Genomic DNA, 115,343 nt, shown 5'->3' on the forward strand with positions numbered 1-115,343 from the left:
TAGCCGCAGCTTGTGATTGCGTCTTCATGTCGGCATTAGCTTTTTCAAAGACAGTTGCTGCAGAATTAGCATCTGAATTAACGCTACTTAATTTAGCGTTATTGGAATATTGACTAGCCATACTATTTGTCGCACTTTGGTCAGCGTTAACTCCACTATTTAGCGAAGCTGCCTGTAATGAATCAGTATTAATTGCACTAACGTTAGAATTTACGTTAATGAAACTGTTGACCGCCTGGCTTACTAACGAACTATTTGTATTACTTGCAGATGTAGCAGTTGCAGAAGCAGAACTAGCAAGGTGATTAGCACTGGCTAAGCCACTATTAATTACACTTGTTGCCACTGAAGCTGCACTACTAGCATCATTCGCTGCACTGTTTACCAATGCTTGAACAGAGTTTATTGATTGGACTGCATTCAAAGCAGCGGTTGACTGAGCAGCAGCAATTGAAACTTGAACGCTGGCGCTGTTGGCAGCGTTAGATGCCGTTTGATTAGCAGTAGAAGCAATCGCAGCTGCGCTTTGAACTGCAGAAAGGTCACCACTATTAGCTGCAATTTGTGCAGCTAAGGCAGCTGAAGAAGCAATCGAATATTCAGAAGCTGCAATTGATGAATCGATTACAGCACTACTATTAGCACTAATTGCGGTCGTGCTAGCACTAATTGCAATTGATGATTGTTGTATTGCAACCGAATTAGCAGAACTAGCAACTACACTAGCGGAATTAATTACAGTATTAGCACTAGCGACCGTAGCGTTACTTGAATTATTAATATTCAAACCAGCAATCACGTTACTAGCAGCAGCAATCGAGTCAGCGCCACTACTAATGCCGTTATTGACAGCAGATACAACCGCTGCATTGCTACTTACAGCACTTTGGTTGTTAGCAACAATTGCAGCAGAACTAGCTGTCGCGGTATTAAATGAACTGACTGTAGCAACGGATGAATTTACATCATTAGCAATCGATTGAGCACTAGCAACCACTCGGGCCTGTGATGCCGCTGATTGAACGATTGAATTTGCAAGGCTGGCGTTATTAGCATCAGCATTAGCTGACGAAACAGCCAAACTAACGGAAACCGAAGCGGCCTGGATTGCAGCACTTGCTGAAGTAGCTGTACTAGAAGCAGCCAGAATAATCGCAGCGTATGAACTAGCAGCATTTGCTGCAGAACTAGCGGCTGCACTATCTAAATTGTTTGTAGCAGTGCTCAAGGCCGCCATTTGATCAGCAACCTGATTGCTAGCGCTAGCGGCTATTACAGCAACACTAGCTAAACTGACGCTTGCTGCAGAAGCAAGTGCACTTTGTTGAACCGCTAATTGGCTTTGAACAACCGCATCTGAACTAGCGGATGCTACCGCACTGGCATTAACATTAGCTACAGCTAATAAGCTGCTAGCAACACTGTTATTACTATAAGCAGACTGTACAGAAACCACCACTGACTGTGCAGATTTGGTATCAGCAAAACTAGCATTGATAACGTTCGCTAAACTAAATACTGAACTAGCACTCGAACTGGTTCCATTTAAGCTAATGTTTGCTGATGATTCAACATTAGTGATTCCGTTTTCAGCTGAAGTGGCAGTCGAGTTAGCATTAGAAGCAATACTAGTAGAGCTATTAATTCCACTACTGATTGCCACAAATGCAGCATTAGCAGCACTTTGAGCTGTAGAAGCATTGATACTGAACGCTGCATTATTAGAGACAGCATTAGAAGCGGCAATTGAACCTGCAACATCGGCAGATGAAGCTGCCGTCATTTGAGCACTTGCATCAGAAGCAGCTACCTGTGCAGATGCCAAGTAAACATTGGCTGCACTAATGGCGTTAGCTATCGAATCTGAATTTAAGCTGTTATTATTAGCCATACTAGCTGCAAGACTAGCGCTACTGTTAGCTAATGAGTTTTGATAACTAACCACAGAAGCATCAGCACTGGCATTCGAATTGGCTATTGATGCAGCCGTTGATGCTGAATTAGCAATCGATGATTGTAGCGTTGCATTTTGAACTGCACTAGCAGCAGCACTGAGGGCGGATTGAACTACTGTATTCGCACTCAAAACCACTGAATTATTAGAATTATGATTAATTAAATTATTGATGGTACTGCTTGCGCTATCAACAGCTGTACTATTAGCTTGAACAGACGCACTAGCGCTACTTGCTTGAGCTGAGTAGCTATTAGCACTGTTATTAGCACTAGAAACAGCTACTGAAGCCTGATTAACAGCAATATTGTAATTACTAGTCATGCTAGCAACTGAAACTGCATTACTTGCAGTTGATGACGCCAATGCTGTTTGTGATTCTTGATCAGCATAGTATTTAGCAATATTTACTGCATTACTAGCAGTATCAAAGTTAAAACTAGCTATGTCTGAAGCAGTACTTGCCTGACTAACGGCCGATTGAGCAGTAGAACTATTCGCTTCCGCATCATTAGCAGCACTTTGAGCTGCTTGTGCATAAGATAAAGCAGCACTAGCTGCGGAACTAGCTGCCGTGCTATTTCCAGCAACCGATGCGGAACTAGCCGCTTGACTGGCTACAATCGCATTTGAAAATGCATTCGCAGCAACACTAGCATTAACAACAGCAGCAGCACTAGCTGAATTAGCAATCGAGGCGGCTGAACTAGCAACGGAAGCCTGTAAACTAGCACTAGCATTCGCAGCATTAGCCATTGAAACAGCTGAACTAACGTGACTATAAGCAATGCTAACTGAGACGTTATCATTGCTTTGACTAGCTACCATGCTAGCTACAGAATTAATGGAATTAGCGGAACTGTTTTGTTGGCTAATTTGAACACTATTACTATTAACTAAACTACTAATCGATGTAGCTAAAGAAGCGTTGCTACTTGTCCCAACAGCATTTGATGATGCAGACTGGTTAACACTAGAAGCGCTATTAGCAGCGCTACTTGCGACACTGCTTGCAGATGCCAATCCACTATTAATTATACTTTCGGCTTGACTAGCAGCACTAGATGCATCAATGGCAGCCTGTGAAACAGCACTACTGTTTATCGATACCTGAACAGCAGCTGCAGAAGCCGTACTTAAAGCGCTCTGCAGTGCATTCGATTCAATAACTGCCTCACTTGAAGCCTGGGCAGCGGCACTAGCTGCGCTACTTGCAATTTGATTTGCAGAACTAGCTGCAGCAGAATCACCGCTAGTCGCAGCATTGGATGCAACCACCGCAGCGCTAAGCGCCGTTGAACTAGCTGTTGCAGCTGAAGTAGAAGCGATGAATACAACACTACTTGCTGATTGAGCGGCAGCAATTGCCTGACTTAATGCTGCACTTTGACTATTCATTGCAGCAGAAGCAGAGCTAGCTGCTGTAATTGCCGAATCAACAACAACTTCAGCACTTGAAACAGCTGAATTAGCAGAATTAAACTGATTTAAACTAGTTATTACCCCAGAAGCTGAATTAATCACTCCATTACTACTAATAGTCGCACTAGCCTGGCTGCTAATCGTAGTGGAAGTTTGGCTCAATGAGTTCATTACAGTACTATTAGCACTCACAATTTGATTAGCTAAGCTATCAGATTGATTAGCTTGGGATGCAAATGAAGAAGCAGAACTAGCATTGCTAATTGCTGAAGCGACCGTATTAGCAATCGATTGATTTGAATTAGCACTGTTGAGTGCTGCTGCTGCGATCTTACGATCATTTGAAGTGGCAATGGATGCAGCACTAACTACATTGGCAGCAGATGATGCCGTTTGGCTAGCCAATAGTGCATTACTATAATTGCTGCTAGCAACTTGAGCTGCAGACACGGCTAAAGAAGCACTGCTTGAAGCTGCTGATACATTACTATTTTGAAACGCAGTAACAGCATCAGCTGATGCAGATTGAGCGATTGAATTAGCCACACTAGCGGCAGTCGAATAATTAGATGCCATCGCATTAGCACCATTTGCAACAACATTAGCACTATTAATATTGCTCCCTTGTGAGTTGGCATCCAAACTAGCCGATTGAGCAACAGAATTAGCAGAATTAACAACCGCAATTGCACTGCTTAACATTGAATTAACACTTGTATTAGAAGCAATCGAATTTGCAAGCACCGCAACAGAACTAGTTTGTGAACTAATGCTAGTTATCGCATTAGAATCAATTTGTGCAGATGCACCACTATTGGCCACATTAGAGACAACTGCACTAACCGCATTAGAATTAATTAAAGCGTTCTTATTATTATTAGCTGCCGATTGGGCTGCAGCATTTGCCATGCTAGAAGCACTTAAAAGCTCACTTGTTACAACACTATTAGCATAGCTCGCCGCAGAACTAGCAAACGAAAGCGCCGTACTAGCAGCTGAAGAAACAGAAACGACATTTGAGATTAAGGAAAGCGCTTTAGCATACCCACTAGTTAATGATGAATAATTAACTGCAGCGCTATCTTGATATTCTGAAGCCATTTGAACAATTCCTGATACATATGAATAAACAGATGAAGCGGTTGAGTAATCTCCATTACCCGCAGCAGAACTAGCCGCACTTAATGCTGAAGACAAGGCATTGCTACTAGCCGTAATTGATTGTAAATAGCTTACATTAGCTGAGTTAGTCTGAGTTGCAGTTTGTGAGATCGCAATGAAATCGTTGTTTTGACTTGAAGCATTATTACTAGCAGATCCGTAGATAACAGCTTCGGATGCAATAACGCTATTTGCGTAAATCACAGCTGAATCAGAAGCGTTACTTACCCCTAGTGATGCAACTACTGACTGTGCACTAGCAATACTTGCGTTATTAGAACTGATAACACTATTATTAGAACTTAAAGCGTTTTGGTAGCTAATGAACTGTGATTCAATTTGGGTATAAGCTTGGTAGTGGGATACCATACTGTAATAACTATTAAAGTTATTGGCCACTGAACTGGTTTCAGAAGCATATGAAGCAGCAATCGATCCATTAATTACGTTGTTTAAATATGAATTAGCACTTTGCGCAGCTGTACTAGCATTCGTAAAATCAAGTTGAGCTGATTGCACAGCATTGGATGCCTCAATTGAAGCAGCCGTTACAGCTGAGCTAGCAGATTGCGCAGACTGAATAGCACTATTTAAAGCATTGGATGCATTCACAACAACAGCAGCTGCACTACTTGCGGCGTAACTATTGGTTGTTGATTGAGCTGATGATAACGATGCCATGGCAACGCTTATGCTCGTAGTTGCATTTGATGCAGCCAGTGATGCTGCATTTGCACTCAAAATAGCCATTGAGTATTCATTCATAGCGTTGGATGCATTCGCACTTTGAGAATTAGCATCTGATAACATCGAGTTAGCAGCTGAAGCAGCAGATGAAGCTAATGAACCATTGTTTAAAATATAACTATTATTAGAATTAGCACTAACAATGGCGCTAGCACTATTTGCAAATGAGCTAGCGATCGATGCTTGTGAACTAACTTGTACAGCATAACTGCTCGTTAAACTAACCGCCGATTGAATATTCGTCGCGATGCTAGGTGCAAAACTAACCATTGAATTGATCGAGGATAAACTACCATTAGCTGTACTAGAAGCTAAAGCTGCTAAGCTAACAGAACTATTAACGGAACTTTGCACATTAGAAATAGCAGTGCTAATCGCAGAATTAGCAACAATTGCAGCAGAACTAACATTACTTAATGCTCCAGACGCTACGAAAGCAGCAGAACTAGCCGCTGTTGCTGCAGAGATAGCAGCGGAATACTCAGAACTAGCGAGTGAATTAATTGAAGCTGCGCTACTTGCCGCCTCACTCGCTGCAATTTGAGCACTAGAGGCTTCTGATAGATATTGAAGCCCCCCACTTGCATCTGTCATTGCAATTGAATTTAAGTTAGCAGCATAACTGCTGATTTGATTTGCGTATGAAGATGCATAACTTGCATTGCTAAATGCTGAGCTAGCTGTATTTGCCATCTGACTAGCAATGCTATTTTCATTACTAATAACATTTGAAGCAGAAGACAAGATCGCATTAAAGCTATTAACTACTACGTTGGCACTTGAAATGTCTGAATTGTTAGCATTGTTACTTGCTATTGAATTCAAACTACCGATAGCGGAGTTAAGAGCAGCAGACGAAGCGTTTAAACTACTTGAATCAGAGCCAACTGCATTCGTATTATTGATAACATTGCTGTTCGCATTTGAAGTTTGAACATAGTAGGAATTGATGCTTTGAGCAGCATTATTTACAATTGAAACACTACTTGACGTTAACACAGCTAAACTAGCAGTCTCAGAAAAGGCAGATGCATTGATATAATTAGACGATTGATTGTTCTTTAAGTTAAACATTGTGATGCGATCAACCGTCAGGGCATTATATGCAGAAGTAAAGGAAGCCATTGCTGCCGAGGCACTTGCACTAGCTGCGACTGCCGCATTAGATGCACTGGCAATTAACTGCGCATTGGAAAGTACCACACTTGCAGCAGAACTGGCTGCTACACTATTATTAGCAACTTGAGCGGCGCTAACGGCACTTTCAGCTGAAATAATTTGATTAGAATATGAACTAGCAGCTGCTGAAGCACTAGCAACTATTGAGTTAGCATTAGCAGCTGCTGTACTTGCGGTGACAATCACACTATTTTGGGCTTTCAAGTCAGTATAAGCAGATTCATTAGCACTGACTAATGAACTAGCTTGTGATGCAACTGAAGCAATTGCACTATTATTTGAATTGGCGGCTGCAATAGAATTGATTGCACTATAGTATGAATTAAATGCACCATAGTCATAAGTAGCATCTGAATTAGCTGAAGAGGCAAAAGAAAGTGCTAATGAACTGATGGATGTCATGCTAGTAACGCTGGAATAGTTAGAATATAAGGATAAATAATCACTTGCGGTCGAAGATTGAACACTATTGACCTGGTTTACGTTAGATTGAATTCCACTACTAATAGCGACGGATGCTCGATTAAAAGCAACACTGGCCGTAATGGAAGCATTTGAAATATAATTATTATCATCAAATAAGCCTGCTAATGCACTGTTTCCAATTGCTTTATAAGAATTAGCAGCACTGACGATTGAATTATATTGATTCAAGTATGATGAAACATCGCTCATCGCACTACTTGCTGTTGATGCGGCAGTAGAAGCACCAGAAACGTCATAAGTAGTAACCGCACTGTTAGCAATGCTAGTTTCAAAGTTAGCCACTGAATTAGCACTTGAAATGGAAGCAGCGATCATTAACGCATATGAATTCAGACTAGCAACTGAACTAGTATTGCTATTTCCAGCAGCAACGTCACTATTAATATTGATCATTGCAGAACTGATTTGGACAGAAGCAGAATTAATTACAGATGTAGCACTAATTGCGTCAGAATTAACACTATTAAATCCGTTTAGCGAATTCATCGCTGAAGAAGTTGCACTATATCCACTAACCAATGCAGCAATTGAGGTTCCAGCTGAAGAGACTGTAGATGAATTAACATTTGCTACCGAGTATTGGCTACTAGTAACCGCAGTTACCGATGTAGCAAGGACTGATTGTGAATTTAATAACGTTGAAATACTATTAGTAATTTGGGCATAAGAAGCAGTGGCTGCAGCCTTGGATGCGGTATCAGCATAAACGATCGCAGCACTAGCATTAGTAGAAGCAACGGTATAGTCACTATTCATTGCAACCAATGCATTACTTGCAACAGAATTAGCCGATTGAGCCACTGAATTAGCAGCATTAGCATTAATTAACTGGCCACGTTCATCATTAATTGCAGAAGTTGCCACTTCTGCCGCACTGATGACAATTGAAGTTTGTCCGTTATCATCAGAGTTAAATCGATTATTATAGGCCGATTGAGCCACTGAATTGGCAGACGATGCCACAGATGCATATGAGGATGCCAGACTATTGGCATTAGAAAGGTTGACAAAAGCACTCGAAGCTGCACTGCTTGCAGCAGATAACGTAGCACTTTGTTGCCCTGCATCCACCAAAGCATTGCTGGCTAATGTTGCAACGGAATTAGCTGCAGAATTAGCCGCATTCACTTGTGAATTATTAGAGTTCGCACTAAAAATAACATTCGCGCTAGCTTGAGCTGAGCTAGCAACACTATTAGCACTAACTACTGAAGCATAGACGTTACTTCCAGCAACAAATGAACCGTTCACTGAGTTAGTAGCTAAACTCCCATTACTATAAAGATTAGAAATTGAACTAGCAATATTAGCAACAGAAGAACTGGCAGATGATGCGTTTGAAGACGCACTTGTAATATCGTTTAACAATGCCCCCATGAGTTTATCAACGGCTGATTGAGCACTGTTAGCAGCACTAACGGCTGAATTAGCGTTAACATTAGCGCTGCTAGCATTCACTGATGCTACACTTGTCAAACTGGCGGCGATAATCGCTTCACTAGCCGCGTTAGCAGCGTAGGATGAAGCAGCAGAACGGGCAGCAATTGCGTTTGATGCAGCAATTGAAGTTGCTGAAGAATTACCGACCGCTGCATTTTGACTAGCAATTACAGCATATGATGATGCAAGTGAATTGGCGCTACTTGCATTTGTAGCAGCACTGCTGGCAATCACATTAATTGAACTAGCAACTGAGGAAACTGAGTTGGCAGTCGATATTTGTTGACTAGCAGCACTAGCTGCTGAACTCATGATTATTGCAGCGGCACTTACCACTGAACTAGCTTGTTGAACGTCAGAACGATTCGAATAAAGAGATGCCGTTTTACTCATTAAGCTATCTGCACTAGAGAAAACGGTTGCAGCTGATGAATATTCACCATTAGCATTACTGGTGGCAGTACTATTAGCAGCAATGTAATTATTATTACTATTTACTTGACTAATTGCAGTTCCAGCATTATTTGCGAATGAACTTGCATCATTCGCGGCACTACTTGCTTGAGAAGCATTATTATCAATTTGGCTAATAATTGCGTTAATGTTGGAAAGTGCGGTTGACGCATTGGTGCTTTGCACATTTAAGCTAGCAGAATTACTAGTGATGCTAGCTAATGATGCACTCATTGATTGATAATTATTCGAAGCTGCTGTTTCAAGACTGTTCGCTTGACTGGCATAACTAATAACGCTAGCTAATGATTGTTGAACATCATTTAGTGAACCAAATAGTGATGATAAGTCGTTATAATTAGCATTATTGATGTCCTTTTGAATCAAGTTAATAACAGCACTCGCCATTAATCCGTTATTTTGATTGCTAATTGCGGCATTGCTAAGTAATTGTTCCAAACTATTAGCATTGCTGATCCTTTGTGCGTTATCACTTGAGTACGATTGAGCCAAACTAGCAGCAGTAGAAGCTGCTGAAGCATAAGACTGAATGTCAGAATTACTTGGTCGTGAACTAGCAAGTGAAATGGCAGCTTGAGCAGTTGAAGTTACAGTACTTGCAATTGATTGATAGCCAAATTGAGCAGTGTTATTAGAGTTTATTAAAGAGGCCCCGGCGTTAGAATAATTAATAATTGCGCTAGAAGCCGAAACAATTGCCTGACTTTCAGAATTAGCAGTACTGTTAGCAGAGCTAAATGATGTCGAAGCATAACTTATTGCATAAGAAACATCTGAATTAGCAGCGTTAGAGGCCACACTCTGTTGGGCATTAAAGGTAACCGATTGATTAAACGCCTTTACATATGCAGAGCTGGCACTAGCAATTGCTGAGTTTGCAGATGCGTTTGCATTAATTGCAGCTTGTGATTGATTACCAATATCACTAGCCAAACTAAGCAACTGGGAGACAGAATTACTATTAATTTGATTGTAGTTCAAAGAAGCTAAGATATTAGTAATATTAGCGGAATCCTGGGATGCTGCTAAATATGCTGAACTAGCTAAGGCATAAGCATTTGAAGCCGATGAATTTGCGCTACTTAAACTAGCCCTTTGTGATGAAACCACCAAAAGGCCACTGTTAAAAGTACTGGATGCACTCTGTGCGAGAGTATTAAATCCATTCGCAGCGTCATTATTAGGGATCAAACTATTGACTAAGCTAGTAATGGAGGTATAACTAGCAACAGAACTCTTAGTAATAACTGCAGAACTATAGAAAGAATCGAGATTAGCAGAACTACTTGAAGTCACTAAATAAGCACTAGATGCATAACTAGAGCTATTTGAAATATTACTATATGCTGTTGAAGCATAGCCACTCAATGCACTGATGAATGATGAGAAATTAGTGGCGGCACTATATGCACTGCTAGCCGTACTCTGTGCGATAGAAGCACTTTGCTGATCATTAATAGCGTTGATTGCAGCACTATATGCAATGCTATTATAGCTATTAACCATACTTACTACAGCACTAGCACTAGTAACAATGGTATTAGCTACTGACGCTGCAGAAACCGCAACGTTAGAAATCGAAGTTTGACTAGCAATCGTCATCCCACGAGCACTATTTAATGCAGCACTAGCGCTTTGAGCGGCAACTAATGCTGAACTAACAGCAACATCCAAACTCGCAATGCTATCGCTCAAAGTATTCGCAGCACTAGAAGCGGAACTAGCGATCGAGGCATTTGATGAAGCATCATTATTATAGCTATTAATTGCAGACATCGCTGAGCTGACAACGCTGACCGAACTAGAATAACCAGGTAAATTGGCATAAACGGAATTACTCAACGAAGCAGAATAACTAGCAACATTTGAATAATAACTGCCTACGACACTATTAGCAGAAGACGCAATTGAGTAATAGGAATTAGGGACTAATGACGAAATCTGGGTATCACTATTTGAAACTGCACTACTTGCACTACTTGCAGTTGCAACATCTTGTGCAGTATTATTAACGATCAAAGCGTTATCAGTGATCGTTCCAGAGGTCTTTTGAGTAGAGTTATCCGTTGGCCCTAAAATCGGGTTATGACTAGTATTAGTAACGGAGTTAGTGCCATCAGGATTGTTAATTAGGGTCGTACTTTGGTTGGTAACAACATATTGAGCATCAATAATAACACTTTGGATAGTACTACTACCCACAGCATTTAATGGACGAGTGTATTTATATGAGTAACTACCATCAGAATCCTTAGTAAAATCAGAAAATGGGATTGAAATGGTGTATCCATTCCGATAATAAGGATCATTAATTTGAGCAGTTACTTGATCTGGATCTTGGATCATTGTAGTTGAACCAATTGGTAGTTCATCGTTAGCAGTCGTATTTCCGTTCGTACTTACCCGAACGTAAACATTCTTACTAGTATCCAAAACGTTGGCAATAATAATCTTAGCAGAAATATCGTAGCCAGAAGCTGATTGGCCACTAGTATCCTTAATTAAGCTAGGCTGCCCACTAATATATACGGTTGGCGATGCTAAGAAACTTAAGTAATGTGACTTACTATTGTCAAAATTATTCAAGACAGTATTGGTCTGTAACTGACCATTAACCGTGTAAACAGTAATGGGGTTAAAACCACCGGATTGTTGACCAATTTTAACCATGTATTGGGGAGTAGGATCTTGAGTTTCATTAACTTGTCCGATCACTGAATATGCAGTAATTGGTGGACTATTAAAGAACTTCCCATAACTAGTTCCATCAGTGACACCCTGATCGTCATTAAGACCATTCTTACTAAAGATAATCTTACTACCTGGATTATTCAAAACAACGTTACCAACGTTGTTTAAAAGGGTTAAATTATTGACCCCACCATCTGAATAAATGTAGAGGTTACTTAAATTCATAACGTTTAAGTTCCCACCAACAGTCAATAGGTTCCCGCTGAAACCATTCAAGTTCTTAGTAGCGTGGACCGACAAAGCACCACCGTTTTGCACAACAACGTTCCCATTTAAATTAACCGGATTATTGTCATTTAAACTATTGTTAAATACCGCTTCAAGGGTCCCACCATTGACGTAAACATTACTTTTTGAAGCTGTAAAAATCGCTGACGCTCCATTATTAGGGGTTACAGTTAATCTGGCCCCTTCATTAATAGTCAAACTACTTTGTGAGTTCGTTAAAATGATCCCGTTATTAGCAGCTGCGTTGGTCCCAAATGAACCGGAATCTTCACCATTTCCACCATTTGGAGTTAGGACCATTATAGAGCCCTTATCTAGGGTCAAATTCCCGGAAAGTTCGATGTTATTCCCCATTTGAGTTTTTCCATAGTATTGACTATTGGGTAATAACTCCATACTTTGGGTCTGGATATTTTGTTGATTCCCAGCAAACGTACTAATGGTTCTAAATGGACTAGTATAAGAACCTTCAGAAGTGGTATTAACGATTCCATCAATGTACAGTTTAAAAGACCCTGTAGAATTAGAGTTATACATCTGAGAACCCTCATAATTAACGTTCTTAAAGGTCAAAGTCCCTGTCGTGGAGGCATATTCATTAATTGGTCCGTAATAATTGACTCCATATAGTTTTTTGAAATTTTTAACCACCAAAGAATTAATGTTATACGGATTTTGATGTTCATTATATAAATCAGCAATATGATTTTGACCATTAATAGTCATATTGGTAGTACTTCCAGTAGGCGCAGAGTTTCCAGCATTTGAACCTGCATCAATATCAGTTAAGAGTCTGATTTCACTAGTGCTTCCAGATGGTACGTTTGCAAAGTAGTCATCAAACTGTGAAATATTTGTAATGTAGTAAATATTTTGATTATTAACTTTATTGTAAACATCATTATAACCAATGTTATAAAGAACGTTATTCTGACTAGCGTTATTTAATGCACTAACGTATTTATAATGACTTTGAGCATTATTTAAGGCTGCTTGCGCCCCGTTATATGAAATGGTATATGGATTATTAGAGGTGGCAGAATTATTAGTAAAGACGTTATAAGAACCATTTGCATCGGTCCCGTTCCAACGCCCAGTTTCGGCATCATAGATCCCTTGATTAGCCAAAAAGTAATCAAGTGAATAATTATAAGCCAATGCCCGTGCTGAAGTCGTGACATCAACGTTGGAGCTTAAAGCAACGGAATTACCTGAAATTGCCTGTTGTGAATCGCTAGGTGAATTAACAACGTTAGCGCTACTAGAACGGTTAGCAGCGCCAGAAGTAGTCGTTCCATTAGTATTAGAACCATAGACGTTTGGATCGGCTCCAACTCCAGAGTTCAAGGAACTATAAGTACTAAAAGCATTCAAAACGCCATTGTAAGCGTTCTTATAATAAATGTTACTTACATCAACATTACTAGTAGTAGCAGACTTTAATTCATCTGGATGAACTGAGTTCCAAGCAGCAACAGCTCCAGCATTGGCTAAAGCAAAAGCATTCACCCCACTATTAAAGTTACTATTGCTACTTGCAACTGTCGTCCCAGCCAAAGCTGCAGATGAGGCCGCAGAAAATCCATTATTAAAATCAGAAGATGAGTTGGAAGTGGCCGTAGTCGTTGATAAATTACCAGCAGTTAGTGTAGTATCGGCATTGGAGTCCGTTCCGACTTTATAGCTAACTAAATCATCTTCAGAAGATCCATCACTACTATTACTATCAGTCGTTGCAGAGCTAGCGCCCTCTGAAGAAGCAGTTGAGCTTCCCTCACTAGAATTAACATCACTATTAGCTGAACTAATAACTTCTGATGTAACGTCACTAGCAGCACTCACTGAACCATTAGAAATTGAGGTTTCAGAACTGGTGTTGGAATTAGAGCTAGCGCTACTGCTTCCACTAGTTACCTCAGAAGAACTATTTGTCGATTTGGAATCGCTTCCACTAGCTGAACTAGTGTCGATTGAATAGTTAACAATGTCGCTACTCCCATCACTACTAGTTGAGCTAGATTGACCAGCATTTGTACTATTTGAAGTACTACTTGAAGAAGCAGAAGTCGAGCTATTACTACTAGTTGAGCTAGATTGACTAGTACTTACACTATTAGATGACACAGAAGCACTCGCACTAGAATGACTGTAGTTATCACCACTACTAGTGGTCGAATCATCGCTATCACTAGACTGCGTTTTAGAAGAAACGTTAGATGTATTTTCATCAGCACGAGCTGAAACGCCCTGCCCAAACAGACCGACTCCACCAATTGTAGATAGCAATGAAATAGAGACGACTACCCATTGCTTTTTAACCTTCCGTAAGACTTTTTTATCTTTTGTTTTTTTAAACTGAAATTTATTATATACCAATTGTTCACCCTCCAATTTAAAATTGGATCTAAGAAAATAAAACTTTTTTTATCCGTTCATTTTTTATTAAATAATACACTTATACATTTTTAATTTTATCACATAATGAACAATTGTGTATACAACACGAAAAGACCTTAATAAAAAATTGACTGCTCAATTGAACTAAATTAGCATTAGTTAAAAAAGGACCATATAAAACATAAAAAGTTACATAAATAACGTAGAATCCGTCATTATGTAACCTTTAAATTTAAAATTATTCAAATGAAATTTATCTGTAAACCATTCCACCATCAACTAAGATTGATTGGCCAGTGATGTAGTTGGAATCTTCGCTAGCTAAAAATGAAACTAAGTTTGAAACATCGCTAGGTTCTGATAAGCGTTTCATTGAAATGTTCTTAGCGAATTGCTCCATTCCCCATGATTCTGGCTTCCCAGCTTCCTTAGCAACACTCTTAGCAATATCTTCCATCATTGGTGTTTTCACAATTCCTGGACAGTAAGCATTTACCGTAATTCCTCGTTCTGCTAATTCCTTAGATGCAGTTTGGGTAATCCCCCGAATTGCAAACTTAGTAGAACCATATACAGTTAAATTAGGGTTCCCCTCTTGTCCAGCTTGAGAAGATCCATTAATGACCTTTCCGCCGTGACCAAGCTCCTTAAATGCTTGAATGGCCGCCTGGGTTCCCCAGATTACACCACCAACATTAATCTTGAATGTAAATTCAAGGTCTTCAGGAGTAACATCTTCAATTGGACTTGATGGGGCAACCCCTGCATTATTAACAATCACATTAAAATCACCAAAATGCTCCTTGGTTTGTTTAACAGCGTCGAAAACTTCATCACGGTTAGCAACGTCCGCCTTTACAGCAAATGCTTCACCACCAGCTTGATTTAATTCATCAGCAACTGCTTGCACCTTATCCAAGTGCCGTCCAACTAGTGAAACAGCAAAGCCATCATTGCTTAATCTTTCAGCAATCGACTTCCCAATTCCCTGTCCAGCACCTGTAACTAGCGCTACTTTTTTATTTGTCATAATTAAAAGTCCTCCTAAGGATATTTATTAAAATATGACTGTATTATATGCGGATTTAAATGGCTTGTTAAACGTTTCGAAGCGTGCTTGAGCATTTCTTAATAAATGCGGTCCTTCTTTGCTGAGTATCAGACTTTTTATCTAAGTCTCCTAAAATCGCCTTATGCGTTAGCTTAATTCCACAGAAGCCTAAAATAAAATGCTTCCATCTACTAATCACTCCACCATATAATCCATAAAAGAAAGCGGGCGCATGCGAGGTAATGAAGAGTGATGCAGTTTTATCACTCAATAGCTTGACCGTTTTGCCCTTGTCGTCATATCGATAACCGAATCCAGGTGTAAATACACGATCGACCCATCCCTTTAGAACAGATGGCTCAGCGGACCACCAAACTGGAAAGAAAAACGCTAAGTGATCCGCTTGCTTAATCAGTTCCTGCATTCTGTTCGGATACGATTCATCTTCCATGTGTTTGCGATAACCATAACGCAATACTGGATCAAATTGATCACTTGATAAGTCAATTAAGGTAACTTTAATGCCCTGTTGCTTAGCAGTTTCATAATATTGAAGCGCATTGGCATGTGATAGTGATTTTGCATCTGGGCTCCCTTGAATTACTAATAAGTTCATTTAATTTGAACCTCCACAATTACTTAATTTATTAGCTATATTTTACAGGATTAGTTTAATTAATCAAGATACTATTACTCATATAGTAGCGTTTTTCCAGTAATTTAGTGGCTGTTTTTATTTCTGCTAATGGGCTAACTAAAAAATTAGTATGGTGAGATGTAACCACTAGTTTATAACCATTTCGCAATCCATCAATTAACGTTTTTATTAGTTCGTGAATTTCTGCTTCTCTGGATGTAATTGCTGGTATTTGCCAAGTGCTAGCTACATCGCCAATAATCAAATGCCGATCAATATTATTAACAGCAACAAAATCTCTAGGACCATAGATATCCGAAACAAATTGTAACATATATACTTTTTCGTTCATTATAACCATACCTCCCCTCTAATTATTAAATACGCAAAAAGCAGCCCTTCTGATTTTTCAAAAAGGCTGCTTTTTTAGCATTAATTAATATTTTTTCAGAGCTTCAGCAATTGAATCCTTTTCAGATTCAACTAGTGCAACTTTAGTTTCGATTGACTTGATATCCATTTTAATTTCTCGAGTTAACCCAGGAGTGTTGACCTTAGGTTCAAAGAAGTTCTTGAATTCAGTTAATCTTTGCGCAGTATGGAAAACCCGCGTTGTGACAGTGATGAAACTCGTAAATTCCATGTCGCCACCAACGGTATCTTCAAGCCATTGCCATTCATTTCTAACCCAATCCCATGCAAACTGTTGGCCCTTATTATTAGCTAACGTTCCATAGTACCAAGCTCTTAAATCTTGGGGCTTAACGGTATTACTATCCTCAAACTTGTCGACTAGTTCCTTGATCAATTCAACGCTATTGACCTTCGTGATCGCATAGGTTAAATCACTCTTGTAACTAGCATCAGAGGTTTTACGATACTCATTTAACAACTGATCAAATAGTTGCTTGCTTTCGTAATTTTCTACTTCATTAGCAAGAACTAATGCCCGAATATCAGCAGAAACACTCCCTAAATCATTGCTATTTTCAACAAATATTTTATGAGCTGCTTGAATGGAGTTTTCATTCTTACCATAAAGAGAAGCACTTAAAACCGTCGGGCGGACCAATTGATCATCGTTTGATTCATTTGCTTGTGGGAGCCAACCTAATCGATTTACTTGATCACCACTTAGCTTATTAAAGAATTTCCGCAGGTGTTTTTCTGATTCAGAATCAGGAACAACAAATTCTTTGAACTTAGTTGCTAAGCGATAGATTCCATTAACAACGACTGCAGATTGGGTATTGGCAAATTTGGATAGTACCGGAAATACAGAGGCATACTTAACTTGACTCGCTTCCGATAATAATCGTAAATCTTGTAGGATTTGCATTTGATCGATATCATCTAGATCATCAGCACTGCTTAAAACATCATTTAGTAATGCATCGTCGTACTTAACAATAAAGTGGGAATTATTGCCAACGTTCAGTCGGAATGGTTCACCAGCTTGTTCACGTAATTCTGCATAGTCACCTAAGACTAATTTCTCATCAGCAAAAATAGTTGGCGCTACATCATAGTTACTATTTAATGGAATTTCCCATAATCTTCCTTTATCAACCCCATCACCAATGAAAAATTGCTTTTGAGTCAAGGTCAATTGCCCATTAACTACCGATGCGTTAACCACTGGATAGCCAGGTTGTTCCAACCATGTCTTCATAATCTTAGCTAGATCGATTCCTGATGCTTTACCTAGCGCATTCCAAAGGTCATCACCCTTAGCATTTCCGTACTTGTGAGCAGCAAAGTAAGCCTTTAAACCGGTCCGTAAGGCATCATCACCAACTAGCGCCCGAGCCATCACTAACATCCGAGCTCCCTTGGCATAAACGATGGCTGGATCAAATAAGGCATCGATTTCAGCTGGATGACTAACTTCAACGTGAACTGATTGAACACCATCAGTTGCATCCCGTTGTAAGGCAGCTGGAACATCAGAAGTTTGGAAGCTTTCCCAAATGTTCCATTTTGGCTCGATCGCATCAATGGCTACATATTCCATCATGTTCGCAAAGCTTTCGTTTAACCAGAGATCATCCCACCATTGCATCGTTACTAAGTCACCGAACCATTGGTGAGCTAACTCATGTGCGATCACGGTTGCGACCAACTGCTTAGTAGAAAGGGCTGTATTATCTGGGTCCAATAATAAGTAAGCTTCTCGATAGGTAACCAAACCCCAATTTTCCATTGCTCCAGCAGAAAAATCAGGTAATGCCAATTGCCAAGAATGAGGAAGTGGGTATGGGGTTTGATAGAAGTCTTCAAAAAATTCGATCGAACGTTTTGCAATATCAACAGCAAAGTCCAATTCCTTTGGCTGGTGAGCTTTAGTAGCAAACACCCCAATTTTAACGCCGCTCTTGGTTTCAGCATATTTACTCTGTAAGTCCCCGAAGCCGAATGCAACTAAATAGGTAGCCATCCGCACAGTTTCCTTAAAGTAATGCACACCATCTTCTTCTTTTTCTTCAGGCATGTTGCTGATCACCGTTTCACCTGGTTGTTCATCAAACTTAATCGCAATCTTAAAGGTCGCTTTAGCCTCTGGTTCATCCACACATGGGAATGCTTGACGTGCAAAGTTAGTTTCAAATTGAGTGCCGACTAATTGCTTTTTTACCCCGTCAACTTCGTAATATGAAGGGTATATTCCCATCATCGTATCAGTTAGTGGCGCAGTATATTCAATCATAATGCTATTATTACCAGTACTTGGTAATTCGAAGTTAATTAATTCAGCGTCTTTATCAACGCTAAAATCAATTTCGCTACCATCAACAGTAACAGTAGCTACGTTCAAATCCTTTTGATGAACTGCAACTGCCTTTTGCTTGGCATCAGCAATTATCGTTGTCTTTCCACTAATTAACTTTTTGCCTCGATCTACATTAATGAATAGATCATAATGTTTAGGTTGTAAAATCGGGTACAGTCTTTTAAATTCACTCATTATGATTCTCCTTTAAATCGTTTTATTATTTAAGTTTCATTTATTTATTATAATATTCTAATTATACAAGTTTGTAAACAATCATTCCATTTTTATATCTTACACTAACTAATTTGATTGTTAATAATTTTTTGTAATAAATCTTCATTATTCAAAGAATACAGATGAATCCTATCAACCCCATTTTGCTTCAATTCTAAGATCTGCTGATTCGTAAACTTCAGCCCCGCCCGAGCAAATTCTGATTGATCATCAATTTTCAAAATATTGACCAAGCTTTGTGGAACCGCCACATGTGTTAATGAAATCATTTTACTAACTTGTTCACGATTCAAAACTGGCAATACCCCAACTCTAATTGGTACCGTAATGCCGATTGATCGGGCCTGTTTTATAAAGGCAAATAAACGATGGTTATCAAAGCCAATCTGTGTGACCAACTCAATGCAGCCTGCGTTGATCTTAAATTTAAGGTTTTTAATATCAGTAGTTAAATCGAAAGCTTCATAGTGGCCCTCTGGATAACAGGCTCCCCACATCTTCATTTCTGGATGAATTGCCTTGATAAAAGCAATCAGATCACTAGCATGCGGAAAGACATTTGGTGATTGCTTATTAGCAATGTCATCCCCGCGTAAAATCAACGCACGGTTAATGTTAATCTTGATCAGCTTTTCAATCATTAATCGAATGGTCGTCCGTGTTTGATAACGACCAGTAATGTGCGTAACTACTGGAATTTTAAGTTGATTTTGAATTTGATCAGCAAACGTAAACCAATTTGCAGATTGCTGATTTCCACCCGCGTTAAATGGAATAAATACAGCAGCGGGATTGATTCTGCGAAGTAATTCTAAATTACGCTGATTGATCGATGGAGATGGACTTGCCTGAATTTCCAACGTCAGATTAGATCTGGAAACGATGCTCATAATTGTTACCATCCTTAATTCAATTTATTAATCATATTTTACAACAATAAATAAAAGAAGCCCAACGAACAACCTGTGGTTGAACGCTGGGCTCCGTTTAGGATAGAGTTATCAATAACTTTAAGAAAGGAATATTCATTATAATCTATGTCTAATATTAGGAAGAATGGAATTTTAGTAATTTCTATAAAACTTAAAACATTTACTAGGTTCGATAACTATCCATTCCTATTATAAAATTAAACATTCAAATATGTCAACAATAATATTCGGTATCCCTAAAAGTTAAATGTTTCGAATTAGTAATTCATCATTAATCGTGAACTCGTTTCTTTGGTGCGAAAAAATTGTTGATATAAGCATTCGATTGCACGCTGATAATCATTATTATTAACCCCGAATACGACCTTGATATCAGTATTGGTTTGAATTACCTGTTGAACCCGAACCCCATTCGACTCCAGTAAATCAATCATTTTACCGACCAATCTTGGTCGACCATAGAATTCTTCAGAAACTACCGCAATCTTTGCCATTCCAGTCTTCACTTGAATATCATCTGGTTTTACATCAAATTTAATTCGATCGATGAGTTGATTGATTCTTTGTTCATCTAGGTGTCCTGATAACACAAAGTTAATTGAATCACCTGAAAGTGAGTAAGTTGATTTCAAATTGAATGCGCTGACTAGTTTAATTAAACTAATGATCGTATTAACATTATTTGAAAGTTGATATTTTTTGACCGTTAGGATGACTTGATTTTTTTTACCAGCGATTCCAGCAATTTCAGAACCAATTTCAGCCTTTGATTTATCAGTAACTACGAACGTCCCGCCTAAATTAGGCTGATTGGTGTTCATAATTCGAATTGGGATGTGCTTGACACGAACTGGTTGAATAGCTTCCTCGTTAAATACTTTGACCCCCAAATATGACAACTCCTGTAACTCATCATACGACAGAACATCAATTTTGGCGGGATCATTAACGATCCTAGGGTCAACAGCTAAAATCCCATTCGTATCAGTCCAATTTTCATAACATTGAGCATTAACTAAGTTGGCAACGATCGCTCCAGAGGTATCACCACCACCACGTGGCAATAGTGAAATTGCTCCATTTGGATCGACACCGTAAAATCCAGGGATCACACAGTGGTTCAATCCCTTGGCCAGTGCCATTAGTCGTTGCTTCGATGCATCGTAATTGACTTTGCCATCAACTAAGACCAAAAAATCAGCTGAGTCAATAAATGGCCATCCCAAGTAGCTAGCGAGTAATTTAGCAGTTAAGTATTCACCCCGTGACACTAGTTGCGCATAGGTCATTTTTTGAATATTTTTAGAAATGTTAAGCCATTCATCATGAATGGGTAAATCTAATTTTAACGCATTAACGATCGATTCAATGCGGTTCCACACATCATTTAGAGCTACTGAATAATCCCGATTTGATTGAATCAGGTCATATATCTCAATCAACTGGTCAGTTAATTTAACTGGGTTGTTAGTTCCCTTCCCAGCCGCACTGACAACGGCAATTCTTCTTTGTGGATCTTGATTTAAAATGTTGCGGACCTTTTTGAACTGATCTGCATTTGCCATCGAACTTCCACCAAACTTAGCAACAATCATTATTCAACACCTCCGGATACCCGTGCCATAAACGCTTCACTATCTGATGGTAATACCTGCTTCATAATTGAATGCATTGAATCGGCATCAATATCAATAACCTTGTGGTATTCACCATCATCTTTAACTTGCCAGTCACTAGTTAACTGTTTAAATTCATCGGATGTGGTTCTTACAATGTAAGTGCCCCGTTCTGAATCATTCTTCAATTGGAGTGACTTCTCAAATGTTCTTTCTAAGTGTTTCACTTGACCGTTGATATCTAGAATATCTTGAACCACTGCATGCCCCGTTGGCATCATCCCAGCTCCCTGACCAATGAAGCCAAGGTCACCGATAGATTCGCCATGGAAACTAGCGTAATTGAAGTTATCATTGATACTAGCCTCTACATTCCCTTGTTTGTATAACACGGGTTCGATCACGTAGCTAAAGCTATCGTTTGCTAACTTACTACGGCCGATCAACTTAACGACTAGCCCTAACTTTTTAAAGTATTCAATGTCTTGGGCCTTGATTGTCCGAATCCCAAACTTAGGAAGGTTATCATCTGGATGCACCAAGATGTCATAAGCAACATCCACACTAATACAAAGCTTGTTTTCAATGTCATATCCATCGATATCGGCACTCGGATCAGCTTCGGCATAGCCGAGGTCTTGGGCTTGCTTTAAAACGGATTCAAATGATGCTCCAGTCTTAGTCATTTGATCTAAGATAAAGTTACTAGTACCGTTAAAAATCCCATGTACAGAATCAACTGGATCAATTCTTAAGGCCCGTTCTAGGTTAACGATCCAAGGAATCCCACCACCGACACTGGCTTCAAAACGAAATTGCACGCCATTGTCCCTTGCAACTTGCTTGAACTCTTCCATATATCTAGCTACCACCGCTTTATTTGCGGTCACAACGTTTTTATGGTGTTTTAACGCCTGTTCGATCATCGTATGGGCTGGTTCAATTCCACCTAATACTTCTACCACTGTTTCGACACTGTCATCGTTTAAAATTACATTATAATCAGAAACTAATTTGGCACCTTGGTTAACTTTATCTGCTCGAACGAAGATATGGGAAACATGGAGATCTGCTGTCATCGACATGGGATTGGCACCTTCAATAATTTTATTGATTCCTGTTCCAACGGTTCCTAATCCTAAAATCGCAATATTCATAAAACACAGCCTCCTAAATTATGTAATTGTGTATATTTTTCATAAACACTTGTTTTTTATTTAAAAACATATTATCATGGTTATAAATCAAATGCAAGTATATGGAGGAATAAAAGTTATGGCAGATCAATACATAAGTACACGAAATGGTGATATCAGAATCAATGCAAAGGAAGCGATCATCAAGGGCTTTTCCGATGATAAGGGGTTGTTCGTACTCCCTGACTTGGCTGATAAAAAAATCGATTTAGCTTCATTAATCAAAAAGGATTACCAAGGAATGGCAGCGGAAGTGCTTAAAGTGTTACTCCCCGACTTTACTAATGAAGAAATCGAAAAATGTTTGCACAACGCTTACGATCATTCTTTCAGTACTCCTTTGATCACACCAGTCAAAGATGTTGACGACTTTCATGTTTTAGAGTTGTTCCACGGTCCCACTAGCGCATTCAAAGACGTTGGTTTACAACTATTGCCAGAATTAATGCGGACGGCCCTTACTCCCGAACAACGGGTCATGATCCTGGCAGCAACTAGTGGTGACACTGGAACTGCCGCACTAGCCGGGTTCAAGGATACCGATCAAATGGGCATTAGCGTATTCTTCCCTGATGGCGGGGTTAGCCCAATCCAAAAGCAACAAATGTTAACCACTAAGGGAAATAATACCAATGTGGCTGCCATTAATGGTAACTTTGATGATGCCCAAACTAACGTGAAAAAGATTTTCAACGATGAACAACTTAAGGCTAAATTAGGTTCACACATCAGCCTTTCTAGCGCTAATTCAATTAATATTGGCCGCTTGATCCCTCAAATCGTTTACTACTTTAATGCATATAAACAATTGGTTGCAAACGGAAGTGTTGAATTTGGCAAGCCAATTAGTTTCACCGTTCCGACTGGAAACTTTGGGGATGTGCTTGCTGGATATTACGCCAAACTACTGGGCCTCCCAGTCAAGAAACTAGTGGTAGCATGTAACTCGAACAAAGTGTTAGCTGACTTCTTTGAAAACGGGGTCTATGACCGTAACCGACCATTCTTTAAGACGGTTGCCCCAAGTATGGATATTCAAATCTCTAGCAACTTTGAAAGATTGCTCTTCTACAAGAGCGGTGAAAACTCAAAGGCCATCAAAAAATTAATGGATGAACTAGAAACGACCGGAAAGTATCAGGTCAGCAAAGAAATGCTAGCTTCAATCCAAGCCGACTTTGAGTGTGGTTATAGTGATGATGCCCAAATCGAAAAATCGATCAAGGATGCTTTTGAACAATACCACTATTTAATGGATCCACACACTGCATCTGGATACTCTGTAATGAGAAACGCCCAGGCTAAGGATAAGGATACCCCAATGGTCTTACTAAGTACTGCTAGCCCTTATAAATTCGTTGATGCGGTCGCAGATGCAATTATTGGCCACCACGAAGAAGATGCGATTAAGACCACTCGTGCCATCTATGATTTTACTCACGTAGTAGTTCCAGAAAACTTAGCAAAAGTTTGGTCACTACCCGAAGATAAGGCCCCAGTGATCGATCCTAGCCAAATGGCAGAATTTGTTTACAACCGTTCAATGGAGGTGTTTCAAAATGATTAAAATTTCAGTTCCAGCCACCAGTGCTAACTTAGCCGTGGGATTTGATTGCATTGGAATCGCGGTTACGATGCATTCTAGTTTTGCGTTTAGCGCAAATGATTCCAGCCATCTTATGATCACTGGATGCCCCACTGCATTTCAAAATGAAGATAACTTAGTCTACCGAGCATTTAAAGCTGTTTGTGAATATTTAGACCAACCCGTTCCAGACATTCAAATTGAAATTCAAAGTGAAGTTCCTGTTTCAAGGGGACTCGGTAGTTCTGCGGTATGTATCGTTGGTGGACTAGCAGGTGCCAACCAATGGTTTGACAACCCGCTCACTAATGAGCAACTTTTAGAAATTGCTACTGAAATGGAAGGACACCCAGATAATGTTGCACCAGCAATCTATGGTGGACTTTGCATGGCATTTGTTGATTCTAACTCCCAAGTTCAAGTTGTAAGATATCCCGTTAGTGATAAATTTAATTTCACTGCCATCATTCCCAACTTTAAAATTAGCACAGCCGATGCTAGAAATGTATTGCCAAAGCAGATGAGTTATGCTGACGTTACGCATCAAGTTAGCCATAGCTTATTGATGACCCATGCAATTGGGACTGGTGATCTTAATCAACTACGTGAAGCCATGGATGATCGAATGCATGAACCATTTCGTAAAAAGTTAATTCCACACTTTGCTGATGTTGAGTCCATCTGCAAAGACCAAAATGCAGTATTATACGTTAGTGGTAGTGGCTCAACGATGATGGCGATTACCGATGACTATAAAAAGCAGCGCCATTTAATTTCTGAAATTAGTGAAGACTTTCCAGAATGGACCGCTAAAGCAGTTCAAGTTGATAATCATGGTGTAATGAGCGAGGTGTTCCAAAATCGATAAGTATTACGTTATTGATCAATCATTACTCCCAGAAACGTTTGGGAAGGTAATTAAAGCACGGCATTTATTGGATATTGGCAAGGTAAAAAAAATTAGTGAAGCTGTCAAAGAAGTCGGCATTAGCCGCGGCAGCTATTATAAGTATAAGGATCTAGTATATGAAGCTAATAACTCCTCTTGGGATCGAAAAGCCTTAATTTCCTTCATGTTAGATAACCAAAGCGGCCTGTTATCTAAGGTTTTAGCAACTATTTCTAAAAGTGAAGCTAGTATTCTTACAATTAACCAAAACATTCCAATCCACAATGTCGCCAGCGTCGTTATTTCGTTAGATTTAACACACATGCACCATACGATCGATGAATTACTATTCAATATTAAAAAAATCGATGGTACCAGTAAAGTGAATCTATTATCAATTGAATAGTTACAAAAAATAGGGAATTGGCATCCATGCCAACTCCCTATTTTAATAAATAATTACTGTAAAAAATCATTACCGACAAATACGTAAGCGCCAAAACTGAAATTAAATAAAACAACTCTTCAGCAGGGCCACCAGTTTGATAAAAATACCATTTCGAGCGACGACTTCCAGATCTCCGATACTTTTTATAAGAGTCCTTAATCGTCATTGGATAAAACCAATGAACACCCTGTTTTGAAAAGCTATCTTCTATTAAATGAAGGATATATCCAGCAAAAACGGCCCAATAGAAAACCCGTTGAAAATTAATGGCCGCAAAATTAGCTTCCATTAGTTTAAAAACTGGCAAATAATGAGCAGCCGCCCCCATCAATATCACTGCCCAAATACTATGAGTCCAAGTTCGATGCTTTTGAATTGCAAATATAAATCCAAATACCCCAAAAAAACGATTTATTCTGGTGTTCTTTACATCAATGTCAGGCATTTGAGCGCCAATCCAGACCCCCAAGACACTAATTATTTCAACTGAAATCGGTTGATTAGTAAAATATAACCCACCAATTACTAGTGCCTCTGAAGCGGCGATATGCGTTCTACGCAGTGCCATCGCTTTTTCATCTCTTCCTAGTCCTCAGAATATAGCGCCTCTACTAGTTCTGGTTCCATTTTTTCAGGTTTAGTAATTGGTGCATAACGCTTAATCAACTTTCCATCACGACCAATCAAGAACTTGGTGTAGTTCCACTTGATCCGACCATGACCGGACTCTTCCTTAAGGTAAGCAAACAAATCATTTTGATCGCTACCGTTAACTTGAACAGTCTTGGTCATTGGGAACGTCACACCATAGTGCATTTGGCAATATTCATTAATTTCTTTATCATCGGAAAGTTCTTGTTTAAATTGGTTAGAGGGAAATCCTAAAATCTCAAGGCCATCTTGATGATATTTTTTATATAGGGATTCCAAATCTTCAAGTTGACCAGCTAATCCACATTTACTTGCCGTATTAACAATGATCATCACTTTACCCTTGTATTTGCTGAGTGGCAATTCTTGGCCACTCATTTCAACTTCAGTAAAATCATAAATTGAACTCATCAAATAACACCCTTTCATTTTTAATAATAATTAATATTATTACATAATAATATTTTGAATGCTATTCAATTGTATCAAATTTTACACAAAAATAAGAAGCCTCTCAAATTTGAGAAGGCTTCTTATTTTTAGATATTATTGATTATCAGCTTGTGCTTGAGCAGCTTGGCCTAAGATGTTCAAGTAGTTAAACGGACGGTCAAAGTTTGGTTGGAAAAGCATATCAACCATTGCCAATTCATCAATGGTATTCTTATTTTGAATACATACTGATAAAGTATTAGCAGATTGTGAAATATCGTACTTACTCATTAAAGCACCACCAAGGATCCGACGTGTTTCTGGGTCGTAAACTAGTGACATCAATACTGGCGTAGTCGATGGCATAAATTCTGGCCGATAGTTATCTTCGATCACAACTTCACGCGCCTTAATTCCTTGCCGTTCCGCATTGGCCATGGTTAACCCAGTTGAAACGATGGCTTCACCGTATAATTCCAAACCTGATGAGGATTGAGTCCCCATGTACTTAGTAGTTGGCTTTTCGATGTTTTTACCAACTAAAATCCCTTGACGAACTGCATTGGTAGCCAATGGAATGTAAGCATCAGTCCCGGTTGGGTTGTAATGAACAGCAACGCTATCACCAGCACCAAAGATGTCTGGGTTAGATGTTTGCATGTAGTCATTAGTCTTGATAGCACCGTTTGGTAACATATCAACCTTACCCTTTAATAATTCAGTGTTTGGTCTGAACCCAACACAAAGGATTGCAATATCAGTCTTAATTTCAGATTTATCAGTAGTAATCGTTAATTCATCATCTCCAGCAAACTTAGAAACTCGTTGCCCTAATAATAAATTAACCCCGTGTTCTTTATAGCTAGCTTCAATTTTATCAGTAAATTTCTTGTCGAAGTATTTTGACATAACCCGATCATTCGTATCGATCAAGTTTACTTCATGACCGTGATTGGAGTATGCTTCAGCTAATTCAGCACCAATGTATCCACTACCAACGATGGTAATGCGCTTGTTGTCCTTTGCCTTTTCAAATAAGACTTGGGCATCGTGCCAGTTCTTACAGAAGTAAACGTTTTTGTTATCAACACCTTCGATTGGTGGTAATACAGGACGTGAACCAGTTGTAACAACTAACTTATCGTAGCTATCACTAGCAACTGCCTTAGATTCTAAATCTTCAACTTCAACCGTCTTAGCATCAGTATCAACTGACTTAACATCGTGTAGCATCTTAACATCTGCACCTAAATCAGCTAATTCCTTAGGATTAGAGTAGAAGAGCCCTTGTGGATCAGCAACCTTGCCATCAAGATAAAGTGCAATTCCACAAGAAAGGAATGAGATATTGTCATTTCTTTCGTACACCGTAACTTGTGCATCTGGATGTTCCTTTAAAATTTGTTTTACAGCAAAAGTCCCTGCGTGCGTACAACCTATAACAATAACTTTCATAATTAAAACTCCTTTAACATAAACAACTAACGTGTTTTTGTCTTTAAAATAATTTATAATCTAATCATAATATCTTGTGAATTAGAACACAAGAAAAAAGAATTAAGCTTAAGATGAAATTAATAAAAAAAATCGTACCATAAATAATGGCACGATTTTTAATCGTTATAGTTTTACTTTAAATCTTCGATTGCTTGTTGAGCAGCCACGTTAATGATGTTCCATGGACGGTCAAAACCAGGTTGGAAGAAGAAGTCAGCATAGGCTAAATCTTCAACCTTTAATTTAGCTTGAATTGCTAGTGAAATTGTGTTGATATTTTGAGTGGAATCTTGAGTCGACATTACTTGCGCTCCTAAGATCACGTGACTTGTTGGATCGTAAGTCAATTTAAAGATTACCTCTGCATTCCCAGCATCATCGGGAACAAATGGTGGTCTAAAGGTATCTTTAACCACTGTTGATTGGGTCTTAACCCCAAAGCGAGCTTCAGTTCCTTCCTTAATTCCAGTAGAAGCAAACTTGTAATCAAATACACTCAGCGCACTGGAGCCAGAAACTGGCACCATTGCGTGCTTACGACCTAAAGCATTAATCGCAGCATTCCGCCCTTGACGTCTAGCAGTAGTGGCAAGTGCGATCCGTGATTTTCCATCAGTAGCAGCAAATGGAACTAAGGTCGCATCCCCAACGGCGTAGATATCATCATCACTAGTTTGGCAGAATTCATTAGTCTTAATCAAACCATGGTCATCTAGATCGACAACGCCATCTAACCATTCAGTGTTGGCATGGATTCCAGCAGCTTCAACTACTAGGTCAGCTGGGATTTCAACCCCTTTTTCAGTAACCGCAGTGGTAACCTTACCATTTTCACCTTTATATTCGGCAACTCCTTGACCACCATAGAAGTCAACGCCATGATCCTTCATCGTAGTAGTCAAAGTGTCAGTGAATTCCTTATCGAGATAAACCCCTAATAAGCGTTCGTTATGTTCAACGATGGAAACCTTCATTCCAGCCTTAGCAAATACTTCAGCAGCTTCGATTCCAATGTATCCAGAACCAATTACGACAACATTTTTAACTGAAGGGTCGACGGTTTTTTCCTTGAGTTTAATTGCCCAATCACGGCCACGCATCTTATATACGTTTTCTAAATCTTCACCCTTAACGTGCAGGTTAGCTGGTACAGCACCCGGACTCATGATTAATTTATCATAGCTTTCATCACGTTCTGAACCGTCGTTATGGTTAACAACGTGAACAGTATGCTTGGCAGGATCAACAGCGGTAATTTCTTGTTTTACAAAAACATCAACGCCTTCCTTACGCATTTCATCAGGCTTTGCATAGCTAACGTCATTGACGTGTTTAACCGTTCCTTCAAGGTAGAGTTGCATTCCACATGATAAGAACGAAATAAAGTCACCCTTTTCATACCATTGAATTTCAGTATCTGGAGCATCTAATAAAATTTGACGAACGGCTTCATAACCACCGTGAGAAGAACCTAATACAATAACCTTCATTATTAATATCCTGCCTTTCAAATATAAAATACCATAATAACGTTTTTTATTTTATAATAATTATTAACTAATATCAATTATATCAATTTCAGTTAATTTTACAAGTAAATTATAACAATAAAATATTAGGTCGTAAACGATACATTAATCAGATTGCAAAATTTTACACAAATTAAATCGGTTCACAATAAATCATCAATATTATATAATGGCAATAATAATATTTAAGGATGTGATTGTTTTGCCACTTATGCGAATTGATGTAATTAAGGGTCACGATGAAAAATATTTAAAGGATTTATTAGAGGTATCATACCAAGTAATGTTAAATACCTTTGGAATTCCAAATGGTGATCGTTATCAAGTATTAACCCAACACGAACCATTTGAAATGAACATTCTAGACTCAGGATTAGGAATAGAAAGAAGTAAGGACGTAGTCGTTTTTCAAATTACCACCCGCTCGAGAAACGTTTCTCAAAAAAGAGCCTATTACGATCAACTAGCCAAGGAATTACAAGCTAAAATTGGCCTTGATCCTAAAAATCTGCTAGTTAGTTTATCAACTAACGGTGATGCAGACTGGAGCTTCGGATACGGTAAGGCGCAGTTTGTTGATGGCCCACTACATTAATAAAAAAACTAGCTGTGTGAAGTAAATTCCAATTGGGAATTATTCATACGGCTAGTTTTTTTTACAATTAATTTCAGATCAAAAATAAAATAGCTTACGATCATTTAATGATTGTAAAGAACGATTATTAGCGTTAAAAATGGCCTGATAGCGAGACAGTTGTTCGCTACTAATCGTAATTTGTGAGTTACTTATAACGATCCATTCGACACCTTCTGTTAATGGTGGGGTCGTTAGTGAACCGAGGTAATGAAAGCCATGTTTGGAATTAAAATTAAGCCAATCGGTAATATCAATTTGCACATCTTGATGCTGCCCACGTTGAAATTTATTCAAAATTTGTTCAAATTGGGGATCAGCGGATCCAAGCGTAACCATTAGGGCAATTACCAGTAACTGACCAATTGCATTTTGGTGTACCAGATGAATTTCGAACGGAAATTGAGCATTATCAATTGTATGTTCGGATGGTGAATGGAAGTGAACTTGTTGAAAGCTAAAGTCACGATTAATGATCTTGGCGCTTCCGTTGCCAGTTAGTCTAATCGTAGTTTCATCATCAATTAAACGATTCAAAATATAATCGGACTCGATTGAATAGCTGAATGACTGTAAATCAACATTGGCATCGCTTCTGTTAAGGGCAACTGGCGATTGTTGGGTGCCAAAGTTATTTTTCCACATGGATTGATTATTATAATCTAACAATTTTTTCCCTCTTTTTAATTGATTTTAATTCCAAAATATCTAATAATAGTGAATAACAGTACAAATGTATGATTTTTATCCACTTTTCTGAAATAGATACTATTAATTAGTACCAGATATGTGTTAGTATCATATTATATTTTATCATAAATTCTTCGCTTAAATTATAGAAGGTGAAAAAATGAACAAAAAAGACATTCGGGTCCAAAAGACTTACAAAGCACTAATTGAATCATTACTTGAACTACAAAAAAGTCAATCATTTGAGGATATCTCAATTAATGATTTATGTAAAAAATCAAATATTGGAAGAGCTACATTTTATCGACATTTTAAAAATAAGGATGACTTTTATCGATTTGCATCTAAGGAATGGGTTAATACTTACTTTCGGACTGCGTTTGATAATTTAGATTTTTTCGTCCAACAAAGAGTCGAATTAATTACCAAAATTGTTCGTCCGATGTTTATTTTTATTAAGGATAACAAGGAAGCCCTTGATGCGGAGAATGGCTTTAACTTATCTAATATTTTTTACGAAACTTTTCAATCTAAAATCAAAATGATCATTGATGGCTATTGTGAAATGCATGGTGTCACATTCAATGGTAATTCTGAACTACTTTCTGCTGAAATTGCTGGTTCCGTTGTTTATGCCGGAACTTGGTATAAGGATAATCTGGATGTTGACTTAGATGCGACCGTTGAAGCTGTTGTACACCCATTAGATCGGATCCTCAATATTTATTTCCCTGCTTAAAACAGGAATGAAACATAGGAGTTAATTTTTATGAAGCTTACTAAAGTTACAATTATCGCAAGTATCTTGATTGGTAGTATTGGCATTTCCATCCCTGCTAATGCTAAGGATAACTTTAACCAATCGTTAGTTGAATATAACAATACCAGTTCATATGTTACTGATCTCTCTAGTAATTTATGGACTTTAAATCAAACAATTGAGGCGTATCCATTAGCTGATAAGTTACCTGACTATAATAATCCAGTCACCTTACCGCAATTCACGAGCGGAAGCATTATAAAAAGTTACTTAAATGGTTACTTGGTGCTTTTTGCTAACCAAAATCAACCCCTCTACGTTCAAGACTTTAAGCGATTTACATACTCTTTTCATTCGTCAAATGTAGATAAGGGAATGTATAATAAGCTTCTCAAAATTGAAAAGAAATGGCGCAGTACCCTCACTAAGCAACAAGTAAAGGCAATTAGCAATTACACTAATAACGGGTATACGAATGTCAACGAACACTTACGATATCCCGAACAAAAGGTTAGTAGTAAGGTAAAAAAGCAAACGAAACTGATTAATTCTGCCATTATGAAATTTAAGACCCCGTTTAAAATGACCATTTATCGTGGAATTAACGAAAAGGGCCTTGATGCTAGCATTAATAACCAAACGTTAAAAGTTGGTCGAATCTATCAAGATGCTGCATTTTCATCATCTAGTATCTCACATAAGATCGCTACTGGGTTTCAAAGTTCTATTTTGCTGAAAATTAACATTCCAGCTGGCTATAACGGAGCTTACATTGCCCCGATTTCCATTAATAGTCCAGAAAAAGAGTTTCTGCTAAAACCAAACGCAAAGTTAGTAGTTTCTAAGATTCAACATGTTACTACCTACTTCTCTATGCATGGAAAAGTAGGAACAGCTAAGCACAACAAAAAGATTAAAGCCAAACCAACTAAAATTAAATATAAATTAATTACCATGAATTTAGTGGAATAAAAAAAACTGACGGAATCGTCAGTTTTTTTATTTCGCTAAATTGATTTAATTACTTAGTAGTGATATCTGAACCAAAGTACTTAATTGATAATTTCTTAAGGGTTCCGTCAGTCCGTAATTCTTCAATTGCCTTGTTAACCTTCTTGGTCAATTGCTTAGAGTTTTTGTTGAACATGATTGAAGTCTTAGCAGGCTTTTGCTTACTTGCTGGGACATCGATTTCCTTCAATCCCTTGGTTGAATTATGCTTTGCATAGTACTTCCAAGCTGGGACTGAATTAATCGTTCCATCAGCACGTCCTTGTTGAATCAATTGATATCCAGTTGCACTTTCAGGAGTTGATGAAACGTTCGCCCCAAACTTCTTGGCAACAACTGCATTATCGGTTCCGGCACCATCAACGATGCTCTTTCCCTTAATATCATCAATACTCTTGATGCTAGAATTACTCTTAGTGATCAAAGTATAGTAAGAATAAGTGTAAGGAGTTGAGAATGAATATAGCTTTTCACGTTCTGGAGTAACGGTCATGTTATTAATTACGGCATCGTACTTGCTACTTCCCAGCCCAGCAATTAAACTATCCCACTTCGTTTGAACGAAGTTGACCTTTAATCCAAGCTTCTTAGAAACATCCTTTGCTAGTTCAACTTCAAACCCTTGCAACTTACCATCTTGACGGTATGAATATGGAGCATACGTTCCTTCTAGTCCAACCGTAAAGGTCCCCTTCTTCACTAATTCTGATTTATATGAACCATTGCTACTACTTGAGTTACTTGAAGAATTACCACATGCTGCTAGTAAGACTCCCGCACCCAATAATGCGGTAACAACTGATAAACGTTTAATTAACTTATTAAATTTCATGATTCAACACTCCTAATTATTTTTTAAAGACATTGCTGATAAAAATTCACTAATTCTTTGATTATCTGAGTTAAAGAAGTCATTAGTCTGCCCTTCAAAGCGCACCTGACCATTTTCGATAAAAACAATTTGATCGGCAACCCGTTGGGCAAACGTTAGATTATGGGTAACAATGATCAATGATTGCTTTTCCCTTGCCAAATTCAATAAAACCTTCAAGACCTCTAATTCAATTTCAGGATCAAGAGCGCTAGTGGGTTCATCAAGCAAAATGTATTCTGGATGCATTGCAAGCGACCGCGCAATTGCGACCCGTTGAGCCTGACCACCTGATAACTGGGCGGGATAAGCATTTTCCTTATCAGCCATGCCCACCTTAGCTAATAGCTGTTTTGCTTCTTGCTGAGCATCAGCCTTACTCTTACCTAATACCTGAACTGGACCTTCCATAACATTTTTAATTACCGTTAAATGCGGAAATAAATTAAAATTTTGGAATACCATACTAGTATGCCGTCTAACGTTCAAGATGGTTTTAGAATTGATTGGTTTGGCAAAATTAATCTTTAAATCATTAAAATCATACTCACCCGATTCTGGAATTTCTAATAGGTTCAAAGATCTTAATAGGGTCGACTTCCCAGATCCCGATGGGCCAACGATCACGGTCGTCTTATCCTTGGGGAACTGAATCGAAACATCGTTCAACGCCCTTTGTTGATCAAAAGTTTTAGTGACGTTAGTTAATTTTAGCATTTCTGGATTCACCCCCTATTCCTTAATGGCGTATTTTGAAACTCGCTTTTCCAAGTATCCCTGTAAAATGGTAAGCACACTACAGATAACTGCATAAATCAATGCAGCTAGGATATACATTATCAATGGTTGATAATTTTGGGCTGCAATTTGTTGACTGACCTCAAATACTTCCACGATCGTAATCGAAGCAGCCAATGAAGTATCCTTAACCAAACCAATGAATTCATTCGACAGCGGAGGAAGGGAAACTCGACTGGCTTGCGGTAAAATGATTCTCCATAATACCTTGCGTTTCGTCATTCCAAGTGAGTAAGCAGCCTCCCATTGTCCAGCTGGAATCGATTGAATTGCACCTCTAATCGTTTCAGATGCGTATGCTCCTGTATTAAGGGAAAACGTTAGGATCCCAGCAACAACAGGGCTTAATTTAATCCCCTCGGGTAATAAACCGGCAATTCTTAGATATGGTAAACCAAAGAAGACAATAAATAATTGCACCAACAGGGGCGTACTTCTGAACAGCCACACATAAAACCGAAAAATCCCCTTAACGATCAAGAACCAATTACCGCGTTTTGAAGTTCGCACTAGTGCAGTTATTAATCCCAGTGCGAGCCCTAGTATAAATGAAACGATTGCAATTGGAATCGTATAAACCAATGCAGCCTTTATTAATTCTGGTAAAGAGCTTTTAACAATATCCCAAGTACTCATCATGTTCCTCCTTCCTAATGTCCAATTAACAAAAAAAGAGCCTTAAATTAATGCTTTTAACACTAATTTACTGCTCTTTTTCATCTACCAAATCCATTTTAGTTTGTGTACAATCAATTAAAAAATGCGTATCTGTGGTTGATAGTTTTCAGAAGGGTCAATAACTAGTGTTAAATAAAGTGCAACAATTCATCCATGAACAACACATTATCTTAGTACTAGTCATTTAGCTCTTCCCCCTACTCGTTAATTGTTAAACTAATACTAACAATTCATTAGTAGATTGTCAACAAAATGAATCATCAGTCTCTATTGATAGCCCTTATAGTTATTTTTAAACTAATTTGTAATAAAAAATAACTAAAAATAATTACAATCTCTTAAATTTGTTTTATAATAAGTTAAAGAAAGTCTTAAGACTTTCATATCTAGAAATCGAAAGAGGGACTTCACATGTCAAATCGTAGTTACTTAGTTGGACTATACGTAGGATTGGCAGCACTAGCAATTGGATGTCTATTCTTATTTGGTAATTTATTTGCCCATGCTAATAATACTCAACCTAAAATTTCCCACCAAGAAATGAAATCAATTATCGCAGATTATAAATTTTCAAATCAAAATCAGGGCAACAGTTCTGCATTTCAGTTCGTTCCCCGCCAATACTTTAACAATTCTGGATCACACCATGATAAAAATGATCATCATCCAGACGATTTAAAAAAGTCGCAGAAAAATAATTCTTCTCAATAATTATTGAGCAAGCGCATTTTGATATGCATTCAAGGTGTTTTGATCAAAACAAACGATCGTTACTTGAATGGAACTACTAATTGACCTCAAGGTATTAATTGCAATCTGAGCTGCGGAAACGAGTGGATAACCATAAGCCCCCGTACTAATGGACGGAAATGCAACCGTATTGCAATGATATTGCACTGCGACTTTGATCGCATTTAAATAACAATTTTTTAAATCTTGTGCATCGGTCGGTAACCCATGCCAAATCGGTCCTACAGTATGAATAATGTATTTAACAGGCAGTCGATAGCCACGGGTAATTTTTGCTTCGCCAGTTCGACAGCCTTTTAATCGTGCACACTCATTGTTCAACTCGGGACCCGCAGCATGGTGAATCGCACCATCTACTCCGCCACCACCCATCAAACTATGGTTAGCAGCGTTAACAATTGCGTCACCACTAAATTTAGTAATATCACCTAATACCAATTTGATTGATTTCATTCATTTAACCCTTCTTAAATTAATTTTTCACGATTTTTGATTAAAAATTCGATAAAGTATTGACTCGCAATGGGAAGGGTCTCTTTATCACGATATACAACCGCAACTGGTCTTTTAACAGCTGGTTCAACGGGCTTACTGACAACCTTAAAATTAGTCCGTTGAAAAACTAATTCTGATAAAATGCTAATGCCTAGGCCTGCTTCTACCATTGCCATAATCGTGTAATCATCTTGAATTCTGTATTTCACATTTGGTTTAACGTGTGAACGCTTGAAAGCTTCTAGGGGTTCACTGTACCCGCCCCCTTCTACAAGAATGAATGGATCATCACACAATTTTTCAATTGGAATCCGATCCAAACTGGATAGTGGATGATTGACTGGTAAAAAGGCATTCATCTGGGTTGTATGGATAATCTGTTTATGAAATCCTTCTCCATAATCTGCTGTCATTAGTCCAAAATCGATCATGCCGTTTTTCAACCAATTCAAAATCATTCCGTAGTCACCCTGTTGAAGAATAAATTCAATATCAGGATACGCTTTCCGAAATTCCTTAAATAAATCTGGAAGCCAATAGCAACTAACACTGGTGATGGCACCAATTCTAACGGTTCCTTTTTTTAACCCGTGAATAGAGCTAGCGGTTTCTTTTAAGGCTTGATATTGTCGAATCGTTTGAATAATATACGGGTATAATTCCTTTCCCTCGGGAGTCAGCTGAATGCCATGTCGGGATCTTTTTAACATTTTCATGTTAAATTCTTTTTCCAAACTGGCCACCATTTGGCTAACGGAAGACTGTGTATAACCTAATAGTTCAGCAGCTTTTGTAAAGCTATTTGTTTGTAAAATCGCTTCGATTACTAGTAGTCTATTCATCTTATATCGCCTTTCCTAATATAACTATTTCAATTATTAATTTTACTTATCCTAATCTTAGTTATATAGTTAGTTAGTCTTAATTATAATAACTAAGGAGGAGCATCACTTATGCAAATATTCAAGAAGGAATCAGTCAGTAACTATTTAAAGGCTGATGCACGATTATCCAAGACCTTAAATGCACGCGACCTAGTGTCACTTGGAATCGGAGCCGTGATTGGAACTGGAATTTTCATCTTACCTGGTCACGAAGCTGCTACCCATGCGGGCCCTTCCGTTGCAATTGCCTTTTTAATCGCAGCAATTGTTTCCGGTTTGGTTGGAATGGCCTACGCAGAATTTTCATCAGCAATGCCAATTGCAGGTTCTGCATATTCATTTGGTTCCGTTGTTTACGGGGAAATTATCGGTTGGATTTTAGGATGGTCATTAATCCTGGAATACTTCCTCGCGGTTTCAGCTGAAGCAACAGGGTTTGCTGCTTACTTTAATAATAACATATTGTCTGCGATAGGAATTAACCTTCCTAAAGCACTCCAAGCAGGTCCCATGGAAGGTGGGGTCATCAACATCACTGCGGTGGTGATCATATTAATCATTTCAGCAATTCTAATGAAGGGAACCGCCCTATCAACAAAGGTCGAAAACGTTGCCGTAATCGTTAAAGTTGCAATTATTATTTTATTCATCATAATTGGTGTTTTCTACGTTAAGTCCAGTAATTATGTTCCATTTTATCCAAAGGAATTCCATTCTAGTTTATTCGGCCTTGGTGGAATATCAACGGCGGCTGCAACTGTTTTCTTTGCCTTTATTGGGTTTGATGCACTTGCTGCTAACTCTGCCGAAACTGTTGATCCTGGTAAAAATGTCATCAAGGGAATCTTAGGAACCGTTGTAATTGCAGTTATTCTATACGTTGCATTTTCATTAGTATTAACTGGAATCGTTAACTATAAGCAACTTAACATCGATGATCCCGCAGCATTTGCGCTTGACGTTATTCACCTTACCGCATGGAACAAATTAATTACCATCGGAGCATTATTCGGAATTTTTACCGCAATGATCACAATGTTCATTGGAGGTTCCAGACTAGTATATGCCCTAGGTCGTGATGGATTACTACCAAAATCAATGGGGAAAGTTTCCAAAAAACACGCTGTGCCATCAAATGCAATCATTATCGCAACCATCATCCAAGCTATTTTTGCTGGATTGGTGCCACTGGCTCAACTAGCATCATTGATTAACGCCGGAACTTTAATTGCATTTACGTTCATCTCATTTGGTATCTTAAGACTAAGAAAGCGCAAAGACATCAAAAACGAAGGATTTAAAATGCCCTGGTATCCATACCTCCCAATTATCGCTGGACTATTCAGCATCTTCTTCATTATCGTCCTACCAGACATCACTAAAATTTCAGTTAGTATCTGGTTGGTAATTGGAATTATTTTCTACTTCGTTTATGGAATTAGACATTCCAAGTTACAAAATAGCCAAAAATAAGCATATTCAAAAGCGAGCCACGAAATGGTTCGCTTTTTTATTTCAACTATTATATCAATCAGAAATCAATTAGCAAGATAAATCACTTCAAATGAAAACCCCGATTTGCCGAACAATCACTGTCCAACAGATCGGGGTCTCCTTACTATTGATTACAAATTATTTTTGATCCTTATTTTACATAAACTTCTGATAAATCCCAAGTAGGACCATTTGGATAATACTTAATGCCATGAATATTAGACTTGATCACTTCTGGTTGAACCTGTTGGTAAAGAGGGACAACCCCTTGTTGTGATAATAGAATATCATTAGCTTTAACCATATCATCCCAACGTTTTGCTTCATTTCCAGCATCACTACCAGTTGCCTTATTCATCAATTCATCATATTGAGCATTCGACCATTTACCGAAATTCAATGAATTTCCAGTAGTCTTAATGTTTAATGGAGATGTTGGATCAGTAACAGATGGTGACCAAAGTGCAACTGCAACTTGGAATTGGTTATTAAGTGAACGACTGACCTTAGTTGGGTGTGGCAACGTCAAACTAGAAACTTTCAAGCCAGGTAGCTTTTCAAGTTCACTTTGCAGAAATTCATTCACTGCCTTTCCTGTCGGTGTATCATCATTCAATAATTGTAAGTTCAACTTGCTAGTCTTAGTTTCAGCAAGTCCCTTCTTCCAAAGGGCCTTCGCTTCCGTTAAATTACTAGAGGTTGCGGCCTTATTGTTCGAGTAATCGGTAAAGTCCTTCCCCTTATAAGAAGCAAGTCCCTTTGGAACCAAGCCCTTCGCAGCGTATGAACCATCGCCTAAAATATCTTGCGTCAGTTGATTCCGATCGATTGCAAGTGAGATGGCCTTACGAACGTTAAGGTTCTTAAAAGCAGGCACCTTTGATTGATTCAAAGCTAGGTAATAAACACTGTCAGTATTACGTAAGTGGAGCTGACTACTGTTCTTAAAGTGTTCCACCTGTTGTTTACCGTTTAGTTGTAATTCATCCAATTTACCTGCTTGATATTGATTATATCCAGTCGTTGGATCCTTAACTACAGTATACTTAATGTTTTTAACCTTAGTATCCTGTTCGTTCCAGTAGTAGTTGTTCTTAGCTAAGTTCCAGCCATCATTACTACCAGTCCATCCAGTAACCTTAAACGGTCCATTATAAACGGCTTTTTGACTTTCGGTCCCATAACTAGCACCGAATTTCTTAACAACTGCTTCGCTTTGTGGATAAAAGACTGGGAGGGTTACTAAGTTCTTAAAGTAGCTCTGTGGACTACTCAAATTAATTACTAACTTGTAGTCGCCCTCCGCCTTTACTCCAAGAGCTGAAGCAGGCTTCGTCTTATTTTTGACCTCATCGTAATTTTGAATATGATCAAGATAATAAGCGGCTTGAGAAGCTGTCTTAGGATCAGCACTACGTTGAATTCCGTAAACAAAGTCCTTCGCAGTAACGGGGGTTCCATTACTCCACTTAGAATGACGTAAGTAAAATGTATACGTTTTACCACCGTTAGAGACCTTATAGCTCTTCGCTACACCTGGGGCAACATTATTACCGCCATTGATCGTTAATAATCCACGATATGCATTGTAAACGATCTGATCACTGATACTATCAACGGCTTTCGATGGATCAAGGGTCGAGATACTAGCACTACTCATCCAATTTAAGTCTTTTTTACTACCAGCACTAGAATCTGACTGACTAGAACTACTATTTGAACCACAAGCTGCTAACACCAATGATGATACAGCTGCAACAACTCCAATTTTCCAAATCGAACGGCTCTTCAATATAACCACATCCTCTATTTAATTTATTGATAATATTAAATTAAAATACCCGTTTTTTGGCGTTTTCAAAGAATTTTTCAAAAAGTTTATTTTGTTTTTCATCACGTTCCCATAGATTTTCGGGATGCCATTGAACTCCTTGGATCAAACCATTCTTACCTTCAATTGATTCTACGATGCCATCGTCAGCACGCGCAACGACCCGAAGCCCATCGCCAACTCGATTTACGGCTTGATGATGTCGAGAATTAACCTTTGTTCTTGTGCCCAATGATTCAGAAAGGTAGCTATCAGGATCAACATTGAGCATATGCGTTGGAAAGTACCCACGGTCCCAATCAGCAGTGTGATTGAGTAAAAACTTCCGACCAGGCGCTTGCGTATAAATGTCTTGATATAGACTGCCACCAAAGAATACGTTAATTGCTTGCATCCCTCGGCAAATCCCAAGCACTGGCTTTCCATTAGAAGTAGATTCTTTTAATGCAGTAAATTCAGCTGCATCGCGGTTATCATCAGGAACATCAGTAGTCGACAGTGCTAATTCATTATATCGTTCTGGATTAACATCAATGCCACCCTTAATGATCAAACCATCAACTTCATCAATCAACCGCTTAGTTAGCGATGCACTACCGATCGGAACAGCAACCGGAGTAACACCGTGAAGTCTAAGCATCTTAATGATGGCATCTGGGACTCCGCTTAATGGATCAACATCGTTTGCATAAACATCTGAAGTAATTCCGATTTTCATCATATAATTCCCCCTATAAAATAAAAACCATCATCAACACAAAAAGTGTCAAAGATGGCGATCTACTGGTAATTAAGATAGCTAAAACAGCAAGGTATCTTAATTAGAATAACCATGTTCTGGCACTATTACTTTGCAACACATAATATCAATTTCAATAGCTTTAATCATAATCATGATTATTCCCTCCGATCAATTAGTTTGTTTAAGATATAATATAATACCAAACATTAGAAAAGTCAAATTTTTTTCTAATTTAAATCCAAGTTTAATTCGTTTACTTATCAAATTCTTCTGATAAAATTTTAGTTAGTTAATATATGGAAAGTGAGGAAATTAAATGAGTGATCAATATGAATATGACGTTGTTTATCTTGGCGGTGGTGTCGGTGCCGTTAATGGGGCCGTCCCACTAGGTAATAAGGGCTACCAAGCAGCCATTATCGAATCAACTGCAATTGGTGGGACCTGTCCAAACTTTGGTTGTACGCCCAAGTTTACGTTAGATATCCCAGCTGAATTAGCCTACCGAACTAGTCAATTTAAAAAAATTTATGGTGACAATGAAGTTAAGGTTGACTGGTACGAGAATATGCAAAGAAAGCACCGTAATATTGATGCTGATCCAGCAGGTGGCATGAAAAAAAGATTAAAGGCAGCTGGTGTGAAAGTCATTAAGGGGTATGGCAAACTAATCGATAAGCACACCCTAGAAGTGAACGGGGAACGATTAACCACTGATAAAATTGTAATCGCCACTGGGTTGACACCTAACCACATCGACGTTCCTGGCACCGAGTTAACCCATGATAGCACTCATTTTCTATCAATCGATCAATTACCCAAAAAAATGACGGTTATTGGCAGCGGATACGTTGCAATTGAGCTAGCTACGCTGGCCCATGAATCAGGAGCGGAAGTAACAGTTTTAATGCACCATGATAAAGTTTTACGTGGCTTCGATTCGTTCTTAGTTAATAAGCTAGTTGATAGTTTAAAAGCGCGTGGGATGCACTTTGTTCCCAATTCAGAAATCAAATCGATTAAAAAACAAGGTTCTGAACTCGTTGTGAACTTTCAAGATAAAAAGCTTGCTACTGATTATGTATTAGACGCTAGCGGACGTAACCCAGTCGTTCACAATATCGGCTTAGAAAAAGTGGGGGTAGATTTCGATGCAAAGGGAATCAAAGTAAACGACCACCTGCAAACCAGTGTTGATAACATTTATGCTGATGGAGACGTGATCGACTTTGACAAACCAGAGTTATCCCCCGTGGCAACCTTTGAAACCAAGTATCTTACTAAGCTATTTACAGGTGAAAACGACCAGGCCATTAAATTTCCACCTATGCCTACCAACGTATTCGCCTCACCGCGTCTTGCGACCGTTGGTATCAATCCTGAAACGGTCGAAAATAACGATAATTATACAATTAAGCGCACGGACCTATCAGGTGAAATGTACTACAAAGAATCTGGTCAAACCGTCGCTGCTAGAACATTAGTATTCGATCAGGATGACTTTTTAGTTGGGGCCAGTGAACTTAGTGATCAAGCTGAAGATGCGATCGAAATTTTAAACATGGTCATTTCTTGGCACATTAGTCGTCAACAGATCCAGGGGTTAATCAATATTTTCCCATCACTAGGCAGTAATATATTAACGAGTTTTTAAAGTTTATAGATAATTTGATTAAAATAATCATTCCTAGTTTATGTAGCAAGTTATTAATGATATGATAGTAAATAACTTGTTAGATAAAGGAATGAATATATAGATGCGTAAATCTAAAATTATTGGTTTAATTATGGTTTTAGCTTCATCGCTTACATTAGCTGCTTGTCAAAATCATGAAAAAGCACCTGCCAAAAGTAGCCTACCTGCTACTTACTTCTCATCTGCTAATTCAGAATCATCACAAGCTCAAAGACAACAAATTGCAATCAATAACTTTGTTGATTCATTAAAGAAAAATTACAAAAAGTTGTTCAAGGTTTCTTATGACCAAGGTAGCGATACTGTTACAATGGTTCCAATCAGTAAGGACCTTAAGCAAATCATTAAATTAAGTAATGAAAATAATTCAGAGGGAATCAACGCCTGGACTAGTTTCGTTAAGGGGCTAGAAAAGACCTCAGCTAATGTATCCAAACAAACCAAAGATAAAGAATTCACTATGAACATGGTGGATCCTAGCAATCATAGCAAGGTCTTGTACTCAGTACAAAACGGTAAAGTCCTTCAAAATGCTTATAAATAATAAAAAAACTAGCCACTTGGCTAGTTTTTTTATTTTCCAATTTGAGCACCAATATTCTTACTCTTAATGGTATATGAATAGTCCTTGTTCACTGGTTTTTTAGTATAAACTTCAACTTCACCGTAGTTTTGGTAAGCTTTAAGGACCGTTTGCATCTTACCATTGATTTTCATTTTACTAGTCCAAAAAGTTGGCAACTGATCATCCATATCATCCCCCTGGTTGAAAGTATAGGTGGTCCCATACTGACCATCACCCTTAGGAATTTTCTTGAATACCAGCTTCTTTGACCCCGTTCCCTTTGGTAAATATCCAGTATCGTAGTTATATTGGATTTTATGAGTCTTCTGATTGTATTTTGAATAACTTCCTGTAATTACATATTGATTTGAAATAAAAATTAAATCCCGATTATTTTTAGTATTGGCCCCATACCAGCTACCATGATATGCTTTTGGGACTGTTTTAGTCACTTGCATTTTTGCTGAAGCAAACGGCGTTGGCATCGAGGCCATCCCAATTAAACCAGCAATTGCAATCGCTGCCCATTTGGCTTTCAAATATAATCCCCCTGTTCAATTTGATGTAAGGTCAACGTTATTTGCAATTCTACATGATAGTAATTTTAATTTGAACAGCTACAATTAAACCTTAATAATAACTACTAAAAATTGAAATAATTTTAAACTGTATGTTACAATAAATTCGTACTTTAGTTTATTAGTTGCCTTTATTCGACTTAATAATGTTCTGAAATCTCTTTTATAATTATCTGATTAATGAATTAAAGTATAGCGCTAATCGTCAAGGACGGTTGGCGCTTTTTAAATTTTTTTAATAAAATGGTTGCAATCTAAAAAAAAGGTGTTATTATTATAAACATATTAATAAAAAATTAGATTTTAATTAAGTAGATTCTTGCCTGGGAGTCAGGAAGTCGGTGGTTGCTGCGAACCGATCAGGGTAATGAATACGAAATACATTAAAGCATAATCTAAATGGATAATAACTAGACCCATTATTAATCTAGTGAGATAACACGTTGAACGTGTTAAGCTGGGTGGTACCGCGGTCGTCCACATCGTCCCAATTACATTTATTTGTAATTGGGACTTTTTATTTTCAAGGAGGGATTTCTAATGCTAAATAATAATAATTGCGGTGGCGTTGTTCGATATCAAAACCAATTCTTTAATTGCAAATTAAATCAGCGAATATTAATCAAAGAGAGGATTCTACATTATGAATAATAAAAAACCAGAACTAAAATTAACTGAAAGCATCATTATTTTAATTGGTATTCTTGCCCTAATGGCAATTGGCATCATTGGATTACATATTTCACCAGAGGTCCCGATCCTATTTGGGATCATGCTCCTAATTTTTTGGGCTAAGTGGCGTGGATTCAGCTGGGATCAAATCAACGATAGCTTTATTGTTGGTATTAAATCAGGAATCTTGCCCCTGTTCATTTTCTTGTTGATCGGGTCATTGATCGGGGTCTGGATCGCTACTGGAATTATCCCCACTTTAATGGTATACGGATTTAAACTAATCAACGTCCAATGGTTCTTACCATCAGTATTTGTGATTTGTGGGACCATGGGTGCTGTGATCGGAAGTGCATTCACCGTTTGTTCTACCCTAGGAATTGCATTCATGGGAATCGGTTTAACGCTCGGCGTTGATCCAGCAATGACCGCTGGAGCCATTCTTTCCGGTGCTGTTTTCGGTGATAAAGCATCCCCACTCTCCGTTTCCACTAACGTTGCAGCATCAGTAGTCCACGCTAATTTAATCGACCATATTAAAAATCTAATGTGGTCAACTATTCCAGCCAGCATCGTTGCCTTCATCCTTTACACCTTTTTAGGTCAACACTCAGGACACGCTAACTTTACAAGCGTGGACCAAACGATTAGCGTCTTACAACACCACTTCTTGATTTCACCAATCTCTTTAATCCCAGTATTTCTGTTATTCATCTGTGCATGGATCAAGATTCCAACGATTCCCACCCTTTTCATCAACCTATTAGTGTCTGGGATTATGGGCTTAATTCGGATGCCTAGCTTGAACCTCGTCAAAATCAATAATGTGATTCAAAGCGGTTTCGTATCCCAAACCGGTGATAAAAGAGTTGATATGTTACTTACCCGTGGTGGAATTGCTGGGATGATGGGAACCGTTGCATTAATCTTCGTAGCCCTTTCAATTGGTGGATTACTAATCAACTTAGGCATCATTAAGGCCATCATGGTTCCATTGACCAGCCATTTAAACTCTACTGCCTCATTGATCATTTCTGTCATCATTACCTGTTTTGGGGTCAACTTCTTCATTGGTGAACAATTCTTATCATTGATCCTGCCTGGTGAATCATTCAGTAAGGCATTTAAAAAGCACAATTTAGCCCCAATCGCATTAAGTCGGGCGCTAGAAGATGGTGGAACCGCCCTTACCTACTTAATTCCATGGGGGGTTGCCGGTAGTTTCGTTACCGCCACATTAGGGGTTCCGACAATGGCTTACATCCCATTCGTATTCTTAAGTTTATTCTCCCCAGTATTCTCGATTCTCAGTGCATTGACTGGTTTCAAAATCAAGCACATTCATGAACCAAAAGAAAATAATAAAGCTGTAACTGAATAATCATCAAAAATAGCCTGAACGTGAAGTCAAATTCACGTTCAGGCTATTTTATTTTTATTCCATACTAGCAACGGTATCATCGAACCGTGTCTTAATGTAATTAGCAGATGCCTTGAGCTTTTCTTTTTCCTCATCGGTAAGGTTAAGCTTATCTTGTTCAACAACCCCATCACGACCAATGACCGCTGGATATGAAAGATAGGTTTGGTATTCCTCATTCCAATTCGAGACTGGCAGTTCTGCACGCGCGTCGCTTAGAATGACCTTTGCCAACTTAACCGCAGCAGATGCGATCCCATAGTTAGTGTACTTTTTACCATGATAAACGGTATAGCCACCAGCTCGTGCTACTTCATCTAGATCTGCTAAGTCAACATTGCGTTCACTTGCTACTTCAGCGACTGGTCGCCCTAATGCCTTAACGGTCGACCAAGCGGTAAATTGAGAATTACCATGCTCTCCAAGGTTATACCCACCAACAGAACGAGGATCAATCTTTAATTCACCAGAAACTGCCCGTCGCATTCGTGAAGAATCTAACAGGGTCCCGGTCCCGATCACGCGATGTTTAGGAAAGCCCGTAAACTTCTGATACATCATCGTGATAACATCACACGGGTTGGTAATATCAATTAAAACCCCCTTAAAACCAGAGGATTTGAGTTTTTCACTGACGTCTCGCACCGCATTCTTGGTAAATGGTAATTCAATAAAGCGATCGTGTTCCTTATTATCTTTTTGTAATGAAATTTTACCAACTGCGGAAATGACGACATCAGCATCCTTTAATGCCGAATAGTCATTCACCGTAATGTTAGTATGTTCAGGTAAATTAGACATTGCATCTTGAAAATCGGTCGCATCTGCATTGACCTTATCTTCATTCGTATCGATCAAGACTAACTCATCGGTAACCCCATCCACTACGATATGATGAGCAACCGCTGCACCAACGTGACCCATTCCAATAACTCCAACTTTTCTTGTCATATGTATCCATCCCCTTAGATTAGTTATGTTCATTTTTAACAATGATTTTAGTATAGCACACTATCACATCATTTCAACATTAAATTCTAATCTAATTTTAATTAAACGAAGATGATACTCCTTAATAGCATTTTATTTTTTATCAGCATATCATAGTAATGTTCTATCATTTTACAGAGGTGAAATTAATAATGAATTCACAACGATCCGATGCATCACTAATTGCTATGTTTAAGTTCGTATTTGGCAAGGTTTTAAATAAACCCTGGCTGTTATTCCTAAACGTATTAGCATTGACTATTATTACCATATTGCAATTTGTAATGCCACAAATTGAGCAGTTCATAATCGATAAAGTCATCCCCAACCAAAACTTTCAATCATTACTGATAGTAATTGGCTTACTGATCTTAACAGCAATCGTGTTAGGAATCTTCAATTACGTTTCAACATACTTTATGAGCATCATGAGTCAAAATGCAATCACGGATTTAAGAAATCAACTCTATCAACACTTGTTAAAAATGGACACACGTTTTTTTGAATCCAGTAAAACGGGTGACTTAATGACAAGGCTAACTAGTGACATCAATAATTTGCAAAGCTTAATTTCTGCAAATATGCTGAGCATTGTGGGAAATATGTTTACGCTTATCGGGGTGCTAGCGTTAATTTTTTATATCAACTGGCAAATGGCACTAGCGGTTAGCTTAACATTCCCGTTAATGTTTATCGTCTACCGCGTCTTTCGGAAAAGAATTCGGAACGCCTTCCATCGAGCGCGGTATTCACAGGCATTGATGTCAAATCAAATGCAGCAAACATTGACCGAAATTGATTTGATCAAAAGTTTTACCAACGAGGAACTTGAAGCCAAACGATTCGACCAGTTGGCACAAAATAACCGCAAAGACTTAATTGACGCTGGACGTAATCAAGCGATCTTCAACCCGTTGATTGATGGAATCAATTATACTGGAGTCGCAATCATCCTATTGCTGGGGGCTTACTTTATCATCAAGGGCCATTTAACGATCGGTGCTTTAGTGGCCTACATTAGTTATGTTGCAATGGTCCAAAGTCCGATTCAATCATTCACGCGCTTGTTGAACCAACTCCAACAAGCCTTGGTTTCATACGGGAGAATCAAAACGATTTTAGATGAAACCCCGAAGGTGATCAATTGCAAACATCCCCGTCAGTTCCCAAACATTAAAGCTGGGATTAAAATTGAACACGTTTCATTTACCTACCAAGCTAATGATCAACAAAAGCAAAGCCGCCCCATTATTGACGATGTGAGCATCATGGTCCCATATGGTAAGACAACAGCAATCGTCGGGGCTTCTGGATCTGGCAAAACTACGATCACCAGATTGATCGATCGTTTCTATGACCTAGATCGAGGAAATATTTATTTTGACAACGTCCCAATTGCAGAAATTGACTTAAAATCACTGCGTTCCAACATCGCCATCGTTTCCCAAGATATTTTCATTATCGATGGTAGCATCAAGGACAATGTTTTATACGGACGTGAAAACGCCACCGACGAAGAAATCTGGCAAGTCTTGCAATTAGCAGACTTAGCAACATTCGTTCAGCAACTGCCTAATGATATCAACACCCAAGTTGGTGAACGTGGGGTTAAGTTATCTGGCGGCCAAAAGCAACGGATCTCAATCGCACGGGCTCTGTTAAAAGATGCCCCCATCATTATTTTAGACGAAGCCACCGCCAGTTTGGATAATGAATCAGAAAAGGCCATTCAACACGCATTGGATAATCTTTTAAAGTCCAAAACGTCAATCGTAATTGCCCATCGACTATCAACGATTCATAATGCAGATCAAATTATTGTAATGAGTAATGGCAAAGTCGTTGAACGCGGTACCCACGATTCATTGATGAAACAAAATGGTCAATATGCTGAACTGTATAATGCTCAATTTGAATAAAAAATCAGGACCGATTCGTTTATTAAGCGAATCGGTCCTGATTTATTTTTAAACCGGTGAAATCCAAAGGTTTAACCAAAATACAACGATTGTTAACATTTCAAATTCTAACGCAAAACGGTACCAATCACGGCTATTAAATTTAAACGTGCCAATTAGGTTCAGCAATGCCATGATCACTGCCAACCACTGGCTAATTGAAAGTGCAAGGTTCATTAAGTCATCGAACGGCCCTTCGTTCGAAACCAGGCTAATCCCAACCATTGAAAGCAAAATAAAAATCATCGCAATCCAGTTCAAAGTTTTCCAGAAATTTGATTGATTTTCATGACCTGTTAATTGTTGATTAGAGTTAACGTTTAATAACCAACCAATCCCAACGATCAAAAGAGATAAAATAATGATTAGCATGAAATCAGAGATTGGGGTTGGAGGAATTTCAGGAATATTACCATGGGTCAAACTTGCTGGTAGAACCGTTCTTAAAAAGAGAACGACTAACCAGCAGGCAAAAAAGCTAATGATTCCATCCAATAGGTATTGAGCAGTAATTTTTAATTTGATAATCACCATTCCATTCTGTGTAATGTCATCTTAACTATTGTATACCAATTGAGGCAGATTAGAAAAGCGTAAAAAGAGCTAAAATCATATGTTATTTAGCACTAAGTAATTCTTTTACGTCTTTTCTTTCTTTCTTTTCTTGTTCGATTTTCATAGTTTGACGATACTCATCTGCTTCTGGATATTCATTGAAATCTACAGTAACATTATCATATTTTTTAATCTCTTTTTCTATATCTTCAATTGATATGTTAAAAAATTCTTTATGGTTATTAATCATATTAACACGGTGAGAATTAAAATGACGATGCAACTTATTCTCAAGATCAAATGCATCTGAACTATATATAAAAGCATGAATATCAAATTTAAACGGAACCGAAGCACTGCTAAGTTCTTTAACTCTTTCCTCTGGATTAAGTCTTCTAGTTACACCAATCTTAACAACGTCATCACCAAATGAACCAATATTAGAAATAATATAAACATATCCAGCTCGAGCATTATATACACGATTATTTAAATTCTTAGACTCAGAGTTTTTATCTAAAATTTGTTGTTTTAGGCTATTTATTTCTTTAATTAAACCTTCATTATCTTTTTCTGTTTGAAGACGTATTTTTAATTCATCAATTGCCTTGTTGTAATGGTCAACATCTTTTTGTATTTTCTTTTGTTGTTTTTCTGTTTCACGTTTTAAAGCAGCATTTTCACGTTCAATTCTACGTTGTTCTTGTAATTCTTCCTTTTCCTCTTGTTTCTTACACTCATATTTAAAGGCAACTTCAAGTTCCTTATATTTAAGATTAAGATAATTATCTCGAATACTAATTTCATTAACAGAATACATTCTATTTAGTTGTTCAAATGATTTAGTAATCCTTAATTTCACTCGGTCATAATTTGAATGATTAGCCTTCTTAATTGCTTCTGTACACTCATTATTAAAACTACGAAGAATAGCTTTAATTTGATTATTATTCATTTTTCGTCCTAAAGATTTTTTATTATTAACAGTCCAATTAGGATTATAGCTAACACCTTTTTTACTCTTAACAAGTTCCTTTTGTTTTGAACGAATTTCACTCAAATAATCTTTATATTGCCAGGAATGTTCAAATTCGTAGTTTGGATCAAATAAACCATAATCACTTATTTCAACTTGAGAGCTTAAGTCACCTACTTCTGCCCTTAAATCTTCAATGCGATTATTTTCTTGACTGATTTTACGAATTAAGTACTTTAAATTTTCTCTTCTTTTCCTGATGTCACTGTCTAGGTTATTACTTTCTTCTCTTAATTTATCAATTTCTTGATTTAAATCAACTAGATTCATTTGTTTTATAGAAAGCTTGAAATTATTTTCTTTTTCCATTTTTGAATTTTGCTTTTCTAAATATTTAACTTCATCATTAAGTTTATTAACAATATTATTCAAAGTTTCTATTTCTTGTTTAAAACTATTAACATTAATTGCATCCTTAATCCATGAAACCATACTACTCCAGATTGACATTGGGAATGTATCTCCTTTTTTATAATCATTTAATTTTATCATGTTATATTAATAATCCAAAGTTATTTTTTATAATAAAAAAGATACCAATAATAGGTATCTTTTATTATTTATAACTTCGTTAGCCGATACTCATAACTATCATGCCATTCACCATCTAAGATAATCGTAGGGATCCCACGAACTCCAGCAGCTGATAGCTCCCTTGTTGTTTTTTGTGTCTCTTTACTAGTGTTATGCTTGATAACCCCATATTCTGATTCTAAATATTTTGGAACTTGACCTACCGAGTAACGTTTAAAATGATTTTGATTCTGTACTAAGCGTTGAACGAACGCAAAGGCCGCTTGCGGATGAGCAAAGTCAACGTATTCGTGGGCCACATTGCCAATTCTTAAAGCCGCCTTATCCTTGGTCCAAAATTTAATGTGCAGACTTAATCTTCCTCCAGCGATTGCAGTTTCAATGTTTTTAGCATTGCGACTCCACCACTTTTTGCAATAACGACAACTCAGATTCATGACGACCGTCAATTGGTGGGGGGCATCATTCTCCCCTAAATTCAAAGTGTCTTGACTATCAATTGGAATTGCTGACATTGAGATTCCCCCTATTCTTCTGCAACCGTAAATCGCGTCGTGTGATGGGCTGGTTTTTCGATTTCATCAATCACCGCTTTAGCTAGTGTTGAATATGAGATCTGCGACTTGCCATCTTTGTTCCGCAACACATGGTTATCACCTAATTGATACTTCGTAGTCGGCCCTTTATATACGTCAATCGCTGGGGAAATTCCTAACCAGTTCACATTTTTAATGTCACGTAAAAACAGATATTCATTTAACTGCTCTCTAAATAGTGGTAAATACGGCCTCATCATTGGTACATTACGCAAATCCTGAATTAATAGATGCTCATAGCGATGCCCCGTCAACAGACTGTTCGCCCCTAACATAAAGATCAACTTAGGCGCGTGCGTTTCGCGAAACATCGCCACTAACTTGGTAGCTAGATCCACTTGTAAGTATGCCTGGTCTGGCTTAGGCAAATAGGCATCCACGATTACGTCAAATTGTTCCAATTGCTCTTTAATCAACTCCATCGGATTTCCAGCAATCAGTGGCGTTGTTTGACCAAATAATGCAATTGCCTTGTCCGCATCCTCATCAATGGCGGTCATTTGATTCCCAGTCATCACGCCTTGGCGCATAATTTGATTACCAGTTAGAGTTGTCGCACCGATTACTGCAATTTTCATTTTCATTTCTCCCCGTTCAATTAATATAGTTACTATTTTAATGATATCGTTGATGATGGCAATTAAATTGAACTTATATAATTTATAATATATAACAAATTATTTATAATTACGGAAAGATTAGTCTCAATAATAAAAGAGTGTGCTCAATCAGCACACTCCCTAACAATGAATCATCGTTAATCCATATCAATTAATATTTTTGTCCCCGTTCATAAGAATTATTATAAGGTTTAAAGTCATGATCATGTAATTGATAAGCAGCATCGATTAGCCAATTTGTGTTGCGTATCAAGGCCCGCCCTTCTAAAATCAAGTCTGCTTGTTGATTTTGTAAGATGTATTCACATAGTCCTGGATTGTCCAATAACCCCACCGTAGCAACAGGAATTGAAACGGCGTGCTTCAATTCGGTTGCAAATGGCGTTTGATAGCCATCGTGAACTGGGATGTTAGGAGCCTTATTGAGCAACCCTCCAGTTGAGGCATCGATTAGATCAACCCCATCTGCTTCTAGCCATTTGGCAACCCGCTTCCAATCTTCAATTGAGTTTTGAACTCCCGAATCATCGTAGTCAGTCAATGATAATCGAATCCACAGCGAACCGCTAAACCGAGCCCGAACCGCAGTAATAATTTCATGAACTAATCGGTAGCGGTTTTCCAATGAACCACCATATTGATCCGTGCGTTGGTTAGTTAACGCAGATAAAAACTGATCTAATAAATAACCATGAGCACCATGAATTTCAATCACATCAACTCCAGCCCGCTTAGCACGTTCAGCAGCACGCACGAATGCATCCTTAACTTCAATAATTTCAGAATCAGTTAATTCATGGGGAACCGAATATGAATCGCTAAATGGAATTGCACTGGGTGCTGACACAATTTCAGCATCCTCAGCTTTTCTACCAGCGTGGTTCAGTTGCACCCCCACCTTGGTTCCAAAAGAATGAAGCATCTTAACTAACGCACTTAATTTATCGGCTTGGGCATCATTCCAAAGCCCCAAATCATTATCAGAAATTCGACCATCAGGTTGCACAGCGGTGGACTCAGTAATTATCAGCCCTACCTTTGACAACGCTCTGGCCCCATAATGAGCAAAATGAAACGGCTCTAAAATGCCATCTTTATTACGTACTTCATACATGCACATGGGTGACATCACGACTCTGTTATTAAGTTCCAAGTTCGCAATTTTTACTGGAGAAAGCAATAAACTCATTTATATCAGTCCCTTCTTTACTTACTAAAGTATAGCAAAAACACAAGGGACATACCATTATTTACAACGGTATCAAATATAGATATAAATGTTATAATTAATCTGAACATATATTAAGTAATCATTTACAAGTTTTAACTACAAAAGTGGAAAGTTGGGATAAGCGATGCAAGAAAACGATCTAGATGCTTCAAACCTAGTTTCAGAATTCTTGGATAAACATTTATACATTACGAACGAATTCTACGAATTAATGAATACCTGCTTTATCAATTATAATGGTTATGAAATTATTAAAAATGACGTAGAGGATAAGTTCGATAGGATCGATGTTAAATTATTCTTCAAGGATCCTACTAAGGATGTCCAACAAACAATATACATTGATGAAAAATCAGCCATTTTTTATCCTAATCCATCCAAGTATGGTGAATTAAGGACCTTTGCTTTTGAATTAACAAATAACTCGGAGGATTCTTATGGACCATTGTTCGATCCTCAATCCAACGTTTCTGGATTATATTTAATTAATTGGATCACGTTAAAAAAAGAAAAGAGTTCCAGTGATTGGTGGAACCACCCTAATGAAAATAAGATCGTTAAAATTCATTCATTCTTATTAGGTAAGTCTGATGTTAAAAAATTAATTGAAGATGAATGTAAAAAGAATTACCCCGAAACTAGTTATAATAATTTTGAAGATATCATCGACTACTTCAAAGAAGATAGTAAGGATAAAAGAGTTGATTTAGTGGGCGATTACAATAGTGATAGGGAGAATTCTATCTCAATTATTAATCCTAGAATTGACGGAACTTCAATTCTTATTGGGACTGACATTTTAAGAAAAATTTCACTGGCTGAAATTACTTCTTATGAAGATCAGCCACCTAAATGCTTTTTTTTGAAGGCATAACCGATTATGAAATTACAACTAATTTTACCTCTGGAACTAGTTAGTAAGCTTGATTTGGATAATTTCAATATCGAAAGATCATTAACGGCAAAAGAGCAAGATTCCAAGAAGGGGCAAACAATCCAAGTCATTGCCACAAATGTAGATGAGGCAAATGACATTGCATGCGAAATCATCCCTGATTTAATGTCATTGAGCCCTGCTTATCAGTACCGTGATTTTTATACGATGCTAAACGTTTGGATGGATGAATTCGTTGAAGATTGTGAAATCTATTTCCAAAGTGACGTGGAGGAATTCATTGATGGTGATAAAGATGAGCAAGCTTTCTACCACTACATGGATTCCCTTGGGTTGATAGATGGTGATCTTACAGAGTTCATCAATACAAAAATAACGCCATTAGGGGCTAGTTTAAAATTTATAAGTTAATCCAATCTAGTTAAAGAAAAAATGCCAGCGATTATTTCACTGGCATTTTTTATGTTCTCAAGAACAACAAGTTAGCGAACCTGCTACTTTGCTACTTTTTGCAGAACAAATTTTTCATCATTTAAGACAAAGTAAAATGGATCTGATGGATCATCTGGATGGTTAGATTTTAAATCTAATAGTTTTTCACTTTTAATTTCTTCATCACTATGGTTAACGCGTAACTGCTTAATATACTCATCCACTGGAACGCTTTTAATATCGTTATGGTCATAGTAAAGGTTTCTAACCTCACTCGCATCATTATTTTCTAGCAAGTATTTGATCAAAGCAATTTGCGATAAATCAGTAACGATTGGCACAAAATTAGTATAGTATTCGGTTTCCTCATATGTATCAGTAAAGTTACGATAGGTTATCTTCAAGGCCAAGTTGTTTTCAACTAATTCTGAACTCTTAATTGTATAGGCATTGCTTACAAAAGCCTGTTGGAGTGCATACTTATTAACTAGGGAGCTAGCATCAAAGTCATATGGCTTCGCTAGCGAAATCCCATAATAATCTGGTTGGGTATTATGATAATTATATACATCATACGGACCGATAAATAGATAGATAACCTCTGTCAGATCCATATCGATTTTTTTAGCATTTAATTCAGATTGTAGCTGCTTTAAGTTCCCAACATGGTTACTTGAAGAATGGTCACTAAAGGATAATTGGTAAATGTTTCCATCTGACATTTTGATCACAAAATAACAACTATTCGTGCTTTCTGACTTTTTAGAATTAATAATCTTTTCAATCTTGATCTCTTTACCTAACATTACTGATATTACTTTTTCCATATCTGTCATAAAATGAAATCTCCTTAAATAAAATTTATCAAGTAACAAAAATGATTCAATGTTACCGAACTAATTTGATGAAACTTAATCAAAGTATATTACTTTAAAAACTAGCAATCAATAACTTTTTGTTGCTATTCATTGAAGTATCTGAACTAGCTTTTTCTCAAATAATGGTGCTAATAAGTGGTTGCCCTTAATCGTCGGATGCAAAAAATCATCATTTAGATAATTATTTTGTAAGTTGTTCATCTTCAGATTCAAGTCCTTGTCATTATACAAGTCTAAAATTGTGAACTTCCACTTCTTCTGTAATTCATAAAGCGAATTAACTAGTTGTGCATACTCAGGATGCTTTTCGTTAACACAAGTATAAACTAAAACTGGACAGTCCCAGTAATCGTTAACGTATCTCAAAATAAATTCGATTGCCCCAATCGTAGTATCAGTATCAAATGCACTGTAGTCATAAGTCAATGCAGTTTGCCCCAGCGGCTTATTTGAAGATTCATCATTAGTTGACAACTGCAAGACAAAGGCATCTAACGAATCGTTTATTGAAATATTATTCACTAACCGTTTATGATAAGTCAGATTGGATGAACCAGCTAGTGTAGTTCCAGAAATAGCCTCTTTAACTGGAACGATGCCATCATTACTAGCTAAAATATCAACAAATGAAATGTGATGGGACTTAAAGCCCTTCGTCACCGATGACCCAAGAAAGGCAATCCGCTTCCCCTTTAAGACTCCAGCACCCTGGGATTTACTAAATTGCATATAATCGGGATCATCTAAAATGTGCTTGCGAGTAAATGGATTACTAGTAATTTCATCACTGATCAAATTCATCATTCCACTTAATTTTACGTTCAAAGCTAATCACTTCCTAATTGTTACTGATTATACACTTTGCAAAATAAAATATATAAAAAACAGTCTTATATTAAAATAATAATAAAAATTAAAAACGTTTAACAGTGGTTTCCCAATATAATATATAATAAAAACATATTTATGAATTAGCAATGGGAGGAATTTGCATGAAAGACGTGCTCAAAATATTAAAAGAAGCTACTGATGCCATTCACTATTTAGGAACAGCTGAAGGTAAAAAGTTCACAGATGACTTAAACATAAAATACTTCGCTGTGTTGAACCATCGCATCGCTAAATTAAGTGATGAAATTGAACTTTCAAAGGTTAATATTGCGAATGATTTTGCTAAAAGAGCACAAATCGTAGATGAACAACCCTTAACTTCGAATCAGGTTAAAATGATGTTAGCGCTTGAAGAAAAGGTAAAGGTCAAGCAGCACTCTTACAGTAATTACGATTTCAAGGAAATTACGCTTGATTTAATGATTCACTTGCAAAATAACATCGACACCTTTAAAAAAATCGTTCAATATGAAAAAGAAAATGGCCTCTCTGAGTACTTTCCCACCCATAATAAAAAAATGATCATCGAATTAAAGAAGCTATACAAGATATTATCTAAACACCAAAAAGACTATTACTATTATAGCGATGCTTTTAATGAAAACATTAGTTTCATTAAAAAGACCGACTTACCCGTTGACCTATAAATTAAAAAAGAAGTCACCATCAACGATGGGACTTCTTTATTTATTATTAATTCTTTTTATGATTGGGGGATGGGGAACCTTTTTTGCCATTCATATGATTCACAGACCCATTTGTTGACTGGACATTGGCTTTCAATTCATTGATCTTATGAACTAAAAGACCAATTTGATTTTCCTTTTTAACTAGCATGTAAATTAGTGAATCTTGTGACAAGTTCACCTTATCTTTAATCAGCACATCGCGCATTTGATTAACCTCTTCTTCACGTTCTGCTTCAATCGATTCGTGAAAATTATCATCATAGTCTTTTTCTACTTGGTACTGCGTAATGTAGCATTCAACATCATAAGCGCTAATCAACTTATACTTATGTTTAAATTTATCATTATCATTTGCAATGCTAACTGATTCGATCTCATCAGTTGGTTTCCCAACGATCTTTTTAATCAAGTTATACTTGCTAGATTGAGACTTCAATGAAACTTTAATGTCATTATTAATGGCGGCTCTAACAGTAGCATCCACCGTAAAGTAAATTTCCTTGTGATTGGAATTAGAACTAGTGGCGACCACCACTCCATACTTCCGATCTTTAACCCAATTATATTCTACCATTTTACATTCAGCTCCTTTAAGTCCTTTTGTAACAGGCGATTCCATCGTTACTGTAAATATTAGAGAATAAATCGAAAAATATCTCGATGAATGATAACATTATTAATGTTATCCTAAATAAGGTTAATAGTCACTAAATAATAATTGCTAATTTTTCAAGGGAGCTGACTGTGTAATGATTAAAAAAATTCATAAATTATTGTATCCAGTAATCCACTTATTTAGAAAAATGGGGTTATTAAATACCATTGCTTTCATTAATGGCTTGTTCGTCTCAGCAGTGCTTTACTTGCTGTTGAGCCTATACGCTTTAAAGCATTGGCCATTGCCAACGTGGTACGTTTGGACATTCTACGGCGTATGGATGCTAAGTTGTGTTGTTTCGACCTATGATATAGCATGTAAAAAGTTCCTAGATGATTAGTTTTTAGTAGTATTAACTCAAAAAAGACATCAATTGATCCTAAAATGGATGGTTGATGTCTTTTTGATGTATTGTGGTAGAAATGAGATTATTGACACCAATTTATAAATTAAATTGATAGTTGAAATTTGATTTATTTATTCTTTGCTCAGTCCATTGTTACTTATTGATTTATCAAACGAAACGCGATTCCAATAATAACAAAATTTAGTTGTCCAAGAATTTAACCCTATAAAATCAGAAGTCGTCTGATGTTATTTCAATACTGCTCCTATGATAATAATATAGACCATTTTTATGGCATGTCCTTTAGCGCGTACCATAATGAATGAACTCTAATTCACTATAATTATAAATCTTAATGTACCATTTGAAATTATATAAATACTTAACTTAATTTTATAAAATATTTAAGCTGAATGATATAATTAAAAATAATAATAGATAGTCACAAAAATTGATACATAAACGTATATATAAATGCATAACCAGGGAGATGTTTACTATGAAAATTAAAAACAAACTTGTAAGCTTGATGACGGTGTTGATCACATTCTTTACCGTTAATACCGTCACGAAAACCGTCCACGCTGACCCCAATCCATTAGCCGGGGCTGACCCAAGGGTCGTCAACCAAATTTTGAACAATTTTAGTGTAAACATGCCGAACCGCTATTTACTTTATGATCCCAATCCATATATGGCAAATGCCAATTATAAAAAAGGCACCAAAGTGATTTATAATTTTACCAATACCAGTTTACAATTCAGCCAACTTCCGGCAAATGAAACTGATACCCAATATGGCACGAGAAAAATTAAAAATCAAGCAACCGGAACCATCGTTAAAAAAACCATGAGTGATTGGGGAATCATGTATTACCAAGTTAAATTCAACTATCCTAAAAAAACGTATTGGGTACTAGCGGCCGATTTACATCTACCAAAGAATCCCAATAAACATAACACCACCGTCACTGATGCCGAAAACCAAGACGTGGGGCTCAACTATGTTAACTACATTCGTGATCAACATGGGTTACAACCCTTAACATGGAACGACCATCTCTATACCTTAGCCCTGGAACGAAATCAACAACTGATCAAAACTAAATCAATATCACATTATGCTGCTGATGGTAGTCTTCAAGTTGACGATTTAATTAAACAACATGGCTGGGATGACGATGGTGTTGGTGAAAATATTCAAAACACATATTCATCAGATACACCAACTGATACCATGATCAACATGGTCAACGAATTCACGTACAACGATGCCGTTGGTGAAAAATGGGCCCACCGTAGAAACATCTTAAGTACAATCGCTACCCAAATGGCCATGGCAACCACTTATAACGACGGAAAGTATTACCAAACCATGTTATTCGAAGAATAGTAACAAACAAAAGCATTGATTATTCTTTGCTTTTCATACATATATATTTTAATCGAAATGATGAATAAGCATTATGATACCAAAAAATCCTTAATCAATGCGATGAAAACATGGATTAAGGATTACAATAATAATAGATTAAAAGAAAAACTAGGATACCAGTTACCAAATCAATATTTGGGATTGATATCCTAGCAAAAGTATTAGTCTAACCGATTGGGGTCAGATCATTCGCTTTTTATTTTTTATAAAATTTACATTAATATAAATGAATACTATTTATCCAATTGTGAAATTCCGTCTCCTAAAGCGCTGAATAATTGTCTAATGTTTGACCATTGATTCACAACATCAGGATCTTCATTAGTTTGAGATCCATCAGAGCCTTGGCTGACCTTTTGGCTTCCAGATACAAATGTAGCTTTAATAGTAGTCAGCTTATCAAAATCAGAGTGTGATAATTTACTCTTCAAACGATTGGCAAATCTTAGATAAATTGAATTAGCAACATTTTCTATAGCTTTCATGTTACTAGAGGACATCATAACATCATCATTTGAACTAACTAAATCACTTGCATCCACATTAGTACCCATATCAGTAGCAATATTATTTAATGATGATCCAATGCCGCTATAAGATAATGAATATCTAGGGGAAGCAACAACATAATTATCATTATTAGATCCTGGAATAATATCGCTACTAAATTCAGAACCAACTTGATTATTATAAAATTTAATATCATCATTTAGCTGATTAGCAGTAACATTAACCTTTTGCTGATTAGCTTTAGATTTAAAAATAGTCTTGGTATTTTTAGTCTTTTTCTTACTTTTTTTAATATTTTTCTTCAATACCTTAACATGAATATTTTTAGCATTTGTAACAGCTGAATGAGATACCAAAACTGGTGCAACTAGAATCAATGCTAAAAATAAAGTTAAAAGTTTTTTTGAATTAATCATTATGTAATCTCCTTATAAAAAAATATTATACGTCAAGCAAAAATATTATACATTAAGGAAATATAAAAATCAATATTTAATTCTGCTCCTATGATTAAATTTTGGACAAAATTTTTAATCCGATATAATTATTATTAAAAGGAGCTTTTTATTATGCCAAAATCATATTCAAAAGAATTCAGAGATTCAATTATTTCACTATCAAAGCAAGGCCACAGTATTAAATCATTAGCTAAAGAATACGATGTTTCAGCTAACACGATCAGTCGTTGGTTGAAACAGAGTTCCACTATTAATGTTGATGACAAACAAATTTCTTATGAAAAGTATGTTCAAATGGAAAAGAAATTAGCTCAAGCTCAGGAGGAATTAGAAATTTTAAAACGAGCTGCGGTGTTACTTGGGAAGCGTTAACAATCAAGAAAGCCTTAGGCTTTATCAAGGATAGTTTAGAACATGGACACCGCTTAGCTACCACTCTAAGGGCTTTTAAAATGCCTAAGAGCACCTACTACTATTGGGTAAATCATGAACCAACCGCTAGATATAATCAAAATGTTATTTTGAAACGGGCAATTTTGGTGGCATGGAAAAAGAGTCGATACGTTTATGGATACCCAATAATTCACCAAGTCCTTTTGAACAAAGGAATCAAAGTAAGATCTATAGATATTTGGAAGCTAATGCATTCAATGAATGTTCATTCAGTTCTGAATAAAAAGTATCTTAAGCCAACCACGCATAACGATTATGAACAAAGATCCAATTTAGTTAAGAAAGATTGGTGCACCGCATGGTGTGCAGATATAACTTATATTCCATTAACTAATCATAAATGGGTATATTTAGCTAGTGTCTATAATCCCAATAACCATCAGGTCTTATCCCATCAAGTGGGCAATGAAATGACTGCTGATTTAGTGACTAAAACGATGCAAAAAGCAGTTAAGAACGCTGACAAACTCGTTTTCTTACACAGTGATATGGGTAGTCATTACACTAGTGATCAATTCGAAAAATTATTAAATAAGTTGAATATTAAGCATTCTTACTCACTGAAGGGGCATCCTTACGATAATACCTATATTGAGAATTTTCATTCAATGCTGAAACGGGAACTTGTTTTTCAAACAAAGTTTGAAAGCATCGAGGAAGTAATCGCCCGTATTGATTGATATGTAAGATGGTACAACAATGAAAGAATTAGCTTGGTAAAAACTACATAAAATTGGTCCAAGTTATTGACATAGGAGCACACTAAAATTAAATACTAGTCATCCACTAACAAAAACACCATCAAGTCCATTGAACTTGGTGGTGTTTTAATTTATTTTATATAATTATACTTACTAAATGCATTTTGCTACATTTTAATCATTAGGATTAGTTGCACTCCATGTCATTGAATCTTTATTAAGATAAAGAGTTCCATTTGGATTACTCTGCTTTACTAGAGGAGCAGCAGCTTTGTAAACATTATACATTTTATTAAAGTATTCAGCTGTTCCCGCTCCTCCTGTATATGAAGGATTTTGAATATCATTACCTAAAGCATCAATGTAAGCATATTTATATGCGGGATTATTATAATAACGAACACTTAATTGTGATCCACCTTCATCATTTGGACCTTGCGCTTGCCAAACTTCACCACCATTATTATAATAATAGTTTTCAATAATACTTCTATTCTTTACAAACCATTCTCCAAATGATGAATATTTTGATTGTTTATCAGTACCATCAGAGTTTAGTTTTTCTTTCTTACTTTTAGCTTTTTTCGCTTTCTTTACTTTTTTAGTAGATTTATGTTTCTTAGTAGCCGCACTAGCTTGTTGGTAACTTTGTAAGGTTGTAACACCAGTACCTGCTAATAATGCACTTAATGAAAGTACTGTTAAGAATTTCTTAGCCTTCATAATTATCATCTCCGTATAATTTTGTATGTATTACATGAAACATGATAACATTTATTGTTTATCATATCTAGTTTCATGTAAGTTAAAGTATCTTAAAAATTTATGGGCAATTAATTTAATTTAATAATATATTTAAATGTTTTCGTAATGAAGATTCGTTACGTTTTTTTGATCAGTAGAACTTGTAGTAGGTCTTAGTACCGAAGTCTAGTTTGTTACTATCTGAACGTTGGTCAACGTAAACGATATTGTGAATATTTTTGAACTTGTTTTGAATTTCATTTTTGGAATTAGATGGTTTAATTGTTGCGGTGTTGTAGCCCTTAGCGGTGTATGACTTAGGGTTTAGTCCATGAGTACGATACTTAGCGACCCAATTGGCAGGACGGGTTTTAGTGAAAATCTTGTCAATGTTAATGTGATAGTAATCACGGTATAATTTCTTGATATTGATATATTTTATATCATGACCATATTTACCACCGATTTTATTTAAATCGTTGTCGAATAGGAGGTTTAATTCGGGGTGGATATCGGTAATGGATTTTCCAACTTTAGCAGCATATTTTGTCCAACTTTTTGGTGGTAATTGACTAGATGAAATCTGTCCATTTCTTTGCATTTCTATTTTAATACCGTCGATGTATCCTTTGGATGTGAATCCACGTTGATATTTAAGCGTGTTTTGATTAAGATATTGGGGTTTAGTTTTCCAAATAGGCATTTGGCTAAGAGGTGCGTTAGGATTGGCTAAGTTACCAGTAGGGTTATCATCTTGTGTCCATTTAGGTGTTTTAAGATTTGGGCTACCTAAGTAGTCAGCATGTGCAACGTTAGCAACATTGTTACCACTAAAGTTACTAAAGTTAGCAACAGTGACGAGACTGGCCGTCGCAACGGCCATTAGGACAGATTTCTTGAGAAAGTTTTTGATCGGGTTCATACTTTAACACTCCTTTATTATGTGGTGCTCTAACGGATATCCGTTAGGTTTTTTGATTAGAAATCGTTTTTATTGCTTGTTTGGTCTTGATTGGATAAGAGAACACCATGAGCACGATCAAGCATAGTTTTTGCGTATTTAGCATTGTTCATTGCTGTAGTGTAAGTGAATGGCTTGTAACCTTTGACCATATATTTACTTGGGTTGATACCATTGGCGTATTTCTTAGTGTAGTTCTTGACGGGTGACTTGGTAAGTAGTTTTTCAATTTTAATGTGGTAAACTTGACGGTAAAATTTCTTAATGTTGATAAATTTGTTGTTGTATTTGTAATTACCCGTTTGATTTTCATAAGTCCAGATTACATTATTGGTGATTAAAGCAATTACTTGGTGTTTATTCCACCCGGATGTGGTTTGAGTCCATGTTTTAGGAATTATGTGTTTAGTGTCTCCACCAAAAGTCATGGTTCCATCGTTGTTTAAGTCAACGGCAATACCTTCGAGGTATACTCTTTTTACTGTGGCACGACGGTATTTTCCGTCGATACTTTGAAAGTGAGACCCAGTTTTGTAAACTGGCATAGTTGTGACGGATGCATTTGGATTAACAAGTGTTTCTTGAGCTGATTTATCAACACCTTTGTTGCTACCATTTTGATTAGGATCGTTAGGGTTATATGCAGCAAGTGCTACATTCGCCACGTTATTTACGTTAGCAACACCAGCAACAGTGACGAGACTGGCCGTTGCAACGGCCATTAATACAGTTTTATTGAGAAAATTTTTGATCGAGTTCATACTTTAACACTCCTTTAGTATGTAGTGCCCTAACGGATATCCGTTAGGGTTTTTTTTAGTATTTAGTAGCGGTACTAAAATCATTCTTTGGTGACCATCGTCTTTGGTCTTTGTATGAAATGTTGTGTAAACTGTTAATTTTGTTTACAACTTGTTGTTTAGACCATCCTTCATGATCAAGACTACTTGCTGAGTATCCTTTAACCATGTATGATTTAGGACTAACGCCATGAGTGCGATACTTAGATTCCCAATTCTTTGGGCGGGTGTAAGTTAATAGTTTGTCAATATTAACATGGTAGTAGTCTTTGTATAATTTCTTAATGTTGTTGAATTGTTTTTTTGGATTATCGGTATATTTTGTAGGATATCTTGTGAAATCACCGTTGGTTACAAGGGCTAGTTCTGGGTGTGTGTATTTGAATCCACCTGATTTATAATTATATTTAAGCCAACTTGATGGAAATGATTGTTGTAGTGTTAATCTTCCGGTTGTTTCTAGTCGAACTTTTAATCCATCTAAATAGAAATATTTGAATCCATTTCTAGCATATTTTTGATTTACACTACCAGGTGTCATATATTCAGGCTTTAATACAGCAATATTATTTCCGGTTTTGTCTTTACTTGCGATATTTGTGTATTGGTTTCCATATTTACCATTCGGATTAGTCCATGCATCATACTTAGCTGCATTCGCCACGTTATTTAAGTTAACAAAGTTAGCAACAGTGACGAGACTGGCCGTTGCAACGGCCATTAAGACAGTTTTCTTGAGAAAGTTTTTGATCGAGTTCATATTTGAACACTCCTTTAATATGTAGTACCGTTACAAATATTTGTAACGGGTTTTTTGTTTGATTAGTTGACGCTGTGGTATTCACTTTGATTCTGCTTTTTAACTTCTTGGTATGTTAATGCGCGACGATAAAATGTTTTGTTGCTAAAATCGTTATATTTTGAATTACCACGTTGGTCTTTTAGATAAACGTTGTGGACCTTGTGGTCGAATAGACTTTGAACGTAACCTTTTTGGGTTAAGGCTTTGACACGAACTTGGCGAATGACATCTGCGTTGTAGCCTTTAACCATGTATTTACTAGGATTCATACCTTTTTTGAAATACTTGTATTGATTTTTAGGCTTATTAACGGTTAGTAATTTGTTTAAGTTAACGTGGTATACTTGTTTGTACATAGATTCTACATTAACTAGCATCCCACCAGAGGAATATGCATTACGATATTTAGTTGGGACTGCATATGAAATTCCATCTCTTAGCATGTTGAATTCCGGATGATTTTTCCAGAATGATGGTTTTTCCATTGCCTTCATCCATTTTGAATTAGGATAAGGACTTAAGCTACCATCACTATCAAGGCTTACCGGAACGCCTTCAAAGTATAGTTTTTTATTGCTTTGTCTATAGTATGCGTTATTATTAATAGGATTTTTTACTTTGTAAATGGGCATGGTAGTAGGGGATGCATTTTTGTTAATCCATGTGGAAAAACCAGATGTGTTTTCGTTGGTCCAGTCAGTAGTTAATGGATTTTCGGTCACTTTTGCATTAGCAACGTTATTTCCGCTAACACCAGCAACAGTGACGAGACTGGCCGTAGCAACGGCCATTAGGACAGTTTTCTTGAGATATTTATTCATAATTATATGTACCAACTTTCTTCTTAATAATTTCTTAATTATAATTTTACCATATGTCTAATATATACCCAAATTAGATGTGATCATGTGATAATATCTAAAACGTTTTTATATCGCATCATTTTTTAGTGTGCATTTATTTTAGTACATTATAAATACTGAACTTAATTCGGTGTTTTATTTGTTAATACATTTGATTTAATGCTCATCTGGGACCCGCTTAACCCCTGGACCCCCCTTACCTACGGGAAAAGCTCTGCTTCCCCCTTCGGTCAGTGTACCAGGGGCGCCCCAGATTGCTCCTTAAAATAGTCTATATTATTGATAAGACGCTATCGAGTATATCAAGATCGTTAAAATAGTTTTATGCAATTTTTTTGACAGCTAATATGTCTTATAGTATATTTAAAAATAAATAGTAGTATTAGTAGCACTTTATAGCTACTCGTAGCTCCGCTGCGTGAGAGGTCAAAGCAGCCTAACCATAAAATGTTTCGTGAATGGATTTAATCCATTCCGTAAGTGGTGGACTTATCGACGACAAATACACCACCATAAAATAAACTCTGTCGAGGCATTGCCAAACAAGTTCTGAACGCTCGAACTTGGGAACTGATGAGGGTAGAATACGCAGTTCTATGGATTGAAATTAATTCGTATTGGCTGGTGAGTCTGAAGACCAGGTGAGGCTGGCAGACTTGTGAGCAACAAGCGTTTGCTTGTTCAGAGGACGTTCTTCCTAATATTAGGGAGCAATATCGCAAAAAATCACTATAATACATAATACAAATGATAATATTGTAAAAAGTGGACGGGAGACAGTGCTTTCCGTCCTAAGATTCGTAACAAAAGAGCTCGAATAATACATGGCGTGCCGCCATTAGTATGATTGTGTAAATGATGCACTAATGTTCATTTTTAACTTGTTAATATTCACTAGCAATTTTAAATGGATTTAGTGCGCAATAATAAACTAAAGTACGTTAACTCCCCTAGTATTAGGGGTAAATGTCGCAAAAATATGATAATAAAAACTACAAATAATAACATCATAAAAGAACATCGGGAAGCAGAGTTTCCTGTTTTAAAATGCGTAATAATGACATCATTCAAAGATTTCATCCAATGTCAGGGCGTACCGCCCTTCGTATGATTATGTAGATAGCTATTGGTGGTTTCCAATTTTAATGTAATAGTAGTGCCATAAGCATCTACCATGTTAATTAACCCTCCCATAAATAAAGGACCGCAGCTGTGGTCCTTTATTTAGTTTTACCATCCAAAGGAGCTGATGTATATGTTCAAAAATCATAACCAGTTTAATCTAATGCTAGATGAACAGCTGCGCTTCCAACTCCCACTAGCCAAGCTAGCCAGCTTCCATTTAGCTCCTGAGCAACAGCGCTCAGTGTGCTTTATCCTAGGTGATCAACACTGCCAAGTCCCCATCAACAAAGAGGGGGTGGGACGATTAGCTAAAAAGGATGCCATTAAGGAGCAACTCGGTCCTTATAATGCCCTCCTGCTCACGGTCCATCAAGGGACGCTAGTGGTCAAGAACAGTGAGCAGTTGCTGCAACAAGATATCAAGCATTTGGCTAGCCAGTACGGAGCCCATTGCCTCCGCAGCAACTATTTAGCCACCACCGCTCAAATTGCCTGGGCCTTCATGCAAAAGGCTGATATGAACGTTCAAAAGCTCAATCAACTCATGTATCTAACATATGCCTATCACCTGATCAAGTACCATGGGGAGCGCCCCACCCTGCCGCAGCGCCATTCGCAACTATTCAATGCCCAGTTCGTTGCTACGGTGAATGGGCCCCGCTGTACGGCTTATGATTTCACTGGGATTGAACGCGCCGGCATATCGCAGCTCGATCCTGAGTATCCTAACGTTGCCCTCTGTTTTGAAGCTGCCATGGCAGTGGATTATGTATGGCAAATCTATGGAGCGTTCAATGCCTATCAATTAGCAATCATCATTGAGCGTGATGGAGTCTGTAACTTCGCGTTCAATGATTCTACGGCCCCAGCGACCAAACAGGGGATTCATATCACTGATATCAACATCCATGGTCACTACCAAGCGGCCCCCTTCTTTGATCAAGATACGATTCCCCCTAAGGAACCGCCATTGGATGATTCCATAATTGACATCTTTGAATAAATATTAATCGCAAACAGCACACCATTAAACGGTGTGCTGTTTTGCATTCTCAGGAGGTTTTACCATGCATCCACCATGACGTCACTACAAACATTCTATTTATCATTCGCTAACCAGAAAGGAGTCCTAAGTATGGACATTATTAATTCACTTAAAATTGCTAAGGCATTATTTAGCACTAACGACCCTCAGTACTTCAAGGAAGTCATCTCACATATCTACACCATGGCTAGTAAGCGCTATGATGCTAACTATGGTAAGGAGCTTGATCACATTGAGCGCGACATGTTGCCTGCGGAACACCCTAAAGCCCTCGCTAACATCTATCGATCCATGTGTGTGGCAGAGCATAAGTATCCCTCTGATAAGGGCTTTGCCGGGAAGAACATGTTCCTATACGCTATCTATTCGGTCATCCACAAACAGCTCAACCCCAAAGATGTTGCCCACAAGTTCCGAGGGGCTAATTTCAAGGTTGCGGTGTTAGGTGCTAATCAAGCCATCCTATGGCTACGTAGTTAAGGAGGCCCCCCATGTATGTTCAAATCAATCCCCCATAACCACAGGCGGGCACTAAATGATGTTATCCAATCTAAAACTAAAGGAGACGGTTAAATGACAATGAAGGAAGATACTAAACAACTACGCTTGATCAATAAACTGATGGCAGCTAAGAACTTGAACCTGGCCCGCTCAGAGATTGAGCTGACCCGCAAGATTACTGAGCTATCCAAGGAGTTGGCCAAGTTAAGGTCAATCAAAGATGACTACGTTAAGACGATGAGCGAGACGATCAACAACCTCAGTGAAAATCATCTCTACTATGTTAATGATCAACAACAGAAGCTGGATGCCAGCCAACGGTTGGCCGATCATGAATCAACTCCGGAGCAAAAACGGGGCATGAACTACCGAGGCTACGCTGGGGGCGCCTTGATCAAATACCTCGCGCACCAACAGCAAACCTCCGATCATAAATAGTCAGTAATGCTCAGTAGCAACGCCCGGTGGCAACCAGGAGGGTTCGACTCGCTCCGTTGTTATTGATGGTGCGTGCCACCATCAAGCGTTCAAGGGACGTAGTTAATCACTACGCCCCTTTTTTGATGCCTACACTAATGATTTCCAGAAAGGACTTGAGATTATGACATTTCTAAATTCCAATCGCTTCGCCGCTTTAAATCAATTTTTAACCACTGTTTCTGAGTGCGATCAACAGTATCATATTAAATCCATCCTCTTCTGTAATAACGCTGCTTCGACCTCATCGACCTACCTGATCGTGGCTGATGGGATGGGGCGCGTCTACTCACTGGGCTTCAGTGATCACTCGGCGTTCAGACATCGGATCCCAATTGACCCCGCAGTGCCAGTGGCTGCCATGGTGGCAGAAGTCCAAGCTAATGCACCCCTCAATTGTAAAATTAACTTCAGTAGTGATGTTGCGTTCTTCGGGATCCATGAGGCCAAGCCTTACAAGTATGCAGATGTTCAATCACTGAAAAATAAGTGTGCCATTGAACGGAGCTTTTCATCAGATGTCTGCTACATCAAGCGTGTTGACCTAAGACACCACGGCAAGACGCTCGTCGTAACGTATACTTCATACCACAATCCCAACGTGGATAAAGAAGAAGTCACCTATGTCAACTTTATCCCACACACTAACTTTGCTGATTTTAGACTAATCAAGTTCTTGACCAGCCGCTATTCAACAGCCAAGGCAAAGCTCTTGTTCTACAACAACCATGATGCCCAGATGGATAAGTACCTGCGTGCCCAAAACAACTTCAAAATGGATGCAAAACGCCCCAATAGCTGGATCTACGGGCAGAAAGGAAGTCCTGAATATGTCTAATCAGAGCGTAACCACTTATCGAGCGGTGCTTGATTTCTTCTCAGTTAAACTAAACCAACGCTCAGCCGCCATGGCTAAAGCGCTGACCTACATGGCCTATACTGATTACCCTGGCCCAGAGCAGTTGTTCCTAGGCCAATATCGAGCTAATCGCTGGCCGTTGCAGTATCACATCGGACCTCGTGACCAACCACCAGGCCCGCTAGTTCTAACCCCGCAGACGATCGCATTCTTAGAGCAGGTCTGGAAGATGTATGGATACATGAATCAATTTGAGCTCCACCTCATCTGTCTCATCAATACCCATGATCACCACCAGCACCTCGTGATCAGTAACCATGACGCAAACTAATTGTGCCCATGCCCATCCTTGATTGGATGGGTTTTTTTATCGGGCGCACAATAATCGCAGGAGAGTAAAAAGATAGTAACGCTCGATTGGGCTATTAAAAATGGATATAAATTAGGTAGATAAGGAGCACCAAATAATGAAAACACATAAAATATTAACCATCCTCAATACATAGTGAACCGTGGCCACATCATTGCATACTCACTATCGAAGGGAATCAGTATCACTGGTAAGTACAACCCATCAGATCAGTCGGGTGATCAAAACAACCCTAAGAACCTATTTACCCAGACCGCTTATAGTAATCAACGAGTTCAAACCCGTTTTGAAACTGTCGTTAGAAATGCTTTAAAGCGTAGCGAAAAGGTCATTTACCAGGTAAAGCCAATCTTCAAGGGGAATGATTTAATGGCTCGAGGAGTTCAAATGCAAGCAGTTTCCACTGACGGTAAATTGAATTTCAACGTTTACCTATTCAACGTCCAACCAGGCATAGAATTCAACTATGCAACTGGTCGCTCAAAGACCAACCTGCAAATGTACATTACACAACCATATGCAAGATAAATAAATAAAGACCAGTAGCATTAAAATATGCTTATGGTCTTTATTATTTACTTTGTAGATTTGGAATTAAAATTATTCTTATCGCTAAATTGGCGTTGGTCAGTATACTCAATTCCAGTTAATTTATCAATTGTTTTCTTAAATTGATTAAATCGCTTATTGTTATTAGATTTATAACCGCTAGCGTCTGGGAAATATTGTTGAAAAATTTTGTAATTGGCTAGGTTAAATCCATGAAGACTTCTTGGAATCGTATATCCCTTTACCATATAAATTTTTGGATCTAAACCATTCTTATATTTAGTTTTCCAATCACTAGGTCGCGTCTTGCTAATCAGTTTATCAATGTTCACATGATAAACATCCTTATATAGTTTTTTGATATTAACATATTTAGTAGAATACTTATATTTATTATGGAATGCAAGTGTAGACATTGCATCATTATAAAGCAAATTTAATTCCGGCCTCTTTACGTAGTTTTTACCACTCAACCAGGACTTATTTTTAGTACTATCATTTTCAGATAGTGTTCCATCAGCTGTTAAAGTAGCTTTAATTCCTTCGAAATAAATATCTCTAGAATGAGATCTAATATACTGATGGCTTGTGTCATCATAATAAATTGGCATTGTGGATGCTGGAGCGTTTGGATTAAGCAACTTTCTATCAGCATTTACGTTTTTTGATCCGAAAAATGAGAGTAAAGAAATTCCAGCAGTGAACGATGTTATCAATATTTTGAAAAGTGTTTTTTTATTTAAATTCATATGTATTCCTCCGATTTAAAATATCAATAAAATCATTTTACCATAACTAATAATATTCAACATTAATTATACATCTATTAATATAAACCATTATTCAATTCATTTTACTTAATACTGTCTATATAATACAATGCTAATAAAAATAGGAGGAATAATTATGACAAAATTTAAAAGAATATCTACGTCCATTTTAGCTTTGATAATATCAACTTTATTACTTGGCGTATTTTTAAGTAATAAAAATACTTCAGTAGCAAAGGCAGATGAAAATAATAGCAGTTTAACTAATTCTGGAGGATTAGCTTCTAATAATTTCGAAGAAATAATGAAAGAAAAAAATGATCCTAATTACTTTACTCCATCAAGTCAGAAAGACTACTACAAGAGTCTTAAAACAAACTACATAAAGGTAAATAAGTTAATCGGTGCATCAACTAAATTAGGAGGAGTACCTATTTACCCAGTCAATGTAAATTATTACGTAAGGGTTAAGTCAATCAAACATTATGATGGTAAATATTGGTTACTACTGGATAATCAAGATAAATATGTAACAAACAATTACGAATATATATCAGCAAATAAAAAATATGTAAAATTTATCTCAAAAGACGTATTTAACTCTATTGCATTTGTAGGTGACCCAAGAGTTTATGAAAATGGAGCTATTTACCCTAACGTTCCCGTACCTGGAATCATTTCATATGCGACTTATATCAGAGATTATTCAGCAGGAGAAAAAGCACAGCATGCAACAGGGGGACTTAGAACTAAAAAGGCCCAAAAAGTATATAGTGATAGGAGTAAAAAGACAAGTTTACAATTGGCACATTACTTTAAAGGAAAGGAAATCCATGCAACTAAGTACTACGTAAAACGTGCTAAATACTTCAATAAATTATTCGGATTAAAGGGTAAGTATAAATTACAAAACTTTGTTAATAGATTAGTAGGATAGATTATCTATTTAAAATAATAAGGCTAACTGCAATTAATAATGCAGCTAGCCTTTTTTGATTTGCAACCATGGAGCATTCCAACCACTCATGATGATTCACCATTCATGGAACCCCTTCCGCATCCCGAAACTGCGAAGCAACGGCCGACTGCACGAGTGGTCAGACTTAAAGCAGAGAGCGGAATAGCGATAGCTATGGAGCCTGCTTTAAGCTGACCACGAGCTGATGCGAATAGTGACTCTGTCCGCTTGAGCCAATCAGTCCCGCGAGAGATCGGCTCAAAGGACTGAGGAACCGATTCGCTTCGGCCGGCGGAGCAGGGAGGGATGCGGAAGGGGTGGAATGACAAAATATATATTTATTTATATCATCAGTTTGTTTTTTATTTGATATTAATTATATTAAAATGTATCATTTTGCTCATATATCAATAACTTGGACTAATTTTATGTAGCTTTTACCAAGCTAATTCTTTCATTGTTGTACCACCTTACATACCAATCAATACTGGCGATTACTTCTTCGATACTTTCAAACTTTGTTTGAAAAACAAGTTTCCGTTCCAGCATTGAATAAAAATTCTCAATATAGGTATTATCGTAAGGGTGCCCCTTCAATGAGTGAGAATGCTTAATATTCAACTGATTTAATAATTTTTCGAACTAATCACTAGTGTACTGGCTACCCATATCGCTATGCAAGAAAATCTTATCAGCATTCTTAACTGCTGCTTGCATCGTTTTGGTCACTAATTCTGCTGTCATTTTACTTCCCACTTGATGAGCTAAAACCTGAGGGTTATTGGGGTTATAAACACTAGCTAAATAGACCCATCTATGATTAGTTAATGGAATATAAGTCATATCTGCACACCATGCGGTGTGCCAATCCTTATTAACTAAGTTGGATCTTTGTTCATAATCGTTATGCATGGTTGGTTTATGATGATTTTTTATTCAATATAAATCATGCCCATGAAAAAATAATTAAATTTATAATAATAATATCAATTGACAAACTATAAATAATTAAATAAAATAACGATAATCTATATAATAGGAGTTGTTAAAATGAAAAAAATATATTTATGTTTAACAATGTTCATTGCAATGATTATTTTTGGTGTTACCTTCTCTCCAAATAAGACTGTTCATGCAGGTACAGCAGGTTTTCCACAAATGACCACACCATCATACCCATCTGAAAAGGGATACGGATACATATACTTTAACAATACTAAATTAGGCACTCCCGCTCAGGTTATTAAACAAGTCAATGATGCTGCCCCAAGAAATGAATCTGATCAAAGTAAAAATACTGGTTTTAACGTTGATTCAGATGGTAATTACTGGTATCAAAACTATGACTCAAATGAGAATAAGAGTAAAACACTATATGCAGTTAATCAATTAGACCTTAGTAAAAATAAACCTGTAGATGATTTAAAGTCCAATCCTAATTATAAGAAAATTGAAAAAGAAGCATCACTAGTTAGAAAATATCGAAAACAATTAAAGCAGTTAAAGAAAAACAAAGCTAGTAAGAAACAAATTAAACAAGTAACCCAGCGGTTAACTAAGGCACAGAAGGCATTAGCCGATTTACAATAATTTAAAAAAATCCGGTCAAATTTTAATTTGACTGGATTTTTTGCGTTTAATTCGATTTCTTCAAGTTAGCCTCAACCTGTTTTTCATAATCAGCTTCTGGTTTCAATTCATTTGCATACCCATTAACCTCATCTTTTTGATCTTGGTTAACGTAATAATCTTGAACTAATCGATCAACTGTAACCGTCTTAGTTACCGTGTGCCCATCCGCAACAGTTTTGCCAATTACCCAATACTTATAGGTAACTAAGTTGCCGTCCCGTTTATAGTCAATGTATGACAGCGGATCCCCATTCGAAGTTATGTAACTATATCCAGCAAGGTCACCAGCTTTTGAACTATTACTAGTAACCCCATAATATAGAACGCCTTCCTTCACACCATCCTTAAATGAATCAGGTTCCCACAATAAATTAACCATGGTTCCAATTACCTTATCGCTGATATTACTGTATTTGTTATTACTAGAACTGGATGAAGCCGTGCTACTATCAGCAGAAGAAGTAACACTGCTGGTGGCCACGCTACTACTATTGCTAGCAGACGAGCTAGCGGTACTGGTAGAACTGCTAGCTGAACTGGCAGCCTTTTCCTGGCTCCCCTTATTACCACAACCAACTAATAACAATGAACTTAATAGTAAAACCGTTCCACTCATGATCAAATTTCGTTTCATATGTAATGCCCCCACTAAAATATTTAATATTTCAATAGTTATGATATTACAAAATGATACCAATATCCAAAAAAATCATTATTTTTTCAATTCTTTTATATGCTAACCATATAACGAAATAATTATAGGTGGTAATGCAGTAATAAACTTCATCCTGCAAATTAGATCATGCAGTCCTTATTTATAATTTTAATTGTTAAAAAAAACTAATAGTAATATAATAAAGTTAATTAAAATTACATAGGAAGAAGTCTTATAGTTGAATAAATTTATAATTAAAATATTAACTTTAATTACTTTAACGGCATCTGGTATAGCAATATCAGAATTTTACAATTCTAATGTTGCTAAGGCATACACTTTCAATTTGAAGTATAATGAACTTTATACCGCTGGTGAGTATGCACTTCCAATGGATGAGTTGGACCCTAGCGCTGCTCCTTATTTTAGTTTTTATGGGGGTAAAGATAATGAGTCTGATAAAGGACCTGGTTATTTACAACCTATCAATAATGATGTTTATGAACTAACAGGTTGGAACGAATATCTTTTAATAAATAAAGAACCCTACAAAGAGCTTGCACATTATGATGTTTATTCTAATGGCAATACCAGAACAATACAGGAGTATCCATCTATTCCAGAGGGTGCTATGATGAGTGGAATTGTTGATATCTTTAACTATGCACCTAAAAATAATGAAAATCCGAATTTAAAACCAGTCCAAATTGTTGAATTTTCATTTGATATTAGAAATAAATCAACAGCTAAAGAGCTGAACCAAATTCATACAGTTCGTCAGTATGTAAAAAAACTATTAGCTCTTAAAAAAGCTGGAAGATCAATATCATCGGATGGTCAACTATTAATCGATCAAATGCATGAAGCGACAGTAGCTAAACTAATTCCATCGGATGGAACCAATTACGGCAAAGTATTAACATCAATCCCTTCCTATAAGATTACACCAAAGTTATTTAAATCACATTCGAAGTCAATTAAATAGTTATCGAAATTAAATAAGCAAACGTTAGCTAAAACTGTTATCAAAAAATCCAGTCAAATTAATTTGACTGGATTTTTGATTTTTATAAGCAATTAATTTTTATTGCTAAATGAAGTACGAAAGTTTAATCGGCAATTTATTAACCTTGGTTAAATAGCCTTTATATTTGTATCGACTACCATCATTAGTCCATAATGATAAATGGTTACTACCGTGCATAATAATTTTATAACTATTTGGATAACTCTTGATATTACTATTGTACCCAGACTTTAAGTAGTAGGTGCTACTTCCGACTTTCTTATACTTAGCATTCCAAAAACCACCAGTATAAGAACTACTTTGAATAAATTTTTTATTCTTATTATAAAGATAGTATACAGGATTGATTCCATTATTTTTGGTGTTCTTCTCGGTCCAAATCACAGCTTTATAATAAGCATATCCAGATGAATGATCAGTATCTTTTTGGAGGTTTCCTACCCATTTGCCAACTACCGCATTAGGTTGGCCATTATGCCAAGTGTCTGCATTAGCAGTTAAACTATGTACCCCCTCTACAGTAGCAAATAATGCTAACGTTGAAACAGTTGTTAATATAATTGATTTAAATTTCATTTTACATCCCCCTAAGTTTATAAATAAAACTAACTTACCACATGTTGATATCCTACACGATCATTATTAAACGGTTCCGCTAAAGTAAACGGTGTTAAGGAACCAATAACCGTTAGTATTTTAATAATTTATTATATTTTTTCAACTTATTCACTACCGATCAATATAATGACAATTAAATTTTAGCACTAATTTTTACACAAAACAAAAACAAATCCAAACAGGCGTTAAAAGCCGCCAGGGCATGTTGGTTATCTCATTGTTGTAAAAAATTACATGCTGATCAATACTGGCGATTATTTCTATGCATTCAAACTTTTTTGAAATACTAGCTCAGTTGTCATTTTCACAGCACACTTGATCAAAACTAAAAATCCAGCCAATATTTTAATTTGACTGGATTTTTTATGTTTAATTCGAATTATTTATGCTTTCCTGGATTTGTTTTTCATGATCAGCTTCCGATTTCAATTGGTTCGCATAACCATTAACCTCATCCTTTTGCCCTTGATTAACGTAATAGTCTTGAACCAACTGATCAACTGTAACTGTCTTAGTCACAGCGTGCCCATCTGCAACAGTTTGGCCACTTACCCAATATTTATATGTAACTAAGTTGCCATCCCGTTTATAGTAAATATATGACATTGGATCACCATTTGAAGTGATGTAGCTATATCCGGCAATACTCCCAGATTTTGCATTATTACTTTCAACCCCATAGTAAAGAACGCCATCTTTAACGCTACTCTTAAACGAATCTGGTTCCCACAATAAATTGACCATGGTTCCAATTACCTTGTCACTAATGTTACTATATTTATCATTATTTGAACTAGCTGATGCTGAGCTACTAGCAGCAGATGAAGTAACACTACTAGTAGCAGTGCTACTAGAACTAACAGAAGAACTGGCAGTACTGGTGGAACCACTCGATGAACTAGTAGCCCCCTTTCCCTGACTACTATTACCACAACCCACTAACAACAAGGAACTTAATAACAACACAGTCCCACTTAAGATTAAATTTCTTTTCATTTTGAATTCCTCCATTATAATTATCAATCAACAAAATAATAAAATTGTTAACGTCTTTAGGATTACCTTATCTTAAAGGATCTGTACGATAACCATTTTTCCAGCAACTTTAACGAACTTACCATTAATATTCATAGTAAATCTTTTCCTTGACTTCTTCACGATATAGTTCCAGTAAAGATATTCTTTGGCGTTTTTGACTGATTTTAGTTGGTATGTATTTTTACCTAGCTTTTTATAAAACGCTTTCAATAACATCCCTTCAGCATCACCCCCCTGCAGCAGCTCCAAATAGAAATTTTTTTATTATTATGGACCTTAATTAAAATATTACCTCAATGAATCGATCTTATATTCATTTTCTGTCAAATTTAAGGGGTCTCTTCATCTAATCATTTGTAACAATTAGATTAGTTTATTTTGGTCTATCTAAAGACTGATCAGAGTCATTATCTAATCGAAAATATGATCACTATCCTTATTTGTTTTAAGGGCACTAAATAGTACACTTAATAATGCATATATTATTGTTGTAGGTGGAAAGAAGAGAGTGGCAATTAATATTAATAAATTAAGCGGGTAATACATTTTACTTTTTAAGTATTTATAAGTTCTCATTTTATAAATTTTTTCGGGATGGCCATTTTCAGCCTCCAGTTCCTTAGCTATATTGGTGCTTAGGATCTTAAATGTCAAACTCCAAAAGTTGAAAATCAATAAATAAAATATTTCAGGACCTGAATAATCGATAAATTTTCCAACCCAACTAGTTGCTAATGGTAAAAGTGACATTGAAAATAACCACAGATTATTTAACCAGTAAATTTTTTTAGTAATGCGTTTAGTTATAGAAATCATGTAATGGTTATCGTACCAAGCAGTACCAATAGAGATAAAGCTAGCAATATACGCTAAAAAATAAGGCGCTTGATCAACAATAGAAATTAGTTTTGGTGATGATGGGGTTTTGATTTCTAGGACCATGATCGTAACGATTATGGCAATAATAGCATCAGAAAAAGCTTCAAAACGAGATTTATTCATTTTAACTCTCCAATCTTTGCTCCTATGACTAAATAATGGCACAGAAAAGCCTACGATACTGTTAACTATTATTTAAGATAGAAATTTTTAATTTATCTAATGATTAAAAAAGATGTTCAAAACTAGCATTGTGAAGATGATAAAATCACAAATACTGAATTTAGAGCTCTTAAAAAGAAATTATCACAAGTCAAATAGGAACGTGATATTTTAAAAGCTGCGGTGATAATTATTGAAAAAATAAGTATTAATAAAATTAAAAATTATAATTTAAAGTTGATAGTTATGTAATTTTTATGGTTAAATGATATGTTAAAAATACTATTATGTCAATTATCCTATACTGGATAACGTTATCTCACAAATATAATAATAGGATAACTAATTTTTATAATATGTCCGTTTAGGTGTACGTTAACATTATCATCAAGTTTGGTTGTTTGAAAATTTATTTCAAAAATAACCACTTAATAGTAAAAGTGTAATGATATTCATCGCTATCCTTACACTTTTATTTTTATATTATAGTTATAATTATTTTAATCAGATTAAATCAATGTTGATATACTATCGTGAGATAACTCAGATTCGATTTATTTAAAATTTTTTGTTCGGATTCTTAACATAGTTTTAGATGAACGTTATTAATAATTTAACGATTGGTAAAAATTATCGCGAATGATTTTAAAATATTATTTTCCCGTTTTAAAGCCATTAATTTTTTTGTAACTTTTTGATGTCATGTTCATTAGGATTTATAACTCCTTTAGCTTCATGATACCATCGAAGAATAGTTTGATATTTGGGAATGTATTCATCCAAAAGATTGTGAGCGTTAGCTCCGTCTCTCATCATTTTGATTATTAACCTATTAAATTCTTTTGTATATTTTCTCAACATAGAAAAAGCTCCTATGATTAAATTATATCGGATTTAAAAATTTTGTTCGTCATTTAATCAAAGGAGCAATTTTTGAATCAACTCGCAATCGAAGCGATATTTAAATTACTAAATTTTAGTTAGATTACCAGTTGTTATCGCTGTAAGTATCATTACTATAATCGTCATTGTTATAGTCGTATTGATTATAATTGTAATCATCATTGTTATCGCTATAAGTATCATTATTATAATCATCATGGTTAGAATCGTATTGATCATCATTATAATCATCAAGGTTATGGTCATATTGATCATCATTGTAATCATCGTGGTTAGAATCGTATTCATCATTATTATAACCATCAATGTTATAGTCGTATTGATCGTCATTGTAATCATCATGGTTAAAATCGTATTCATCATTATTATAACCATCAATGTTATGGTCGTATTGATCATCATTATAACCATCAAGGTTATAGTCGTATTGATCATCATTATTATAATCATCATGGTTAGAATCGTATTCATCATTATTATAACCATCAAGGTTATGGTCGTATTGAGCATCATTGTAATTATCAATGTTATGATTGTGTTGATTATCATTATCATCAGGGTCATGTTGATTAAATTTTTGATCATTATTGTTATGATTGTTATCCTGATCGAATAATTTGCTGACAGCGTATCCCCCAACTCCACCAATCAACATCCATTTGAATAAATTAGATCGATTTGATTCTGGATTAGAATGCATGGCATTTGGCTGATAATGATATATTTGACGGGGTTGTGATTTTTGATAAGTTGAAATTGAATTAATTTGAGGATAATCATTTGTTTTGTTTTCAATAATTTCTTGGTTTGATGATTCAATGACTTTAGGGTGTTGATTTTGTCGTTTTTGCAAGTATTTAAAACCGATAAAGCTAATGATTAAAATGATGATTACTGTTATTAATGGCATGGTTATTTTTCCTACTTTCTATTAATTAAATATAATTAAATAGTAATAAGTGAGCCTATGTCAAGGCCTCGGACAAAACAATTTTAACTAAATTGTATCTATGCTATCTCGTAATAGCTAATTCGTTCGTGATTGAACCATTCAATATATTTGATAATTAATAATCTTTAAGAGTAAGATAGATCAACGATATTAATTAAAGATTACATGGATTTAGTCCAAGTTATTGACATATTTAATGGCCCTTATGCTTTTCGTACTTCTTTTGTTGTTTTATTTTAAAAATTTTTTCTTTCTTTTCTTTAATATATTGTTTTTTTATTTTCTTCCTTTCTTTTTTATCTAGTGAATTTTGCTGTTTTAAGGCTTGCTGAGCCTTGGTACCGATTCCTTTTTTCACTTCTTTTTTGCTTATTCGTTGTAAACACTTTGGGTTGATTTTTTTGTGAGATATGTCAACTGCAGTTATAGACTCTCTATAAAATTGAAACAGAGACCAATGTTTGTTTATAAGATTATTTATAAAGCGTGTGGTGGGTTCAGAGGTTCCTAATGTCAATTTAGCAACTTCATAAATATTATTAAAATAAGATTCAATAATTATTTTATAGAAAGGAGGATCAAATATTATAGTAGCTTTACTTTTAATCAAATTATTAATATATAGCATCTTCTTTCATAAATATGATTATATACTTTATTCATTTTCCGAATGTTCCATAATATATTCGTAAATTTAAAATGATGCAGCAACTGCAATCTTTCTCCATCGACTATATTGTCGTAAACATTACTTCTTTCAGATATCTAGATATTCCATATATTGTGACTTGATACTATGAAAATACATATTTATTTGAAAGTTATTCATCTATATTCAATGATGTTAAAAATAATTATAACTAGTTATATGTTTTTATAAATACACATTTAATATAGTGTAAATACAACATTGTGTATTTACATATCATTATGTTTATGTTATGTTTAGAAAAATTTTGACATTATAAGGTGATGATTATTGTGAGATTTGGAAAACGATTAAGGGACTTGAGAAAACAAAATAATCTAACACAATTTCAGTTAGCAGAAATAACATTTTATTCATGTCAAACGATATCGAAATGGGAAAGAGACCTAACTTGTCCACCAATAGAAGCGTTAGAAATTATTTCAAAAAAACTTAACGTCGATATTGGTTATTTTTTTGAAATTGATCATAATGATGACCTAGATGATAAAATAATGATGGATTCCATAAGGGCTTTAGATATAGAACATAATTTAAGTATTAATAATTTAGCCAATTACTCAAGTGTGGAAAAAACCACTATTCAAGCATTATTTAAGAATGACAAAGATCTTATAAACTTTTTTATGGAAAATATAGATCGCAGAATAAGAAATGACATTTTGGATAAAATCTATATGTATTCAGATTTAAGAAACTTCTTAAATGAAGTAGTTATAAATACTTTATATAATAATCGAGAGGTATTGCATATAATATATAAATCTAATCTAAGGCTAACTTGGTTTTCTTTTGTTTCTGATAACTATGTTAGTACTTGTAAAAAGCATTTTTATAAAGATAAAAACGATCCTGCTGATATAAAAATTCTAATTATATTAAATTGCTTTTCAACCTGGCTATCTAATAACGTAGTAATTAGTCGTGAAAAAGCTAAAAAAGATGTCAACGAAATGTTAAGCAAAACACTGATAGAGTTTATATAATTAAATATAAAAAATCTCTGCTACTGCTCTTGAAGCACCTTATAATTGTTAGATAAAGTCCAACGATTATAGGGTACTTTTTTATGACTAAATATAGTTAAGTCATGTTTAAAATAATGATGAATTTTTTATAACTATTTCTAAAGGGATAAATATTGATCGCCATTTGCTTGAAATTTTGTCATTAAAATTAAGCTATACAGTAAACACACTAATAAATATAGTTCATACAAGGTAATGATTGGTAAAATCGCGCCAAATGTTTTGAAGCAAACATTTACCGAGCTACTCCCTTATCATGTTTCCCACACTGATATTACTCAAGTAAAACTTAGTAATGGCAAATTTGGTTATATTTCAGCAATTACTGATGAAACATCGAAAGAAATATTAATCATGCAGGTTAGTTCAACGCCTAATATAGTCCTTATTTCTAATCCCATTAAAAAATTGAAAGCATGTTCAAATTATTAAAACGTGAATTCTTAAATCATTTAACGATCAACAGTATCAATGGGCTTAGAAGATATATTAATAAATATGTTCATTGGTCCAATCACGACAGAACCTCTTTAAATAGAAAAGGACTGCCCCCGATTGAATATCGGAGCCAGTCCTTATAAGTAAGTGCGTTTTAATAGCTATTATAGTTTACTAAAGGCATTTGAGAATTCAGCAAAGAATGCCTTGATATTATTCCATTGACTAGGAATCCTTGACACATCTGAATTATCATTGATTTTGTTATTATTGACATTATTATAGAGGGTCTTTAATTTATTGTTCTCAGTGCTAGAAAATTTGGTCCCATAGTATTGGTAATAAGAAGATGCCGTGTTTTGTATACAAATTATTCCATATACTTGATCAATATCACCTAATCTCCCATAATCACTATTTACATAATTTCTATCTGCATCGGTTATTTGATCAACAGGACTCGTTCCGTCACCCCATAAATAATCATCTAATAATGAATAGGTATATTTAATTCCCTCTTTATCATAGTTATCAACATTAGTGTTCATATCACTAACAATTGTGTTAAATATATTAGCAAAATCGTTATACTTTCCAGTTTCGAAGAATGTGCTTGGCCCGTCAGAATATGGATCGGGGGCCTCTGGTTCTCCTAAATCATATCTGTGTCTAAACCAACTATTATTAGTAGAATAATCAATATTACTACTAAATTCTGTGAACATGGCTAATCCTAAACCTCCAGAAGCATTAGCATAATTATCGTAATCATCTTCTGTTATATTGCTACTATTACTATTTTTGAATACAATAACGGGATCTGTAAACTTACCGTTAACGATGTTTGGCTCAAAGTTACTGCTATTCATTGAACTAGATTGATTGCTATTTGTGCTTGATGGGTTATTACTATCGCTAGAAGCACTACTACTTGATTGAGATGCATTTGAACTAGCACTATTAGTTAAAGATGCTGAACTAACATTTGATTGAGATGTACTTGAGCTATTGACATTAGTGATTGCTGTTGAATTATTGCCTGATTGCGATGAATTTGAACTAGCGCTGCTATTATTGGATGTTGCGTTATTACTTGAGGATGCAGCACTGCTAGTTACACTTTGGCTACTACCAGATAAAGCATTGCTACTACTTGATGAACTGCTATGATCTTTCTTGTTAACGGTTTTTTTGTTAACCTTCTTCTTCGTATGCTTCTTTGCTTTTTTGACATTCTTTGAATGCTTTTTAGAATGTTTTTTAACTTTTTTGACGTGCTTTTTATGATTATTAGATTTATGTTTAGATGCCTGAACCGTATAATCATAATTTATGATTTTTCCTAAATTTGTTTGTGATAACGGCACAATTAGTGCTGCTGATAGAGCACTAGTTAAAATGATTTTTTTAATATTCAATTATGTACAACTCCTTATATTTTATAACGATAATCTATAATAAATAAAATGATATGTCAAATATATTGTGTAAATGAAAATGTCCTTCTTAAATTATAAAAAATTGGTTCAAATAGATTCTTTTATTTAGCAGGCTTAGTTATCCAATTTATCAATAAGGGGATCTAATGAATGATGGAAGCCAGTTTTCAGATTTTTTATTTCCACAAGATTATTTAAACACTCTTATTTTTTATCGTATAAGTTTAAAAATATGGTTATTATACTTATAAAAATAATACTAGAAACTATATTAAAATTAATTCCGTTATTGTAAGTATCATTAATTTTAGAAATGATTAATATTATTGCACCTATATCCAATAATATTAATCCCACATTTTTTAATAATTTGATTTTTTTCATAATATTAATTATCTACAATTTGCATAATAACATCTATACTAACTAGTATAGATGCAAAATGTACTAATGCAGTTCTGCCAACTCTAAGTCTCTCCTGTTATGCTTGCTTTTAGCATTAGTTCTGTAGCTTCTCTTATTTCTCCTAGTTCTTTCATGTCCTTTTTAAGCTTAATACTCTTAGCTGCAATTAAAAATGCTGATCCAACTGCCCATGAAATCGAACCGATACATTTTGCGATTTGCCAAAGATTTGGATCAGTAATTATTAGGAAAATGCTATTTTTATCAAAAACTTCTATGATTAACTTATACCGGATTTAAAAATTTTATCCGGCATTTAACGTTAAAATCGAATCACAATCGAAAAGATATTTAAATTACTAAGTTTGAGTTAGATTACCAGTTGTTATCGCTGTAAGTATCATTGCTATAATCATCATTGTTATAGTCATATTGATCATTATCATAATCATCACGATTAGAGTCGTATTGATCATTATCGTACTCATCACGGTTAGAATCGTATTGATCATCATTGTAATTATCAATGTTATGGTTGTGTTGATTATCATCATAATCATCAAGGGCATGTTGATTAAATTTTTGATCATTATTGTTATGGTTATTATCATGATCAAATAATTTGTTGATAGCATACCCCCCAATTGCACCAATTAATACCCCTTTGAATAAATTGGATCGATGTGATTCTGGGTTAGAATGCATGGCGTTTGATTGATAATGATATATTTGACGGGGTTGTGGTTTTTGATAAGTTGAGGTTGGATTAATTTGAGAATGATCATCTGTTTTGTTTTCAATTGGTTCTTGGTTTGATGATTCAATGATTTTAGGTGAGGTCGACTGTTGGTTTTGTCGTTTTTGCAGGTATTTAAAGCCGATAAAACTAATGATTAAAATGATGATTAATGTTATTAATGGCATGGTTGTTTTGCCTACTTCCTGTTAATTAAATATAATTAAATAGTAATAAGTGAGCCTATGTCAAGGCCTCGGACAAAACAATTTTAACTAAATTGTATCTGTGCTATCTCGTAATAGCTAATTCGTTCGTGATTGAACCATTAAATATATTTGATAATTAATAATCTTTAAGAGTGAGATATAAAATAAATAATGTATTTAAAACTACATCAAATTAGTCCAGATCATTATATGAATTAGTTAATTTGGCAAATTGAAGAAATTCACCTTAATTGATTAAAATATAATCACGATCATCCTTATTAATTGATTTAACCTTCCAATCAACTTTATTTTGGATAAATTGATAAACCAAACTCAAAGCTTCAACACTCTCAAATTGATAGCTTCCGTGAGTGGCTCCCTTGATTAAGTTCAGTGAAAAACTTTCCTCTCCTACTTTACAATTTAACTCAGCTGCAAAATTGATTGACTGAAGATATGGAACGTTTACATCGGATTCCCCAGCAATAATGAAGTACTTAGTAGAATCATTCGCTTTTAAATAGCTAACTGGGTTTGACTGCTTGACTAACGAAGACTCACCATTTATTGGAGCTCCTAGGTAAAGACTTTCAAATGAATTTTCATCTTCAATATTCATCATTGGCGTTATCCCTAGTGATTTAAACTCACTAGATATATTACCGAAGTCAATTGGTCCGTAATAATCAATTACTGCACTAACCTTATCCGAGATGTCTAGATAACCTAGTTCTGAATCATACAGTTGATCACTACCACCTGTAGCGCCAGCTAAAGCTGCTAAATTAGCTCCGGAGGAATCTCCCCATAAAATAAATCGGTTGGGGTCCAGTCCATACTTAGCAGCATCTTTTCTAACTAAACGAATGGCCGCTTTAACATCATTAATAGCTGCCGGAAAAGTCGCTTCACCAGAAAGTCGATAGTTAACTGTAACAACTGAAAAGCCATGATTTAAGGCACTCACTTGTGCTTTTAAGTCACTTGCAGTATTATTACCGAATTTAAAACCACCACCGTGAATTGCAAATATTACTGGATATTGATTAGAAGTAGTATTTGGAAAGTAAATATTTAAAGTTTCTGATTGTGATTTATTACCATAGGAAATATTTAAAAACTTACGGTGAATGTTTTGTAAATCAAAATCACCCATTCCAAGGCCACCACCAACTCCTGCTGATTGCTTAGGCAAAAGGTCGGTAATATAATTAGCTAAAACTGAGGTATCTCCAACATTAAATTCTTTTTTCAAAATAATTTAAACCTCCACTGAAATTAAGCATCTAAATAATGAACGACTACTAGATAACATTATTCACTAATAATAATTTACAAAGAGCGAAAGGTGGGAATTAAAGTTAAAATTTATAAATAATGTAATGATTATTAATCTGATTCCGAAAATAAATCGTGTTCGAATTTTTATTTTTAATAACATTATTAACTAGTGAAACAATGACCAGATTTATTAGAAGGTTGACAGATGGGTGTCCCCCAACATAATTTTATAACTTTATGGTATTAATGAATTTAAGATTATAACATTTACTTAATCAACATCTCACTCTTAAAATACAGTTGGTAATAGATTTTATGATTTTTTTATACTATAATTATATTAGTATAAATTTTGACATAACAAATTCGGCTATCAAAATGAAAATGGATATGCCTAAGTTCAAATAATATCACTAGTAAAACAACTACTATTTGTTTAAATTAAGGGGTCATAATATCATGAATAAAAAATTAATTGCCAAATTAGCACTACCACTTACCTTATTCTCAGCATTATATTTAGGAGAAGGCCATCACATCAATGTGGCTGCATCAAAAAAAGCTAACCTTGAATATATTTCTACTTATCCTAAATCAATCCGCGGCACTTGGTATACATATTATCCTTCTCAACCATCTTATGAAAAGATAGTTATAACTAAGGATAAAATATATGATTATTTAAATACAAAAGGCTTTTCAGAAAACAAAAAACCATATGTTACCCAGCTTCATAAATTTTATAAACACACTGATAAATCCTCATACCATCCAAACTGGGTATATTCTCATGGCTGGTACAATATGCCATCTGATAAACTAAGAAAAAGATGGCTTTATACTTACGGTTGGAATCAAAGCGCTGGAACTGGAACATTCTACAATATTTCAAAAATTCAGGGAAATTGGATTTTATCAAGGGCTAGCGGTGCTGGTTTCGCTTCGTCGCATGCATATAGATCTGAGAATCTAGCTAAAAAGTTAGCTAATAAAAAGTACTCAGGATTTATTTATGATTAAATATAAATATAATCAATAATTTTAAGTTATTAAAATCTATCAATAAATTATTTTCCTCGTAATATTTTAATTGAAAACACAAAAAAACGCCTCCAAATTCGCAACTAAAAGTTGCTATTACAGAGACGTTTTTATTTAAATCCTATAAGAACTGAATTCCACCATCGACAATAATTGCTTGTCCGGTAATGTAATCTGCCTTATCGCTGGCCAAGAATGATACCAAGTTAGATACATCAACTGGTTCTTCACCGCGACCAAGTGCAATTCCATTGATTGCATCCTTAAGGGCAGCTCCCTTTGGACGTCCATCTAAGTCAGTCATCTTAGCATCGATTTCATCCCACATTGGCGTTAATACGATTCCTGGACAATAAGCATTAACGGTGATTTTGTCCTTAGCAAGTTCCTTAGCAGCTGCTTGGGTCAAGCCCCGCACTGCAAACTTAGTCGCTGAGTAGCCACCGAGCATTGGGAATCCTTCATGGCCTGCAATTGAGGAGGCGTTAATAATCTTACCTGGCGTCCCCTGCTTCTTGAATTGATCAGCAGCAGCTTGAATCCCAAATAATGCCCCCATTACGTTAATGTCTAACAACCGACGCATTTCTGATTCGGTAGTTTCTTCTACTGAATCAACAGAAGCAATCCCTGCATTATTTACGTATACATTTAATTGGCCTAGTTGATCGACCGTTTCTTGCACCGCTTTTTCAACTTCTTCTTTTGATTGTACATCTGATTTAATGGCGATTGCTTGGCCACCATCAGCGTTAATTTCATCAGCAACTGCTTGCACCTTATCCAAATGCCGACCAGTCAGCGAAACGGCAAATCCGTCCTTACTTAGTTGAACGGCAATTGCCTTTCCAATTCCTTGACCCGCACCTGTTACTAAAGCAACTTGTTTATCCATGAATGTCAGTCCTCCGTTAGTTAAATTGTTAATTATTTCACAATAATTTTATAACTAGGTCAACTGATTTTCAAACATTATGGACTGATGTTAAGTAATCCTTAAAGTCCTTATTATATGATGATTTAGATTTAAATATTATCTTACAAAATTATTTAAATATATCCAAAAGATATAAAATTTGCTTTTATTTTAGTATATAATGTAAAATCATATTTGAGGTGATAATATGAAAAAATCTAATATCAAAATTTTGTTAACTTCAGCTATTTTAGCTAGCGGTACTTTATTCGGATTTACATATACAAACAATACAAGTGTTTCTGCAGCAAAGCATGTTGAACATGTGGAAAAAGACTACTCAGAACTTTTGAAACAGATGGTTGTGAATGATGCCAACCAAATTAAGTACCTGAAATTCCCTAAGCAACACCAAATGACATATGATAAAACATTGAGCAAAGAAGCCCAAACACAGGCCAATAAGATGCAAAAATATATTTTTGCCGGTAAAAACAGACATCTTGATGATAAAGCCTTAACCAAAATTTTGGGAAAAGATTTTGCTAAGAAATTCGGTAAAAGCATTTTCATTGCTAGAACTTGGAGTACTAAGCGTTTAAATGCTAATAAGACTGTTGGATATTTGCAAGACTATTTATTCTATAAAAAGAACAGCAAAAAATATAACAATTTTATTACTAAGAACTTTAAAAAAGCTGGGGTTGGATTTGCTTATGGATATAACTCTAACAACAGTAAGTATCCACATGAAAGTATTGTCTATGTAATAGCTAAATAAAACAAAACAAGTGGAGTTAGGGACCTTCCCTAACTCCACTTGTTTTGTCTCCTAATATCAAAATAAAAGTTATAATCTGATCTTAGTGTGAATAAATTGGACTGCCCTCCGATACTCAATCGGAGGGCAGTCCTTTTCTTTTAAACAAAAAAGTTGAATTTGATTTTTATTAGCGATACAATTAAATTGTATTTGCTTAAAAATAAAAATTCACGTTGTTAAAACCATCCAGTAACCAGGTACTCTAAATTGATTATCTGGTTTTTTACATCTCATTAGCTAATTCTGGTGGAATAAAAAGCGTTCGATTCGCTTATTAGCAATTGCAACACAAATTAATAATTGAAGGGAAGTAAAGGAATGGAAAAATTATACGCAGCTAAGTTGCAGAGAAACATCTTTAAGATGAACGCTACTCTAGAGGATAAGTTAAGTTTTCTAAAGGCCCTTGCTTTAATTGATAAGAATGCTAAGAAAAATCCTGATGCAAAGGTTTTTTATTCTGACATTTCCGATGACTATACTATAAATGATAATCATTTAGATAATAATAAAATCTGGAACTATGTTTTAGAGCAGATCAGCGTTATTCCAGGACTAAGAGCTGGTAAGAGTGATGCAGTTTCGGCAACCTCAGTCTTTGCATACCACCAAAAGGTTACTACGCATAAAGACTTAAGTATCACTATCAAGTCAATGGAAGAATCCCCCAACTATGGTTATGATCAAAGAATTAATGATTATAAACGATACGACAATAATCCTGAAATCTTAAAGATAAACAATGCAATAAAGTCCATTAAAGCAATATTATATGTTAAAAAATCCAACCTCCTTTACGATAAGAAACAAATCATCAGTATGGACTTCAATAAGAACCCAGATCCAATCACCTATCAGGAAATAATCAAACGTTTAAACCAATCCTTCAGTTAATTTTAATTTGTAGTCTCGATTACACTAATCAGCTAATCGTTAAATCAACTATAAAAAACGGCCCCCTGTTTAGCAATTTTACCATTGCCAAATATGGAGCCGTTTTTATTTTAATCCTGCCAAATTTTTTTCGCGGTATCAACAACTAATTTAATCTTATTCCATTGATCCTGTTCAGTTAACCGATTCCCCTCTTCAGTTGAAGCGAATCCACATTGAGCCGATAAGCAGAGATCATCGAATGGATAATATTGACTAGCATCATGTACCCGTTCATCAAGGGTGTCAAACGATTCTAGTTCTGGCCGTTTACTAGTAACCAGTCCTAAGACCACCCGTTGATCACGACCATTTTCAGCAATCGGTTTGAGCGGCTTGAACCCACCAGAGCGTTCATCATCATATTCCAAGAAATAACCATCAATGTGTAATTGTGCTAGATAATCAGCAACTGGATCATAAGCTCCAGCACCAGCCCAGTGTGAATCATAGTTTCCCCGACAGACGTGCATCGTTAATACTAAGTCATCAGGCTTACTATCAGCAATCGCATTGATTGCCTTGACCGCTGCTTCACAAAGCGGCTTTAATTCTGGTAAGATCGTATCCTTTGAAAAGCTAGCCCACATCCCCCAAGAAGTATCATCAATTTGAAGGTAGCGGCATCCAAGGTCATAAAACTTTTGGACGGTTTGCTTGTATGCTTCAATCTCATCAGCTAGAAATGCATCCAAGTTACCGTCGTAATATTCATCATCGATTCCAGCTTCCTTGTTAGGGAAGAAAACCGATGGACTGGGAATCGTTTGTTTAGCGGTGATGCCATCTGGAACGATTGAGTTCAAAAATTCGAAGCCCGCAAAGAAGGGATGGTTAGGATTGTATGTGATCTTATCGCTGATTTTAATTCCGCCCTTACGTGTTTCTTCACCATTGAACCGATAGCCATGTTCTGGAGTATAAAAATGACTTCCATTTAAGCCATCAAAGAAATCCAAATGCCACCAACTTCTTCTAAACTCCCCATCGGTAACATCCTTTAGACCCGCATTAATTTCTTTTTGAACCAAATCCTTGATTTCACGGTTTTCGACCGCTGTTAATTCATCATGACTGATTTCTCGATTACTAAATTGTGCACGAGCCTTCTTTAAAGCTTCAGGTCTTAGAAAACTACCAACGATATCGTAACGATTTGGAAACTTAACTGCCTTTGTCATTATTATCCACTCCTTATTTTTAAACAAAAAAATCCTTGAAATATTAAATTAATATCCCAAGGACGATTTATCGCGGTGCCACCTTTGTTCATGCATGGCTCACACCATACACCTCTGAAGTACGCAGGCCTACAGACCAGCTATACTTGGACTAGGTTAATGGAGTCCATCCCAATTTGATTTAACATTACGCTCAACCAAATTCCGCTCTAAGACCATTTTCAAACTAAATTAGCCACTAGCTCACACCATAACGCTAGCTCTCTTGAGACCACTTTCGTTTTACTTATCTTTTCATTGCTTCGTTCATATTTAAGTTTGGCATCATCTTAACACCGTCAATAAATAGTGTCAATTAATTAGCAAAAAAGATTAAGTATAAATCGCGGACAAAATAGCTATTACGATCAGCACCGATAATAGTTGAGATGATACACCAAAGAAAAATCCATCTGCAGCATTTAATTTTTAATTGATTGAACTAAAAATAAAATCTTAAATCTTTAAATTTAATGTGAAACAATAGTCTTTTTTATTTATCGGTGTTAAAATAAAGATTGTGAAAAAATTATCAATGCTTTTAAAATCAACGTTAGTCATGGAGGTCTATTATGAATAATGAGTCATCAGTTTCAAAAGATAAAAATAGTATCAAAGAATTTATTTTTAAAGTCTTAAATGGTTCCGCACAGGGGATTTTGATCGGGGTATTGCCATCAGCAATCGTTAAGTACATCTTATCTCCGTTAGTCCAAAATCACATCACCTGGGCGATCCAGTTAAATTCGCTCTTGGTCCTTTTTGGTTCATTTATTCCATTGTTGATTGGAATGTCAATTGCCAGTCAGTTTAAAATGAAACCTCTCGATATCGGAACGACCATGATTGCTACGGGGGGTGCTTCTGGTTCGATCAAATGGGCGGTGGCCAATCCAGGGTTTGTTAATCCAATCACTAATGTTAAAAATCCAATCGCAAGTACCGTATACATCGCCAGTGGGGCTGGAGATGTGATCAATGCCATCATCGTAGCTTCATTAGCTGTAATCGTAATTCAATTGATAGCTAAATACCTGAATGGATTTGGAGCAGTAGCGATTATCTTTAATCCCCTGCTTATCGGTGGCCTGGTTGGTTTGATTGGATTAAATATCGCCCCGTTTGTTGCAACGATCACAAATGCCCTCGGTGAGATGGTCGAAACCTTCACTACCCTGCAACCATTATTGATGAGCATTTTAATCGCAATGGCTTATTCATTCATTATCATTACTCCAGTTTCAACGGTTGGGATTTCACTGGCTATCACGTTGTCTGGCCTTGGTGCTGGAGCCGCCGGTGTCGGTGTAGTTGCAACGACCGTCATCCTATTGGTAAACTCAGTGGTCGTGAACAAGAAGGGAACGTCCTTAGCGATCTTGCTTGGTGCCATGAAGGGAATGATGCCATCGATTTTCAAAAAGCCCGTCATGATTTTAGCATTTATGGTCTCTGCGGCCATTTCAGCTATCCCAGTCGCCATGTTCAACGTACAAGGGACCCCCACTTCCGCTGGATTTGGTTGGATTGGATTAGTCTCACCGATCCAGTCAATGCTCGTTAGCGCAAGCGAAAGTAAATTCGTTCATCATACCGTTGGCATCGTTCCATCGTTGATTACGTGGTTGATTGTGCCAATCATTGCTGGAATCATCGTTAACTTCCTTTTTACCAAGGTCTTGAAACTATACTCAGCTACAGATCTACAACAAGAAATTAAATAATAAAGTAATAATCCCCAGTGGGCCTTATACCTACTGGGGATTATTATTTAGATTCTATTCATTTCTTTGGTCCATTAAAGTATAATAAATTCCACGATTGTCTTGGCGACGACTTCTATAGTAAGCGAATTGATGTCCATTTTCTTTAACCATTTTATTTATATTTTGAATATTTCCGTAAACATAAGATAAAACAGTTTCAGTGGCACTACCACCCATTTTAAGCATCTCAATGTTTTTAGCGCTTAAGGGTAAATGACCATTAATTTGGCCACTTTTAATATCATCAATTAATTTAGAATATACTTTTAGTTGTTCGGTACTGGTTAAAATGCCCTTATTCTTAATAAAGTCATATTCTTGTTGGTTTCCATCAATAATCCAGTTCGCATTAAAATCACTACTGGGAGCACTTTGAACTGCACTCTTGATGCCATTCCAAATTTCCAGTTTACTCCGATCCTTCACTGGAACCTCCGATGATGTTGCCAAGAATAAATTGACGTATTGATTTAAAAGCGGTCCCTCATTAGCAAATTCATTCTGATTTAAGATTAAATTGGGTTTATTATGAATTAAAAATCCTATAAATTCATCTTTTCCGCCATTAAAGATCTCCCTTTGTTGATAAAAATAAATATCCATTTTTAACGGAGCACCAATGTGAAAATCATTACGATCATTAATAGCGAATTGGCGTTCTCCTTTAAGCAATCGCGCTTTAAAAGACACTTTTTCGCCTGGTTTTAAAACCCCCTTACCAATGGCGATCTTACCATACGCAGCCATATCACGGTTACCAAATAAATATGATTCTTGGCCAATTGTAATCACAATGTTGCTTAATAACATATTAACATTCAAAAATTTTACACCTGATTTTGAAGTTTGCGTAAAAATATAAAATCCTTCGTATTGACCAGAAAATGAATATTGTTGACTTGAATTTTGTTGATGCAATTGTTCTAGTTGTTCAGTAGTGATGAAATCCATAATAGTTCCTCCCTAACATTTGCTAATTACAAGATTTTTTCACAAATTATAAATTATTTATTATTTATTTTATAATTACCAACGTATCATAATACTCTGGCAACCATGATTGAAAATGACGCTCAAGCTCAATAAATATGTAACTCAATTCTAAAATCTCCATGAGCCCATTTATTTATCACCACCTTATTTTAATTTTTATACTAAGCTAAATATAAATGCACTGTCAACTAATCTTATTGAAAAAATCACATTATTAAAAAAAGCTTCGCTAGTAATTAATCACCAGCGAAGCTTTTAAGTTACAAGTCAATATCTAAGTACTTAATGTCTGGGCGTTCCTTAAAACCGAAATGTTTCCAAAACGATTGGCCTGCTAAATTATCGATCACCGTAAATAGCCCAATCGTCTTGATGCCAATCGATTGGAATTGTTTGAATACCCGTGAAATCAGTTCCGAACTAATGTGTTGGCCGCGGTATTTTTCATCAACGGCAACGTGGTACAGAAATCCCTTCCGCCCATCAGTTGCCCCTAGTAAGGTTGCCACGATCTCACCATCTACTTCAGCAACAAAACACAGGTCGGGATTGCGATCAATGATTCGCTTAATGCCAGCATAGGAATTATCCAGCGATTGTAAATTCATCCCTGCGGTCCGTTCCCATAACGCATACGCTTGATCATAATCAGTGCTCTTCATTGCGCGATAAACTACCATTTTACTTGCCCTCCTTAAATGCTACTTCACGTGGACTGTGCCCACCGTTTAAAATTGTCAAGGCATCATCCAAAGCCTGGGTGACCATTTTGGCAACTGCAATGTCGGTATAAAAGCCAACGTGGGGCGTCAAGATCACATTCGGAATTTGCTTTAGGCGGTTGTAATGGGCAACTGGGGTCTCACCAGAAAAGCGTAAATTAAAAATTTTCGTTTCCGCTTCGACCACGTCCAATGCCGCCCCCGCAATTTGGTGCTGCTCTAAGGCATCGATCAAATCAGCAGTATTTACCACGGGTCCCCTCGAGTCATTGATAAAAAACGCGGTCGGCTTCATCTGCGCAAATGCTTCTTTATCAATCAGATGAACGTTATCTGGGCTTAAATAAACGTGGGACGTCACAATATCAGCATTTTGGTACACTTCTTCCTTAGTCCGATACTCTAAAATCCCCTCACGTTTTAACGCCTCGTTCTCCACTAAGTCATTGCCGATCACCTTCGCACCGAGGGCGTGAAAGATTCTTGCAACGGTGCTGCCAATCCGCCCCACACCAATGATTCCAATCACGTATTCAGAAAGTTCACGGGAACGCAATCCATCGACAACGTAATCATTGTTGGCCAAGCGCGCTTGGAATTCTGGATAGTGCCGAATTAGCTGCATCGCCTGCATTAGTACTAATTCTGCCACCGCGTGCGGTGAATAGGACGGCACGTTAGTAATCCGAATGTCGTTTTGAGCCGCTGCATTGAAATCGATCGTATCAATTCCAGCCGAGCGACAGGCTAGTTGCTTAATGCCATAGTCATGCAGCGTTTTATAAATGGAGCCGTCATCGTCTAAGCGGCTGCGTTGCTTATAGATAATGCCATCAAAGCCCTCGACATCACTTACGGTGTCTGGATGCAATTCGTATGGGACACTTTTTACAGGGATGCCATGGGCCTTGCTCCATGCATCGATAAATGGTTGTTCGTCCTTGCGAACGTGGTATGCGATCAACTTCGTCATTTAAATCAACCCCCAGATTATTTTTCATTCAAGTCCTTGAGAATCCCAAGAGCCCCGTCAACAAAGTATTCAACCCCTGTTTTGATCGTTGCGTCTAACCCCACGAATTGTGGTTCGTGCCAATCCGCGGCATTTGGTTGTCCGTTCGAACCAATGAACGCAAATACCCCCGGAATCGTTTCTTGGTAGGTGGCAAAGTCTTCGCCCGCCATTGAGAGAACTGGCTTTTCAACCTTTTCGGCTAAATTGTTAATGACGGCGTTCGTCAACTCGGGATTGTTATCGATTGGTAATGCCCGTTCGCTCCAATCAATATCAAAGTCCTGGTTGAAAGCAGCAGTAAAGCCCTTCACAATTTCAGTCATCCGTTTTTGAACTAAATCATCGTTTGACAGCTTGAAGACCCTGACAGTCCCCTCAAGAAACGCCGTGTCTGGAATCACGTTCCAGGCCTCACCGCCGCCAACGTGGGTAATGCTGACCACGACGGCATCTTGGGGGTTCACATTGCGGCTGGTAATCGTTTGTAAGTTTTCGATCAAAGCACCCAGCGTCACGATTGGGTCATGACTATTTTCAGGCTTGGCACCGTGGGAACCCTGCCCCTTGATCGTGATGTGGAACTTAGAACACCCCGCCATCATCGGCCCGCTTTGTAATGCAACCGTCCCAGTGGGTAAGTTGGGGTTATTATGAAAACCAAGCACCGCTTGAATTCCACTTAATACGTGCTTTGCCACCACTTGGTTCGCACCCCCACCGGCTTCTTCGGCGGGTTGGAACAGTAAATATATGTTTCCGTTGATCAAATCGCGGTGACCACTGAAAAACTTAGCGGCCCCTAATAAGCTAGTAATGTGGAGATCATGGCCACAGGCATGCATCACCCCTGGGTTCGTGGACTTGAATGCTAAATCAGTATCTTCGGTCACTGGCAACGCGTCTAAGTCGGCCCGCAGTGCGATCGAAGCGCCCGGCTGCTTTCCAGCGATCTTAGCCAACAGCCCCGTATTTAGCTTGGTCGGCACGATTTCAATCCCCCACTGCGTTAACAGCTCCTTCACTTTTTCGGTAGTATGCACTTCTTGATTCGATAATTCGGGATGGGCATGAAAGTAGTGCCTTAGTTCAACTAACTCGTTCCAATCATCATCAGTTATTAATTCCGTCATTTTAAGATTCCTCCTCAAACGCCTTGTTAATTGCTTGGTCTAAATCATTAATCAAATCATCCGCACTTTCCAACCCGATCGACATTCTGATTAATGAATCGGTAATGTGTTGCTTATCCTTATCGGCTTTAGGAACTTCTCGGTGGGTCGTCCGCACTGGGTTGACGATCAACGAACGGTTATCACCCACGTTGGGCAGATAGGTAAAGACGTGGACGTTATTCAACAATTTAACAACGTTATCGAAATCACCGTCTAATTCAAATGCAAAGGTTGTCCCAATTCCTTTAGGATAGTACTTTTCAACGAGGTCCCGTTGATCAGTATCCAATAAGCCATTATTGAAGACCCTTTTCACATGCGGGTTCCCCTCTAAGAATCGGCCGATTTTAAGGGCGGACTGCACTTCCTTACTGATCCGCTCTGAAATTGTTTCTAGCCCCATCAATGCTAAGTATGCGGAAAATGGACTAAGTACCGCCCCCATTAATCGTAAGTATTTAATCCGCAGTCGATGAATAAATGCAGATTTACCAAACGCATGGGCAAAAGTATCCGATTCACCATTGGGTTTAACTAGCGTAATTTCTGGTTCATAGAATTGCGGGAAGCGTTGTTCGTTCCAATCAAAGTGGCCCCCATCAACCACAATTCCAGAGACCACGTTGCCATGCCCGCTGATCCCCTTGGTCGATGAATAGACAACGACATCGGCACCGTGTTCAATTGGGTTGAACAGGTATGGGGTCGGGAAGGTATTATCAATAATGAGTGGAATCTGATGGGCGTGGGCTAACTTTGCGACCGCTTCCACATCGGTAACGTCAGTCGTTGGGTTCGAAACGCTTTCTGCGTAAATCGCCTTGGTATCGGGTCTGATCAATGATTCTAACTTATCCAAATCGTTAATGTCATCAACAAAATCGGTCTCGATGTTGAACTTGGGCAACAGGGTGTTCAATTCATCTAGCGTCGCACCGTAGATATCACGGGGGGCAATGATCCGCCCGCCACCTTCAGCGACGTTCAAAATCGTGTAGGTGATCGCAGCCATCCCCGAAGATAGGGCGACGGCTCCCACACCACCATCCAAGTCATTGATTCGTTTTTCAAAGACATCGACAGTCGGATTGGCGACTCTGGAATACATAAATGCATTATTCAGTTCACCATTCATGACCTGATCGGCTCGTTCAACGCTTCCAAAGTCAAATGCGACGTTCTGAAAGATGGGAACGTTGGCCGCATAGTTAAAGTCTTTTGGATCATAACCACTATGAATCTTTCTCGTATCAAATTTTTCAATCATCTCTACCACTCCCTATTTAGTTGCGTTCAGTGCCGATTCCAGATCAGCAATTAAATCATGAACATCCTCAATTCCAACTGATAATCTGACCAATTGTGGTGAAATTCCCGTCTTGGCCTGCTCTGCTGCCGATAATTCAGCATGGGTCATCTTGTATGGCAGCTCAATCAAACTTTCGACCGAACCCAAACTAACTGCAAGTGAAATGAGTTTTAGGTGTTCAACGAATGCGGCGGCATCAATTGAATCGGCCAATTCAAACGACAACACCCCACCGTAGCCATTCGTTTCCTCCTTAGCAATCTCGTAGTCCTTGGTCCCCTTAATTCCAGGATAATGGATCCGGGTGACTTCATCACGTTGCGCTAAGAAATCAACGATCTTTGCAGCATTTGCTTCGTGTCGATCGATGCGTACTGCAAGCGTCTTGATCCCGCGGCTGATCAAGTTCGCCGATTCTGGTGAAAGGACTGCACCAATCCCATTTTGGTTGAAGTAAACCGCATCCGAGAGTTGCGGCGTCTTGGTTACCACCGCACCAGCAACCACGTCAGAATGTCCCCCTAAATACTTAGTGGCGGAATGAATCACGATATCGGCCCCCAAGTCGAGTGGTTGTTGTAAGTACGGGGTTAAAAAGGTGTTGTCCACAATCGTTAACAACCCATGTTGCTTGGCCAGTTTAGCAATCGCTTTCACACTAGTGACTTCTAACAGTGGATTGGAAAAGGTCTCAAAGTAAATCGCTTTCGTGTTATCCTTGATCGCCGCACTAACCGCATCTAGATCCTGGGTATCAACGACCGTAAATGATAGCTGCCAGCGCTTGAAAAATTGGTTGATCAACCGGAATGTCCCACCATAAACCGCCTTGCCGACAATAATGTGGTCCCCTGGTTTAAAAAGCGCGAAGACTGCATGGACTGCAGCTAACCCAGACGAAAAGGCAAAGCCGCGGTCGCCATTTTCTAATTCTGCTAATTGATCTTCCAAATAATCCCTAGTTGGATTGCCGGATCGTTCATAGTCCCACCGAAGCTTGGCATCAACCTTTGGGAAAACGAACGTTGATGAATTATAGATCGGCACGTTGACCGCTCCTGTATCATTATCATTTTGTGACTTGCCATGAACTAACTTAGTATTAAACTTGGTCATTTTGATTCCCTCTTTCTATTTTTTTCAAAAATAAAAGCCCCCTATTGACCAATTTATGATCAATAAGGGGCGATTGATTCGCGGTGCCACCCTTGCGTTTAACTCAATGGATATCCATCTGGATGATAACGGGTCGGACCGGTCAATTGGCTTGCACCAATTCACTCCATTCTTAAGCTCATCTTCACGAAATTCATCAGCATCTGGTCTCACCACCCCAGACTCGCTGTAATTGATTCCAATCGTTACTCTTCTTAATCGTCGGATTTTATTTATGTAATTCATTTAATAGCCGTCTTGCAACGGTATCAAAATAATGAACGCCAACGGCAATTACGCCGTCATCAGCAATGTAGCCCGAGTTATGGTTCTTCACCTGCCCATTGTTGCCCAGGTTAACGTATACGCCCGGCACGTGTTCTTGATAACATGCGAAGTCATCAGATCCTAACTCCAGTTCCTTTTCATAAACCGTTGCAAACCGTTTACACTCATCAGCAACGATGGCGGTTAAATGCGGATCGTTATTCACAGATGGATCCCCGTCATACCAATCAATTGTAGCCGTTGCGCCATACGCTTCCGCCGCGGTCTGCACTAACTTTAAAAAGCGCTGTTTGATCAATGCTCTGGTGTGCTTACTTGCGGTCCGAACCGTGCCCTCAAAGAACACCGTTTCTGGAATCACGTTCCAAGTCGTCCCCGCAGTGATGTGTGTGATGCTGATCACGCCAGCACTGGTCGGTGAAACGTTGCGGCTAACGATACTTTGAATCGCATTGATTTCCGCTCCTAACACCACGACTGGATCGACTCCATTTTGGGGCGCCGATGCATGCGTGCCCTGCCCCGTCAGTGTGACCTTGAACTTATCGATCGCTCCACTGCTGATTCCCGCTCGAATCCCGATGCTGCCAACGGGATGAAATGGTGCGTTATGAAAGCCGATGATTGCATCGACTCCCGTTAGTTGACCGTCGTTAATCACCTGCAGGGCACCTTCGTGATCTTCTTCAGCTAACTGAAATATCAACCTGACTTTACCAGGCAGCTCATTTTCAGAATGCTTCAATAGATAAGCAGCCCCTAATAGCGCTGCAATGTGGGTATCATGGCCGCAGGCGTGCATTTGCCCTGGGACTTGCGAACTGTAAGCAAGCCCCGTGGCCTCTGCGACTGGCAATGCGTCAATATCAGCTCGTAAAGCGATGGTGGGGCCATTGTTGTTACCAATATCTGCGAACACCCCCGTTTTTAAATTCGTTGGCCTGGGCTTGATCCCATATTCAGCTAAAATAGCCGTAATTTTTTTAGTAGTTCTAAATTCATGGTCAGCCAGTTCTGGATGGGCGTGAAAATCATGCCGGTATTGAATTAACTTCCGCTCAAGTTCTGGATCGATCAATTGCTTCAATGAAGGCACCTCCTCAATGCAAAATAAAAAAGATCAACTAGCACGAATCTAGTTGATCTTTGGGTTTGATAAGGAAAATTGATTCAAAAATGATATCCACCCTAACTAGATTCGGTTTAACTTCACCTAGTTAGGAAATCGTAAGCGGTCCGCGCTAGATGCAAATGTCAGTAACGTTTGCATCCCAAATGGATCCAAACGCTACTAGCACATGCACATGTAGCCAGTTAGGACATAACAATTATTTAATTGAACATTATTATTTTTAATCATTATAATTTCCCCTTAATTTAATTCATTTATCATTTATTTTTAATTATTAAACCATAAAAATATTTGAATGTCAAATGATGTTGAAATTACTTTTAGAAAAATGTAATCTAATCTCATGAATGTTAAGCATTAATACTAAAAATATAATTAATAGGAATGGATATTATGAAAATAAAATTATTATCACTTGCGGGGATTCTTTTAGCTGTTTCGGCAGCTTTAATTATTAAAATTAATTATAGTCATTCTGTTAACGCTAATCAGAATGGTGGTGAAATTTCAAAAAGGGTATCATCATTTCCAAAATCAATGCAGGGGAAATGGTACTCCTATGATTCGGATGCATCTAAGAAAAGCCCGCGATTTTTTATTACTAAAATAACTAAAAATACAATTGCTAATAAACAACCAGAATTAAAGGGCGTCTATGTCAGTTATTTACATAAATTCTATAAACATAGTGGGTCAGCTCACTCTAACTGGATCTATACGATTGGTGGCCTATGGACAAAATTTGATAATCGCAGATACGATTTTATCCATACTTATGAATGGAATCAAAATAACGGCGATGGTGACTACTGGAACGTTTCAACACAAAACGGCCATCGCGTTTTAACCCTTGTAGGTGGGGCTGGTCTCCAAGTTTCTGACCATTCTTATCGGTCTAAAACTTTGGCAAAATCGTTAGCCAAGGAAAGGTATCGGGGCTTTTTATACTCGAATTAACTAAAGCCACTCTTACTCATTATTGCCATTAGAAGAGGCTTTAACTAGCCTTTAATGTGCTAAATTATCATAATATTTAGCCAATTTAGTTACTACTAAAAATGAAGCTTTGTATATCGATCTGTAATTTTTATTATCAGCAGCAGATTTAGTGTAATCATAGTTTTTAAGCTTAGATAAGTAATTTTCCGGCAGCTTAATCCCCCACTTTATTAAATCATCATCTTGAGATAAAATTTTCGAAATTTCATAATTTGTTGGTTTTGGCATCTTAAGTAATGCTAACGCTTTGTCAGTTACTTCCATTTTTACACCTCTTTGTATTTACTACAATAAATCAAATAATATCTTTACTATTAGTATTATTATATTGTAATAAGATACGCTAATCAATTTTTATATTTAAAATAGTTTAAAATAAAAATGTTGTTATATCAACGTCTGTTGCGATTTTCAGAAACCCAAACATGCATAATATTTTATGATCAGGGAATTAGGATTAAACCATCAATATTTAAAACATCCCCAAAACATTGCCGATCTCAATCAATTGCTTTTTGGCAATTTAGAATTAAAATAAAGTTGATTCAAAATAATTAAGGGGTGATTTACTATGGAAACTAACAATAAAATGTTTGCAAGCCCATCAACATATGTTCAGGGTAAGGATATTTTATTTAACAGTGCTGATTACATTAAAAAACTTGGTGATACCGTCTTATTACTAGCCGGTAAGCAAATCATGAACATTGTAGGAAATGACTTTTCTAAGTATCTGCAAGAAAACGACTTAGCAGTTACTGAAGTTAATTTTAACGGTGAATCTTCAATGTCAGAAGTTAACCGTGTGGCTAAGATTGGAACGGATAACCAAGTTAAAGTAATCATTGGCCTCGGTGGTGGTAAAACATTGGATGCTGCCAAGGCAATCGCTGATAAAATGAAAATTAAAGCTGCCATCTTGCCAAGTCTGGCATCAACGGACGCACCATGTTCTAGGTTATCAGTGATTTACAATGATGACGGCTCATTTTCTAACTACCTCTTCTATAATAACAATCCCGAATTAGTCCTTGTTGACACGCGGGTCATTGCCAACGCACCCGCACGATTCTTAGTAGCTGGAATTGGTGATGCCCTAGCCACCAACGTTGAAGCTCAAGCAGTTGCCCGCGGTAATGGCAACACGATGCTAGGTAACAAACAGACGTTAGTTGGCAACGCAATTGCCGAAAAATGTCAAGAAACGTTATTCAACTATGGAGTCGAGGCCGTCCGTTCGGTTGAAAACCATAATGATACCAAAGCACTAGAAAAGGTAACTGAAGCCAACATCTTAATGAGTGGGGTTGGCTTTGAAAGTGGTGGCTTAGCCGCTGCCCACGCAATCTACAATGGAACAACTGCAATCGGAGATAAGATCCATAAGATGCACGGTGAAATCGTTGCCTTTGGCTTGCTCGCTCAATTGTTTCTCGAGGGTGCCGATAGAGACCGCTATAATAAATATCTAGATTTTGAATTAGCAGTCGGCTTACCAACCACGTTTGCGGACTTAGGAATTGCTGATATTAGCGATAGTGATTTGTTAAAGATTGCCCATTCCGCCAATAGCGATAACGATACGATGAAGGAAATGCCATTCTTGGTCGAAGATGACGATATTGTCCAAGCCATGAAGGGTGCCAATGCCTATAATTTAGCATACAAATCTAATCATAAATAAGTTAGCTAATAAAAAAATGAGTTCGCTGATCAAACAGCGAACTCATTTTAATTTTAAAGTAATTCCGTCATTACTATCTTCTAAATTTTGTTTTAGCAAAAATAACCAAGCCGACAATAAGTAACACTAGCATATCGATCCAGATATGGGTCGCAACGAAATTAATGGAAGCACTCCACACCCACTTAATTAAATCCCAAAAACTACTTAAAATGAATCCAATCGCCCATTTGGCTAAATTAAAGATTAATCCCGCTAGGAAAAATATTATCGCCTTACCAGCGTAAAAAATAAAGCTAAACACTGAATGAATATGATTTTGAGCAATAAAATCCATAATCGTTTGTTTAATTGTTAATATAATTGCGCCACCGATAGTAAATACTAAAACGAAAATAGCAACAAATTCAGGAAACTTATCTGCATAAATCGAGTGACTTCTTGTTGTTACCGTCGAAGATCCGCCACGAATATTACGATTTTTTTCCTGCATTTCCAAATCCTTCTGTTTGTTTGCAAGATCAGTTACACGAAGGTAATTCTCGGAGTTCCCTTCTTTTTCAAATAACCAATCAGCTTTTTTGTTTAAATCTTTATAACTTGCCACAAAATCACCCTTAAATTAAAATTATTTTGTATCTCTTAATTATAACACCTCAAAAATCAATCATAATAATAATTTATAATTAATAATTAATAATTAAAAATAAAATGGTTTCAATAAGCCTTTATTTTCAACTAGCTTGTTCTTGAACCGCCTTAATATATTTTTTATTCCTTGGAAAGATATATTTTAATGATTTAGCATTCTTGAAGCCCATATGATTATAAAGTTTATCGCCATTCTCGCTAACCGGACGTGCTAACGCCACGATATCTGCAATAATATCATCCCAGACATACTTTGGATCAATCTCATCAACCATATATTTAACACAAAGCGTAATCAGAGAAAGGCCACTGTTCATGAGCTTTACCTGCTTACTAGCTCTCTTAACACTAGCGTATTCATACATAATATCATTTGGGTTTTTGAACAACTTCTTAATATTCGGTTGATTTTTAACCTTAATATCAACTAAGTTCTGATTATGACAACAAACATTCCGAGCCTTATGGACTAATTCAATTACCGCCACCAATGTTTTATAGTCTAGGTGGTATTCTCGGGCTAATTTCAGTGCGTTTTTTCTGGCCATATTTTCAATAATGAATTCTAAATCACCAAAGGTCAGCATGCTGATGCCGAACCAAGCTGCTGGCAATCCATCTTTATTGAGCATTGCTTGGTCTCGATATTCGGGATTGCTAGTGCGCTTCATTGCGTGGTGCAACTTCTTTTTAAACGCCATTTCTTGTTTCTTAATTGCACCCTTCCCACTATCCTTATTGAACCAGTTATCAAAATCCAAGTAGCCAAATTCTTGGTACTCATTGGTGAAGAAATACGATAATTTAACTTTCAATGATAATTCAATTTTTTCAATCGCCTGCAAAAAATGCATCCGTAAATTTTTATCGAGGTAGAAACGATCAGCGATGCTTTTCAACCGCACTCCATCATACTTACCATGGTGCAAAAACGGCAGTGAAAACTCCTTAATCTTATAGTAACCAATTATCTCTAGATTCGTTGGCCGCTTTATCTCCTTAGAATTAATGATCATCCCAAGGTGTTCTAGTTGTTTCATCTGTTGTTTATAGGTCATGTTATGAGGGGTTGTCACAAAGCTCATCCTCCTAAATAAAAACCTCAGCATTAAGGGCAGATACATCTGCAATTAATACTGAGGCGACGTTTGCGTCTAGTTATATTCAGCTGCATCAAATGTAAACATTGTTATTCAAATGATTTAATCAAAATACAACTTAATTATATCGTGTTAAGTTTCAAAGTGCTATTCATAACTAGTTTAAAATGTCATTCTGAATGTAAAAATATAAAGAGATCGATGTTAATTCCCATCTTCGTTAATAATTTGGTTACTCAAACAAGTCCGCTTAGTCCTTGCTAAACCGATCGCTAAGTCATTTCCATTGTAGGCGAATGCGGCCTTCAACTTATCATCACTATTCGGAATTGTCCTAACAAATAAACTCACAAAAAAGACCTGATCCACAATCATCACATCGAGGACATAATGATTATTCATAATTTCAAATGACCTTATATTTTTATTAGAATTAGGCCGCAATAAACTATCATCAAACATTTTATGAACCAATTCGTCAATAAACTCAGGATTGCTATTTAAAGAATGCTCCATTCCCATTCCCCCCTGTTCAAATATTATGTAAATTTATAATTGATTTTAGCATCATTTAGGTTTATATTCATATTATAAATTATTATACTACATATTTGATTGGAGGCATGCTTATGGCTGAAGATGTATTATTTAATCCTGGTAACGCAATCGCTTCAAACGTTGATCCCAGCGAATTAATTCGGACTGCTCAATTGACTTCTGACAAACGGACTACTAACGAAAAAGTAGTCATGGTCAAGGACGAAAACGGTAAGCATTTGTTATTCGAAATTGGTGACAAGGAAAGTGACCCTGCTAAGGGAAAGAAATATAAAATTGAACAAGAGTTCTAATAAAAAAGGCTAGTAATCTTAATTACTGGCCTTTTGTGTTTCCAATGATGGTCCTAACTACTTTTTCAATCGATGGAATAATGGGGGAATCCGATTCGATGCCAGTTTGCGCAAAACGTTCCGCCCACCAATTCCGTCTAATATTTTGCACTTGACTTAATAGTTGTTTTCCAGAAGTGGTCAAACTTACTTCAAGGGCCTTTCCTGGTCGGGGTTGCTTTGTGACCCAACCATTTTGATCCAACTTTTTGATTTGCCGAGCCACCATCCCCTTATCCAATACTAATTCACGGGCAATCTGGCTTTGATTAATATGTTGATGATCATTAATCGTAAGTAAAATACATGCAGCCGTAGGGTTTAAATCCAATTTTTCAAATTGATACCCAGTATCTTTGTAGTACTGACGATGTAAAATGGAAATATCTTGTGCTAAATATCCTAAGTCTTTCATAAGAAATCGGTTCCTTCCGTAAAAAGTGGCTAATTGCGTTGACAATGCAACACCCAGCTGCCTATAATAATATCAAATTAGCGGGTGTTGACAATGCAACACCCTATTCTTTCAAGATAAAGTATACCATATGTAAATGAAATTTAAACTGGAGGAATTACTATGACAAAGGACATGACAGGCTCGACAGCATTAATTCAAAGTATGATCAATCAGGGAATTAAGTATGTTTTTGGTATTCCTGGTGCTAAAGTCGACCAATTATTTGAAGACTTGCAACATAATGATAATCCTAACGCACCCCAATTAATCGTTACTAGGCATGAACAAAATGCAGCCTTTATTGCTGCTGGAATTGGCCGCTTAACTGGCAATCCTGGCGTGGTTGCCGTTACTTCAGGCCCTGGGGTCTCGAACCTAACAACCGCTTTGATCACCGCCACTGCTGAGGGAGACCCAGTCATCGCATTGGGTGGTCAAGTTAAAAGAGATGACCTTTTGCGTGCGACCCACCAAAGTATTGACAGCGCTCCCCTATTAGAACAAGCAACCAAGAGTAGCCAGGAAGTGGCAGATCCAAACAATCTTTCGGAGGCCTTTGCGAATGCGTTCATGACGACCAAATCGCCTAAAAATGGAGCTGCTTTTCTATCACTACCCCAAGATATTCTGGGGGCAAAAGTAGACCGCCCCGTAATTCAAAAACTACCCGAAATCACCAACGGGAGTGCCGATCGGACTCGAATCAAACAAATCGCAGAAATGTTGATGACCGCTGAAAATCCAGTAATTCTTGCCGGAATGCGCGCCTCAACTGAGGAAGTAAGCGATGCCATTCACAAATTATTGAACCGCTTTTCCATCCCAGTTGTCGAAACCTTCCAGGGTTCAGGCGTCATCTCGCGTGACCTTGAAAATAACTACTTTGGTCGCGTTGGACTATTCGATAATCAAATTGGTGATACGGTTCTTAAAAAGAGCGATCTCGTCCTTGCCATTGGTTATGATCCAATTGAATATGAAGCTCGCAACTGGCATAACGAAGGGACTAGAATTATTAACGTCGATACCATCACCCCTGAAATTACGACTGATTATCAACCAGAGGTGATCGTAAATGCGGACGTTGCCCAAACGCTGTACGAACTAGCAGCGTTCATTCCAGAAGATACGACCCTGCCAAAAGACACCCAGGCCAAGTTAGCCCAACTCAAGGAACACTTCGACCAGTCTAACGAAGTGCCCGCACAAAAAGAGGGCGAAGAACTCCACCCATTGGCCATCATCAACGTCTTACAGGAATCGGTCAATGACGATACCACCATTACCGTTGATATCGGTAGCCATTACATCTGGATGGCCCGCTTTTTCCGAGTTTACAAACCACGCCACTTGCTATTTAGCAACGGGATGCAAACGCTCGGGGTTGCTTTACCGTGGGCAATTGCTGCTGCATTAACGCGGCCTGAACAACACGTTATTTCAATCTCAGGTGACGGGGGCTTCTTATTCTCAGGACAAGAGTTTGAAACTGCGGTCCGATTGAATCTGCCCATCATCCAAATCATTTGGGTCGACGGTTACTACGACATGGTCAAGTTCCAAGAAGTCGCTAAGTATGGCCGAGATGCCGGAGTCAAGTTCGGCTACGTTGATAACGTTAAATACGCCGAAAGTTTTGGTGCTAAGGGCTTTCGGGTCAAGACAGCTGAAGAATTCCGCCAGGCCCTCCATAAAGCAAAGCAACTAGCTGGTCCTTCAATCATCGAAGTCCCAGTTAACTACAAGGACAACATCAAGTTAAAGACCCAGTTGATTCCAAACGAATTGAACTAGGATAAAAAACACCGCTAATCCTGTTTAAAGATTAGCGGTGTTTTTGTGTCAATTGTTCAGTTTAATAAGCCAACTTATGATTTGATTTTAAAGTCATCCGTGGGATTAAAATTATGAATCAAGCTGGGCCAAATCCACCGATCGGTATATTTAACAACGATCCCGTTGGTAAAGAAGAAGTAGATCGTAGCAAAGTTAACCGCGTAAAGTTGCCCAGTCAATAGGCTGGTGATAACGATCACAACGGCAGGTAACGACAGGTCCAAGAACTGTGCCTTGATCGCACTACCGTTAAAAAATTTAAATCGTAAAATATTACTGGTGTCGTCATTCGGGTGCATAAAGATGTTGGCCCGTTGATACATCGAAATAGAGATTCCAATCATCGTCACACCGACTATCGAAATCAATGAACGTACCAAAAAGCCGTGGTTCCCAACCCCCAAAAATTCAAACATTTGAATAAAAATCTGAATTCCGTAGCTAAAAAACACCACATAGGCAAGTTCTTCTACGAACCGAACTATGTCTAGTTTCATCAATAATAACTGGTTCAATATCGCACTGAACACCCCGAAGGCAAAGATAAAAATGGTCGATGCAACGTGAAACTGGTTACCCAAATTTACCGCTGCAGCAGTAAACAGGGCCGAACCAGTATTAGATGTAATCGTCAACCCGTTGCCCAGGGCATTGATGATCAGCCCTAAAATTAATGCCGTTATCCTAACCCGCATCGAATTAGTCGGTCTTTTTGTGTCCAATTAGCTCCTCCTCAATTTAATAACTAGTATTTGTTTCCATTATATATAATTCAAAGCTAAAACAAAAGTTAAATGGTTAATGCTTGAAAATGCTATAATCAAAGCAGATTATCTAATTAAGGAGGGATTTTCATCACAGTTGGAACGATTGCATTTTTAATTTTAGTCGGGATCATCTCGGGAATCATCAACAGTATCATTGGGATGGCGTCGTTAATTTCATACCCCGCCCTGGTTTCCGTGGGGATTCCACCAGTATTAGCGAACGCTTCTAACACCGTTGCGCTAATCTGTAGTGGGGTCAGTTCAATCTTAGCTTCATTAAAGGAGCTGAGGGGGCACTTAAAAGCGGTCCTGCCGATTACCGCTTTGACAGCAGGTGGGGGCTTGATTGGGTCACTTTTACTACTAAATAGTTCTAATGAGGCCTTTTCCAAAATCGTGCCGTTTTTGATTTTCTTTGCAGCTTGCTCGATCCTAGTACCTAAGCGCTCACATGCAAATGGACAAAAAACTGGTTCGAAGAACGTTTTATTTTGGGAGTACTTAATTTTAGGGCTTGTCGGAATCTACGTGGGATACTTTGGTGCTGGTGCTGGCGTGATCATGATTGCCGTGTTATCTAAGATCACTGACAGCCCCTACCACGTTTATAATGCAACGCGTAACGCTGCCACTTTAGCAGCAAACCTCGTTGCTTCGATTATCTTCATTTTCGTTGCCCACGTCTATTGGAGTGCCATCATCCCGTTAGGCATCGGACTATTTATCGGTGGCTTCATTGGTCCTTCGATCGTGCGCTTCATTCCCACTAACGTTATGCGGATTGGCGTTGGCATCTTTGCATTTCTGCTATCAATCTACCTATTTATTAAGGCCTTCTTTTAATTTCAGAAAAAATCATTTTGCTTTATTTTTAAATGTTGTAAAATAATAGATATTAATTCTTTAAAGGAAGTGATTCGATTGGCGGATTCATTTTTACGAATCGTATTTAACTTTGTTAACATTCAAGGACTATTGTTACTAATCTTCCTATTTATTAACATTGGTTTTCAAGCTAAAAACAAACATGCAGAGGTTCAATCCGATGGGCTTAGTAATTTTATTTTAATTTTGGCACTTTGCGAAAGTTTAAACTTCTTGGGAAATGCTATTTTAAGGGATTTTCGCATCGGTAGTAAAGATCTAACCCTCATTATTGGGATTGCGGTCATTGCACTGTCATGGATCACGGCAATTGCGTTTACTGTTTGGAATTTCTTATACTTACGTAAATTAAGCAAAAAAGTAAGTGAATAAAAAATAGTCGATCATGGCTTGCTATCATATTTTTCAGATAAATTGAATCACAAAAAAACTCCTAAGTTGTAAATCAACTTGGGAGTTTTTTTATTACTATTATTTAGTTGCTTCAAGAGCTTCCTTTAAGGCAGTTCCTAAACGCTTCATCCCGACCTTAATGGTTTCGTCATCAACGTTTGAGAAGTTCAATCTGAAAGTCCCCATCTTTGGTTTATTAGGGTAGAATGAATCTCCTGGCACGAACGCAACGTTATGTTCCACACAGGTGTTAAATAATTGCATGGTATCAACTTCACCAGGTAATTCAATCCAAATGAACATCCCACCTTCAGGATGACTGTGCTTAGCATCAGCTGGGAATTCTTCCTTGATGGCACTTAACATTAATTCAAAACGATGGTGGTATAAATCACTAATCTTTTTAATATGTTCATAAATGTCATTTTGTTCAAGGAATCTAGCAATGATATGTTGACTTAAGTTATCTGAGTGTAAGTCAGCACTTTGCTTCATTACGACGAAGTTTGATAATACGTCGGTGTTACAGACAATCCATCCTAAACGCATCCCTGGTGCTAAGATCTTAGAGAAAGTACTCATGTAAACAACCCGATCTTGAGTATCAAAGTGCTTTAATGGAGGTAAAGTTTCGCCTTCGTATCTAATTGCTCCGTAAGGATCATCTTCCATTACTAATAAATCGTACTTGTTAGCTAATTCCACAAATTGCTTCCGACGATCAACTGACATTGTTCGACCAGTTGGGTTTTGGAAAGTAGGAATCGTGTAAACTAACTTAGCTTCTGGATGAGCCTTCAAAGCTTCTTCGAACTTGTCCATTCTCATTCCATTTTCATCCATTTCAACCCCGACGATGTTAGCCCCGTAGCTACGGAACACATCTAAAGTACACAGATATGTAGGTTCTTCAACGATAACGGTATCACCAGGGTTAATGAACATTTTTGCTAATAAATCAATTGATTGCTCTGAACCAGTAGTGACCCCCACGTGTTCAACAGAAGTGGACACACTACGATCAGCCATTAATTTCACAATTTGTTCACGTAATACCGTTTCGCCAATGGCGTTACTATATTGTAAGGCGGTCTGACCTTCATTTTCGAAGACGGTGTCAGCCGCCTTCTGCATTTCTGCAACTGGAAATAGTTCAGGTGCTGGTAGTCCACCGGCAAATGAAATAACTGCTGGATTAGCAGCGGCTTCCAAAATTTCTCCAACCACGTCGTTGTCGGTTTTTGGTACTCGTCTTGAATATTCAAATGTCATAAAAATCAACTCCTCAAATAAATTTAAAATATGGTATAGGTGTATTATAACAACGAACTAATCAAATTGCCATAGTTTTTTAATTATTTCATGGAATTCTTTTCTTTTAAATTAATTGTGATTTGAGTAGAATGTATTTAACACATTAATTAATTGTCTGCTAAAGGAGGATAGTTATTATGAATGGTAAAGTATTTAAAACGGCACTAGCAACCATATTAGGTGGAATATCGTATAAGGTTGCTAAATCCAGCATTCAGGTCATGCGTGGCAATGGTGAACTATACGCCCCTTCCAAAAACTTTTATAACCCGAACAGCCGCTTAAACGATAAAAAAATTGTATTTATCGGTTCTTCAATTACCTCTGGAGTTACTGCCAAAGGCGATTCTTTCGTTGATTATTTAGAAGTCGAACATGGAGTAATCGCTCAAAAAGAAGCGGTGAGCGGGACTACCCTTGCCGGTAATGAACCCGATTCATATATTGAAAGACTAATAAATAACGTTGCCACTAACCAAGATCTCGATGCACTGGTATGCCAGCTATCAATGAATGACCAGAAGCGCAAAAAGCCACTAGGCACAATTAGTAATTCATTTAATATTGATGATTTTGATACCTTGACCACCACTGGTTCAATCGAATACATCGTCTCATATGCTAACGAACACTGGCACTGCCCCGTTATCTTTTTTACCTGCTTGAAAAAAGAATCCCCAGAATATGAACTACTTCGCAATCAGTTATTTAGATTACAAAGAAAATGGAATTTTGAAATCATTGACATCTGGAACAATCAATATATTCATAGACTAAATCAAAAACACCCTGAATACATGGCTGATGATAGCCATCCTACTAGGGCTGGGTATCGTTATTGTTGGACTCCGATATTTGTTCGCGAACTGGATCAAATTATTGGTTAAAAGGCTAATCACTAAAATAGTGATTAGCCTTTTAAGTTTAAAATAAATAATAAATAATAAAAAATAAATTTTTTATTATTCTTTCCATCTTTTATGCAGCTTGTTCTCACTATAATCTAATAAACTGCTTGGTTCGATGTCGTACTTACTACATAAAATTAATAATTGATCTAATACATCAGCTAACTCTTCGTGAAGATTATCATCCATTTGTGCTTTGGTCTTTGGAGCCTCACCAGGATGTTCACGACCAATTTCCATTGTCCTAATTGCCCGTGATAGTTCTCCTGATTCTTCAGTTAAAAAATTCATTCTAATCTCTGGTGATAAATCATACCATTTATGTTTTTTATAGAAATTCACTAACCATTTTGCATGTTGATCTAAATCCAATTTTAAGCCCCCTGATAAATTTACATTTATCATATCATAAGCAGAGCGCTATTTTTAAATTGATTAACTAAATGTCCCTTAAAGGGAGTTAATCGATTTCATGCAAAAACAGCTCAATTCAATTTTGGGATGAACCGAGCTGTCTTGATTATTCTATTTGATAATAAAAAATATATTTTTTATTATTTATTTTTTATTACTTATCTTCAGTGTTAAATTTTCCTGAATCAATTGCGTATTTTAGCATATCATCAATTACATCAACCATCTTTTTATCATTCAAAAACGCAATCTTTTTAATTTCGCGATAATAACTTTCACGAACTTGAATTGGTTTACTGGTTTGTTTTTGTCTTGCAAATGGACTTGTATGTTGTTCATTATCATCTAATTGTGAATTAGCCTGATTAGCTAAATTATTCAAAAAATCATTACTCATTTTCACTCGCTCCTATTCTACTTAACTCTTCATCCAAGGTCGTCTGATACATCTTAAGGGCTCGCTTATCCCAATAATCATTGTTACGAATTCCCTCGTCTCCAAACACCTTAATTCTTTCTTGTTGGTAAACGTAATTTTTGAAAACGGCATCCCCAAATGAATCCTTAGCACTATTGGATATTTCTGTATCAGTTTTAGCATTATTTTTCACAAGGTACAACACAACCCCTAAAACATTATAATCTGCCTGATAATCTTCACGTAGTTGATACATGTACTTAGCAGTTTTTAAAATCGATGTATATGCTTGGCGTTGGGTTTGAAGTACCAAGGTAATATAATCGCTAGCTAAGATTGCGTTGTTAGTAAAAGTTGAGAGGGTTGGTGGTACATCGAATAATATAAAATCATATTTAGCTCGAAATGGTTCGATCAGATTCTTTAATATCAAAGCCCGATCATGACGATTGTATTTTTCAACTTTCCCTGGCCAAGAACTTAATGCCCAGTCAGATGGAATCATGTCTAAATTATCAGTCACTTTAACGATGCTATTTGATAAGTCGAATTTCATTAATCCATCATAAAATGAAGTCTTAGGGTGTTCCTTATTATTGAAAGTTGTATTTATAATTTCAGTTGCGTTTGCTTGTGGATCCATATCAATTAATAACACTTTTTTACCCATTTGATTTAAAAGGTAAGTATCTAAAACCGTCATAGTGGTCTTACCGACCCCACCTTTAAAATTAAAATGAAGCAATACTTTTGCCATCATCATCCCTCCAATTTAAAATTAATTATAAATTATTTATTTTAAATTGTAAATATTTTATTTTTCATAATAAGTTATTATAAACAAAAATGCTGGTGGTTATTTGGATACTAAAAAATCAACTTAATTTGCGTTAAGCTGATTTTATTTATCATAGATTAAAAATTAAAATTGAATCAACCAATTGATTCATCCATTTGATAATCGATTAAAAGATTTAACTCGACAGCATATTCCATTGGCAGTTGCTTAGCAAACGGTTCAATAAAACCCATAATGATCATTTTAGTGGCTGCTTGTTCA

108 protein-coding genes, 1 pseudogene and 1 other annotated feature (2 of these 110 running past the window's edge) are annotated in these 115,343 nt (G+C 36.9%); of the genes and pseudogenes, 40 read left to right on the top strand and 69 right to left on the bottom strand.

The genetic code is table 11. The annotated features are described in order from the left end of the window. The 8 genes from ACSYTJ_RS07295 to ACSYTJ_RS07330 all read right to left on the bottom strand — a co-directional run. Positions 1-14,218, bottom strand: partial view of a DUF5776 domain-containing protein gene (locus ACSYTJ_RS07295; protein WP_491720209.1) — the beginning only. Its footprint begins 24,347 nt before the window's first position; only the first 14,218 of its 38,565 coding nucleotides appear in the window; its start codon is at positions 14,216-14,218; the stop codon falls past the left edge of the window. A 274-nt stretch (positions 14,219-14,492) separates the two neighbouring features. After that, positions 14,493-15,269, bottom strand: a complete 777-nt coding sequence (locus ACSYTJ_RS07300; protein ID WP_491717665.1) for a (S)-acetoin forming diacetyl reductase — start codon at positions 15,267-15,269, stop codon at positions 14,493-14,495. 67 nt (positions 15,270-15,336) lie between these two features. Continuing rightward, positions 15,337-15,906, bottom strand: coding sequence for an NAD(P)H-dependent oxidoreductase (locus ACSYTJ_RS07305; protein ID WP_491720210.1), 570 nt, complete (start codon positions 15,904-15,906; stop codon positions 15,337-15,339). A gap of 55 nt (positions 15,907-15,961) precedes the next feature. Beyond that, positions 15,962-16,279: a hypothetical protein gene (locus tag ACSYTJ_RS07310; protein ID WP_491720211.1), complete on the bottom strand. Its 318-nt coding sequence runs from the start codon at positions 16,277-16,279 to the stop codon at positions 15,962-15,964. Between the two features lie 84 nt (positions 16,280-16,363). Next, positions 16,364-18,892: a M1 family metallopeptidase gene (locus ACSYTJ_RS07315; protein ID WP_491720212.1), complete on the bottom strand. Its 2,529-nt coding sequence runs from the start codon at positions 18,890-18,892 to the stop codon at positions 16,364-16,366. 104 nt (positions 18,893-18,996) lie between these two features. After that, the gene (locus tag ACSYTJ_RS07320) at positions 18,997-19,824 is read right to left on the bottom strand and encodes a methylenetetrahydrofolate reductase (RefSeq protein ID WP_491720213.1); all 828 of its coding nucleotides are present in this window, start codon (positions 19,822-19,824) and stop codon (positions 18,997-18,999) included. A 299-nt stretch (positions 19,825-20,123) separates the two neighbouring features. Then, entirely contained in the window at positions 20,124-21,461 is a 1,338-nt protein-coding gene (locus tag ACSYTJ_RS07325) for an aspartate kinase (RefSeq protein ID WP_491720214.1), read from the bottom strand. Then, the gene (locus ACSYTJ_RS07330; protein ID WP_491717659.1) at positions 21,461-22,639 is read right to left on the bottom strand and encodes a homoserine dehydrogenase; all 1,179 of its coding nucleotides are present in this window, start codon (positions 22,637-22,639) and stop codon (positions 21,461-21,463) included. The genes ACSYTJ_RS07325 and ACSYTJ_RS07330 overlap by 1 nt, the downstream gene beginning before the upstream one ends. 118 nt (positions 22,640-22,757) lie before the next feature. Between ACSYTJ_RS07330 and thrC the strand changes: the two genes are divergently transcribed. Genes thrC through ACSYTJ_RS07345 form a run of 3 tightly spaced genes read left to right on the top strand, consistent with a single transcriptional unit; the run spans position 22,758 to position 25,558 of the window. Further along, the gene (gene thrC / locus ACSYTJ_RS07335; protein ID WP_491720215.1) at positions 22,758-24,245 is read left to right on the top strand and encodes a threonine synthase; all 1,488 of its coding nucleotides are present in this window, start codon (positions 22,758-22,760) and stop codon (positions 24,243-24,245) included. Beyond that, positions 24,238-25,131, top strand: coding sequence for a homoserine kinase (thrB, locus tag ACSYTJ_RS07340; protein ID WP_491720216.1), 894 nt, complete (start codon positions 24,238-24,240; stop codon positions 25,129-25,131). Before thrC ends, thrB begins: the two co-directional genes overlap by 8 nt. After that, on the top strand, positions 25,124-25,558 hold the full coding sequence (locus tag ACSYTJ_RS07345) for an ACT domain-containing protein (RefSeq protein ID WP_491717679.1): 435 nt from the start codon (positions 25,124-25,126) through the stop codon (positions 25,556-25,558). The genes thrB and ACSYTJ_RS07345 overlap by 8 nt, the downstream gene beginning before the upstream one ends. A gap of 37 nt (positions 25,559-25,595) precedes the next feature. On the opposite strand, the gene ACSYTJ_RS07350 is transcribed toward ACSYTJ_RS07345, so the two are convergent. From ACSYTJ_RS07350 to ACSYTJ_RS07365, 4 genes are all read right to left on the bottom strand, one after another. Then, positions 25,596-26,168: a metal-dependent hydrolase gene (locus ACSYTJ_RS07350; RefSeq protein WP_491717656.1), complete on the bottom strand. Its 573-nt coding sequence runs from the start codon at positions 26,166-26,168 to the stop codon at positions 25,596-25,598. A gap of 17 nt (positions 26,169-26,185) precedes the next feature. Beyond that, positions 26,186-26,662, bottom strand: coding sequence for a glutathione peroxidase (locus ACSYTJ_RS07355; RefSeq protein ID WP_491717654.1), 477 nt, complete (start codon positions 26,660-26,662; stop codon positions 26,186-26,188). A gap of 135 nt (positions 26,663-26,797) precedes the next feature. Next, positions 26,798-28,138 carry an FAD-dependent oxidoreductase gene (locus ACSYTJ_RS07360; protein WP_491717653.1) on the bottom strand — a complete coding sequence of 447 codons (1,341 nt, stop codon included), beginning with the start codon at positions 28,136-28,138 and terminating at the stop codon, positions 26,798-26,800. A gap of 173 nt (positions 28,139-28,311) precedes the next feature. Further along, complete coding sequence (locus tag ACSYTJ_RS07365) at positions 28,312-29,670, bottom strand: FAD-dependent oxidoreductase (RefSeq protein ID WP_491717652.1); 1,359 nt, start codon at positions 29,668-29,670, stop codon at positions 28,312-28,314. A gap of 250 nt (positions 29,671-29,920) precedes the next feature. On the opposite strand from ACSYTJ_RS07365, the gene ACSYTJ_RS07370 reads away from it, so the two are divergent. Next, the gene (locus tag ACSYTJ_RS07370; protein ID WP_491719417.1) at positions 29,921-30,304 is read left to right on the top strand and encodes a tautomerase family protein; all 384 of its coding nucleotides are present in this window, start codon (positions 29,921-29,923) and stop codon (positions 30,302-30,304) included. Between the two features lie 78 nt (positions 30,305-30,382). Here ACSYTJ_RS07370 and ACSYTJ_RS07375 read toward each other — a convergent pair whose 3' ends face one another. After that, complete coding sequence (locus tag ACSYTJ_RS07375; RefSeq protein ID WP_491720217.1) at positions 30,383-31,012, bottom strand: carbonic anhydrase family protein; 630 nt, start codon at positions 31,010-31,012, stop codon at positions 30,383-30,385. A gap of 181 nt (positions 31,013-31,193) precedes the next feature. On the opposite strand from ACSYTJ_RS07375, the gene ACSYTJ_RS07380 reads away from it, so the two are divergent. Together ACSYTJ_RS07380 and ACSYTJ_RS07385 are read left to right on the top strand one after the other, a co-directional pair. Then, a complete protein-coding gene (locus tag ACSYTJ_RS07380; protein ID WP_491720218.1) occupies positions 31,194-31,772 on the top strand; it encodes a TetR/AcrR family transcriptional regulator in 579 nt (192 codons plus the stop codon). Positions 31,773-31,802: 30 nt separating this feature from the next. Then, a complete protein-coding gene (locus ACSYTJ_RS07385; RefSeq protein WP_491720219.1) occupies positions 31,803-32,765 on the top strand; it encodes an ADP-ribosyltransferase in 963 nt (320 codons plus the stop codon). Between the two features lie 49 nt (positions 32,766-32,814). Here the strand turns inward: ACSYTJ_RS07385 and ACSYTJ_RS07390 are convergent, their stop codons facing one another. Genes ACSYTJ_RS07390 through ACSYTJ_RS07400 form a run of 3 tightly spaced genes read right to left on the bottom strand, consistent with a single transcriptional unit; the run spans position 32,815 to position 35,112 of the window. Then, positions 32,815-33,636, bottom strand: a complete 822-nt coding sequence (locus ACSYTJ_RS07390) for a transporter substrate-binding domain-containing protein (protein ID WP_491717647.1) — start codon at positions 33,634-33,636, stop codon at positions 32,815-32,817. A 12-nt stretch (positions 33,637-33,648) separates the two neighbouring features. Next, positions 33,649-34,392: an amino acid ABC transporter ATP-binding protein gene (locus ACSYTJ_RS07395; protein ID WP_491717646.1), complete on the bottom strand. Its 744-nt coding sequence runs from the start codon at positions 34,390-34,392 to the stop codon at positions 33,649-33,651. A gap of 15 nt (positions 34,393-34,407) precedes the next feature. Next, on the bottom strand, positions 34,408-35,112 hold the full coding sequence (locus ACSYTJ_RS07400; RefSeq protein WP_491720220.1) for an amino acid ABC transporter permease: 705 nt from the start codon (positions 35,110-35,112) through the stop codon (positions 34,408-34,410). A 450-nt stretch (positions 35,113-35,562) separates the two neighbouring features. On the opposite strand from ACSYTJ_RS07400, the gene ACSYTJ_RS07405 reads away from it, so the two are divergent. Beyond that, positions 35,563-35,862, top strand: coding sequence for a hypothetical protein (locus ACSYTJ_RS07405; protein ID WP_491717644.1), 300 nt, complete (start codon positions 35,563-35,565; stop codon positions 35,860-35,862). Here the strand turns inward: ACSYTJ_RS07405 and ACSYTJ_RS07410 are convergent, their stop codons facing one another. Next, positions 35,863-36,354 (bottom strand): O-acetyl-ADP-ribose deacetylase, encoded by a 492-nt coding sequence (locus ACSYTJ_RS07410; protein ID WP_491717643.1) that lies wholly within the window; start codon positions 36,352-36,354, stop codon positions 35,863-35,865. It abuts the gene before it with no gap. 14 nt (positions 36,355-36,368) lie between these two features. Beyond that, the gene (locus ACSYTJ_RS07415) at positions 36,369-37,238 is read right to left on the bottom strand and encodes a LysR family transcriptional regulator (RefSeq protein ID WP_491717642.1); all 870 of its coding nucleotides are present in this window, start codon (positions 37,236-37,238) and stop codon (positions 36,369-36,371) included. 111 nt (positions 37,239-37,349) lie between these two features. Between ACSYTJ_RS07415 and ACSYTJ_RS07420 the strand changes: the two genes are divergently transcribed. Further along, positions 37,350-38,753 carry an APC family permease gene (locus ACSYTJ_RS07420; protein WP_491717641.1) on the top strand — a complete coding sequence of 468 codons (1,404 nt, stop codon included), beginning with the start codon at positions 37,350-37,352 and terminating at the stop codon, positions 38,751-38,753. A gap of 172 nt (positions 38,754-38,925) precedes the next feature. On the opposite strand, the gene ACSYTJ_RS07425 is transcribed toward ACSYTJ_RS07420, so the two are convergent. Together ACSYTJ_RS07425 and ACSYTJ_RS07430 are read right to left on the bottom strand one after the other, a co-directional pair. Further along, the gene (locus ACSYTJ_RS07425) at positions 38,926-40,566 is read right to left on the bottom strand and encodes a peptide ABC transporter substrate-binding protein (RefSeq protein ID WP_491720221.1); all 1,641 of its coding nucleotides are present in this window, start codon (positions 40,564-40,566) and stop codon (positions 38,926-38,928) included. A 40-nt stretch (positions 40,567-40,606) separates the two neighbouring features. Beyond that, positions 40,607-41,326, bottom strand: coding sequence for a gamma-glutamyl-gamma-aminobutyrate hydrolase family protein (locus ACSYTJ_RS07430; RefSeq protein WP_491720222.1), 720 nt, complete (start codon positions 41,324-41,326; stop codon positions 40,607-40,609). A gap of 337 nt (positions 41,327-41,663) precedes the next feature. On the opposite strand from ACSYTJ_RS07430, the gene ACSYTJ_RS07435 reads away from it, so the two are divergent. Both ACSYTJ_RS07435 and ACSYTJ_RS07440 read left to right on the top strand, forming a co-directional pair. Then, the gene (locus ACSYTJ_RS07435) at positions 41,664-43,001 is read left to right on the top strand and encodes a dihydrolipoyl dehydrogenase family protein (protein ID WP_491717638.1); all 1,338 of its coding nucleotides are present in this window, start codon (positions 41,664-41,666) and stop codon (positions 42,999-43,001) included. A gap of 103 nt (positions 43,002-43,104) precedes the next feature. After that, positions 43,105-43,587 carry a hypothetical protein gene (locus ACSYTJ_RS07440; RefSeq protein WP_491717637.1) on the top strand — a complete coding sequence of 161 codons (483 nt, stop codon included), beginning with the start codon at positions 43,105-43,107 and terminating at the stop codon, positions 43,585-43,587. A 29-nt stretch (positions 43,588-43,616) separates the two neighbouring features. Here ACSYTJ_RS07440 and ACSYTJ_RS07445 read toward each other — a convergent pair whose 3' ends face one another. Next, positions 43,617-44,147, bottom strand: coding sequence for a hypothetical protein (locus ACSYTJ_RS07445; RefSeq protein WP_491717636.1), 531 nt, complete (start codon positions 44,145-44,147; stop codon positions 43,617-43,619). A gap of 682 nt (positions 44,148-44,829) precedes the next feature. Here ACSYTJ_RS07445 and ACSYTJ_RS07450 point away from each other — a divergent pair. Next, entirely contained in the window at positions 44,830-46,239 is a 1,410-nt protein-coding gene (locus ACSYTJ_RS07450; protein WP_491717635.1) for a Na+/H+ antiporter NhaC family protein, read from the top strand. A 54-nt stretch (positions 46,240-46,293) separates the two neighbouring features. On the opposite strand, the gene ACSYTJ_RS07455 is transcribed toward ACSYTJ_RS07450, so the two are convergent. Next, positions 46,294-47,229 (bottom strand): L-lactate dehydrogenase, encoded by a 936-nt coding sequence (locus ACSYTJ_RS07455; protein WP_491717634.1) that lies wholly within the window; start codon positions 47,227-47,229, stop codon positions 46,294-46,296. A 191-nt stretch (positions 47,230-47,420) separates the two neighbouring features. Between ACSYTJ_RS07455 and ACSYTJ_RS07460 the strand changes: the two genes are divergently transcribed. Continuing rightward, positions 47,421-49,187: an ABC transporter ATP-binding protein gene (locus ACSYTJ_RS07460; RefSeq protein ID WP_491720223.1), complete on the top strand. Its 1,767-nt coding sequence runs from the start codon at positions 47,421-47,423 to the stop codon at positions 49,185-49,187. A 48-nt stretch (positions 49,188-49,235) separates the two neighbouring features. On the opposite strand, the gene ACSYTJ_RS07465 is transcribed toward ACSYTJ_RS07460, so the two are convergent. From ACSYTJ_RS07465 to ACSYTJ_RS07485, 5 genes are all read right to left on the bottom strand, one after another. Continuing rightward, on the bottom strand, positions 49,236-49,760 hold the full coding sequence (locus ACSYTJ_RS07465; protein WP_491720224.1) for a hypothetical protein: 525 nt from the start codon (positions 49,758-49,760) through the stop codon (positions 49,236-49,238). Between the two features lie 82 nt (positions 49,761-49,842). Beyond that, the gene (locus ACSYTJ_RS07470; protein WP_491720225.1) at positions 49,843-51,267 is read right to left on the bottom strand and encodes an SNIPE associated domain-containing protein; all 1,425 of its coding nucleotides are present in this window, start codon (positions 51,265-51,267) and stop codon (positions 49,843-49,845) included. Between the two features lie 110 nt (positions 51,268-51,377). Continuing rightward, positions 51,378-51,866, bottom strand: a complete 489-nt coding sequence (locus tag ACSYTJ_RS07475) for a thioredoxin domain-containing protein (protein ID WP_491720226.1) — start codon at positions 51,864-51,866, stop codon at positions 51,378-51,380. Between the two features lie 11 nt (positions 51,867-51,877). Further along, entirely contained in the window at positions 51,878-52,525 is a 648-nt protein-coding gene (locus ACSYTJ_RS07480) for an NAD(P)-dependent oxidoreductase (RefSeq protein WP_491720227.1), read from the bottom strand. 193 nt (positions 52,526-52,718) lie between these two features. Next, positions 52,719-53,756, bottom strand: a complete 1,038-nt coding sequence (locus ACSYTJ_RS07485; RefSeq protein ID WP_491720228.1) for an NADH:flavin oxidoreductase/NADH oxidase — start codon at positions 53,754-53,756, stop codon at positions 52,719-52,721. Between the two features lie 166 nt (positions 53,757-53,922). On the opposite strand from ACSYTJ_RS07485, the gene ACSYTJ_RS07490 reads away from it, so the two are divergent. Both ACSYTJ_RS07490 and ACSYTJ_RS07495 read left to right on the top strand, forming a co-directional pair. Next, entirely contained in the window at positions 53,923-54,672 is a 750-nt protein-coding gene (locus ACSYTJ_RS07490) for a hypothetical protein (RefSeq protein ID WP_491720229.1), read from the top strand. 6 nt (positions 54,673-54,678) lie between these two features. Beyond that, positions 54,679-55,104, top strand: coding sequence for a hypothetical protein (locus ACSYTJ_RS07495; protein ID WP_491720230.1), 426 nt, complete (start codon positions 54,679-54,681; stop codon positions 55,102-55,104). Between the two features lie 83 nt (positions 55,105-55,187). On the opposite strand, the gene ACSYTJ_RS07500 is transcribed toward ACSYTJ_RS07495, so the two are convergent. Next, positions 55,188-55,961, bottom strand: a complete 774-nt coding sequence (locus tag ACSYTJ_RS07500) for a hypothetical protein (protein WP_491717626.1) — start codon at positions 55,959-55,961, stop codon at positions 55,188-55,190. Between the two features lie 129 nt (positions 55,962-56,090). Further along, positions 56,091-56,828, bottom strand: coding sequence for an SGNH/GDSL hydrolase family protein (locus ACSYTJ_RS07505; RefSeq protein ID WP_491720231.1), 738 nt, complete (start codon positions 56,826-56,828; stop codon positions 56,091-56,093). Positions 56,829-56,995: 167 nt separating this feature from the next. On the opposite strand from ACSYTJ_RS07505, the gene ACSYTJ_RS07510 reads away from it, so the two are divergent. After that, positions 56,996-57,541 carry a hypothetical protein gene (locus ACSYTJ_RS07510; protein ID WP_491717624.1) on the top strand — a complete coding sequence of 182 codons (546 nt, stop codon included), beginning with the start codon at positions 56,996-56,998 and terminating at the stop codon, positions 57,539-57,541. Positions 57,542-57,587: 46 nt separating this feature from the next. Here the strand turns inward: ACSYTJ_RS07510 and ACSYTJ_RS07515 are convergent, their stop codons facing one another. Next, positions 57,588-58,157 carry a hypothetical protein gene (locus tag ACSYTJ_RS07515; protein WP_491717623.1) on the bottom strand — a complete coding sequence of 190 codons (570 nt, stop codon included), beginning with the start codon at positions 58,155-58,157 and terminating at the stop codon, positions 57,588-57,590. Positions 58,158-59,086: 929 nt separating this feature from the next. On the opposite strand from ACSYTJ_RS07515, the gene ACSYTJ_RS07520 reads away from it, so the two are divergent. After that, the gene (locus ACSYTJ_RS07520) at positions 59,087-59,980 is read left to right on the top strand and encodes a CAP domain-containing protein (RefSeq protein ID WP_491720232.1); all 894 of its coding nucleotides are present in this window, start codon (positions 59,087-59,089) and stop codon (positions 59,978-59,980) included. A 275-nt stretch (positions 59,981-60,255) separates the two neighbouring features. On the opposite strand, the gene ACSYTJ_RS07525 is transcribed toward ACSYTJ_RS07520, so the two are convergent. After that, a complete protein-coding gene (locus ACSYTJ_RS07525; protein WP_491717621.1) occupies positions 60,256-60,948 on the bottom strand; it encodes a hypothetical protein in 693 nt (230 codons plus the stop codon). Between the two features lie 153 nt (positions 60,949-61,101). Between ACSYTJ_RS07525 and ACSYTJ_RS07530 the strand changes: the two genes are divergently transcribed. Together ACSYTJ_RS07530 and ACSYTJ_RS07535 are read left to right on the top strand one after the other, a co-directional pair. Further along, positions 61,102-61,362, top strand: a complete 261-nt coding sequence (locus tag ACSYTJ_RS07530; protein WP_491720233.1) for a transposase — start codon at positions 61,102-61,104, stop codon at positions 61,360-61,362. Between the two features lie 2 nt (positions 61,363-61,364). Beyond that, on the top strand, positions 61,365-62,123 hold the full coding sequence (locus ACSYTJ_RS07535) for an IS3 family transposase (protein WP_491720451.1): 759 nt from the start codon (positions 61,365-61,367) through the stop codon (positions 62,121-62,123). A 195-nt stretch (positions 62,124-62,318) separates the two neighbouring features. On the opposite strand, the gene ACSYTJ_RS07540 is transcribed toward ACSYTJ_RS07535, so the two are convergent. The 5 genes from ACSYTJ_RS07540 to ACSYTJ_RS07560 form a co-directional block, all read right to left on the bottom strand. Then, positions 62,319-62,867 (bottom strand): hypothetical protein, encoded by a 549-nt coding sequence (locus tag ACSYTJ_RS07540; RefSeq protein WP_491720234.1) that lies wholly within the window; start codon positions 62,865-62,867, stop codon positions 62,319-62,321. 172 nt (positions 62,868-63,039) lie between these two features. Continuing rightward, positions 63,040-63,810, bottom strand: a complete 771-nt coding sequence (locus ACSYTJ_RS07545) for a hypothetical protein (RefSeq protein ID WP_491720235.1) — start codon at positions 63,808-63,810, stop codon at positions 63,040-63,042. 56 nt (positions 63,811-63,866) lie between these two features. Further along, on the bottom strand, positions 63,867-64,610 hold the full coding sequence (locus ACSYTJ_RS07550; RefSeq protein WP_491720236.1) for a hypothetical protein: 744 nt from the start codon (positions 64,608-64,610) through the stop codon (positions 63,867-63,869). A 55-nt stretch (positions 64,611-64,665) separates the two neighbouring features. Beyond that, positions 64,666-65,409: a hypothetical protein gene (locus ACSYTJ_RS07555; protein ID WP_491720237.1), complete on the bottom strand. Its 744-nt coding sequence runs from the start codon at positions 65,407-65,409 to the stop codon at positions 64,666-64,668. A gap of 62 nt (positions 65,410-65,471) precedes the next feature. Next, positions 65,472-66,272 carry a hypothetical protein gene (locus ACSYTJ_RS07560; protein WP_491720238.1) on the bottom strand — a complete coding sequence of 267 codons (801 nt, stop codon included), beginning with the start codon at positions 66,270-66,272 and terminating at the stop codon, positions 65,472-65,474. 1,408 nt (positions 66,273-67,680) lie between these two features. On the opposite strand from ACSYTJ_RS07560, the gene ACSYTJ_RS07565 reads away from it, so the two are divergent. The 6 genes and pseudogenes from ACSYTJ_RS07565 to ACSYTJ_RS07590 form a co-directional block, all read left to right on the top strand. Then, entirely contained in the window at positions 67,681-68,442 is a 762-nt protein-coding gene (locus tag ACSYTJ_RS07565; RefSeq protein ID WP_491720239.1) for a Panacea domain-containing protein, read from the top strand. A gap of 132 nt (positions 68,443-68,574) precedes the next feature. Beyond that, complete coding sequence (locus ACSYTJ_RS07570) at positions 68,575-68,964, top strand: hypothetical protein (protein WP_491720240.1); 390 nt, start codon at positions 68,575-68,577, stop codon at positions 68,962-68,964. Positions 68,965-69,057: 93 nt separating this feature from the next. After that, complete coding sequence (locus ACSYTJ_RS07575; protein ID WP_491720241.1) at positions 69,058-69,423, top strand: hypothetical protein; 366 nt, start codon at positions 69,058-69,060, stop codon at positions 69,421-69,423. A 163-nt stretch (positions 69,424-69,586) separates the two neighbouring features. Then, positions 69,587-70,300 (top strand): hypothetical protein, encoded by a 714-nt coding sequence (locus tag ACSYTJ_RS07580; protein ID WP_491720242.1) that lies wholly within the window; start codon positions 69,587-69,589, stop codon positions 70,298-70,300. Continuing rightward, positions 70,293-70,652, top strand: coding sequence for a hypothetical protein (locus ACSYTJ_RS07585; RefSeq protein WP_491720243.1), 360 nt, complete (start codon positions 70,293-70,295; stop codon positions 70,650-70,652). Before ACSYTJ_RS07580 ends, ACSYTJ_RS07585 begins: the two co-directional genes overlap by 8 nt. 171 nt (positions 70,653-70,823) lie before the next feature. Continuing rightward, positions 70,824-71,219 (top strand): annotated as a pseudogene (locus tag ACSYTJ_RS07590) (DNA/RNA non-specific endonuclease); the annotation flags it as partial. Positions 71,220-71,266: 47 nt separating this feature from the next. Here ACSYTJ_RS07590 and ACSYTJ_RS07595 read toward each other — a convergent pair. Next, a complete protein-coding gene (locus tag ACSYTJ_RS07595) occupies positions 71,267-71,989 on the bottom strand; it encodes a hypothetical protein (RefSeq protein WP_491720244.1) in 723 nt (240 codons plus the stop codon). Between the two features lie 157 nt (positions 71,990-72,146). On the opposite strand from ACSYTJ_RS07595, the gene ACSYTJ_RS07600 reads away from it, so the two are divergent. Next, complete coding sequence (locus ACSYTJ_RS07600; protein ID WP_491720245.1) at positions 72,147-72,947, top strand: hypothetical protein; 801 nt, start codon at positions 72,147-72,149, stop codon at positions 72,945-72,947. A 447-nt stretch (positions 72,948-73,394) separates the two neighbouring features. Here ACSYTJ_RS07600 and ACSYTJ_RS07605 read toward each other — a convergent pair whose 3' ends face one another. After that, a complete protein-coding gene (locus tag ACSYTJ_RS07605) occupies positions 73,395-73,589 on the bottom strand; it encodes an integrase core domain-containing protein (RefSeq protein ID WP_491720246.1) in 195 nt (64 codons plus the stop codon). 21 nt (positions 73,590-73,610) lie between these two features. After that, positions 73,611-73,880, bottom strand: a complete 270-nt coding sequence (locus tag ACSYTJ_RS07610) for a DDE-type integrase/transposase/recombinase (RefSeq protein ID WP_491720247.1) — start codon at positions 73,878-73,880, stop codon at positions 73,611-73,613. A 138-nt stretch (positions 73,881-74,018) separates the two neighbouring features. Between ACSYTJ_RS07610 and ACSYTJ_RS07615 the strand changes: the two genes are divergently transcribed. Further along, on the top strand, positions 74,019-74,558 hold the full coding sequence (locus tag ACSYTJ_RS07615) for a hypothetical protein (RefSeq protein WP_491717604.1): 540 nt from the start codon (positions 74,019-74,021) through the stop codon (positions 74,556-74,558). A gap of 46 nt (positions 74,559-74,604) precedes the next feature. On the opposite strand, the gene ACSYTJ_RS07620 is transcribed toward ACSYTJ_RS07615, so the two are convergent. Next, complete coding sequence (locus ACSYTJ_RS07620; protein WP_491720248.1) at positions 74,605-75,234, bottom strand: Lreu_0056 family protein; 630 nt, start codon at positions 75,232-75,234, stop codon at positions 74,605-74,607. Positions 75,235-75,493: 259 nt separating this feature from the next. Here ACSYTJ_RS07620 and ACSYTJ_RS07625 point away from each other — a divergent pair, with 259 nt between their 5' ends. Next, positions 75,494-76,240 carry a hypothetical protein gene (locus ACSYTJ_RS07625; protein WP_491720249.1) on the top strand — a complete coding sequence of 249 codons (747 nt, stop codon included), beginning with the start codon at positions 75,494-75,496 and terminating at the stop codon, positions 76,238-76,240. Positions 76,241-76,345: 105 nt separating this feature from the next. On the opposite strand, the gene ACSYTJ_RS07630 is transcribed toward ACSYTJ_RS07625, so the two are convergent. The 6 genes from ACSYTJ_RS07630 to ACSYTJ_RS07655 all read right to left on the bottom strand — a co-directional run bounded on the left by ACSYTJ_RS07630 (position 76,346) and on the right by ACSYTJ_RS07655 (position 81,462). Continuing rightward, complete coding sequence (locus tag ACSYTJ_RS07630; protein ID WP_491717601.1) at positions 76,346-76,858, bottom strand: hypothetical protein; 513 nt, start codon at positions 76,856-76,858, stop codon at positions 76,346-76,348. A 411-nt stretch (positions 76,859-77,269) separates the two neighbouring features. Next, the gene (locus tag ACSYTJ_RS07635; protein ID WP_491720250.1) at positions 77,270-77,896 is read right to left on the bottom strand and encodes an Lreu_0056 family protein; all 627 of its coding nucleotides are present in this window, start codon (positions 77,894-77,896) and stop codon (positions 77,270-77,272) included. Between the two features lie 453 nt (positions 77,897-78,349). After that, positions 78,350-78,940 carry a TMEM175 family protein gene (locus ACSYTJ_RS07640; protein WP_491717599.1) on the bottom strand — a complete coding sequence of 197 codons (591 nt, stop codon included), beginning with the start codon at positions 78,938-78,940 and terminating at the stop codon, positions 78,350-78,352. A gap of 714 nt (positions 78,941-79,654) precedes the next feature. Next, positions 79,655-79,840 (bottom strand): hypothetical protein, encoded by a 186-nt coding sequence (locus ACSYTJ_RS07645; RefSeq protein ID WP_491720251.1) that lies wholly within the window; start codon positions 79,838-79,840, stop codon positions 79,655-79,657. Positions 79,841-79,964: 124 nt separating this feature from the next. After that, on the bottom strand, positions 79,965-80,792 hold the full coding sequence (locus ACSYTJ_RS07650) for a hypothetical protein (RefSeq protein WP_491720252.1): 828 nt from the start codon (positions 80,790-80,792) through the stop codon (positions 79,965-79,967). A gap of 235 nt (positions 80,793-81,027) precedes the next feature. Then, positions 81,028-81,462 (bottom strand): YjdF family protein, encoded by a 435-nt coding sequence (locus ACSYTJ_RS07655; RefSeq protein WP_491720253.1) that lies wholly within the window; start codon positions 81,460-81,462, stop codon positions 81,028-81,030. A gap of 353 nt (positions 81,463-81,815) precedes the next feature. On the opposite strand from ACSYTJ_RS07655, the gene ACSYTJ_RS07660 reads away from it, so the two are divergent. Continuing rightward, a complete protein-coding gene (locus tag ACSYTJ_RS07660) occupies positions 81,816-82,529 on the top strand; it encodes a helix-turn-helix domain-containing protein (RefSeq protein ID WP_491720254.1) in 714 nt (237 codons plus the stop codon). Between the two features lie 458 nt (positions 82,530-82,987). Further along, complete coding sequence (locus ACSYTJ_RS07665; RefSeq protein ID WP_491717594.1) at positions 82,988-83,152, top strand: IS3 family transposase; 165 nt, start codon at positions 82,988-82,990, stop codon at positions 83,150-83,152. A 21-nt stretch (positions 83,153-83,173) separates the two neighbouring features. On the opposite strand, the gene ACSYTJ_RS07670 is transcribed toward ACSYTJ_RS07665, so the two are convergent. The 3 genes from ACSYTJ_RS07670 to ACSYTJ_RS07680 form a co-directional block, all read right to left on the bottom strand. Continuing rightward, entirely contained in the window at positions 83,174-84,427 is a 1,254-nt protein-coding gene (locus ACSYTJ_RS07670; RefSeq protein WP_491720255.1) for a hypothetical protein, read from the bottom strand. 801 nt (positions 84,428-85,228) lie between these two features. Continuing rightward, on the bottom strand, positions 85,229-85,777 hold the full coding sequence (locus ACSYTJ_RS07675) for a hypothetical protein (RefSeq protein WP_491720256.1): 549 nt from the start codon (positions 85,775-85,777) through the stop codon (positions 85,229-85,231). A gap of 268 nt (positions 85,778-86,045) precedes the next feature. After that, positions 86,046-87,056, bottom strand: a complete 1,011-nt coding sequence (locus ACSYTJ_RS07680) for an alpha/beta hydrolase fold domain-containing protein (RefSeq protein WP_491720257.1) — start codon at positions 87,054-87,056, stop codon at positions 86,046-86,048. A 485-nt stretch (positions 87,057-87,541) separates the two neighbouring features. Between ACSYTJ_RS07680 and ACSYTJ_RS07685 the strand changes: the two genes are divergently transcribed. Further along, a complete protein-coding gene (locus tag ACSYTJ_RS07685; RefSeq protein ID WP_491720258.1) occupies positions 87,542-88,102 on the top strand; it encodes a hypothetical protein in 561 nt (186 codons plus the stop codon). A gap of 142 nt (positions 88,103-88,244) precedes the next feature. On the opposite strand, the gene ACSYTJ_RS07690 is transcribed toward ACSYTJ_RS07685, so the two are convergent. Next, the gene (locus ACSYTJ_RS07690; RefSeq protein WP_491717589.1) at positions 88,245-89,018 is read right to left on the bottom strand and encodes an acetoin reductase; all 774 of its coding nucleotides are present in this window, start codon (positions 89,016-89,018) and stop codon (positions 88,245-88,247) included. A gap of 229 nt (positions 89,019-89,247) precedes the next feature. On the opposite strand from ACSYTJ_RS07690, the gene ACSYTJ_RS07695 reads away from it, so the two are divergent. Both ACSYTJ_RS07695 and ACSYTJ_RS07700 read left to right on the top strand, forming a co-directional pair. Continuing rightward, the gene (locus ACSYTJ_RS07695; protein ID WP_491717588.1) at positions 89,248-89,820 is read left to right on the top strand and encodes a CAP domain-containing protein; all 573 of its coding nucleotides are present in this window, start codon (positions 89,248-89,250) and stop codon (positions 89,818-89,820) included. A 360-nt stretch (positions 89,821-90,180) separates the two neighbouring features. Further along, complete coding sequence (locus ACSYTJ_RS07700) at positions 90,181-90,756, top strand: hypothetical protein (RefSeq protein WP_491719412.1); 576 nt, start codon at positions 90,181-90,183, stop codon at positions 90,754-90,756. Positions 90,757-90,866: 110 nt separating this feature from the next. Here the strand turns inward: ACSYTJ_RS07700 and ACSYTJ_RS07705 are convergent, their stop codons facing one another. Continuing rightward, on the bottom strand, positions 90,867-91,976 hold the full coding sequence (locus tag ACSYTJ_RS07705; protein WP_491720259.1) for a 5-methyltetrahydropteroyltriglutamate--homocysteine S-methyltransferase: 1,110 nt from the start codon (positions 91,974-91,976) through the stop codon (positions 90,867-90,869). Between the two features lie 55 nt (positions 91,977-92,031). After that, positions 92,032-92,283: a binding site (T-box leader), on the bottom strand. Between the two features lie 304 nt (positions 92,284-92,587). On the opposite strand from ACSYTJ_RS07705, the gene ACSYTJ_RS07710 reads away from it, so the two are divergent. Then, complete coding sequence (locus tag ACSYTJ_RS07710) at positions 92,588-93,739, top strand: PTS sugar transporter subunit IIC (RefSeq protein WP_491720260.1); 1,152 nt, start codon at positions 92,588-92,590, stop codon at positions 93,737-93,739. Positions 93,740-93,793: 54 nt separating this feature from the next. Here the strand turns inward: ACSYTJ_RS07710 and ACSYTJ_RS07715 are convergent, their stop codons facing one another. From ACSYTJ_RS07715 to ACSYTJ_RS07745, 7 genes are all read right to left on the bottom strand, one after another. Beyond that, complete coding sequence (locus ACSYTJ_RS07715; protein WP_491720261.1) at positions 93,794-94,732, bottom strand: hypothetical protein; 939 nt, start codon at positions 94,730-94,732, stop codon at positions 93,794-93,796. A 302-nt stretch (positions 94,733-95,034) separates the two neighbouring features. Further along, positions 95,035-95,454, bottom strand: coding sequence for a GNAT family N-acetyltransferase (locus ACSYTJ_RS07720; protein ID WP_491720262.1), 420 nt, complete (start codon positions 95,452-95,454; stop codon positions 95,035-95,037). Position 95,455: 1 nt separating this feature from the next. Continuing rightward, the gene (locus ACSYTJ_RS07725; protein WP_491720263.1) at positions 95,456-96,469 is read right to left on the bottom strand and encodes an NAD(P)-dependent oxidoreductase; all 1,014 of its coding nucleotides are present in this window, start codon (positions 96,467-96,469) and stop codon (positions 95,456-95,458) included. A gap of 17 nt (positions 96,470-96,486) precedes the next feature. Next, on the bottom strand, positions 96,487-97,641 hold the full coding sequence (locus tag ACSYTJ_RS07730) for a M20 metallopeptidase family protein (RefSeq protein ID WP_491720264.1): 1,155 nt from the start codon (positions 97,639-97,641) through the stop codon (positions 96,487-96,489). Between the two features lies 1 nt (position 97,642). Beyond that, on the bottom strand, positions 97,643-98,950 hold the full coding sequence (locus tag ACSYTJ_RS07735) for an O-acetylhomoserine aminocarboxypropyltransferase/cysteine synthase family protein (RefSeq protein ID WP_491720265.1): 1,308 nt from the start codon (positions 98,948-98,950) through the stop codon (positions 97,643-97,645). A gap of 12 nt (positions 98,951-98,962) precedes the next feature. Continuing rightward, a complete protein-coding gene (locus ACSYTJ_RS07740) occupies positions 98,963-100,108 on the bottom strand; it encodes a trans-sulfuration enzyme family protein (protein ID WP_491720266.1) in 1,146 nt (381 codons plus the stop codon). Between the two features lie 268 nt (positions 100,109-100,376). Continuing rightward, entirely contained in the window at positions 100,377-101,522 is a 1,146-nt protein-coding gene (locus tag ACSYTJ_RS07745; protein ID WP_491720267.1) for an amidohydrolase, read from the bottom strand. 438 nt (positions 101,523-101,960) lie between these two features. Here ACSYTJ_RS07745 and ACSYTJ_RS07750 point away from each other — a divergent pair, with 438 nt between their 5' ends. Further along, positions 101,961-102,524, top strand: a complete 564-nt coding sequence (locus ACSYTJ_RS07750; RefSeq protein WP_491720268.1) for a hypothetical protein — start codon at positions 101,961-101,963, stop codon at positions 102,522-102,524. Between the two features lie 51 nt (positions 102,525-102,575). On the opposite strand, the gene ACSYTJ_RS07755 is transcribed toward ACSYTJ_RS07750, so the two are convergent. Next, the gene (locus ACSYTJ_RS07755; protein WP_491720269.1) at positions 102,576-102,830 is read right to left on the bottom strand and encodes a hypothetical protein; all 255 of its coding nucleotides are present in this window, start codon (positions 102,828-102,830) and stop codon (positions 102,576-102,578) included. A gap of 307 nt (positions 102,831-103,137) precedes the next feature. On the opposite strand from ACSYTJ_RS07755, the gene ACSYTJ_RS07760 reads away from it, so the two are divergent. After that, positions 103,138-104,250 carry a glycerol dehydrogenase gene (locus ACSYTJ_RS07760; protein ID WP_491720270.1) on the top strand — a complete coding sequence of 371 codons (1,113 nt, stop codon included), beginning with the start codon at positions 103,138-103,140 and terminating at the stop codon, positions 104,248-104,250. A 73-nt stretch (positions 104,251-104,323) separates the two neighbouring features. Here the strand turns inward: ACSYTJ_RS07760 and ACSYTJ_RS07765 are convergent, their stop codons facing one another. The 3 genes from ACSYTJ_RS07765 to ACSYTJ_RS07775 form a co-directional block, all read right to left on the bottom strand. Then, entirely contained in the window at positions 104,324-104,857 is a 534-nt protein-coding gene (locus ACSYTJ_RS07765) for a hypothetical protein (protein ID WP_491720271.1), read from the bottom strand. A 127-nt stretch (positions 104,858-104,984) separates the two neighbouring features. After that, positions 104,985-105,977: an Abi family protein gene (locus tag ACSYTJ_RS07770; protein WP_491720272.1), complete on the bottom strand. Its 993-nt coding sequence runs from the start codon at positions 105,975-105,977 to the stop codon at positions 104,985-104,987. A gap of 228 nt (positions 105,978-106,205) precedes the next feature. After that, complete coding sequence (locus tag ACSYTJ_RS07775; RefSeq protein WP_491717573.1) at positions 106,206-106,517, bottom strand: hypothetical protein; 312 nt, start codon at positions 106,515-106,517, stop codon at positions 106,206-106,208. A gap of 113 nt (positions 106,518-106,630) precedes the next feature. Here ACSYTJ_RS07775 and ACSYTJ_RS07780 point away from each other — a divergent pair, with 113 nt between their 5' ends. After that, positions 106,631-106,852 (top strand): hypothetical protein, encoded by a 222-nt coding sequence (locus ACSYTJ_RS07780; RefSeq protein WP_491717572.1) that lies wholly within the window; start codon positions 106,631-106,633, stop codon positions 106,850-106,852. 22 nt (positions 106,853-106,874) lie between these two features. On the opposite strand, the gene ACSYTJ_RS07785 is transcribed toward ACSYTJ_RS07780, so the two are convergent. After that, positions 106,875-107,306: a MarR family winged helix-turn-helix transcriptional regulator gene (locus tag ACSYTJ_RS07785; protein WP_491720273.1), complete on the bottom strand. Its 432-nt coding sequence runs from the start codon at positions 107,304-107,306 to the stop codon at positions 106,875-106,877. A gap of 162 nt (positions 107,307-107,468) precedes the next feature. On the opposite strand from ACSYTJ_RS07785, the gene alsS reads away from it, so the two are divergent. Beyond that, a complete protein-coding gene (alsS, locus tag ACSYTJ_RS07790) occupies positions 107,469-109,142 on the top strand; it encodes an acetolactate synthase AlsS (RefSeq protein ID WP_491720274.1) in 1,674 nt (557 codons plus the stop codon). 74 nt (positions 109,143-109,216) lie between these two features. Here alsS and ACSYTJ_RS07795 read toward each other — a convergent pair whose 3' ends face one another. Further along, complete coding sequence (locus ACSYTJ_RS07795) at positions 109,217-109,906, bottom strand: DUF6198 family protein (protein ID WP_491720275.1); 690 nt, start codon at positions 109,904-109,906, stop codon at positions 109,217-109,219. Between the two features lie 159 nt (positions 109,907-110,065). On the opposite strand from ACSYTJ_RS07795, the gene ACSYTJ_RS07800 reads away from it, so the two are divergent. Beyond that, positions 110,066-110,794, top strand: coding sequence for a sulfite exporter TauE/SafE family protein (locus ACSYTJ_RS07800; RefSeq protein WP_491719419.1), 729 nt, complete (start codon positions 110,066-110,068; stop codon positions 110,792-110,794). A 78-nt stretch (positions 110,795-110,872) separates the two neighbouring features. Further along, positions 110,873-111,208: a hypothetical protein gene (locus ACSYTJ_RS07805; protein ID WP_491720276.1), complete on the top strand. Its 336-nt coding sequence runs from the start codon at positions 110,873-110,875 to the stop codon at positions 111,206-111,208. 99 nt (positions 111,209-111,307) lie between these two features. Here ACSYTJ_RS07805 and ACSYTJ_RS07810 read toward each other — a convergent pair whose 3' ends face one another. Then, entirely contained in the window at positions 111,308-112,501 is a 1,194-nt protein-coding gene (locus tag ACSYTJ_RS07810; RefSeq protein WP_491717567.1) for an aminotransferase-like domain-containing protein, read from the bottom strand. A 179-nt stretch (positions 112,502-112,680) separates the two neighbouring features. Here ACSYTJ_RS07810 and ACSYTJ_RS07815 point away from each other — a divergent pair, with 179 nt between their 5' ends. Next, a complete protein-coding gene (locus ACSYTJ_RS07815; RefSeq protein ID WP_491720277.1) occupies positions 112,681-113,430 on the top strand; it encodes an SGNH/GDSL hydrolase family protein in 750 nt (249 codons plus the stop codon). A gap of 75 nt (positions 113,431-113,505) precedes the next feature. On the opposite strand, the gene ACSYTJ_RS07820 is transcribed toward ACSYTJ_RS07815, so the two are convergent. The 4 genes from ACSYTJ_RS07820 to sufB form a co-directional block, all read right to left on the bottom strand. Continuing rightward, positions 113,506-113,823 carry a MazG nucleotide pyrophosphohydrolase domain-containing protein gene (locus tag ACSYTJ_RS07820; RefSeq protein WP_491720278.1) on the bottom strand — a complete coding sequence of 106 codons (318 nt, stop codon included), beginning with the start codon at positions 113,821-113,823 and terminating at the stop codon, positions 113,506-113,508. A 196-nt stretch (positions 113,824-114,019) separates the two neighbouring features. Beyond that, complete coding sequence (locus ACSYTJ_RS07825) at positions 114,020-114,262, bottom strand: hypothetical protein (RefSeq protein ID WP_491720279.1); 243 nt, start codon at positions 114,260-114,262, stop codon at positions 114,020-114,022. Further along, on the bottom strand, positions 114,255-115,040 hold the full coding sequence (locus ACSYTJ_RS07830) for a ParA family protein (RefSeq protein WP_491717563.1): 786 nt from the start codon (positions 115,038-115,040) through the stop codon (positions 114,255-114,257). Before ACSYTJ_RS07830 ends, ACSYTJ_RS07825 begins: the two co-directional genes overlap by 8 nt. A 176-nt stretch (positions 115,041-115,216) precedes the next feature. Next, positions 115,217-115,343, bottom strand: partial view of a Fe-S cluster assembly protein SufB gene (gene sufB, locus ACSYTJ_RS07835; RefSeq protein ID WP_491720280.1) — the final stretch only. It continues 1,274 nt past the right edge of the window; the window shows 127 of its 1,401 coding nt (coding positions 1,275-1,401); its start codon lies beyond the right edge, outside the window — the gene reads right to left on this strand; it ends in the stop codon at positions 115,217-115,219.

The organism is Nicoliella sp. ESL1113 (assembly GCF_058509245.1).

Coding starts and splice junctions, on each gene's coding strand:
- ACSYTJ_RS07300 (WP_491717665.1), bottom strand. CDS start 15,269: ATGACAAATAAAAAAGTAGCGCTAGTTACAGGTGCTGGACAGGGAATT.
- ACSYTJ_RS07305 (WP_491720210.1), bottom strand. CDS start 15,906: ATGAACTTATTAGTAATTCAAGGGAGCCCAGATGCAAAATCACTATCA.
- ACSYTJ_RS07310 (WP_491720211.1), bottom strand. CDS start 16,279: ATGAACGAAAAAGTATATATGTTACAATTTGTTTCGGATATCTATGGT.
- ACSYTJ_RS07315 (WP_491720212.1), bottom strand. CDS start 18,892: ATGAGTGAATTTAAAAGACTGTACCCGATTTTACAACCTAAACATTAT.
- ACSYTJ_RS07320 (WP_491720213.1), bottom strand. CDS start 19,824: ATGAGCATCGTTTCCAGATCTAATCTGACGTTGGAAATTCAGGCAAGT.
- ACSYTJ_RS07325 (WP_491720214.1), bottom strand. CDS start 21,461: ATGATTGTTGCTAAGTTTGGTGGAAGTTCGATGGCAAATGCAGATCAG.
- ACSYTJ_RS07330 (WP_491717659.1), bottom strand. CDS start 22,639: ATGAATATTGCGATTTTAGGATTAGGAACCGTTGGAACAGGAATCAAT.
- thrC (WP_491720215.1), top strand. CDS start 22,758: ATGGCAGATCAATACATAAGTACACGAAATGGTGATATCAGAATCAAT.
- thrB (WP_491720216.1), top strand. CDS start 24,238: ATGATTAAAATTTCAGTTCCAGCCACCAGTGCTAACTTAGCCGTGGGA.
- ACSYTJ_RS07350 (WP_491717656.1), bottom strand. CDS start 26,168: ATGGCACTGCGTAGAACGCATATCGCCGCTTCAGAGGCACTAGTAATT.
- ACSYTJ_RS07355 (WP_491717654.1), bottom strand. CDS start 26,662: ATGAGTTCAATTTATGATTTTACTGAAGTTGAAATGAGTGGCCAAGAA.
- ACSYTJ_RS07360 (WP_491717653.1), bottom strand. CDS start 28,138: ATGAAAGTTATTGTTATAGGTTGTACGCACGCAGGGACTTTTGCTGTA.
- ACSYTJ_RS07365 (WP_491717652.1), bottom strand. CDS start 29,670: ATGAAGGTTATTGTATTAGGTTCTTCTCACGGTGGTTATGAAGCCGTT.
- ACSYTJ_RS07370 (WP_491719417.1), top strand. CDS start 29,921: ATGCGAATTGATGTAATTAAGGGTCACGATGAAAAATATTTAAAGGAT.
- ACSYTJ_RS07380 (WP_491720218.1), top strand. CDS start 31,194: ATGAACAAAAAAGACATTCGGGTCCAAAAGACTTACAAAGCACTAATT.
- ACSYTJ_RS07385 (WP_491720219.1), top strand. CDS start 31,803: ATGAAGCTTACTAAAGTTACAATTATCGCAAGTATCTTGATTGGTAGT.
- ACSYTJ_RS07390 (WP_491717647.1), bottom strand. CDS start 33,636: ATGAAATTTAATAAGTTAATTAAACGTTTATCAGTTGTTACCGCATTA.
- ACSYTJ_RS07395 (WP_491717646.1), bottom strand. CDS start 34,392: ATGCTAAAATTAACTAACGTCACTAAAACTTTTGATCAACAAAGGGCG.
- ACSYTJ_RS07400 (WP_491720220.1), bottom strand. CDS start 35,112: ATGATGAGTACTTGGGATATTGTTAAAAGCTCTTTACCAGAATTAATA.
- ACSYTJ_RS07405 (WP_491717644.1), top strand. CDS start 35,563: ATGTCAAATCGTAGTTACTTAGTTGGACTATACGTAGGATTGGCAGCA.
- ACSYTJ_RS07410 (WP_491717643.1), bottom strand. CDS start 36,354: ATGAAATCAATCAAATTGGTATTAGGTGATATTACTAAATTTAGTGGT.
- ACSYTJ_RS07415 (WP_491717642.1), bottom strand. CDS start 37,238: ATGAATAGACTACTAGTAATCGAAGCGATTTTACAAACAAATAGCTTT.
- ACSYTJ_RS07420 (WP_491717641.1), top strand. CDS start 37,350: ATGCAAATATTCAAGAAGGAATCAGTCAGTAACTATTTAAAGGCTGAT.
- ACSYTJ_RS07430 (WP_491720222.1), bottom strand. CDS start 41,326: ATGATGAAAATCGGAATTACTTCAGATGTTTATGCAAACGATGTTGAT.
- ACSYTJ_RS07435 (WP_491717638.1), top strand. CDS start 41,664: ATGAGTGATCAATATGAATATGACGTTGTTTATCTTGGCGGTGGTGTC.
- ACSYTJ_RS07440 (WP_491717637.1), top strand. CDS start 43,105: ATGCGTAAATCTAAAATTATTGGTTTAATTATGGTTTTAGCTTCATCG.
- ACSYTJ_RS07450 (WP_491717635.1), top strand. CDS start 44,830: ATGAATAATAAAAAACCAGAACTAAAATTAACTGAAAGCATCATTATT.
- ACSYTJ_RS07455 (WP_491717634.1), bottom strand. CDS start 47,229: ATGACAAGAAAAGTTGGAGTTATTGGAATGGGTCACGTTGGTGCAGCG.
- ACSYTJ_RS07460 (WP_491720223.1), top strand. CDS start 47,421: ATGAATTCACAACGATCCGATGCATCACTAATTGCTATGTTTAAGTTC.
- ACSYTJ_RS07465 (WP_491720224.1), bottom strand. CDS start 49,760: ATGGTGATTATCAAATTAAAAATTACTGCTCAATACCTATTGGATGGA.
- ACSYTJ_RS07470 (WP_491720225.1), bottom strand. CDS start 51,267: ATGTCAATCTGGAGTAGTATGGTTTCATGGATTAAGGATGCAATTAAT.
- ACSYTJ_RS07475 (WP_491720226.1), bottom strand. CDS start 51,866: ATGTCAGCAATTCCAATTGATAGTCAAGACACTTTGAATTTAGGGGAG.
- ACSYTJ_RS07480 (WP_491720227.1), bottom strand. CDS start 52,525: ATGAAAATTGCAGTAATCGGTGCGACAACTCTAACTGGTAATCAAATT.
- ACSYTJ_RS07485 (WP_491720228.1), bottom strand. CDS start 53,756: ATGAGTTTATTGCTTTCTCCAGTAAAAATTGCGAACTTGGAACTTAAT.
- ACSYTJ_RS07490 (WP_491720229.1), top strand. CDS start 53,923: ATGCAAGAAAACGATCTAGATGCTTCAAACCTAGTTTCAGAATTCTTG.
- ACSYTJ_RS07495 (WP_491720230.1), top strand. CDS start 54,679: ATGAAATTACAACTAATTTTACCTCTGGAACTAGTTAGTAAGCTTGAT.
- ACSYTJ_RS07500 (WP_491717626.1), bottom strand. CDS start 55,961: ATGACAGATATGGAAAAAGTAATATCAGTAATGTTAGGTAAAGAGATC.
- ACSYTJ_RS07510 (WP_491717624.1), top strand. CDS start 56,996: ATGAAAGACGTGCTCAAAATATTAAAAGAAGCTACTGATGCCATTCAC.
- ACSYTJ_RS07515 (WP_491717623.1), bottom strand. CDS start 58,157: ATGGTAGAATATAATTGGGTTAAAGATCGGAAGTATGGAGTGGTGGTC.
- ACSYTJ_RS07520 (WP_491720232.1), top strand. CDS start 59,087: ATGAAAATTAAAAACAAACTTGTAAGCTTGATGACGGTGTTGATCACA.
- ACSYTJ_RS07525 (WP_491717621.1), bottom strand. CDS start 60,948: ATGATTAATTCAAAAAAACTTTTAACTTTATTTTTAGCATTGATTCTA.
- ACSYTJ_RS07530 (WP_491720233.1), top strand. CDS start 61,102: ATGCCAAAATCATATTCAAAAGAATTCAGAGATTCAATTATTTCACTA.
- ACSYTJ_RS07540 (WP_491720234.1), bottom strand. CDS start 62,867: ATGAAGGCTAAGAAATTCTTAACAGTACTTTCATTAAGTGCATTATTA.
- ACSYTJ_RS07545 (WP_491720235.1), bottom strand. CDS start 63,810: ATGAACCCGATCAAAAACTTTCTCAAGAAATCTGTCCTAATGGCCGTT.
- ACSYTJ_RS07550 (WP_491720236.1), bottom strand. CDS start 64,610: ATGAACTCGATCAAAAATTTTCTCAATAAAACTGTATTAATGGCCGTT.
- ACSYTJ_RS07555 (WP_491720237.1), bottom strand. CDS start 65,409: ATGAACTCGATCAAAAACTTTCTCAAGAAAACTGTCTTAATGGCCGTT.
- ACSYTJ_RS07560 (WP_491720238.1), bottom strand. CDS start 66,272: ATGAATAAATATCTCAAGAAAACTGTCCTAATGGCCGTTGCTACGGCC.
- ACSYTJ_RS07570 (WP_491720240.1), top strand. CDS start 68,575: ATGGACATTATTAATTCACTTAAAATTGCTAAGGCATTATTTAGCACT.
- ACSYTJ_RS07575 (WP_491720241.1), top strand. CDS start 69,058: ATGACAATGAAGGAAGATACTAAACAACTACGCTTGATCAATAAACTG.
- ACSYTJ_RS07580 (WP_491720242.1), top strand. CDS start 69,587: ATGACATTTCTAAATTCCAATCGCTTCGCCGCTTTAAATCAATTTTTA.
- ACSYTJ_RS07585 (WP_491720243.1), top strand. CDS start 70,293: ATGTCTAATCAGAGCGTAACCACTTATCGAGCGGTGCTTGATTTCTTC.
- ACSYTJ_RS07595 (WP_491720244.1), bottom strand. CDS start 71,989: ATGAATTTAAATAAAAAAACACTTTTCAAAATATTGATAACATCGTTC.
- ACSYTJ_RS07600 (WP_491720245.1), top strand. CDS start 72,147: ATGACAAAATTTAAAAGAATATCTACGTCCATTTTAGCTTTGATAATA.
- ACSYTJ_RS07610 (WP_491720247.1), bottom strand. CDS start 73,880: ATGCATAACGATTATGAACAAAGATCCAACTTAGTTAATAAGGATTGG.
- ACSYTJ_RS07615 (WP_491717604.1), top strand. CDS start 74,019: ATGAAAAAAATATATTTATGTTTAACAATGTTCATTGCAATGATTATT.
- ACSYTJ_RS07620 (WP_491720248.1), bottom strand. CDS start 75,234: ATGAAACGAAATTTGATCATGAGTGGAACGGTTTTACTATTAAGTTCA.
- ACSYTJ_RS07630 (WP_491717601.1), bottom strand. CDS start 76,858: ATGAAATTTAAATCAATTATATTAACAACTGTTTCAACGTTAGCATTA.
- ACSYTJ_RS07635 (WP_491720250.1), bottom strand. CDS start 77,896: ATGAAAAGAAATTTAATCTTAAGTGGGACTGTGTTGTTATTAAGTTCC.
- ACSYTJ_RS07640 (WP_491717599.1), bottom strand. CDS start 78,940: ATGAATAAATCTCGTTTTGAAGCTTTTTCTGATGCTATTATTGCCATA.
- ACSYTJ_RS07645 (WP_491720251.1), bottom strand. CDS start 79,840: ATGTTGAGAAAATATACAAAAGAATTTAATAGGTTAATAATCAAAATG.
- ACSYTJ_RS07650 (WP_491720252.1), bottom strand. CDS start 80,792: ATGCCATTAATAACAGTAATCATCATTTTAATCATTAGCTTTATCGGT.
- ACSYTJ_RS07655 (WP_491720253.1), bottom strand. CDS start 81,462: ATGCTATATATTAATAATTTGATTAAAAGTAAAGCTACTATAATATTT.
- ACSYTJ_RS07665 (WP_491717594.1), top strand. CDS start 82,988: ATGTTCAAATTATTAAAACGTGAATTCTTAAATCATTTAACGATCAAC.
- ACSYTJ_RS07675 (WP_491720256.1), bottom strand. CDS start 85,777: ATGCCATTAATAACATTAATCATCATTTTAATCATTAGTTTTATCGGC.
- ACSYTJ_RS07685 (WP_491720258.1), top strand. CDS start 87,542: ATGAATAAAAAATTAATTGCCAAATTAGCACTACCACTTACCTTATTC.
- ACSYTJ_RS07690 (WP_491717589.1), bottom strand. CDS start 89,018: ATGGATAAACAAGTTGCTTTAGTAACAGGTGCGGGTCAAGGAATTGGA.
- ACSYTJ_RS07695 (WP_491717588.1), top strand. CDS start 89,248: ATGAAAAAATCTAATATCAAAATTTTGTTAACTTCAGCTATTTTAGCT.
- ACSYTJ_RS07700 (WP_491719412.1), top strand. CDS start 90,181: ATGGAAAAATTATACGCAGCTAAGTTGCAGAGAAACATCTTTAAGATG.
- ACSYTJ_RS07705 (WP_491720259.1), bottom strand. CDS start 91,976: ATGACAAAGGCAGTTAAGTTTCCAAATCGTTACGATATCGTTGGTAGT.
- ACSYTJ_RS07710 (WP_491720260.1), top strand. CDS start 92,588: ATGAATAATGAGTCATCAGTTTCAAAAGATAAAAATAGTATCAAAGAA.
- ACSYTJ_RS07715 (WP_491720261.1), bottom strand. CDS start 94,732: ATGGATTTCATCACTACTGAACAACTAGAACAATTGCATCAACAAAAT.
- ACSYTJ_RS07720 (WP_491720262.1), bottom strand. CDS start 95,454: ATGGTAGTTTATCGCGCAATGAAGAGCACTGATTATGATCAAGCGTAT.
- ACSYTJ_RS07725 (WP_491720263.1), bottom strand. CDS start 96,469: ATGACGAAGTTGATCGCATACCACGTTCGCAAGGACGAACAACCATTT.
- ACSYTJ_RS07730 (WP_491720264.1), bottom strand. CDS start 97,641: ATGACGGAATTAATAACTGATGATGATTGGAACGAGTTAGTTGAACTA.
- ACSYTJ_RS07735 (WP_491720265.1), bottom strand. CDS start 98,950: ATGATTGAAAAATTTGATACGAGAAAGATTCATAGTGGTTATGATCCA.
- ACSYTJ_RS07740 (WP_491720266.1), bottom strand. CDS start 100,108: ATGACCAAGTTTAATACTAAGTTAGTTCATGGCAAGTCACAAAATGAT.
- ACSYTJ_RS07750 (WP_491720268.1), top strand. CDS start 101,961: ATGAAAATAAAATTATTATCACTTGCGGGGATTCTTTTAGCTGTTTCG.
- ACSYTJ_RS07755 (WP_491720269.1), bottom strand. CDS start 102,830: ATGGAAGTAACTGACAAAGCGTTAGCATTACTTAAGATGCCAAAACCA.
- ACSYTJ_RS07760 (WP_491720270.1), top strand. CDS start 103,138: ATGGAAACTAACAATAAAATGTTTGCAAGCCCATCAACATATGTTCAG.
- ACSYTJ_RS07775 (WP_491717573.1), bottom strand. CDS start 106,517: ATGGAGCATTCTTTAAATAGCAATCCTGAGTTTATTGACGAATTGGTT.
- ACSYTJ_RS07780 (WP_491717572.1), top strand. CDS start 106,631: ATGGCTGAAGATGTATTATTTAATCCTGGTAACGCAATCGCTTCAAAC.
- ACSYTJ_RS07785 (WP_491720273.1), bottom strand. CDS start 107,306: ATGAAAGACTTAGGATATTTAGCACAAGATATTTCCATTTTACATCGT.
- alsS (WP_491720274.1), top strand. CDS start 107,469: ATGACAAAGGACATGACAGGCTCGACAGCATTAATTCAAAGTATGATC.
- ACSYTJ_RS07810 (WP_491717567.1), bottom strand. CDS start 112,501: ATGACATTTGAATATTCAAGACGAGTACCAAAAACCGACAACGACGTG.
- ACSYTJ_RS07815 (WP_491720277.1), top strand. CDS start 112,681: ATGAATGGTAAAGTATTTAAAACGGCACTAGCAACCATATTAGGTGGA.
- ACSYTJ_RS07825 (WP_491720279.1), bottom strand. CDS start 114,262: ATGAGTAATGATTTTTTGAATAATTTAGCTAATCAGGCTAATTCACAA.
- ACSYTJ_RS07830 (WP_491717563.1), bottom strand. CDS start 115,040: ATGGCAAAAGTATTGCTTCATTTTAATTTTAAAGGTGGGGTCGGTAAG.